Source organism: Novosphingobium sp. NPDC080210, assembly GCF_050281025.1.
In the GTDB taxonomy this organism is placed as follows: Bacteria; Pseudomonadota; Alphaproteobacteria; order Sphingomonadales; family Sphingomonadaceae; genus Novosphingobium.
On record NZ_JBNNWL010000002.1, the window covers coordinates 381,547 to 493,487 of the forward strand.

A 111,941-nucleotide genomic window follows, 5' to 3' on the forward strand; every position below is an offset into this window, starting at 1 on the left:
CTTCCAGCCCCTTGCGGGCATAGCGGGTCCAGCCGGTCCCTTGCCACAGGAAGACATTCTTTGCCGTCTGCTGGCTGATGGTCGATCCGCCGCGCAGGCGGCTGGAGCGGGCGTTGCGCTCGATCGCCTTCTCGATGGCTTCGGCGTCAAAGCCGCTGTGGGTGCAGAACTTCGCGTCCTCGCCCGCGATCACCGCCGCTACCATGTCGCGGTCGATCCGGCTGAGCGGGGTCCAGGTCTTGTCGAAGCCGTTGGGGTCCAGGATCATGGTCAGGGTCACTGGCACCGGGACCCATTTGAAGATAACCGTGGCGCCAATGCTGACCAGCAGGAAACCAGCCAGGATTCGTCCGATCCAGCCGGCCGCGCGGCGGGGGAAATTGCGAAGCTTGGCGGTGCGTGCGCCCTGGTTTGACCGTCCCATAGGCGACTGAATGTAATGCGGCGCGGGCGGGCTGCAACAAAAAGGGGGCCGGATCGCTCCAGCCCCCCATTCGCGTGCCAGTCTGGCTGACTTACATGCCCGAACCCGGACCGTAGGTGATTTCCACCCGGCGGTTCTGGAGTTCGCGCACACCGTCGGCAGTCGGGACACGCGGGTTGTTTTCACCAAAGCCCTGGCTGGTGATCGCGCCCGAGGGAACCCCGCGCGAGGTCAGGTAAGCCTGGACCGAGGCGTTGCGGCGTTCCGAAAGCCCCTGGTTGTACTGCGCCGAACCAGAGCGGTCGGCATAACCGGCCAGCATGATCGGCACGTTGGCGCAGCTGCCATAGGCGGTGACCGCGCTATCCAGGATGGACGCTGCTTCCGGCGTGATGTCCGAACGGTCCCAATCGAAGAACACGATGTAGGGGCCCTTGTTGCAGACTGAAGCAACCGGCGGAGGCGGGGGCGGCGGCGGAGGCGGAGGCGGCGGAGGCGGCGGAGGCGGCGGGGGCGGCGGAGCGGCCGGTTCGCCGAAGTTGTAGGCCAGCGACACCAGCAGCGAGTGTGAACGCCACTTGCTTGACACTTCGCGGCCCAGACCATCGACCATGTCGACATTGTTGACGTTGAAGAAGCGGTACTTCAGGCCGAGGTCCCAACGGTTGCTGATCGGGGTGCGGATCCCGGCCAGGGCCTGCCAAGCAAGGCCGCCGTCGCTGTCATCCAGCCAGCCGGGGCCAGCAGCGTCGGTGCTGATCTCATGCTTGACGTTGGCATAGCCCACGCCGCCGCCGATGAAGCCTTGCAGGCCATCGTCCGGACCGAAATCGATCAGGGCATTGGCCATGATGCTGAGGGCGCTGTGCTTGCCGCCCACGTTCTCGTCTTCAAGACGGCCCGTGAACAGGTTGGTGTTGGAAGCGCGCGGGACGCCGACCGTGGCGGTCAGGCCATCCGGGTTGGCACCCTTGTACGAACCTTCGGCTTCGAGGCGGAACGATCCGAAGTCATAGCCGACCATGAAGCCGGCGTCGGCGCCAATGTCGTGATCGACGGTCACGGCGTCGGCCGTGGTGCCGATATCGAACTTGGTATCCTCAAGCTTCATGCCGCCCGCGTCGAGTTCCATGTACCAGGAATCGTCGCGCGCCATGGCGGGTGTCGCGAGCACGGTGGTGGCCAAGGCCAGCCCAATGATCGTCTTACGCATGTTTACCTTCCCCTTACTACAGGATTTACCCGGACGCTTCGTCATCTCTGAACGGTCAGTTCCCGGGACCTGTTGCGATTAGAGTACAATTCAACGGCTATTCCGGCGCCACACAGCCGTGTTCATCGGCACCGTAGCGGACAACGAAAACGGGGCCGGAAAGTTCCGGCCCCGTTCAGGATTGCTTCAATTTAGGTAAGGATCAGGCGGCGGGCAGCAGCCGCTTTTCGCCCGCAATGCGCAGCATGGCCTTTTGCAGCTTTTCAAAGGCGCGCACCTCGATCTGGCGCACCCGTTCGCGGCTGACGTTATATTCCTGGCTCAATTCTTCCAGGGTGCGCGGATCGTCGATCAGGCGGCGCTGGGTGAGGATGTGACGCTCCCGCTCGTTCAGGCTGTCCATCGCTTCGACCAGCAAGGCGTGGCGGTTGCCCGCTTCCTGTGCGTCTTCGACGATCTGGTCCTGAAGCGGGCCGCTGTCTTCCAGCAGGTCCTGCCACTGGCCTTCGCCTTCGTCATTGAACGAGATGTTGAGCGAAGCATCGCCGCCCATCATCATCCGGCGGTTCATGTTGACCACTTCCTGCTCGGACACGCCAAGATCGGTCGCGATCTTGCGCACGTCGTCAGGGTGCAGGTCGGTATCCTCGTAAGCGTCGAGGTTCTTTTTCATGCGGCGCAGGTTGAAGAACAGCTTCTTCTGCGCGGCGGTGGTGCCCATCTTGACCAGCGACCAGCTACGCAGGATGAATTCCTGCATCGAAGCCTTGATCCACCACATGGCATAGGTCGCCAGGCGGAAGCCGCGATCGGGTTCGAACTTCTTGACGCCCTGCATCAGGCCGATGTTGCCTTCGGCAATCAGTTCGGAAACCGGCAGGCCATAGCCGCGATAGCCCATCGCGATCTTGGCCACGAGCCGCAGGTGGCTGGTCACCAGCTGCTTGGCTGCTTCCGGGTCCTGGTGTTCGGCAAAGCGCTTGGCGAGCATGTATTCCTGCTCAGCCGTCAGTACCGGGAATTTCTTGATCTCCGCCAGATAGCGATTCAGGCCCTGCTCACCGCCAAGGGTGGGCATGGTCGATCCGCCATTGCTGCTGGATTTGCGTTCGGGTTCGGACATCTGACTTAACCGTCCTTTCAAAGTCGGCTCACCCTTGAAGGAACCCTATAGAGGCATTCCATGGCGGCGGCCACATGGATTAAAGTGCTAACACACAAGCCGTGCTTTAGCTCCTCAATTCGACCAACAGCCCGGCCATGTCGGCAGGCAACTTGCTCTCAAAGCGCAGTTTTGCCCCCGTGACCGGGTGGATGAAGCCCAGCACTGCGGCATGCAGCGCCTGTCGGGCGAAGTGAAGCTGGGTGAGGATCGGGCGAAGCCGCTGGGGAGTGCGTCCATAGACAGGATCGCCCAATAGCGGATGGCCGATTGACGACATATGAACGCGGACCTGGTGGGTTCTCCCGGTCTCAAGGCGGCATTCGACCAGGGCCGAACCGCCGAGCTGTTCTATCGTCTTGAAATGGGTGACCGCGTGCTTGCCCCGACCGTCTTCGACCAGGGCCATCTTCTTGCGATTGGTGGAAGAACGCGCAATCGACCCGCGCACCGTTCCGGCAGGCGGCGCCGGGTGGCCTGCGACGAGGGCAAAATAGGCGCGCTCGATCGAGTGGTCGGCAAATTGCCGGGCCAGCCCCTCATGGGCGGCGTCGGTCTTGGCGACGACCAGCAGGCCAGAGGTATCCTTGTCGATGCGGTGGACGATGCCTGGACGAGCCACGCCGCCGATCCCGGAAAGCTGGCCCCGGCAATGGTGAAGCAGCGCATTGACCAGCGTCCCGTCGAGATTGCCCGCAGCCGGGTGGACGACCAGGCCGGCGGGCTTGTCCACTACGATCAGGTATTCGTCCTCGTACACGATGTTCAGCGGGATATCCTGCGCCTCGGCCTCAGCCGGAATGGCGGCGGGGACGCGGATTTCAAAGGAGGTATCGGCAGCCGGCTTGAAGCTGGCCTGGGTCACGGCCTTGCCGTCCAGCAGCACGCGGCCTTCGCCCAGCAGGGCCTTTACCCGCTCGCGCGACAGGCCGCTGGCTTCGGCCAGGGCCTTGTCGAGCCGCTGGCCCGCTTCGGCCACTACGCCGGAAATGATGGAATCTCCCCCGTTCATTGCTAGCTAGTTGGGTATGGACCTTGAAGTGACAAGTGGCGCAATTGCCACACTGCGGGAAGAAGCGACATTGGCAGCGCCCCATGAATGCTGCGGCCTGCTGCTGGGGCAGGGACACCGCATAGACCGCGCGGTGCCTGCGGCCAATGTCCATTCCGATCCGGCCCGCCATTTCGAGATCGATCCGGCCGTGCTGGTCGCGGCGCTGCGGGCAGAGCGGCAGGGCGGAGCGCGAGTGATGGGCTATTACCATTCGCATCCCAACGGGCTTGCCGCCCCCTCTGCGCAGGACCGCGCCTGCGCCAGCGGCGATGGCCGCATCTGGGCCATTGTCGCTGCGGGCGGCGTGACGTGGTGGCGCGACGATAAAGAGGGATTCGAAGCGCTTTCCCTGCGACTCGTGGAAGGCTAAGGGGAAGGGGTAACCATTCAGGGACGCCAATGACCGACACCTCGCACGACCTTTCCCCGCTCGACCTGGCCAGCCTGCTCTGTTCGCGCCTTTGCCACGATCTGCTCAGCCCGGTGGGTGCGCTGTCGAACGGTCTGGAGCTTCTGGCCGAGGAGCGGGACCCGGAAATGCGCAAGCGGTGCATGGAACTGCTGGAGCAGTCGGCCCGCACCAGCGCGGACAAGCTGAAGTTCTTCCGCTTGGCCTTTGGCGCGGCAGGCGGTTTCGGCGAAGCGGTTTCGGTGGAAGAGCCCAAGGCGCTGATCGAGGCGCTGGTGGCGGGCAATGCGCGGATTACGCTGAACTGGGCGCTGGGCACCGGCTCGCTGCCCAAGCCGGCGGTGAAAGTCCTGCTCAACCTGGCCCATATCGCGATTGACGCGCTGGTGCGCGGCGGCACGCTGGATATCGGGGCAGAGGTGCGCGACGGGGCGAGCGAGATCGTGGTCCGCGCGGCAGGGCCGAAGACCGCCTTCGATCCGGTCATCGGCCGCGCGCTGGATGGCAAGCTGGGGGCTGGGGAACTGAGCAGCCGCACGGCTCCGGCCCACATGATCCAGCAGCTTGCGGCCAGCCTGGGCGGCGGGCTGCAATATGCGCTGGGTGACGATGCCCTGGTGATGGGCGCGGTCTTGCCGGGATAAGCCGGACGGGTGCGGGAGGGGCCTTGACGTGTCAGAACTGATCCACTGCGAAAGCCCCTCGCCCAACTGGAACGAGCGCAAGCTGCCGATTTCGATGGTGGTGCTCCACTATACCGGCATGGAAACCGCCGAGGCCGCGCTGGAGCGGCTGTGCAGCGAGGAAGCGGAAGTTTCCGCCCACTACATGATCGAGGAGAACGGCACGGTGCACCGCCTGGTGCGCGAGGATCGCCGCGCCTGGCATGCGGGGCGATCCTACTGGCGCGGCGTGACCGACGTGAATTCCGCCGCAATCGGGATCGAACTGGTCAATCCGGGGCACGAGTTCGGCTATCGCCCGTTCCCCGATGCCCAGATGGAGGCGCTGTTGCCCTTGCTGGCCGACATGGTCCAGCGTCACGACATCCCGCGCGCCAACGTGGTCGGTCATTCCGACGTGGCCCCGGCGCGCAAGGAGGATCCGGGCGAACTGTTCGACTGGGATCTGCTAGCCGCGCACCGCCTGGCGCTGCGCACGCCGCGCGTGACCCGGCCCAGTCCGTTCGAGAACGACGGCGCCTTCTTCCTCGCGCTGGAGCGCTGGGGTTATGACATTTCCGACCAGCAGGCCGCCGTCCGCGCCTTTCAGCGCCGCTGGCGTCCGCACATCATCGACGGACAGGTCGACGGCGAATGTTCCGCCATTCTTTTCTCTTTATTGTTGGACCGCGACGAGGGACGCACTAGATAGCCCCTTGCCAGGGGGCCGGGCAGCCGCGCTATCCGTCAGGATATCGAGGAAAGTCCGGGCTCCACGAAACAAGGGTGGCGGGTAACGCCCGCCGGGCGACTTGCTTGCAGGGAAGCCCAGGGAAAGTGCCACAGAGAGCAGACCGCCTCGACCAGTTTGAGGTAAGGGTGAAAGGGTGCGGTAAGAGCGCACCGGGGGCCTGGTAACAGGACTCGCACGGCAAACCCCACCCGGAGCAAGACCGAATAGGGGCGGCGCGTCCTTCCGCAAGGAGGGACAGGTCAGTTTCGGACCCGACCGCCCGGGTTGGTTGCTAGAGCGGCGGAGCAATCCGTCGCCAAGAGGAATGGCTGCCAGCGCGGATACGGTCCCCCGTGGGATACCGTCCGCGCTACAGAACCCGGCTTACAGGCCCCCTGGCGTTTTACGGCCTGCCCACGCTGACGTAGCTGAAGCCCTTGGCCCGCACTTCCGCCGGATCATAGACATTGCGCAGGTCCACCAGCACCGGAGCGGCGATCTTCTTGATCCGGTCAAGGTCGAGCGCGCGGAAGGCGTCCCACTCGGTCACGATCACGGTCGCATCGGCGCCTTCGATGGCGGCATAGGCATTGGGCTGCATCGCGACTTCGGGCATCAGCGGCCTCGCCTGCTCCATACCTTCCGGATCGTAGCCGGCCACTTCCACGCCGGCATCGGCCAGCGCCTGAGCAATGGCGATGGAGGGGGCATCGCGCATGTCATCGGTGTTCGGCTTGAAGGTCAGGCCCAGCAGGGCAACCTTCTTGCCCCGCGCGGAATCCATCCCGCCCAGCGCTTCGATTACCTTGCGGCCCATGGCGCGCTTGCGGGCGTCGTTGACCTTGACCACGGCCTCGACGATCCGGGTCGGCGCTTCGTAGTCTTCCGCCGTCTTGAGCAGGGCCAGCGTGTCCTTGGGGAAGCACGATCCGCCATAGCCCGGTCCGGCGTGGAGGAACTTGGAGCCGATGCGCCCGTCCATCCCGATCCCGCGCGCCACGTCCTGCACGTCGGCTCCAACCTTTTCACACAGGTCGGCCATTTCGTTGATGAAGGTGATCTTCACCGCCAGGAAGGCATTGGCCGCGTACTTGATCAATTCCGAGCTGCGGCGGCTGGTGAACAGGATAGGTGATTTGTTGAGGAACAGCGGGCGGTAGACCTCGTTCATCACGCTGCGCGCCCATTCGTCATCCGTACCGACGACGATCCGGTCGGGATGCTTGAAATCGCCGATCGCCGCGCCTTCGCGCAGGAATTCGGGATTGGAGGCGACCGCGAACTTCACGCCGGGATTGGCCTCGGTCAGGATGCGCTCCACCTCGTCTCCCGTGCCGACCGGGACGGTCGACTTGGTGACGATCACCGCCGGTTGCTTCAGATTCCGCCCGACTTCTTCCGCCACGGCATAGACGAACGACAGGTCGGCATGGCCATCGCCGCGGCGGCTGGGGGTGCCGACCGCGATGAAGATCGCGCTGGCATCGGCAATCCCCTCGGCCAGATCGGTGGTAAAGGTCAGGCGTCCGGCCTTGACGTTGGAGGCGACGAGTTCCGCCAGTCCCGGCTCGTAAATCGGCATGATCCCGGCTTGCAGGCTTTCGATCTTGGCCGGGTCCTTGTCGATGCAGACGACATCGTGGCCGAAATCGGCAAAGCAGGCACCCGAAACCAGCCCGACATAGCCCGAGCCGACCATTGCGATCTTCATGACAAACTCCTTTGCGACACTGTGATTGTATCGCCATCAGTGCTGGTTTGTATCACCCAGCGCTCCGTTCCTTCCAGGCCCAGCGCGGTCAGCTGGCCGGAAGCGTAAGCGCCCGTATCGATGCCGATCCGGCTGGGGGCAAGTTCAACCTCATCGTAGATCGTGTGGCCATAGACGACCGTCATGCCCAGATCCTCGGTCGAGGTGGTGAATGTTTCGCGGATCCAGCGCAGGTCGCCCGCGCGTTGCTGCTCCAGGGGCAAGCCGGGGCGAATTCCGGCGTGGACGAACAGGTAGTCGCCCACCCGAATCATTTCTTCCATCGCCTGCATGAAGGCCAGGTCCTCTGCCGGGACGACCGCGCGCATGATCGCCTGCGTTTCGGGCAGAGTCGCTTCGCCGTAGACTTTGGGATCGACCGGATAGGACAGGACCGTCTCGCGCCCGCCATGGCGCAGGAAATGGCGCAGCACGTCTTCCTTGGTGAAGGCGTCGAGGAACATTTCCTCATGATTGCCCATCAAGGCCCGCAAGGGGCGCGCGGCCCGCCATTCGCGCGCCAGGCGCAGCACCCCGGCGCTGTCCGGGCCGCGGTCAACCAGGTCGCCCAGCAGCACGACCAGGCTTTCCCCGCCGCCGCGCTGGCGATGATCGGCCTCGATTGCCTCGATCAGCACGGCGAACAGGTCGGCCCGGCCATGAATGTCGCCCACTGCATAGACCCGCTGCCCATCCGGAACGGCGGACTGCGGCGCGCTGGGCGCGGGGCCAAGGAGGTTGCGGATCCGGGATAGCATGGGCGGTGTTCTGCCCTGCCTATAGCCGCCGCCGTGTTGCGGAACAATGGCAGCGGCCATCCGTTGCGAGAATGTCACAGTTCGGCCCCTCCGCGCAATGAAGTGTCACCTGACGCCTTGTGCGGTGCAGCAAAAGTGTGCACCTTGTTGTTGTCTTGGCGAAAGGCCTCCGAAAACGAGGGGCCGCGCTAGGACAGCAGGTGGGACGAAGCTGAAGCCCAATCAAAGGAAGATTGTCATGCTCACGTCCGTCCGCGGCCTTCTTGCCGCTACTCTGATCGCCGGTTGCGGAATGGCCGCCACGCCCGCATTTGCCGACGAAACCGATCCGCCTTCCGACGTCACCGTCACCGGCAACGTTGCTCTGGTGAGCGACTACCGCTTCCGCGGCATCTCGCTTTCGGGCGGCGATCCGGCCATCCAGGGTTCGATCAACGTCAATCACAGCAGCGGCCTTTACGCCGGGATCTGGGGATCGAGCCTTGAGGATTCCGATGTCTATGGTTCGCTCGAAACCGATTTCTACGCCGGCTGGACCGGAGAGGTTTCGCCGGGCCTGACCGCAGACGCAGGGCTGACCTACTACGTCTATTTCAACGGCACCGTCGGCGATGCCAATTACTTCGAGCCTTATGTCTCGCTGACCAAGACGCTTGGTCCGGTCAGCGCCAAGGCTGGCGCGGCCTATGCGTGGAAGCAGGATTCGCTGGGCGGTGACGACAACCTCTACCTCTACACCGACTGGACCCTGGGCGTTCCGAACACGCCGGTCTCGGTCGCGGCGCACCTGGGCTACACCGATGGCGCGCTGTCGCCGAAGGTGCTCACCGGTGCAGGTACCGGCGGCGGCTGGGACTACTCGCTGGGCGCAAGCTATGCGGTGACCAAGAACCTTTCGGCCAGCGTCAGCTATGTCGGCGTGGATGGTACTTCGGTGGACAGCCTGTCCAACGATGCCGTCGTCGCTTCGCTGAAGTACGCATTCTAAGCGGCCATCGGTGAAACGAAAGGCCCGCTCCGGATTGCCGGGGCGGGCCTTTTCGCGTTAGGGTGGCGGCATGAGCAAATTTCTCCACACCATGATCCGCGTCACCGATCCCGAGGCCACGATTGCCTTCTTCGAACTGTTCGGCGTGAAGGAAGTTCGCCGCTTTGATAGCGAGCAGGGCCGTTTCACCCTGATCTTCCTCGCCGCCGAAGGGCAGGAAGGCGTCGCTGAAGTGGAACTGACCTACAACTGGCCGCCCGAGGATGGCGAGGCCGAAGTCTACACCGGCGGGCGCAATTTCGGGCATCTCGCCTATCAGGTGGAGAACATCTACGAGACGTGCCAGCGGGTGCTGGACGCGGGCCACACCGTCCACCGCCCGCCGCGCGACGGGCACATGGCCTTTATCAAGAGCCCGGACGGGATCTCGGTCGAACTGTTGCAGAACGGCCGCCTGCCCCCGCAGGAGCCCTGGGCCAGCATGCCCAATACGGGAACCTGGTAAGACCCGCCTAGGCTGGTCTGGCCGAGAAGCGAAGCACCAGGTAGCCGCCCAACGCGGAAGCCAGCGAGCCGAGCAGCACGCCCAGCTTTGCCTCTTCCACCAGCTCCGGGCTGGTGGGGAAGCCTAGCTGGGCGATGAACAGGCTCATCGTAAAGCCGATCCCGCATAGCAGGGCCATGCCCCACAGCTGCGGCCAGGTCGCGCCGCTGGGTAGCTGCGCCAGCCGCAGGCGGTGCGCGGCCCAGATCGTGCCGAGGATGCCCGCCTGCTTGCCCAGGAACAGGCCCAGCGCAATGCCCAGCGGCAGCGGCGAAGCGATGGCTGCCAGCGAAATCCCGCCCAGCGCGACACCCGCATTGGCAAAGCCGAACAACGGCACGATGAAATAGGCGCTGAGCGGCGCCATCGCATGCTCCATCCGCAGCAGCAGGCTATCGCCGTTACGGTCAAGCTTCATCGGCACGGTCAAGGCCGCGAGGACCCCCGCCACCGTGGCGTGGACGCCGGAATTGAGCACGGCAAACCACAGTGCGCCGCCCACGACAGCATAGGGCCAGGCGCGGGTGATGCCCATGCGGTTCAGCGCCGCCAGGCCCGCCAGCAAGCCCGCCGCGAAAGCCAGCCAGCCCAGCTTGAGCGTTGAAGTGTAGAACAGGGCAATGATCGCCACCGCGCCCAGATCGTCGACGATGGCCACGGTCAGCAGGAACAGGCGCAGGCTTGCCGGAGCGCGCTTTCCGATCAGCGCCAGCACGCCCAGGGCAAAGGCGATGTCGGTCGCTGCCGGGATCGCCCAGCCGCGCGACAGGCCCGCCGTGCCTCCCGCAATCGCAATGTAGATCAGCGCGGGAACGGCCATGCCCGCCGCTGCGGCCATGACCGGCAGGCGCCGCCGGTCCGGCCGGGACAGTTCCCCGTCCAGCACCTCGCGTTTGATTTCCAGGCCCACGACAAAGAAGAACAGCGCCATCAGCGCATCGTTGATCCACAGGTGCAGCGTGTTCAGCTTGGCAATCGGGCTCCACGGCAGAGTGCCATGAAACAGCTGATGGTAAGCGTGGGCGAGCGGCGAATTGGCGGCAAGGATGGCCGCGAGCGCAACGGCGATCAGCAGGATGCCTGCGCCGGCCTCGCCCCCTAACGTGCGCGCTATTCTTGCTGCCAGTCGGCCCAGTGGATGATGTTGCCTTGTCATGGGTTCAGTTCGCGCAGTTTACCCGGTTTGGCAAGGGAGAGTCGCTGCGGACCGTATCATTGAACTGCTTGCTTGCATTCCAGTAAATAACTGGAAAGCGACACTTTAATTTCAGTTTTCGGCGTGGGGCGCGTTGCAAGGCGATTATGGTGGGTCTAGTCTATTCTACGTAAGTTGTTGATTCTTTGAAGGGGCTTCGCAGGTGTCTGCTGGCTGGCATTCCTTGATCGAAATGCTGATGCTGGTGAAGCATGAATTGCTCGCCTTTGCCGCCTTCTGGTTCTGCCTGGGCCTTGCCGATGAACTCGCGGTGGACCTTAGCTGGGCATGGCTGCGGCTGACCGGGCAGGCCCGGACAACGCGCTTGCCGGTCGGTTACGGGGCAGAGCAGTTGTCGGGACAAGCCGCAGTGCTCATTCCGGCCTTTCAGGAAGCACCGGTGATTGGCACGACGCTGGCGCACATGCTGGCATCCTGGCCGCAGGCTGACTTTACCATCTATGTCGGCTGCTATCGCAACGATCCGGCCACGATAGCAGCTGCAAGTGCCGCTGCCGCCGAAGACCGCCGGGTCAGGATCGTGATCCACGGCGCCGATGGGCCGACCACCAAGGCGGATTGTCTGAACCGGCTTTATCGTGCGCTGACGGCGGACGAGCAGCGATCGGGGGTCGTCTATGCGAACGTGATCCTCCACGATGCGGAGGACATGGTTCACCCGGCGGCGCTCCAGGCGCTCGATGCAGCGCTGGTACTGCGCGATTTCGTGCAATTGCCGGTGCGCCCCGAACTGCAGGGACAAGACCATTGGATATCGGGCCACTACGCCGACGAATTTGCCGAAAGCCATGCCAAGGCGATGGTCGTGCGCAGTGCTTTCGGGGCATCGCTGCCAGCTGCAGGGGTTGGCTGCGGTTTCAATCGCACCGCGCTGGCCAATCTGGCTGCGCAGCGCGCCCTGCTGGGTGAGACTGGCCCCTTTGCCCGGGATTCCCTGACGGAAGACTACGAACTGGGCATGATCCTGTCTCGTCAGGGCCGGGGTGCTGCGTTCCTGCGCATGCGGGACGATGGCGGGGCATTGGTCGCAACCCGCTCGTTCTTCCCGGACCAGCTGCACACCGCAGTCCGGCAAAAGACGCGCTGGATCCACGGAATCGCTTTCCAGGGCTGGGATCGCATCGGCTGGAGCCTGCGCGGCATGGAACTCTGGATGACGCTGCGCGACCGGCGCGGGCCTTTGACCGCCCTGGTTCTGGCCGCTGCCTATCTGCTCTTGCTGCTGGAAGGGCTTTTGCTCGGCCTGTCGTGGAGCGGCCTGGGGCAGCCGTATGCGATCTCGCTGTCTCTGCAGGTGATGCTGGCCGCTTGCCTGATTGGCTTTTTCTGGCGGGCCGCCTTGCGCTTTGCCTTTACGGCGCGCGAATATGGGGTAGTCCAGGGCCTGCAGTCGCTGCTGCGCATCCCTGTCGCGAATATCATCATGGTCATTGCGGGTCGCCGCGCCATCGTGGCCTATTTCCACTCGCTCAAGACGGGTCAGGTGATCTGGGACAAGACCGTTCATGAAGGTCATCCGGCCAGCGCTCTTCTGCGGCGGGTGCAGGCATGATCCAGTCGACGCCATCCCGGCGCGGGGAGCCGCTGGTTGCCTTGGCCGTCATTCTGCTCGGCTGGGTCGGCGTGCGCGTGGGAATGTGGGCGCTGACGGATGCGGATCAGCCCGTCGCTCAACCGAATGTCCCGGCTCAAGCGCAGACAGGGCAGGGGGACGATCCAGTCGAAAGTGCCCTATCCCCGCGCGCGGACCCGCCGGGCAAACCGGCTGATGAACCGCCCCAGCGGCCGGTTACCATCGTACCGATCGGTCCAGCAGTCCGGCCAGCAACAACCGTGCCGCAGCCGAGTATCGATGCGCGGATTGCGATTGGCCATCAGATGCTGCTCCAGGCCGGACTTGCAGCCTTGCCCGTGCCGGAAGAATCGCTTGCTGCAGGCGGCTTCAACCGCAGTCCGTCTCCCGCCGTGCCGCTGATGGCAGGAAGGGCTGCCTTGCAGTCGCGCTGGTCGGGGGATGCCTGGGTCCTGTGGCGTCAGGGCGGAAACGGCTACAACCTGCCGGGGCGCGGCCTGCCGGGGGCAATACTTTATTCAAGCGCCTATGGTGCCAGCCAGGCGGGCGCCGTCTTGCGCTATCGGATCGACCGTGAAAGCGACCGCCGCCCTGCGCTCTACCTGCGGGCTAGCAGCGGATATGACCGACCACGCGGGGAAGAGGTCGCCGCAGGACTTTCGCTGCGCCCTCTGCCCAGGCTGCCCCTCGCCGCCATGGCGGAAGTCAGGGCCACCCGCGTGGACCAGGGCACCAGCTTCCGGCCTGCTGCCGCGGTGGTCACCGAACTGCCGCCTGCGTCCCTTCCGCTGGGGCTTCAGGGGGAACTTTATGGCCAGGCGGGCTGGGTCGGCGGCAAAGGGCAAACGATGTTCCTGGACGGCCAGGCCAGAGTGGACCGCGGCCTCGCCAGGACCGGGGAGGCCGAACTGCGTTTCGGCGCAGGAGCATGGGGCGGGGCGCAACGCGGCACGCATCGGGTCGATCTGGGGCCGAGCCTGCGACTGGACCAACCACTGGGCGGGATCAACACGCGGCTTAGTGCGGATTACCGCCTGCGGGTCGCTGGAAGCGCGGCTCCCGGCAGCGGAGTAGCCGTAACCTTTTCTGCGGGTTTCTGATCGCACTGGCCTTTTTTTGGCCGCGCGGACGGTCTAGGACGCTGTGCAAGAAATGGACGTCTACCTTCCGATTGCCAACCTTGCGGTCAACGGCCTGGTCATCGTCGCGCTCGGTGCGCTGACGGGGATCTTGTCGGGCATGTTCGGCGTCGGCGGTGGGTTCCTGACCACGCCCCTGATGATCTTCTACGGCATTCCGCCCACGGTCGCGGCTGCCTCTGCGGCCAGCCAGGTGACGGGTGCTTCGGTGTCCGGCGTTCTGGCCCACACCCGGCGCGGCGGGGTCGATTACCAGATGGGCGGCGTCATGGTCGGCGGCGGGATCATCGGCACCGCGATCGGCGCGGGCCTGTTCCGCCTGCTGCAGGAACTTGGCCAGATCGACGTGGTGATCAACGTGCTTTACGTCCTGCTGCTGGGCGGCATTGGCTATGTCATGGCCAAGGAGAGCCTGCAGGCGCTGCGTGCGCAAAAGGCCGGCGTTCCTGTGCCCGCGCGCAAGCGGCGGCACCATCCGATGGTCGCCAGCCTGCCCCTGCGCTGGCGGTTCTATCGTTCCGGCCTCTACATCTCCCCGCTAGCGCCGCTGCTGCTGGGTGTGTTCACTGGCATCCTGACCATGCTGATGGGCATCGGCGGTGGCTTCGTGCTGGTCCCGGCCATGCTCTACATCCTGGGGATGAGCGCGAACGTGGTGGTGGGAACCTCGCTGTTCCAGATCCTGTTCGTGACCATGGCGACGACCATGATGCACGCCCTCACCACGCGGGCGGTGGACATCGTCCTCGCCGCGCTGCTGCTGATCGGTTCGGTTTCAGGAGCCCAGGTCGGCGCGCAGCTGGCGCAGCGCATTCCGGCGGAGAAGCTGCGGTTCGTCCTCGCCGCCATCGTCCTGCTGGTGGCCCTGCGCATGGCGCTGGGGCTGGGGTGGCGACCTGATGAGATCTACACGGTGACTCCGTCGTGAAGGCGCTGCTCGCCCTGATCTTCCTGGTGCTGCTGACCGGCGCGCGCGATCCGATCCTGGTGCCAGAGATTTCCCAGCACGAAGTCCAGGTGCGGCAAGGCTTTCGCGGAACCGAACTGCTCCTGTTCGGCGCGATCATGACGCCCGAGGGGACGCGCGCCGGTCAGGACTATGACATTGTCGTCGTGCTCAAGGGGCCGACCCAGTCCATCGTCCTGCGCGAAAAGCAGCGGATCGCCGGCATGTGGATCAATGCCGCCAGCACCGAGTTCCGCTCGGCCCCCACGTTCTTCGCCGTCGCTTCGTCCCGTCCGATCAAGCAGATCGTCGATGACAAGACGGCTGCGATTTATGAACTTGGCCTGCCCTGGTTGCAGCTTTCCCCGATTGGCGCCTTCGATCCCAAAGAGCAGGCGCGCTTCTCTGCCGGGCTGGTCGACCTGATGCAGCGCGAGGGACTCTACAAGGACGATCCGCGCGGAGTGAAGCTGTCCGAGCAGGTGCTGTACCAGGCCCGCATTGCCCTGCCTTCCAGCGTGCAGACGGGCACGTACACGGCAGAAACCTTCGCGATCACGCGGGGCCGGGTGATCACTTCGGCGATCAGCAAGGTTGAGGTGAAGAAGCAGGGCTTTGAGCGGGCCGTGGCGGACTATGCCGAATACAACGGGTTTTTCTATGGCCTGCTGGCCGTGCTCCTGTCCGTCGGCATGGGCGTTCTGGCCGGGCGCCTGTTCGCGCTGGTGTGATCCGCGCTTCACGCACTTAGCCCAATATTAACCGATTCAGCCTAGGCAATCCGGGTCTGCGAATGGCGCGGGCGAACGGGTTAGAAGGCGGACAATGAACGAGATCAGGTCGAGCGGTTTTGGCGCAGCACGCATGGCGGATTCCGCCGAGGTTCCCGCCGAAGCGGCAGCGGCCAGCGCGCAGCAGTTCGACAATTCGCGCGATCCCATCGGCGTCGTGCTGGAGATCGCCGGTTCCGGTTCGGCCATCGCGCTCGATCTCCAGAGGCTCCAGGAATGTGCCGGTGACGCCGACCCCTCGGTCGCCCTGGCTGGCCAGGTCGGCAGTCAGATCAAGATCCGCGTGGGCAAGGGCTGGCTGCTCGCTTCGGTCCGCACCCAGCGCCAGGACAGCAAGACGCCCGGCGGGATCATGGCGCAGATCGACTTCCTCGGCGAAGGCGATGAAGAGCGCCTGACGGGCCGCATCCACTCGTTCCGGCGCGGGGTCACGCACTATCCGATTCCCGGCGCGCTGATCTATCCGGCGACCAGCAACGACCTGCGCCAGATCTATGCCAGCGACGGACGCACCTCGATCCAGGTCGGCACCGTGTTCCCGACCCGGGACATCCGCGCCGGGCTCTACATCGATTCGATGCTGGGCAAGCACTTCGCCCTGCTCGGCTCGACCGGTACCGGCAAGTCGACCAGCGCCGCACTGATCCTGCACCGCATCTGCGAACATGCCCCGGAAGGGCATATCGTTATGATCGACCCGCACGGCGAGTACTCCGCAGCGTTCAAGCAGACCGGCATGATCTTCGACGTCTCGAACCTGCAGATGCCCTATTGGCTGATGAACTTTGAAGAGCATTGCGAAGTGTTCCTGACCTCCACCGGCAACGACCGGCAGGAAGACATGGACATCCTCGGCAAGTGCCTGCTCCAGGCGCGGCAGAAGAACCGTCTGGCCGAGACCATGGGCAAGATCACGGTCGACAGCCCGATCCCCTATCTCCTCTCCGACCTGACCAACCTGATCCAGACCGAGATGGGCAAGCTGGACAAGGCGACCAGCAGCGCGCCCTATATGCGGATCAAGAACAAGATCGACGAACTGAAGGCCGATCCGCGCTTTCAGTTCATGTTCTCCGGCATGCTGGTCGGCGATACCATGGCGGAGTTCATCGCCAAGATCTTCCGCATGCCCAGCCGGGGCAAGCCGATCTCGATCATCGACGTGTCGGGCGTGCCGTCCGACATCACCAGCACTGTCGTCGCGGTCCTCAGCCGCATGGTGTTCGACTTTGCGATCTGGGCGCGGGACGAGAAGACCCGGCCGGTCCTGCTGGTCTGCGAAGAAGCGCACCGCTATGTTCCCAACGAGAAGAACGCCGATGGTTCCTCGGTGGGCCGCATCCTCAGCCGGATTGCCAAGGAAGGGCGCAAGTACGGCGTCTCGCTGGGCCTGATTACCCAGCGTCCGTCGGACCTGGCCGAAGGCGTGCTGTCGCAGTGCGGCACGATCATCTCGATGCGCCTCAACAACGACCGCGACCAGGCCTTCGTCAAGGCGGCCATGCCCGAAGGGGCGCGCGGCTTCCTCGATTCGATCCCGGCCCTGCGCAACCGCGAATGCATCATCTGCGGCGAGGGCGTCTCGATCCCGATCCGCGTCTCGTTCGACGACCTGGAAGAGACCAAGCGACCCGCCTCGGCCGACCCCAGCATCACCGAGCTGTGGAACGCTTCGGGCGGCGAGGAGGAAATGGTCCACCGCACCGTCCAGCGCTGGCGCGCCCAGGGGCGCTAAGGCCCCGCCGTCAGGCTACCAGCGCGTTGCCCACCCTGGCGGCCGCCACCCGCGCCAGCATCAGCTTGCGCCAGGGGCCGAAGAAGTACACCGCCAGGGTCAGCGCCATCGAGGCAATCGAACTGAGCAGGAACGAGTACCACAGCGCGTCCGCACCGATCAGCGGGTAGAGCAGATAATAGGCCCCCAGCCGTACCCCATACATCGCGGTCAGCAGGACCAGCAACTGGGCATAGATCACGCCGTAGGAGCGCAGCGTGCCGAACAGCACGATGGTGATGCCAAACGGAAGATAGGTCCAGATCGCCAGGTCCTGGATATGCAGGGCCGCAGGGACCGAGGGGCTCCCCGCGCCCAGGAACAGTTCCAGCACGGGCCGATCAAACGGGACGAGCGCCGCGATCATCAAGCCGGTCATCGCCAGGTTCGCCAGCGATCCGGCGCGGCTGATCGCGTCCACGCGCTCCTCGCGCGCGGCGCCGATGTGCTGGGCCACCATTGCGCTCACCGCGCCGCCAATCGCCATGGCGGGCATGCCGATGTAGTTCCAGATCTGCAGCAGCGCGCCATAGGCGGCGGCAGTGACCAGCCCCTCGCGGTTGACGAGCCCGATCATGATGACGCCGGCGCCCGAAATGACCAGCATCTGCGCCCCCATCGGCAGGCCCATGCCCAACAGGGTGCGCGTCTCGGCCCCGCGCGGGCGTAGCCAGGCAAGTTCCGCCCCGCGCAGCCGCAGGGGCAGGTCCTTGGCATAGATCCAGACCAGCAGGCTGGCCAGGGCAATGGTCGTGGCAATCACCGTGGCCCAGGCCGAACCGGCAATGCCCAGCGCGGGAAAGGGGCCGATCCCCTGGATCAGCAGCGGGTTGAGCGCCACGTCCAGCACGGTGGACAGGATCATGAAGCGCAGCGGCGTGCCCGCGTCCCCGGCACCGCGCAGGCCCATGGCGATCATCGTGGTGACCGTCATCAGCGGATTGGCAATGAACACCACCCGCAGATAGGCCAGCGCCTGCCCGCGTGCCGCGCCCGGCGTTGCCAGCCAGTCCAGCAGGACATGGGCATAGAGAATGCCCAGCACGGTGAGGATGATCGAGATGATGCCGGTGAGCCCGATCGCCGTGCCCAGCACGCGGCGCGCAGTGGCCACGTCCTTTGCCCCCCAGGCCTGCCCGATCCGCACCGTGGCGGCCATGCCAAAGCCAAAGATCAGCGCGAACAGCAGGAACAGCAGGATATTGGCATTGGCCGTTGCGGCCAGGGCCTGATCGCCCAGCAGTTGCCCCACCCAGACCGCATTGATCGAGCCGTTGAGGCTTTGCAGCACGTTGCCGACCAGTTGCGGCAGGGCAAAGACCAGCAGGGTGCGCGCCAGCGGCCCCTGGGTCAGGTCGCCGCGCAGGGAGCCGGCCTTGGGCGGTTCGTCGCTCATGTCCCCCGGGTATCACCATAGAGGTGGATGTGCATCCGGTCGGAAAGACGTAGGCCATTCTGCAGGGCGAGCGGAGCCAGCCAGGCTTCGCGGGCGCGCAGGGTGGCGCTGTCCGTTCCTTCCGGCATCAGGTAGATCCGTCCGGGAGCAATGGCATATTGCGCGGCTAGGGCGAGGACTTCCTCGACCTGTTCCGGGGCGGCGATGACGAACTTAAACCAAGCTTTAGGTTCGCTGGCCCAGGCGGAAAGCCGCTCTGGAATCAGGGCCATGGATGGATCGTTGCCCGAATGGGGCAGCTTGGGGCTGACGTTGTACTGCGCCACCAGCGGATAGAGCGCGCGGTGCGGGGCGACGGTCCCGTTGGTTTCGATCTCCACGCTCATGCCCGATAAAAGGCCGACCATGCGGGCCAGCGCGGCCCCTTGCAGCAAGGGTTCACCCCCGGTGATGACCAGCCGGTCCTGTCCCAGTGCCATGATCCGCGCCGCGACTTCCTCTTCCGGCAGGACCAGCTGGTTGGCCTTGCGCTCAAACGCCAGTCCATCGCGGTGCGGGCGGTTGTCGCCTTCAAAGCGCCAGGTATAGGCCGTGTCACACCAGGTGCAGGACAGGTTGCAGCGCGACAGGCGCACGAAGGCAACCGGGCGGCCAATGCTCGGCCCTTCGCCTTGCAGCGAGGCAAAGATTTCCGGTTCGCCCGGTGTGGTGGTGGCCAGAGTCAGCATGGGCAGCCGGTCTCGGCGAAGTTGACACAGTTGACACCCTGTCCACTTCTTCCAACAGCCCAAAACCCGCGCGATTGCGCGGCGTGGCGCAGGTTTTGCCGACTTGCGCCGGACTGGGGACAGAAAAATTCGTGTGCGATCAGCATGGGCAAGGTCTTTGGCAGATTTGTGCCGGGTAGGACAGGGGGCGGGTAAACACGAGGTTCGCGCAGAGAGCGCGGAGAGCTTGTCTTTTCAACCGTCACCCCGGCGCAGGCCGGGGCCCAGCCCTGCAAGCAAAATCGAGCCGCTGTGCGGCGCGTCTTTGTCCGGACTAGGCCCCGGCCTGCGCCGGGGTGACGATAGGGGCTACGTCTTTTGCCTAAACCCCCGCACCACACACCCCGCTCAGGCTGAGCCTGTCGAAGCCGGGTTGGCTCACCCTCCCGGCACGGTCGCGCGCAGGGGCGCAGTCCCTTTGCGTTCTCTGCGTCCTCTGCGCGAACCCTTTCGGAACCGGCAGGTCCAGATCGGCAGGGGCCTTCGACAAGCTCAGGCAGAGCGGGAACCTGCGCAGCACGAAGGCTGTGGTTCGAGACGGGCCCTCAATCTGCGATTTCGGTCGCTCCTCACCACGAACGGCAGGTGGATGGTAACCCCCGCACCACACACCCCGCTCAGGCTGAGCTTGTCGAAGCCGGGGTTGGCTCAAAATCCTCCCCGGCACGGGGAGGGGGACCGCCGCAGGCGGTGGAGGGGGGCTGGTTGCCACTGCTGACTGGGGGGAAGGAGCCAAGCCCCCTCCACCAGCTTCGCTGGTCCCCCTCCCCGTTGCCGGGGAGGAAGCTTACCCCAGCCTCGCCAGTGCTGCGGCCAGACGCTCTGCTTCGGCCACGTGCAGGGCGTGGTCGGCGCGGGCCTTTTCGACGGCTTCGGGCTTGGCCTTTTCCACGAAGGAGGGATTGCCCAGGCGGCCTTCCAGCGACTTGGCTTCTTTTTGCGAAGCGGCGAGCGCCTTTTCCAGCCGCGCCTTTTCCGCCGCGATGTCGATCACGCCTTCCAGCGGGACGATCACGTTCGCATCGCCTGCGCCAACCTGCATCGCAGCACCGGCGGGGGCCGGTTCAAACCGGATGCCATTGAGCCGCGCCAGGCGCTCGATGGCGCCGGGGTTGCGTTCGATGATCCCGCGCGTCGCGGCGCTCGGGTCGGGCAGGTAAGCGTCCAGCTTTGCGCCGGGAGCGATGCCCAGTTCGTTCTTGGCCGTGCGCATGTTGCCGATCAGCGCGATCAGCCAGTCCACTTCCGCCTTGGCCGCCGGATCGACGGCCGAGCCCGGCTGCGGCCAGAGCGCGGTGATCAGCGGATAGTCCGCCCGCTCGCCCAGCTTGGACCACAGTTCCTCGGTCACGAAGGGCATGAAGGGGTGGAGCATGACCAGAATCTGGTCGAGCACCCAGCCGGCGACGGCCTTGGTCTCAGCGTCGAAGTTGCCCTTGATCAGTTCGATGTACCAATCGCAGAACTGGTCCCAGACGAAGTGGTAGATCGCATTGGCCGCCGCGTCGAAGCGCAGGTCGGCCATGGCCTTGTCCAGTTCGGCCAGGGTTTCCACCACTTCGCCGATGATCCACTTGTTGACCGCGCTGGTCGCCTGCGGAGCGGCCACGGACGTGCTGGCCGTGATGCCGTTGGATTGGCAGAAGCGCGCGGCGTTCCACAGCTTGGTGGCGAAGTTGCGGTACCCTTCGACGCGCTTTTCATCCATCTTCACGTCGCGGCCCTGGCTTTCCATGGCGGCCATGAAAAAGCGCAGCGCGTCGGCCCCGTACTGATCGATCAGGCCCAGCGGATCGACGACGTTGCCCTTGGACTTGGACATTTTCTGGCCATCGGCAGCGCGGACCAGGCCGTGCAGATAGAGCCGCTTCCACGGCACTTCCTTCATGAAGTGCAGGCCCTGCATCGCCATGCGCGCATCCCAGAAGAACAGGATGTCAAAGCCGGAAATCAGCAGGTCGTTGGGGTAGTGGCGCTTGACCAGTTCCGTCTCGTCCGGCCAACCCAGCGTGGCGAAGGGCCAGAGGGCAGAGGAGAACCAGGTGTCGAGCACGTCGGGATCGCGTTCCAGGGCGACGCCCGCGCCGGCCAGGGCCTGGGCTTCTTCCTCGGTCTCGGCAACATAGACCTTGCCGTCGGCGGCGTACCACGCCGGGATGCGGTGGCCCCACCACAGCTGGCGCGAGACGCACCACGGCTGGATGTTCTCCATCCAGTTGAAGAAGGTCTTTTCCCAGCTTTTCGGGACAATCTCGATTGCGCCGCTGCGCACCGCTTCCAGCGGAGCCTTGGCGAGGTGTTCGGCATTCACATACCACTGGTCGGTCAGCCAGGGTTCGATCACCACGCCGCCGCGGTCGCCGAACGGGGTCTGGATCGTGCGCGGTTCGAAATCGCTTTCGACCTCGTTGCCTTCGGCGTCCTTGGTGACGTGAGGGATCAGGAAGCCGGCCTGCTTCATGTCGGCCACTACATGCTCGCGCACGACAAAACGGTCGAGGCCGAGGTACTTGTCCGGCACCAGGCCATCGGCGGTCTGGACCACGCGGGCTTCGGCATCGAACATGTTGAGCATGTCGGCGGGCTTGATCCCGGCGCGCTTGCCCACTTCAAAATCGTTGAAGTCATGCCCCGGCGTGATCTTGACCACGCCGCTGCCCAGTTCCGGATCGGCGTGCTCGTCGGCCACGACCTTGAACTTGCGGCCCGTCAGCGGCTGCAGGATTTCCTTGCCCACGGCGGCCTTGTAGCGCTCGTCCTCCGGGTGGACGGCCACGGCCATGTCGGCCAGCATCGTTTCCGGGCGGGTGGTCGCCACTTCAACGTAGCCGGTGCCGTCGGCGAAGGGATAGCGGAAGCGCCAGAAGCCGCCCTTGACCTCGCGGGTTTCGACTTCAAGGTCGGAAATCGCGGTCTTCAGCTTGGGGTCCCAGTTGACCAGACGCTTGTCGCGGTAGATCAGGCCCTGGTTGTAGAGGTCGACGAAGACCTTCACCACCGCCTTGGTGAAGTGCGGGTCCATGGTGAACTGCTCGCGGCTCCAGTCCATCGAGCAGCCCAGGCGGCGCAGCTGGCGGGTGATGGTCCCGCCGCTTTCCGCCTTCCATTCCCACACCTTGTCGATGAAGGCTTCGCGGCTGTAGTTGGTGCGCTTGTCCTGGCGCGCTTCCAGCTGGCGTTCGACCACCATCTGGGTCGCGATCCCGGCGTGGTCGGTGCCGACCACCCACAGCGCATCCTTGCCGCGCAGGCGCTCGTACCGGACCACCACGTCCTGCAACGTATTGTCCAGCGCGTGGCCGATGTGGAGCGAGCCGGTCACGTTCGGCGGCGGATTGACGATGGTGAACGGCTGCGCATCGGGGCGTTCCGGGCGGAACAGGCCCTTGCTTTCCCAGTGTTCGTACCACTTCGCCTCGATCGCGGCGGGGTCGAAAGTCTTGGGCAGTTCGGAATTTGGGGTCGTGTCGGTCATATCACTGCGGCCTTTGCCAGCGGTGCAGCGCGCGCGCAAGGTTTGCGCCGTCTTGCCGTGGCCGCATTTTTCCCCCACACCAGCGCTGATGCGTGAATGGGCTGACTACTCGATAGCCGAAGGCGAAGGCGGCGCGCGCAGCCTGGTGCTGACCGGACCGCTGGTTGTCTCGTCGGTCGGGCGGATCGACACGGCCCTGCGCGGCACCGGCGAACGCTTCTCTGCCATCGACATCAGCCAGGCGCATGAGGTCGATACGGTCGGGGCCTGGCTGGTCTGGCGGCTGTCGCGCGAAAGCGGGGCGGACATCGTCGGCGCCAGCGACAAGGCGCAGCGCCTGATCGCGGCGGTCCACCGCAACGAGCTGGAAGAACAACCCGAACCGGAAGAACTGCCGATCCCCGCGCGCCTGCCGGAACGGGTGGGCAGCTTTGTCATCGCCTATGGCCGCGGCGTGCTGAGCCTGCTGGGCTTTCTGGGGGCGCTGATTCTGGCGCTAGGTTCAGTCATTCGCCACCCGGCCCGGTTCCGCTGGACCGCGCTGGTCCGCCAGATCGAGCTGGTCGGCGTGGGCGCTCTGCCGATCATCGGCCTGATGAGCTTCCTTGTCGGGATCGTGATTGCCCAGCAAGGCGCAGTGCAGCTGGAGCAGTTCGGCGCGGAAATCTATACCATCAATCTGACCGGGCGGCTCTCGTTCCGGGAACTTGGCGTGCTGATGACCGCTATCATGGTGGCGGGCCGCTCTGGCTCGGCCTTTGCCGCGCAATTGGGGACCATGAAGCTGACCGAGGAAATCGACGCGATGCGGACGATCGGCGTCTCCCCGATGGAGGCGCTGGTGGTGCCGCGCGTGCTGGCCTGCACGTTCATGATGATCCTGCTGGGGTTCTATGCCGCGATCCTGTCGATCATCGGCGGCGCGGTCATTTCGATGTTCTCGCTGGAAATCCCGTTCTTCACCTTCCTGTCGCGCATTCAGGAAGTGGTGCCGGCGCATGACCTGTGGGTCGGGCTGATCAAGGGGCCGGTATTCGGCCTGATCGTGGCCATCGCCGGGTGCTATCAGGGCATGCAGGTAGAGGGCAATTCCGAAGCCGTCGGCATCCGCACCACGATTGCCGTGGTCCAGGCGATCTTCATGGTGATAGTGCTCGACGCCTTCTTTGCCGTGTTCTTCACCGAAGTGGGGTGGGGATGACCGCGCCCGCACACGACGAAAACTTCCCCATCGTGGTCCAGGGGCTAAAGACCGCCTTTGGCGACCACGTGATCCACGAAGGGCTGGACCTCAAGGTCCGGCGCGGCGAGATCCTGGGCGTGGTCGGCGGATCGGGCACCGGCAAGTCGGTGCTGATGCGCGCGATCATCGGCCTCCAGACACCGGAAGAAGGGCACATCGACGTGCTGGGCGACGTCATTACCGCCGCGCGCGACGATGACGACATCGACATCCGCAGCCGCTGGGGCGTGCTGTTCCAGGGCGGGGCGCTGTTTTCCACCCTGACCGTGGCGGAAAACATCGAAGTCCCGCTCAAGCAGTTCTATCCCGAAATCAGCGAGGAACTGCGCCGCGAGATTGCCCGGTACAAGGTCATGCTGTCGGGCCTGCCGGACGAGGCGGCGGACAAGTATCCGTCCGAACTGTCGGGCGGGATGCGCAAGCGTGCGGGCCTGGCGCGGGCGCTGGCGCTCGATCCGGAACTGCTGTTCCTGGACGAGCCGACCGCCGGGCTGGACCCGATCGGCGCGGCGGCCTTCGACCAGCTGACCAAGGCGCTTCAGGAAACCCTGGGGCTGACCGTGTTCCTGATCACGCATGACCTCGATACCCTGTACGAGATTTGCGACCGCGTGGCCGTGCTGGCCGACAAGCGCGTGATTGCGGTCGATACGATCCCGAACCTGCTGAAGCTCGATCACCCGTGGGTTCAGGAATATTTCAATGGTCCGCGCGGACGGGCGGCAAGCTCGGCCAAGGATCGCGCCACGGCGAAACAGGCAGGCGGGCCGAGCATGGCGATGGACAAGCAAGCGGGCAGGGGGGCATAAGGCAGAGCGATGGAAACCAGGGCAAATCATGTCTGGGTGGGCGCCGTTACCCTGGCCCTGCTGGCGCTCGTCGCCGGGGCGATCCTGTGGATCGCGCGGCTGAGCGAGGGCGACAAGCGGCAATACGACGTGTTCTTCAAGCAGTCGGTCGATGGCCTGTCCAAGGGCTCGTCCGTCTCGTTCCAGGGCGTGGCCGTGGGCCAGGTCGCGGAAATCGAGCTGTGGCCCAAGGACCCCAGCTTCGTGCGCGTCCGCATCGCCGTGGACAAGGGCACCCCGATCCGCGTCGGCACCACGGCGACGATGCAGGGCAGCTTTACCGGCGTTTCGAACATCCAGCTGGAAGGCGCGAACCGCGATGCGCCGGAACTGACCTGCAAGGGCGAACAGGCCACTGCCTGCCCCGAAGGCGTGCCGGTGATCCCGACCAAGCGCGGCGGCCTGGGCGAACTGCTCAACTCCGCGCCGGTCCTGCTCGAACGCCTGGCGACTCTGACCGAGCGGCTGACCATGGTCTTTTCCGACAAGAACCAGGCCTCGCTGGAACGCATCCTGGCCAATACCGACCGGCTGAGCGGCGGTCTGGCCGATTCCGCCCCGCAATTCCGCGCCACCATGGCCGAACTGCAACTGACCCTGGCAGACGCGCGCAAGGCGCTGGTCACCTTCGAAGCGACCACCGGAACCGCCAACGACGTGCTGAACGGCGAAGGGCGGCAGATGATCGTGCAGTTCCGCAAGACGCTGCGCTCGGTCGAAAGCACGGCGGACAATCTGGACGCGATGGTCAGCGATGTCCGTCCGGCAGCCAGGCAATTGAACGAGACGACGCTGCCCCAGGCCGAGGCCGCGATCCGCGACCTGCGCGCCAGCACCAAGGCGCTGCGCGACCTGACCGAAAAAGTGAACAACGATGGCGCCGGATCGCTGCTCGGCGGGCAGAAATTGCCGGACTACAAACCATGAGGAACCGGGCCATGGCCGTGAAACTGTCTCGCATCGCCATGATGGCGGCCCTGCCGCTGGCCCTGGCCGCCTGCGTCAACATCGGCGGCAAGGGCAAGCTGCCGCCGACCCTGCTGACCCTGACGCCCAGCGCCGTTGCTCCGGCCGGCAGCGCGGCCAGCGCGGTCCCGGCCGAGGCGCTGATGGTGCTGGAACCGGAAACCGACCAGGTGCTTTCGGTCCTGCGCATTCCGGTCCAGGTCGACGCGGCAAACGTCGCCTATATCAAGGACGCGCAGTGGATCGAACGCCCCGCCCGGCTGTTCCGCGCGCTGCTGGCCGAAACGCTGCGGGCGCGGGGCGGGCGGCTGATCCTGGAAGATACCCAGGCCACCGTACCCGTCGCCGGATCGCGCCTGGCCGGGCGGCTGATCGCCATGGGCTATGACGCGCAGACCAGTTCGGTCGTCGTCCGCTTTGACGCCATCCGCACCAGCGCCGGCGGCGCAGTCCAGACCAAGCGCTTCGAAAGCGTGATCCCCGGCGTCCGGGCGAAGGGCGAAGACCTCGCCCCGGCCCTGAACCGCGCGGCCAACGACGTGGCGGCGCAGGTCGCGGACTGGGTGGGCTAAGGCCAAAAGGCGCGAGGTTTCGCGCAGAGAACGCAGAGAACGCGAAGGCATCCCCATAAAACCGTCACCCCGGCGCAGGCCGGGGCCCAGTGGGCTTACCCCGATGAACGCTGCGCAAACTGGACCCCGGCCTGCGCCGGGGTGACGACTAAGAGGGGCCGGGAGGCTATCCCCGCTCAGGCTGAGCCTGTCGAAGCCGGGGTGTGCCACCGCTCCGTTCGTCCTGAGGAGCCTCGAAGCCGCAGGCTGAGGGGCTGTCTCGAAGGACTACGTAAAGCGCTGTGGTTCGAGACGGGCCCTCAATCTCCGATTTCGGCCCCTCCTCACCACGAACGGGCTGGAGATGGGGGGAAGGCGGTTGTGGAGCCGACCCATCTCTAAACTTGTGACTGGGCAATCCAGATACCAAGGGCCTTCGACAAGCTCAGGCGGAGCGAGAACAAGGACTTACTCTAAAACCCCGCTCAGGCTGAGCTTGTCGAAGCCGGTTCTTATCCCCGCGCCATCCGGGCAAACCGTGCCGCCGCGTCGAAGGCCGCCAGCCTGCGTTCGCGCCGGGCCTGGGCTTCGAAGTCCTCGCCCCATTGCTCGACCTGCCAGTCGGCCTCCAGTTCGGCGGCGTTCCACAGGGCTGCGATGTCGGCATCCGGTTCGATGGCAGCTAGCGCTACGACCAGAGAGGCCGAGAGGCTGGCCAGGGTGTTGAGCGCCGCCAGAGTGAAGTCGCTGTGCGCGGACAGGATCGTTTCCAGCCGCTTCAGGGTTTCGGGCGGCTGCGGGCGGTGAATGATCCCGGAGATCCGCTCAAAATGAATGTCCCACCGCTGCTCGGCGGCGGTCAGTAGCGGCTCCCACACCGCTTGCTGGCGGGCATGGATCGGTTCGTCCGGCTCACCGCGATAGCACAGCGTATCGGTTTCGGCATAGCGCAGCAGGGTGGCGATCACGTCCGCGCGCTCGCCGCCGACCACGTCCAGCGCATAGTCGGCCAGGTCGCGCAGCAGGAAGCTGGCCGGGTCGATGTCCTCGCCCTGGGCCGCCCACTCCGCGCCCAGTGCCTCTGCCAGCGCGGCGCTGGGCACCACTTGCGGCTTGCCGCCCTGGGTCTTTACGCCGCGCCCGTCCAGCGCCACTTGCCAACCTGCCTCCGCCTGGGTGGCGGCGGCTTGTTTGTAGAACCGTTTCACTGCTGCCCTGACTTCCATTTGCGCGAAAGGCTGCGCGGAATAACCAGAAATCCGGCCAAGCCAAGCAGAACCAGACCGATCCCCAGCACCTGCGGCACCACGATCTTGCCGCCCACGGCCAGCAGGCCCACGGTCAGGCAGGCCGCGCCGCCCAGGCGGACCAGGGAGAGCGCGGCAAAGCGGCGGCGGGCGAGGGCTTCTTCTTCGCTCATGACAGCAGCTCCATCAGGTGGGCGGGATCGCGGGCGACTGCCTCGGCCCCGGCTTCGCGCAGTTCCTGCGCGGTGTGATAGCCCCAGTCGACGCCGATGGCGCGCACCCCGGCATTGACCGCCATGGCCATGTCGTACTGCGTGTCGCCGATCATCACGGTTGCGGCGTGGTCCGCGCCGCTTTCGGCAAGCGCGGCATCGACCATCGACGGGTGCGGCTTGGACGGGTGGTTGTCGGCGGTCTGAAGCGTGCAGAAATGCGCGGCGAGGCCATGCACCGCCAGGCAGTGATCCAGCCCGCGCCGGCTCTTTCCGGTGGCTACGCCCAGCAGCCAGCCGCCTTGCGAAAGGGTGGCGACCAGTTCGGCCATGCCGTCATAGAGCGGCTCTACCAGCTGGCCGCTCTCTCGCGCGGCGCGAAAGGCATCGCGGTAGGATCGGTCCAGCTCCTGGCGCACATCCTCGGGCAGTTCGGGGGCCAGCAGGCGGATCGCTTGCGGCAGGCTGAGGCCGACCGCGCGGCGGATCAGGTGGCGCTGCGGCAGGGGCAGTCCCGCCCCGGCAAAGGCCGCTTCCATCGCGCCCACCACTCCGGCCTGCCCGTCGACCAGCGTGCCATCGCAATCGAACAGGGCGAGGCGCAGGGTCATGGCAGAGCCTACTTCTTCACCGGCTTGGGAGAGCCCTTGCCCTTGGTCGGGCCGCGCTTTGTCGGCGGCTTGCGCGTGGACGCGGCGCCCGTGGCGCGGCTGCGGCGTTCGCCCCGGCGCTCCTTGCGGATCTGCTTGGCATGGGCCTTGGCAAAGGCTTTCTTGGTTTCCTTGTCCGGCGCGGGCTTGGCCAGGACCACTTCCAGCGCATCGCCGTCCGCTTCGTCGAAGCCCAGCTGTTCCAGGCTGGCCGCGAAATGTTCGGGCAGTTCGGCGCGGACGTCGATCAGGTCGCCGTCGGGATGGTCGATGATCAGGCGGCGGGCGTGCAAGTGCATCTTGCGGCTGATGCTGCCGGAAAGGAAGGCATCCGGGCCGCCGTACTTGCCGTCGCCGACGATGGGGTGGCCGATTGCCGCCATGTGGACGCGCAGCTGGTGGGTCCGCCCGGTCAGGGGTTGCAGCTCGACCCAGCTGGCGCGGTTGCCGGCGCGGTCGATCACGCGGTAGCGGCTGCGGGCCGGCTGGCCTTCGCCGCTCTTGTCGACCATCATCTTCTCGCCGCCGGTGCCGGGCTGCTTGGCCAGCGGCAGGTCGATCATGCCGTCGGCTATGTCGGGCACGCCGACGACCAGCGCCCAATAGATCTTGCGCGCGGAGCGGCCGGAAAAGCGCTTGGAAAAGAACGCCGCGCTGCCCGGGGTGCGGGCGATCAGCAGGACGCCGGAGGTATCCTTGTCCAGCCGGTGGACCAGGCGCGGGCGCGGGCCTTCATCGGCATAGGCATCGAGCAGGCCATCGACGTGCTGGAACGTGCCGCTGCCGCCTTGCGTGGCAAGACCCGGCGGCTTGTTGAGCACGATGGCGGCGCGGTCCTTGCTGATGACCATCGATTCCGCCAGGGCGATCTGTTCCTCGGTCAAGGGCTTGCGGGTGCGGGCCGCCTTGTCCGGGCTGTCGCCACCGGGAGGGACGCGGATGACCTGTCCGGCCGCGATCCGGTCAGCCGGATCGGCGCGCTTGCCATCGACGCGGATCTGCCCGGTGCGCGCCCAGCGGCTGACCGTGGCAAAGCCGACCTGCGGCAAGTGACGCTTGAACCAGCGGTCCAGCCGCACGCCATCGTCGTCGCTGCCCACCGTGAACTGGCGGACCGTATCCGCCGCAGTCTCTTCCCGCGCCGTCATGCGAAGCCCTTTGCAATCGAAAGTCCTGCGACCAGTCCGGCAATGCTGCCGACGACCGAGATCGCGCCGTAAAGAATCGCCGTGCCAATCGCGCCGCGCTGGGCCAGGCTGACCACGTCCAGGCTGAAGGCGGAAAAGGTGGTAAAGCCGCCCAGCACGCCCACGCCCAGCAGCAACCGCCAGCTTTCCGATCCTTGTCCGCTGCCCGCCAGCCAGCCGGTCAGCAGGCCCATGGCCAGGCTCCCGAACAGGTTCACCGTCAGGGTCGCCCAGGGGAATGCGGCAGCGGAGGCGGCGCCGATGCTGCGCGCCCAGGCAAGGCCGACCACGTAGCGCAGCCACGCGCCCAGCGCGCCGCCCAGGGCAACCAGCACCGAATGCTGAACGAAACCGGAGAAAGAGGACATTCCGCCTCTTAGGGGTTGAAGGGCCGGTCAGACAAGGGGCGAGGCGGCCGGACCGGGCAATTGGCCGTCGGGGCGGCGACAGCAGCGATCCCGGCCCGCGCCGCTGATCCGCAATAATAATGTGCGGAAATGCATAAGCACCATTACTTATTTGGAAAAGCCAATCTAGGTTAGCGGTCGAGAGGGTAGGCCGCAGAAGAAAAACGCAATTTCTTTCCGATTTCCGTGATCCCAAGGGGGCTTTTCATTGTCCGTTGAAACCGCTTTTTCCCGCCGTGTTTGCCGTGCCGCTGTGCGCGGTGCCAGTCTTGCAGCCCTGATTGCTGCCTGTGCCGCCGCGCCTGCCTTCGCGGAATCGTCTGCCGCCCCCGATGCCGGGGAATTGCTGGGAGAGGTCGGCCTGACCATGACGCTCCAGCGCCAGGCACAGGACAGCTATTGGAGCGCCAGCGCCGCCGCGATGGATCAGCGCATCCGGGTGACCGCGCCCCAGCCGAACATCCTGATCGCCGACCCCGGCACGCCGACCACGGCGCGGGATCCGGTCAACGTCAATGGCGTCGGGCAGATGATTGTCGATCTGGGTGGGGGCAGCGTCAGCACTTGCACCGGATCGCTGATCAATCCGCGCACCGTGCTGTTTGCCGCGCACTGCGTGAACCGGCGCGCGGTGGAAGACTATGGCGCGAACACCAGCGGACAGGCGATTGCCTGGGGTTTTGAAACCAACACCCGCGCCAATGCGCCGGGCGAGGTCAACGAACTGGCGGTCTGGCTGAATGGCGACGCCAACGGTGCGGGCAAGTACCAGACCAACGTGGCCCAGGCGTTCTACAACTCCAACTACGTCAGCTATAATCCGCTGTCGCAAGAGCCGAATTCCAACTTCTTCCTCTATGCTGACGTGGCGACATCGTCGCTCGACACGCCGGCGGCCAACGTGCCGACCTGGGCCCTGCTGTTCTCGCAGCTTCCCGCCGTGCCGATCACCGCCGATGGCACCGGCTATCACGTGACCATTACCGGCTATGGCCGCAACGGCACGGGCACGACTGGCAGCCAGCCGGTCGATTTCCGCCGCCGTGTGGCAGAGAACACGCTGGGCGCGCTGGCCAGCCTGGATGAGTTCGAGAACTTCATTTACGGCGGCAATTACTCGAACAACCCGCAGAACCTCTACTGGATCGACTTTGACGATCCCCTGCGCGGAACAGCCCAGGCGTCGGTCTATGATTTCAACGCCTGGCGCGACAATGCCTTGCCCAACGAGGGCATGGTTTCCGGCGGCGATTCGGGCGGACCGCTGATCCTGGACCGGACCTTTGCCAAGTCGGTGGTCATCGGCGTCCTCTCGGGCGGCTACCCGCAATTCTACTTTGGTCAGCCCGCATTCGGGTACGGCACGGCGGCGTTCTACCAGCCGCTCTACCTGTACTGGGACTGGGTCGCGGCCAACAACTTCTACCACTATGTCGGAGCCAAGGCCGGAAACGGCGACTGGAACGATCCCGATCACTGGGTGACGAACCTTGATCCGGCCTACCAGGTCATCGTCAATGGCCAGCTCGTCAATGGCATTCCCACGGTGCCGGGTGCGGGCAATACCGAGCAGCCCGGTTTTGGCCAGGTCTGCGATCAGAGCGCGGGCACGTCGACCTGCATCGACATTGCCAGCGGCGCGCTGATCCGCGAGGACAAGCCAATCGGTACGGCCGACCTGCGCCAGATGCAGCTGGTTGGCGAAAGCGCCACCAATTTCGCGGCGGGAGCAACGGGGGCAGGGCAAGGCGCGCAGGCCCTTGCCGCCTTGCCCGCTGCGACGCTGGAAAACGGCCTGCCGGGGGCGAGCGGCTTTGTCCCCACCAATTACGATGGTGACCGGATCGCCCGCGTAAAGCCGCGCTATTTCGATGTCACGCTGGGTGCGGCCGGAACCACGACGCTGGGCAGCAGCGTGGTGATCGACCGCTTCAGCGTAACCAATGGCGGCGCCATGCTGGACATTCAGAAAGGCGGCTCGCTGACCAGCCTGATCAGCGTGACCCAGGGCACCGGCACGGTGCAGGTCAACGGCGCGCTGACCACGCCGGGCGACTATTACATGCTGACCGGCGGGCTGAACGGGACGGGCGTCATCACCGCGCCGTTCTTTACCAGCACGGCGGGCACGATCTCGCCAGGCGCGACCGGGAACGCCGGGACCATCGGCACGCTCAGCTTTGTCGGCAACACGATCTTTGCCTCGGGCACGACCTACATGGTCGACCTGGGCAGCAACGGGCAGTCTGACTGGATTCGGGTGATGGCGGGAGCTGCCGGCGGCGGCGTTGCCAATCTGGGCGGCAAGCTGGCCATTTCCTTCACGCCGGGAACGCGCCCGCTGGACGGCAGCAGCTATCGCATCCTGTCAGCCGACTATGGCACGACGGGAGCCTTCGCCGCGCCGACGATCAGCGCCGTCATCATTCCGCGTCTGACCTATTTTGCCGGAGCGGTGGACCTGACGATCAGCATTGGCGACTATGCCGATGTGATCGATCCTTCCTCGGCCGTGCAGGTTTCCTATGCGGAACTGATGGATGCCAACCGGGCGGGTTCCTATGATGCGCTGGCCGGGCTTTACGGGCCGCTGGACATGGAAGGCGTGGCGGGCGTCCGCTCCTTCTTCGAATCCGCCGCCCCGCGCAGCGAGACGCTGCGCACCGCAACCAGCGTGGCAGCGGTGGAAACGATGGAGCGGTTCCTGCGCCAGCGGGTCCAGGCGATCCAGCCGGGCGAGGGGAGCGGCCAGCTGACCGTCAATGGCAATCCCCTGCCGATGGCCAGCACCGACAGCCACACGCGGGCCGCTGCTCCGCTTGAAGGGGCGCTGGGCTTTGTCGATGAAGGCGCGCAGCCGCTCAGCCAGCTGGCCGACGATGCCAGCGGCTATCTGGCCGCCGGTTATCTGGACGGCAGTTCGCTGCCCATGCCCGGTGCAGGCGCTGGCGCGCGGGACAATTTCGACGGCTGGTTTGCGGCCTTCGGGCTGGAAAAGGCCGTGTCGGACCGCGCCACTGTGGGCTTTGCGCTCAGCTATGCCGATGTCGATGGCAGGACTTCGCTGGCGGGTCAGCAGGCCGGGGCGCGGCTGGTCCAGGGTTCCCTTTACGGAGCCATGGCGACCGACAAGGACCTGCGCATGGACCTGCGGATCAGCGCCGGTCTGCTCTCCACCGACAGCAAGCGCAGCGTGACCCTGGCGACCATTCCCTACAACCTGACCATGGACGACGATTCGCTGGCCTTTTCGGCAGAAGGCGGGATCGGGTTCGAACTGGCCAAGGGCGGCCAGGTCTCTCTCGTTCCGCGCGCCTCGCTGCGCTACGAATCGATCGGGTTCGATCAGGCGGCGGAACTGGGCGGGCCGATGGCGCTGGTCGTCCACCGCGAAGCCTATGAGGCGCTGGAAGGCCGTCTGGGTCTGAACCTGTCCGGCCGGATGGGCAAGGTGCGGCCCTATCTGTCGGCCAGCTACGTCCACGATTTCCTCGACCAGCCGGTGACTTTCGGGGCAGGCTTCGTCGGCGGCAGGGCGGTGGCGCCCTTCGCCCTGGCCGGGAGCGATGACGACTGGGCCGAAATCAGCGGCGGACTGTCCTTTGAACTGGGCAGCCGGGCGGCTCTTGCCGTCGAAGCCGATACGACCGTTCTGCGCCGCGATCTGCGCAGCCAGAGCTATCGCGGCAAGCTGACGCTGGGGTTCTGACCGGAGCGGCTACTGTGATTGCAAGGGGCGGGGCGCAGCGATGCGTTTCGCCCTTTTCCTATGCCCGGCGCGGCGCTCCGCAAAGGCAGACGGCGGCGGAGACCAGGCTGCCCAGCACCAGCTGCCAGGGGAAGGCGACCTGCTTCAGCGCGGCGGGCAGGCCAGCCATGTCGACAACGTATGGCTGGAACGCCAGCACGGTCAGGAATCCGGCGACGAATGCGGCGATGACGCTGGCGGAATTGCCCCGGCGCGAGAACAGGGCAACGCCGTAGACGCCGATCAGCCCCGAATAGGCAAAGGCCATGACGCCCAGGACAAAGTCCAGCAGCGCGCTATCGGCATAGCGCTGCCAGAAGTAGGACAGGATCGCCATGCCGAACAGCGCCGCGCCCAGCACCACGCTTGCGATCCGGCCCATCCGCACGAAATGCGCTTCGCTCTTCTCGCCAGCGAAGGGGCGGTAAAGGTCGTTGACCAGCACGGCTGACATCGAAATCAGCCCGGAATTGATCGCCGCCGCCGCAATCACGCCCACAGTGACCAGCCCGCGCAGGCCCGGAGGAATCTCGGTGAGGATATAGTGCATGAACACGGTCACCTTCTCCCCCCGGAACGACCCGGCGGCGCTGCCCTGGTAATGGAGGTAGAGCAGCGAGCCGATCACCAGGAACAGCAGGATCACCGGCAGGCTCATCCAGACCGAGGCATAGAGCGAGCGGGCACCCTTGCGCGCATCCTCGCAGGCCAGCAGGCGCTGGGTGATGTCCTGGTCCAGCCCGGAACTGGCCAGATTGAGCAGCATCACGCCGGTCAGCACCGCGAGCAGGCCCCAGGGCGCGGACGGGTCTAGCGTCGGGTTGACCAGGTTCAGCTTTGGTCCCAGCGCTTCCACGGCCTGGGCCAGGGTCATGTCCAGCCCGCTCCACAGGTGCCAGGCCACCAGCAGGGCCGCGCCGACATAGAGCACCACCTGGACCAGGTCGCTCCAGATCACCGATTGCAGCCCGCCCATGAAAGTGAAGACCAGGCCAAAGACCAGCAGGCCAAAGGCGGCCATGGCGATATGCTGCGGGGTGACGTCCAGGAACAGGATCATCGAAACCGCGATGGCCGCCAGGTAAAGCCGCGCGCCGCTGGCGAAGATCCGGCCGACCAGATACATCGCCGCCGCCGCGCGCCGGGCGGCAGGGTCGAACCGCGCTTCCAGCAGTTCATAGACCGTGGTCACCCGCAGCGCGTAAAAGCGCGGGATCAGCACGTTTGCGACCACCCAGGCGGCAATCAGCGCGGCCAGGACTCCGCCCAAGTAGGTATAGTCGCCGCGAAACGAATTGTCCGGCACGCCCAGGAATGTCGCTGCCGATTGCACGGTGGACAGGACCGACACGGCGACCAGCCAGGTCGGCGCATGGTGTCCGGCCAGGAAGTAATCCTCGCTTTTCATGCCGCGCCGCGTGGTCAGCCAGCCCGCCACGGCCAGCAGCAGGACATAGCCGCCCAGGACCATCCAATCGATACTGGTGAAACTGGTGTGCAAGCGCGCTCCCCTCTGCTTGGCGGCACTCACCACACATCGCGGCGAAGCGCAAATGGCCGCTTTCATGCCATTGCAGGCTTGCCAAGTGCCGATTCAGGTGGTAGCCGCCCGCCGGTTCGAGCCGATCTCAAGGGATTCGGCGCGTTTAGTATTTTCGTTTTTCGTCTTTTCGATTCAAGGGTGCTCCCCCGCACCGGACACAGCGGGGTTCTGACCTTTTGTATGTGAGGTGGTTCGGTTTATGCAAATTCTCGTCCGCGACAACAATGTCGAGCAGGCCCTGCGCGCGCTCAAGAAGAAGCTGCAGCGTGAGGGTGTGTATCGCGAGATGAAGCTGCGCCGTCACTTTGAAAAGCCCTCGGAAAAGCGCGCCCGCGAAAAGGCCGCTGCCGTGCGCCGCGCCCGCAAGATGGAGCGCAAGCGGATGGAGCGTGACGGCGTCAAGTAAAACGCCGTTGCAAGCTTGAACCGCAGCTTGCGATAAGCCATGAGGGCGCGGAGTGCTTCCGCGCCCTTTTGCATATCTACCAGACTCGTACTGATCAGACAGGGAAACCCGATGACCGAAATCACCCGCGTACCGCTCCAGCCGATCGCCAAGGGCGCGCTGACCAAGCTCTGGCTGGGTGTCGCCGCCGCCGCTCTGGCCGCAGGCGCCCTGGTCTGGACCAGCCTGCCCGCCGCCGTTTCGGTCGAAACTGTCCAGGCCGGTGCGGGCGCCGCGCCGACCGAGCAGGACGTTGTCACCATCAATTACAAGGGCACCCTGCCTGACGGCAAGGTGTTCGACGAGGCGCAGGGCGCCAAGCTGCCGCTGCAGGGCATCATCCCCGGCTTTGTCGAAGCGCTGAAGAAGATGCAGCCCGGCGGCAAGTACAAGGTCGTGATCCCGTCGGAAAAGGCCTATGGCAAGGAAGGCGCTCCGGGCATTGCCCCGAATACCGACCTGCACTTTGAAATCGACCTGCTGAAGGTGCAAAGCCGCGCTTCGGCCGAGCAGGAAATGCAGGCCGAGCAGATGAAGGCGATGGAAGCCGCCGCTGCCGCCGAAAAGGGCGGCAAGAAGCCGGCCGCTCCCGCCGAAGGCAAGTAACGCGCAATGGTCTGGCGCTGCTGTGCCGCATCCTGCGGTCTCGGCGCACCATAACTGAGTGAGTCGAAACAATGTCGGTTGATACTGCCACGGTGGCCAAGATCGCCGCGCTGGCCCGCATCAAGGTCAGCGAAGGCGAACTGGAAGCGATGGTTCCCGAACTGAACGGGATTCTCGCCTGGGTTGAACAGCTGGGCGAAGTGGACGTGACGGGCATCGAACCGATGACCGCCGTGATCGAAAACACGCTGCGCCTGCGCGATGACGTGATCGACGCCGATCCGCTGACCGGCGGCGGCGTGCGCGATTCGGTGCTGGCCAATGCGCCCGCTGCCGAACACGGCTTTTTCGGCGTGCCGAAGGTGATCGAATAATGGGGCTTCGGTTGCGCAGCATCCTTCGACAGGCTCAGGATGAGCGGATGTTTTTTTTGACCCGGATCACAAGCCCCGCTCAGGCTGAGCTTGTCGAAGCCGCCATCAGCACAAGGATTGGCAGCAATGACTGACCTGACCGAACTGGGCGTTGCCGCGATCCGCGACGGCGTGGCCAAGGGCGATTTTACCGCAGTCGAAGTGGCAGAAGCGTTCAACGCCAATGTCGCCGCCGCGCAGGATGCGCTCAACGCCTTCATCGTCACCACGCCGGACATGGCGATCGAAGCGGCCAAGGCTACCGACGCGCGCCGCGCTGCCGGTCAGCCGCTGGGCAAGATGGGCGGCGTGCCGATCGGCATGAAGGACCTGTTCGCCACCCGCGGCGTGCAGACCACGGCGGCCAGCCATATGCTGGAAGGCTTCAAGCCCGAATACGAAAGCACCGTTTCGCAAAAGCTGTGGGACGCGGGCGCGGGCATGCTGGGCAAGCTCAACCTGGACCAGTTCGCCATGGGCTCGTCGAACGAGACGAGCTATTTCGGCAATGTCATCTCGCCCTGGCGGCGCAATGACGGCGGGAACGCGGCCATGGCACCGGGCGGCAGCTCGGGCGGCAGCTCCGCCGCAGTCTCGGCGCGCCTTGCCCCCGCAGCGACCGGCACCGATACCGGCGGCTCGATCCGCCAGCCTGCGGCCTTCACCGGCATTTCGGGGATCAAGCCGACCTATGGCCGGTGCAGCCGCTGGGGCATCGTTGCCTTCGCCAGCTCGCTCGACCAGGCCGGCCCGATGGCCCGCGACGTGCGCGACTGCGCGATCATGCTGGAAGCCATGGCCGGGTTCGATCCCAAGGACTCGACCAGCCTGAACCTGCCTGTGCCGGAATGGGAAGCGAACCTTTCGGGCGATCTCAAGGGCAAGAAGGTCGGAATCCCTCGCGAATACCGCATGGACGGGATGGACGCCGACGTCGCCGCAAGCTGGGACCAGGGCATTGCCTGGCTCAAGGACGCGGGCGCGGAAGTGGTCGACGTGTCGCTGCCGCATACCAAGTATGCGCTGCCCGCTTACTACATCATCGCTCCTGCCGAAGCCTCGTCCAACCTCGCGCGTTATGACGGGGTGCGCTATGGCCTGCGCGACCTGCCCGATGGGGCCGGCCTGCAAGACATGTACGCCGCCACCCGCGCCGCCGGGTTCGGGGCAGAGGTCAAGCGCCGCATCCTGATCGGCACCTATGTGCTTTCGGCGGGCTTCTATGACGCCTATTACACCCAGGCGCAGAAGGTCCGCACCCTGATCAGCCGCGACTTCAAGAACGCGTTCACCCAGTGCGACGTGATCCTGGCGCCGACCGCGCCGACCGCCGCATTCGGGTTGGGCGAAAAGACCGCCGATCCGCTGTCGATGTACCTGAACGACGTCTTCGCCGTTCCGGCCAGCCTCGCGGGCCTGCCGGCCATGTCGGTCCCGGCGGGCCTGAACCGCGAAGGACTGCCGCTGGGCTTGCAGATCGTGGGCAAGCCCTTTGACGAGCAGGGCGTTCTTAATGCCGGCCTCGCCATCGAGAGCCGTGCGCAGTTCTCGGCCAAGCCGAACAAATGGTGGTAAGATGAGCAGCTATCGCATCAACGGCGCAACGGGTGAGTGGGAGGTCGTCATCGGCCTGGAAGTTCACGCCCAGGTGACGTCCAATTCCAAGCTGTTTTCCGGCGCGGCAACCGCATTCGGGGCAGAGCCGAACAGCCAGGTTTCGCTGGTTGACGCGGCCATGCCGGGAATGCTCCCGGTGCCGAACCGCGAGTGCATTCGTCAGGCCGTGCGCACCGGCATGGCGATCAATGCCCAGATCAACAAGTGGTCGCGGTTTGACCGCAAGAACTACTTCTACGCCGACTTGCCGCAGGGCTATCAGATCAGCCAGCTGTTCCACCCCATCGTGGGCGAGGGCGAGATCGAGGTGATCCTTGATCCCAAGGACCCCGAAGGCAGCACCAAGACCATCGGGATCGAGCGTATCCACGTGGAGCAGGACGCGGGCAAGCTGATGCACGATCAGCACCCGACCATGTCCTATGTCGACCTCAACCGTTCGGGCGTGGCGCTGATGGAAATCGTCAGCCGCCCGGACATGCGCTCGCCTGCAGAGGCCGGGGCTTACCTGACCAAGCTGCGCCAGATCCTGCGCTATGTCGGCTCGTGCGACGGCAACATGGACCAGGGCTCGATGCGCGCCGACGTCAACGTGTCGGTGCGCCGTCCGGGCGAACCGTTCGGCACCCGGACCGAGACGAAGAACGTCAACTCGGTCCGCTTCGTCATGGCCGCGATCGAACACGAGGCCAGCCGTCAGGTCGACGTGCTGGAAAGCGGCGGCCAGATCGTCCAGGAAACCCGCCTGTTCGATCCGGACAGCGGCACGACCCGGTCGATGCGCAGCAAGGAAGACGCGCACGACTATCGCTATTTCCCGGACCCGGACCTGCTGCCGCTGGAACTGGACGACGCCTTCCTGGAAGAATGCCGCGCCAGCCTGCCGGAACTGCCCGATGCCAAGCGCCACCGCTATGAAACGGGGCTGGGCCTGTCGGCCTACAACGCCAATGCGCTGACGGCGGACGTCGAAACCGCGCGCGAATTCGAAGCCCTGCTTTCCTCGGTCGCCGCTGCCAGCGGCAAGGACGAGGCAGCCGTGGCCAAGCGCGTCGCCAACTGGCTCCTGTCCGAACAGCCGGGCGTGCTGAACGCCAACAACGTCGCCTCGAACGATCCCAAGAACTCGATCGAAGCGAACACGGCCATCGTCGTTGCCACCGAAAGCGGCCTGATCTCCGGCTCCAAGGCCAAGGAAATCTTCGAACTCCACCTGACCAAGGACATCGACCTGGCGGCAGAGATCGAAGCGAACAAGCAGACCAGCGACACGGGCGCCATCGAAGCCGCCGTCGACGCCGTCCTTGCCGCCAATGCCGACAAGGTTGCCGAATACAAGGGCGGCAAGGAAGCCCTGTTCGGCTTCTTCGTCGGCCAGACGATGAAGGCCATGCAGGGCAAGGGCAATCCGCAGCTGGTGAACCAGGTGCTGAAGGGCAAGCTAAGCGCCTGAAGCCTTAATATGCCGCCGCTACCCTGCTGCATTACGATGCTTTCGTGCATGGGAGGGGGGAATCAGGTCGTTTGCACTGTCACAGGCATTCGCGGTTGCGGCTGGGTGCGCCTTGCGCCCCGGCCCTAAAATAGGGGGGAGAAGACGAATGCGCATTATTGGATGGATCACTGCATTGGCGGTGATGTCTGGACCTACACTCGCGACAGCGCAGGAGGCTGGGGCACCTCAGTTGCTGCCATACGAATTGCCTGATCCGGCCACCCTGGAACGCCCGAAGCTCGATTTTACGCCGACCCCGCAGGATGAGGCGGACTTTGACAAGTTCTTCTATTTCCACCGCGAAGGGACCAGCTTCCCGGAAGCCTATGCCGATGTCCGCGAGTGTGACGCACTTGCCAGTGGATCGAGCATCTATCTGGGCGGCAACAGCGGAGCCTTGGCCGGAGCGACCGCGCAATACGGCGTTCTTGCCGCGGGGATCGGCTCGGCCGTCGGCAGCTTGCTGGCGGATGCGATTTTCGGCTCGGCCGCGCGCCGTCAGCAACGCCGGATCAACCTGCGTAACTGCATGGGGTTCAAAGGCTATCAGCGCTACGGACTTTCCGGCGATTTGTGGAAGAAGTTCAACTTCGAGGAAGGGCTCGGCCGCAAGAAAGAGGGCGAGCGCGACGATGCGCTAGAGATACAGGCACTGGTGGCTTCCGGGCCTAAGCCGACTGCAAAGGAGCTGGGGCTGTGAGGACTTCGACCAAATTCATTGCCGCAATCGTGGCTGCCCTTGCCATGCCTGCACTGGCCTCTCCCGAGGCGATCGAGGAAAAGAAGCTCGCCACGGGCAAGCAGAAGCTTGATCTGGCATCGGGCTATATCTTCATCCAGTCCAATTTCCGAACCTTTGGGACTTTCCTGCGGGTGCCCGATGAATCGACTCAGGCGGAATACCAGAAGGACTTGGACGAGGCCTTTGCCAAGGCTCAGAAAAAGTATCCGGGACAGTTCAAGAACTGGGAAACCGAAGTCTCGATCGCCAAGCAGACCGGCAAGGCGCCGCCTGCACGGCCGGTCGAGCCTTCGAAAGAGAACATCACGATCGATGCGATTGAGCTGCGCGACATGGCTTCGTTCGGGCCGATGTTCATCTACAACAAGGACGAGGCGGCACCGCGCTTCAACTATCTGACGGCGGTAAAGCCCGGCACCTACATCTATTATGGTCCGGTACTAATGCAGCCGGGCGTGGTCGCGGGTGGACAGTGCATGTGCATGGGGACCGTCCGCTTCGAAGTGAAGCCGGGCGTGATCACCGACCTTGGCAACTTCCTGGTTGCCGCGCCGGACTCCGTCAAGGGCTGGGACGTCGTCAGCGTCGAAGCCTGGAAGCGCGCCGAGGAGAAGGCCGCCAAGAAAGGCGAACCGGTTGAAGCACCTGTTCAGCAGCGCCCCAAACTGGCCTTCGGCGGTGTGCCAGAGACTCTCAAGGACCTGCCAGTTGTGCAGGCGGAATTTCATGCCCACGGCAAGCTCAACAACTATTATGCGTTGATGTTCACCCGTATGCCTCCGATCCCCGGAATCCTGGCCTATCGTCGCGATACGGTGATCGACTTGCGGACCGGGCAGGACGTGCCGAACCCGGTGATCAAGACGCAAGTCAAGATCAAGAAGTAAGCAGGGCAGCCAAACAAAAAGGGCGCCGGAGTATCCCTCCGGCGCCCTTTCTCTATTCGCATGTCCGCGCGGGGGTCAGGCCTTGCGGGTGCCGCTCAGCGGGAAGCTGCCGAAGGCTCCGGCCTTGACGCTGCCGGTGATGGTGTCGCCGTCGACGGTCGCTTCGCCTTCCAGGGTCATCGGCATGGGGACGGTCATCTTCATCGTCCAGGTCAGCTTGTTGCCGTCGACCTTGCCGTTTTCCATTTCCATCGAACCCATCTGGCCCGCATTGGTGCCGGTGAAGGTGTCACCGTTGACGACGATGGTCACGTCGCTCTTCTGGTCGCCCATCGGGGTCTTGGTAACGCATTCGTAAGTGCCTGCAACAGACATGTTAAACTCCTCTCACTTACAGGGGGGTAAGTAACGCAACTACTCTCCGGTTGTCTGGCCGGAGTCAACAGGGGACATAAGCTCCACCGGCAGGCCCAGTCCTTTCAGCTGCGGCTCTACCGACTTGCGGTCACCGACCACGACGATCACCAGGCCATCCGGCTGGAGATGGGCGCGGGCCGCGTCGTCGATCGCCTTGCGGTCAATCGCGCGATAGCGGGTCGGCAGGGTGGCCTGGTAGTCGTCCGGGCGTCCCAGCAACTGGTTGCTGACCAACGCGCCCAGCACCTGTCCGTTTGTTTCATAGCGGTTGGGCAGGCCGCGGATGTTGCCATCGGTGGCGCGGGCGAATTCGGTGGCATCGACGCCGCGCTTGTTGGGGAAGCCGGCCATCTGCGCGCGGATCGCGGCTATGGCGGCGCCGGTCTTGTCGCTTTGCACCGGGGCGCTGACGACCAGGCTGCGCGGCCCCTTGGGGCTGCGCACGGCAGAGCGCACGCCATAGGACCAGCCCTTGTCCTCGCGCAGATCAAGATTGAGGCGCGAGAGGAAGTTGTTGCCGAGTACTTCGTTGGCGAGGTCCAGCGCCTCCATCCCTTGCTGGCGGCCAGTGAAGGGCAGGACGCGGCCCGCGACGATCACCGACTGCGGCGAACCGGGTCGGTCGATCAGCACGATCCGGGGCTGCGGCGCGGGAACGGCGGCATCGAGCGACTTGATCGCGCGCAGGCTGAGCGGCGCTGTCCAGGTGCCGAGCGATGCTTCGAGCAGCGGCTTCAGCTGCTCCATGGTCACGTCGCCGACCACGGTGATCGTCACATTGTCGGGACGCAGCCACTTGGCCTGAGCCACGCGCAGCGCGGCGGGGCTGAGCGCGGAAACGGACTTCCCATCGCCCAGGCCATCGGCCGGTTGGCCATAGGGATGGGCCGGGCCGAACAGGATCGGGCTGAGCGTGCGGCTGGCCAGGGCCGAGGGGCTGGCATTGGCCTGGGCAATCGCAGCCAGCTGCTGATCGCGGGCGCGCTTCACGTCGGTTTCGCGGAAGGCCGGGCGGCGGACAATGTCGGCCAGCAGGTCCAGCGAGGGGGCAAGGTTGGGCGCCAGCGCGGCCAGCATGACGGTGGAGCTGTCGATCCCGGTGCCGGTGCTGATCTGCGCGCCCAGCCGCTCCTGATCCTCGGCAATCTGGGTCGCGTCGCGGGTTTCGGTGCCCTCTTCCAGCACGTCGAACAGCAGGCGCTGGGTGCCGGGGCTGTCGAGCGCATCGGCGGCATAACCGGCGTCAAAGGACAGGTTCACCAGCACGGTCGGGGTGCCGCTGCGCCGCGCCAGGACGACCGGAATTCCGTTCGACAGGACGGCGCGTTCCGCCTTGGGGAAGTCCAGGTTGCCGACCGCATCGACGGGGGGAAATTCCCGCTTGGGTCCGGCCTTCAGCTTGGGGGCGGGTTTCCTGGCGTCAGGCTTTGGCGGCGGCGACGTGGCTTCATCGCCCCATCCCCCCATGGTCTCGCCCTTTTCGGTCCGCTCGCCCGGCGTGACCGCCAAGGCAAAGACCGGGCGGCTCATCCAGCGCTGCATGGCGGACTGGACCTCGGCCGGAGTCAGCGCGGCGATGCGGTTCAGGTCTTTCTTGAACTGCGCGGGATCGCCCGCGTAAAGCTCGCCCTCGGCCAGTTGCGCGCCCTTGCCGGAAAAGCCGCCGACCTGTTCCAGCGCGAAGATCTGCCCCGATACGGCAGTGGTAGCGGCGCGGCGCAGTTCGTCCTCGCTGGGGCCTTGCTGCATCAGCCGCGCGATTTCCGCATCGAGCGCGGCTTCGGCGGTGGCGCGCTCAACCCCCGGCTTCACGTCCATCTGCACTTGCAGAAAGCTGGTCTGCTCAAATTGCAGGACATTGGCAGAGACGGACACGGCCAGCGCCTTGGCCCGGACCAGTTCGTTGTCGAGCCGCGACGAGGCCAGCCCGCCAAGGACCTTCATGCCTAGGTCGAGCGAGAGCGAGTCCGGATCGGCCATGCCGGGACCGCTCCACACGCGGTAGATCCGGGTCAGCGGAACCTGATCCGTCATCTCGCGCTTGACCGGGGCAGGCAGAGTGACCGGGCCTGCTTCCACCTTGGTCACGGCGGGACCGCGCGGAATATCGCCGAACCACTTTTCGACCAGCGGGCGCGCGGTCGCCGCGTCAATGTCCCCCGACAGGGCCAGCACCACGTTGTTCGGCGCATAGTTGCCCGTGAACCAGCTGCGCACGTCCGACAGGCTGGCCGCGTCGAGATCGGCCATCGAGCCGATGGTGGCATGGCGGTACGGGTGGCCGACCGGGAACAGGCCGTCGCCAATCGCATATTCGACCAGGCCATAGGGTTCGTTGTCGCCCTGGCGCTTTTCGTTCTTCACCACGCTGCGCTGCTTATCCAGCTTATCCTGCGTGACCGCACCGAGCAGGTGGCCCATGCGGTCGCTTTCCATGAACAGCGCTAGGCCCACCGCCCCGGTCGGCACGGTTTCGACATAGTTGGTGCGGTCGTACCAGGTCGATCCGTTGGTGGGGGTGGAGCCTGCCCCTTCCAGCGGAACGTCGAAATTGGGCACGTTCTCAGACCCGCCGAACATCAGGTGTTCGAACAGGTGGGCAAAGCCGGTGCGGCCCTTTGGCTCGTGCTTCGATCCAACGCGGTAATAGGTGGTGACGCCGACGATGGGGCTTTTCCGGTCGGTGTGGACCAGCACGGTCAGGCCATTGGCGAGGACGAATTTCTCGTATGGAATGTCCACCCGGCTGACCAGTTCGCTAAGCGGCGCGGGCTGCGGGGCCGAGCTGGCCTGCGGTGCCGGCGGCGCGGAAGCGAGCGGCGCGCCGGGATTTGCCGCGCAGGCGGACAGGGCAATGGCAAGCAGCGAAGCGGCAAGAGTGCGGCGCATGAACGTGATGGTCCCCAATCTGAATGTGAGACAAGGTCTAGCCGATGGGCGGCAGACGAAAAGCCCCCCGTTCGACCAACGGCATGGCGGGCAGATGAACGGCGCTGTCGCCATCCGCTTTCGTCGGCGCAGGTTGACGCTTGGTCCGGGGGACATTGTCACTTCTCTCCCGGGCAGCTAGCGCTTGCACGCAAAGCAATCCTTCGGGGAGAATACCATGCGTTTCGCTGCGCCAGCCCTGGCCTTGTCTATCCTGCTGGCGCCGGTCGCCGTCGTTGCGCAGGACCAGACCCTGTTCGATCCCGCCGCCGTGCGCGCGCATGTGACTTTCCTGGCGGACGATACGCTGGACGGGCGCGGATCGGGGACCAAGGGTTACACCATCGCCGCCAATTACGTGGCGAGCCAGTTCATGGGCATGGGCGCGACTCCGATGGGCGATCCGGCACAAGGCAGCTTTTTCCAGCAGGTTCCGCTGCGCGAGGCGAGCCTGGATGGCCAGCCGGTGTTGACCGTGACCGGCCACGGCAAGTCGATCCGCTTTGACAGCACCAGGCAATTGCTGAGCGGCTCCAATGCCGCAGAGGCCAAGCAGGTGGTCCAGGCGCCGCTGGTCTTCGCCGGGTTCGGCATGGACCGGCCAGACCTGGGCCTGCGCGACTATGACGGGCTGGACGTGAAGGGCAAGATCGTGGTCCTGCTCAGCGGCTATCCCAAGGGGCTGAATTCGGAACTGGGCGCGCATCTGAGTGCGGACAAGGCGCGCATGGCGATGCAGCGCGGGGCCGTCGGCATCCTGACGATCCCGACCAAGGCGGATACGGCGCGCCGTCCGTGGGAACGCCGGGTGCAGATGTCGGGCGATCCGCGCTCCAACTGGCTTCAGGCCGATGGCACGCCGTTCCTGCGCGCGCCGGGTATCCGCGCCGATGCCACGCTCAATCCCGATTTCGCGGCGCAGCTGTTCGGTGCGGGCAAGCAGAGCCTTGCCTCGGTCCTGGCCGAAGCGGACAGGGCTGGCGGCAAGCCCAAAGGCTTCGCGCTTGGCATGACCGCGCAGCTGGAGCGGAACAGCACTTTCCGCCCCTATACCAGCCCCAATGTCGTCGCGATGATCCCCGGATCGGACCCCTCGGTCGCCGACGAATATGTCCTGATGACCGCGCACCTCGATCACATCGGCGATCACGGCAAGGGCGAGGACAAGATCAACAACGGCGCGATGGACAATGCCGCCGGGATCGCGACCATGCTGGAAGTGGCCAAGGCTCTGGCCAAGGACGGCAAGCGCCCGCGCCGCCCGATCCTGTTCGCCGCCGTGACGAACGAGGAAGGCGGCCTGCTCGGCTCTGAATACCTCGCCCGCAATCCGGTGACGGGCAAGGGCAAGGTGGTTGCCGTGGTCAATTTCGACATGCCGATCCTGACCTATCGCTTCACCGACGTCGTGGCCTTCGGCGCGGAGAATTCCACGCTTGGCCCGGTCGTCGCTAAGGCGGCCAGCCAGGCCGGCATCCAGCTTTCGCCCGATCCCCTGCCCGAAGAGGGTCTGTTCACCCGCAGCGACCACTATCGCTTCGTCCAGCAGGGCATCCCTTCGGTCTTCCTGATGACCGGCCATGCCGGACCCGGCAAGCAGGCCTTCAACGACTTCCTGGAAAAGCACTATCACCAGCCCAGCGACGATCTGAAGCTGCCGTTTGACTGGGTGGCTGGGGCGAAGTTCGCCGAAGTAAACTATAGCATCGTCCGCGCCATCGCCAACGAAGCCGAACTGCCGCGGTGGTACGCGGACAGCTTCTTCGGCAAGGAATTTGCGCCCAATGCGGTGAAGGCGGTGCGCCCCAAGCCGTAAGAAGTTTCGCGCAAAGGCGCAAAGGGCGCCAAGGGTTTGCGGCGCAGCCACTTTATCCTGCCCGGCTGCGGCCATGCATAAGACCGGATAGTCACCCGCCTCCGGCGAACAGACGCAGCCCCTTTGCGTCCTTTGCGCCTTTGCGTGAAACCCTGCGAGGCCTCCCCCTTGCGCAAGGCCCGCTGGCCCCCGGCCTGCGCCGGGGTGACGGTGAGGGAATGGGCTGAGCGGTTGCCGCAGCACCTCTGCGTCCTCTGCGTTCTCTGCGCGAACCTTTTGGCACGCGGCGGCACCACACCCCGCTCAGGCTGAGCCTGTCGAAGCCGGATTGGTCCCACCCACTTGCAAACCTGCCAGCTAAGCATTTGCTGCTAGTCAAAGACGCCCCGTGCTGGCTGCGCGACATTTCTCGCGTGCACCCCTTGTGTGGCAAAGGCGCAACACTATCTGTGGTGTGACAGGAGGCTGATACACCCATGAACCTCGAAAAATTCACCGACCGCGCCAAGGGTTTTCTCCAGTCGGCGCAGACCGTTGCGATCCGGCTGAACCATCAGCGGATCACCCCCGAACATATCCTGAAGGCACTGCTGGAGGACGAGGAAGGCATGGCCTCCGGCCTGATCCAGCGCGCGGGTGGCAATGCCCTGCTGGCCGTGGCGCGGGTGGATGAGGCGCTGGCCAAGATCCCCGCCGTCTCCGGTTCCGGCGCGCAGGCCGCGCCCGGTCTGGAAAACGATGCGGTGCGCGTGCTGGACCAGGCCGAGCAATTGGCGGCCAAGGCGGGCGACAGCTTCGTTTCCGTTCAGCGGATGCTTCAGGCGCTGGCGCTGGGCACCACCAATGCGGCGGGTCAGGCGCTCAAGTCCGCCGGTGTCGATGCGGCAAAGCTGGAAGCGGCGATCCAGGAACTGACCGGTGGGCGCACGGCGGACAATGCCAGCGCCGAAAACGCCTATGACGCGATGAAGAAATATGCCCGCGACCTGACCCAGGCCGCGCGCGACGGCAAGCTGGACCCGGTGATCGGGCGGGACGAGGAAATCCGCCGCACCGTGCAGATTCTCGCGCGCCGCACCAAGAACAACCCGGCGCTGATCGGCGAACCCGGCGTGGGCAAGACCGCGATTGCCGAAGGCCTCGCGCTGCGCATCGCCAATGGCGACGTGCCGGACAGCCTCAAGGATCGCCGCCTGATGGCGCTCGACATGGGCGCGCTGATCGCGGGCGCCAAGTACCGCGGCGAGTTCGAGGAACGGCTCAAGGCCGTGCTCGACGAAGTGAAGGGCGCTGAGGGCGAGATCATCCTGTTCATCGACGAGATGCACACGCTGATCGGCGCGGGGAAGAGCGAGGGCGCGATGGACGCTTCCAACCTGCTCAAGCCCGCTCTGGCGCGCGGCGAACTGCATTGCATCGGCGCGACGACGCTGGATGAATACCAGAAGTACGTCGAGAAGGACCCGGCCCTGCAGCGCCGGTTCCAGCCCGTGTTCGTGGGCGAGCCGACCGTGGAGGACACGATCTCGATCCTGCGCGGGCTGAAGGACCGCTACGAACTGCACCACGGCGTGCGGATCACCGACCAGGCCATCGTCGCCTCGGCCACCCTGTCCAACCGCTACATCGCGGACCGCTTTCTGCCGGACAAGGCCATCGACCTGATGGACGAGGCGGCCAGCCGCATCCGCATGGAAGTGGAATCGAAGCCCGAGGAAATCGAAGTGCTCGACCGCCGGATCATCCAGCTCAAGATCGAGGAAATGGCCCTGGCCAAGGAAACCGATCAGGCGAGCAAGGACCGGCTGGAAACGCTGCGCGGCGAACTGGCCAATCTGGAGCAGCAGTCGGCGGAACTCACCACCCGCTGGCAGAACGAGCGTGACAAGATCGCGGCGGAAGGCAGGATCAAGGAGCAGCTCGACGCGGCCCGGATCGAACTGGAACAGGCCCAGCGCGCCGGCGACCTCGCCAAGGCGGGCGAGCTTTCCTATGGCCGCATCCCGGAACTGGAGCGGCAACTGGCCGAAGCCCAGGGCGCGGATACGTCCAACATGCTGCTGCGCGAGGAAGTGACCGCAGAGGACATCGCCGCCGTCGTCAGCCGCTGGACCGGCGTGCCGGTCGACCGGATGATGGAAGGTGAGCGCGAAAAGCTGCTCAAGATGGAACAGGTCATCGGCCAGCGCGTAATCGGCCAGCAGGACGCGGTGATTGCCGTGTCCAAGGCCGTGCGCCGCGCGCGGGCCGGTCTGCAGGATCCGAACCGCCCGCTCGGCAGCTTCCTGTTCCTCGGCCCCACGGGCGTGGGCAAGACCGAACTGACCAAGGCGCTGGCCGGGTTCCTGTTCGACGACGACACTGCGATGGTCCGCATCGACATGAGCGAGTTCATGGAGAAGCACTCCGTTGCCCGCCTGATCGGCGCGCCTCCGGGCTATGTCGGCTATGAGGAAGGCGGCGTCCTGACCGAAGCGGTGCGGCGTCGGCCCTATCAGGTCGTGCTGTTCGACGAGGTGGAGAAGGCGCACGGCGACGTGTTCAACGTGCTGCTGCAAGTGCTCGACGATGGCCGCCTGACCGACGGGCAGGGCCGGGTCGTGGACTTCACCAACACCCTGATCATCCTGACCAGCAACCTGGGCAGCCAGTACCTCGCCAATCTGGAAGAAGGGCAGGACGTCGAGAGCGTAGAGCCGCAGGTGATGGAAGTCGTACGCGGCCATTTCCGCCCCGAATTCCTCAACCGCCTGGACGAGATCATCCTGTTCCACCGCCTCGGCCAGGAACACATGGGCCCGATCGTCGAAATCCAGGTCGGCCGCGTGGCCAAGCTGCTCAAGGACCGCAAGATCACGCTCGACCTGACCGAAAGCGCCAAGCGCTGGCTGGGCCGGGTCGGCTATGATCCGGTCTATGGCGCAAGGCCGCTGAAGCGCGCCGTGCAGCGCTATCTGCAGGACCCGCTCGCCGAAAAGCTGCTCGCCGGGGAAATTCCCGACGGCAGCACGGTCAAGATCGACGAAGGCGACGGAGCGCTGACGATCGCGGTTTGAGCCTTCGATTGCCGGTAAAGAAAAAGGGCGGCGTGGCATCCCACGCCGCCCTTTCTTTTTTGGGTCTTCCAGCCGGAGCTTAGAAGCTGGCCTTCACGCCAGCGTAGAAGTAGCGGCCGAAGGTGTCGTAGGGATCACCGCCGGAAGTGCCGAGCAGACCGAGCGGCGGCATCTTGTCACCCAGATTGTCGACGCCGAGGTAGAAGTTGTACTTCTTGTCCGACGTTTCAAAGTTCAGACGCACGTTGTGGTAGAACGCTGACGGATACCACACGGGATCGAACGCATCGAGGTTGGTGGGATCCAGCGTTACCAAAGCCCCCGGGGTGCAGGTCCGTCCCGAACCACCGGTCGTGCCGCTGTTCGGACAGATGCCCGGCGAGGGGTGCTGTGCCTCATAGGTCGAAACGGTCATCTTGCCAATGTAGCGGACCGTGTAGGTCAGGTCGATCGGGCCGAAATCGTAACCGAAGGTAGCGTTCGCAGTGAACTCGGGATCGCCCAGCTCGCTCTTGATCCGGTCCGGAGCCTGCGGGAGGATGATGTTCGAGTAGTTCGTACGTTCGAGCACCCAGGTGGCAATGCCGCGGAACGACAGGCGGTGGCCATTGTCAAAGGTGTGACGGTAGGCCAGGTCGAAGTCGATGCCGTTTGCCTGCTGCCCAGCGAAGTTCACGCCGACCGAGTTGCCTACGTAGTCCCCGAAGGTGCCGTCCGAATTACGCTCGTACAGACCCGGAATGTCGGACGGAGTGACCGAGCAGTAGGGGTTGTCCGCATAGGCAAGCGTCGAGTCGAAGCACAGGTTGAGCAGCTGTTGCAGGCTTGGGGCCGAAATCAGGTTTTCAACCTTGATCCGGTAGTAGTCGACCGTCAGCGACAGGCCCGGTGCGAATTCAGGTGTGAACACTGCACCGATGGTCAGGCTCTTGCCCTTTTCCGCACCCAGATTGCCGTTGCCGCCAGAGAGGAACGGAACCGACTGCGAACGGGCTTGGGTATTGATGAAGCCCGTCGGAACGCCGGCAGCCGCGCAGTTTACCGCGCGGTTCGGATTCCCGCCAATGAAGTTCACGTCGCACGGATCGGTGATCTGGGCAAAGTTTTCCGACAGCGGCGAATAAAGGTCCGACTGGGTCGGCACGCGAACCGCGGTGGAATAGTTCGCGCGGAACTTGATGCTGTCGTTGACGGCCCAGACGCCATTGATGTTGTAGGAATTGGTCCGGCCGGCGCTGGTGTTGTAGTCCGAAACCCGGCCAGCCGCGCCCACGCTCAGATCCTTGATGAAGGGAACGTCCTTCACCAGCGGAAGCAGGATTTCACCGAAGGCTTCGCGCACCGTCAGCTTCGGCGGGTTGAACGGCTTGATCGCGTTCAGGAAGGTTGCGCCCGACTGGACCTGTTCATCCCACACCGACGAGGATGCTTCTTCGCGGTATTCGCCGCCCAGCGCGAAGCTGACCGGGCCACCCGGCAGGTTCAGGAAGGTCGACGTGTCGCCGGAAACGCTGAAGCCGAAGTTCAGTTCTTCCGCCCATTCCTTGCGGGTGGAATCGGTCTGCGAGAAGGCCAGTGCGCGCGGGTCGGCCTGGTACTGTCCGAACAGGTTCAAGGGAACGCAGTCCGCACGGTCATTGGTGGTGCTGGCATCGGCGTTGACCGCGCAGACGACTTTCTGACCGGCGTAGTTGGTTACGAAGTTCGTGCCGGTGTAGCCAGTCGGGGCCAGGACGGCGTTGTAGGCCAGCAGGTAGCCGTCAAACTCCGTACCTTCGTTGTTCGTCAGTACCAGGTTGTTCTTTGCCAGAACGCTGGTTTCAAGGCGACCGTAGTTCACGAAGACTTCGTACTTCCAGTCGTCGTTGAAATCGCCTTCGAACCCTCCGACGATGCGATAGGTATCGCGATCATGCAATTCGCCGCGACCACCGAAATCGGTGTTGAAGCGGCTGGTCGCGAAGGTGCCGGTAGCCGGATTGGCGCAGCGGCCAAGCGTCTGCAACTGCGCCAGTGCAGTCGGAGTGAGGAAGGGGTTGCTGCACGAGAACGTGCCAAGCGTGCCGCCCTGGAAGAAGCTGGGCTGCCCTTCCTGGACCGCATCGACGTGGACGTACTTCGCCTCCAGGAACGGACGGAACGCATCCGAGAAGTCGTAGTGCAGCAGGACGTTGAGCGCGTAGCGGTCAAGTCCAGCGGCAAGCTGTCCGGTGTTGCGCAGGCTGGAAAGCCGGCCGGGGTTCGATCGGTCGGTCGGGATCACGTTGCCCGAGGCAACCGGACGGAAGTCAATCTCCGGAATGGTTTCGATCAGGCGCGAACCGTCGGGCGCGAAGGTGAAGATGCGCGGCTGCAGATTGGGCAGGCAGCGCAGGGCCCGGTTCGTGGCCGAAAGATTGCCGCAATAGACGCTGGAGGCAGGATTGCTCGACGCGTTGACCGAAATCAGGCCGGTGTCGGCAATGTTGCCGTTGAACACGCCGCCGCCGAAGTAGACCTGGTCGGGGATGCCGTCACCCAGGCCGTTTTCGCCAGTGGTCACGTCCTGAAGGTTGAATTGGCGGCGCCCGGAATAGGCACCGGTCAGATCGTCACGATCCTTGAAATAGAGCGGGTTTGCCTTGGCATATTCGCCCGAGATGGCGATGTTGCCGCGGCCGTCAGCGAAGTTCTTGCCGAAGGTACCGGACACGAACATGTTGCCGCGGTCACCGCGCGACGAAATCCCGCCCTGGCCGCGCAGGGTGAGACCTTCGAAATCGCGCTTCAGCACGAAGTTCACTACGCCGGCGACAGCGTCCGAACCGTAGACGGCGGAATTGCCGCCGGTCACCACGTCGACGCGGTCGAGCAGGTCGACCGGGATCGTGTTCACGTCGACCAGGTAATCGCCCGGCGATGCCGTGACGTGGCGCTTGCCATTTACCAGGACCAGGGTGCGCGAAACGCCCAGTCCGCGCAGGTCGAGGATGTTGAGGCCGGCCGTGCCGATGAAGCGGGTCGAGTTACCCTGGCTGTAGGTCGAGCGGAGCGACGGCAGGTCATTCAGCGCGTCGCCCAGCGAAACGTCGCCGCTATCGGTCAGTTCATTGACCGTCACCGAAGTGAGCGGAACGGGCGAGGAAAGCGTTGGGCGGGCAAGGCGCGAACCGGTGCCGACAACGACGATCTCGCCCTTTTCATCGGTGTCGCACGTGCCATTGTTGTTCGCGTCGGCGCATTCTGCCGTTTCGGCGGCAGCTGCTGCTTCCTGGGCCTGCGCGGCGCTGGCCGAGGCCAGTGCGATGATGGCGGCAGTTGCCAGGCTGGTAGAAGTCGAAAAAGCCGACTTGCTGAAAATCTTCATTCTTAGTCCCCTTGGTCCTCTATCCCGTATTCGAAGGGAGGTTTTTTCTGTGATCCGGCTATGCATTTGCCGCCAGATAAAATGCCCTAGGTATCAACCCGGATTCGCCATGGGTGAGGGATGTGTCCCGGCGAGGCAATTACCCAAAAGGGTATGCGCAATTTTCATTCGTTCCTGTGACGAATCTGTCACACCGTCACGCGGTCCTTGACCTCGGTGCGGGCACTCTTTAATCGATCGGTTAAATAACCCAGCAGAAGGAATCGGATGCCATGGCGACCGCCTATATCGTTGATGCTCTACGTACCGCTGGCGGCCGCCGCGGTGGACGTCTGGCCGGGGTGCACCCGGTCGATCTGGCCGCGCAGACGCTGGATGCGCTGGTTTCGCGCACGGGCGTCGATCCCAATGCGGTGGACGATGTGATCATGGGCTGCGTCAGCCAGGGCGGGCAGCAGGCCGGACAGGTCGGGCGCAACGCGGTGCTCGCGTCCAAGTTGCTGCCGCAGTCGACTCCGGCGGTGACGATCGACCGCCAGTGCGGTTCGTCGCAGCAGGCGATCCAGTTCGCGGCCCAGGCCGTGATGAGCGGCACTCAGGACGTGGTCATCGCGGCGGGCATCGAAAGCATGACCCGCGTGCCGATGGGCTCGACCGCCATGTTCCACATGAAGGAAGGCCTGGGCAACTACAAGTCGCCGGGTCTGGAAGAGAAGTATCCGGGCGTTACCTGGTCGCAGTTCATGGGTGCGGAAATGATCGTGAAGAAGCACGGCTTCTCCAAGGACGATCTCGACCGCTTTGCCCTGACCAGCCACCAGCGCGCCCGCGCGGCGACCGAAGCCGGTGCCTTCAACAGCGAAATCGTGCCGATCGAGATCGAAACGGCCGATGGCAAGGAATGGCACACGGTTGACGAAGGCATTCGTTTCGACGCGACGCTGGAAAGCATCGCTGGCGTCAAGCTGCTGAGCGAAGGCGGTTCGCTGACCGCGGCGACCTCCAGCCAGATCTGCGACGGTTCCTCGGCGGCTCTGGTCGTGTCGGAAGAGGCGCTGAAGCGCTACAACCTGACCCCGCTGGCCCGCATCCACACCCTGACCGTCACGGCAGGCGATCCGGTGATCATGCTGGAAGAGCCGCTGTTCGCGACCGACAAGGCCCTGGCCAAGGCGGGCCTGTCGATCAACGACATCGACCTTTACGAAGTGAACGAAGCCTTTGCCTCGGTCCCGATGGCCTGGCTGAAGCACACCGGCGCCGATCCGGAAAAGCTGAACGTCAATGGCGGCGCGATTGCGCTGGGCCACCCGCTTGGCGCTTCGGGCACCAAGCTGATGGCGACCCTGCTCCATGCGCTGAAGGCGCGCGGCGGGAAGTACGGCCTGCAGACGATGTGCGAAGGCGGCGGCGTCGCCAACGTGACCATCGTGGAAATGGTTTGATCCGGCTGTCCTTCGAGACGGTTCGGGCCCAAGTCCTCACCTCCTCAGGACGAACGGGGATGTGAGCAAGGATAGAAAGTGCATCCTCCCGGGCTGCCGGGGGGATGGATGTTACACCAGCCGTTCGTCCTGAGGAGCCGAAGCCGCAGGCAGAGGCGTCTCGAAGGACCGGGCGGAACAGAGGGAGCAATAGACATGATTCTCGACAACACGGTTGCCGCAGTCGTTACCGGCGGCGCTTCGGGCCTGGGTGCGGCTACGGCCCGCGCGCTGGCTGCCAAGGGCGTCAAGGTCGCCATCTTCGACCTTCAGGCCGAAAAGGGCGAAGCCATGGCCAAGGAAATCGGCGGCGTATTCTGCGAATGCAACGTCACCGACGATGCCTCGGTCGATGCCGCTTTCGCCAAGGCCCGCGAAGCCCATGGGCAAGAGCGTATCCTGGTCAACTGCGCCGGCACCGGCAATGCGATCAAGACCGCCAGCCGCAGCAAGGAAGACGGCTCGATCAAGCACTTCCCGCTCGACGCGTTCAACTGGATCATCCAGATCAACCTGGTCGGCACCTTCCGCTGCATCGCCAAGTCGGCTGCCGGCATGATGACGCTGGAACCGCAGGCTGACGGAGACCGCGGCGCCATCGTCAACACCGCTTCGGTCGCGGCTGAAGACGGCCAGATGGGCCAGGCTGCCTATTCCGCGTCGAAGGGCGGCGTGGTGGGCATGACCCTGCCGATCGCTCGCGACCTGGCGAGCGAAAAGATCCGCGTCAACACCATCCTGCCGGGCATTTTCGACACCCCGTTGCTCGCCGGTGCGCCGCAGAACGTGCGCGATGCGCTGGGCGCTTCGGTGCTCAACCCCAAGCGTCTCGGCAACCCGGTCGAGTACGCCAACCTCGCCATGTGCATGATCGAGAACGGCTACTTCAACGGCGAGGACGTGCGTCTGGACGGCGGCATCCGCATGGCGCCCCGCTAAGTTTGTACCGCCTTCCGGCCCTGGGCGGGCTGCGAATGGCCACCTCCTGCGCTTCCGGTGCTCACGACCCGCAAGGTCGCTTCGCTCCGGTTCTCGGAAGTAACCATTCTCGCTCCACCCAAGGCCGGAATCCGGCACAAACTTGCTGAGTACACAAATAGATAAATACACACGGAGAGAGTTGGCATGGGCTATTCGCAGATCGATCTTCACATCAGCGAGGGGATCGCCACGCTGACTCTCAACCGCCCGGAGAAGATGAACGCCTTCACCGGGACGATGATGGGCGAGATCAACGACGCGATGGAGCGCACCGATGCGGATGACAGCGTCCGCGCGGTGATCTTTACCGGGGCTGGCGAGCGCGCCTTCTGCGCCGGGGCCGACCTGACGCCTGACGATGGCCGCGCGGTCTTTGCCAGCGGCGAAGCGGTGACCGACCTGTCGGACGAGCGCGTGCGCGATGGCGGCGGCCTGCTGACACTGCGCCTTTATCAGTCGAAGAAGCCGCTGATTTCCGCCTGCAATGGTGCGGCAGTGGGCGTGGGCGTGACCATGCAGCTGCCGATGGACATCCGCCTGGCCAGCGAAAACGCCCGCTACGGCTTTGTCTTTGCCCGTCGCGGGATCGTGCCGGAAGCTTGCTCCAGCTGGTTCCTGCCCAAGATCGTCGGGATCAACCAGGCGCTGGAATGGTGCATGACGGGCCGTATCTTCGGCGCGGAAGAAGCGCTGAAGGGCGGGCTGGTCCGCTCGGTCCATCCGCAGGGCGAACTGATCGACGCGGCGCGCGGCCTGGCCCGCGAAATTGCCGACAACACCTCGGCCGTCTCGGTCGCCATGACCCGCGCGATGCTGTGGCGGGTGCCATCGGGCGATCACCCGATGGCGGCGCACAAGGTGGACAGCCGCGCGATCTATCGCCTGTCCAAGGGTGCCGATGCGAAGGAAGGTGTGCAAAGCTTCCTTGAGAAGCGCCCGCCCTCCTTTCCGCTACGGGTTTCAAGCGATATGCCCGACTTTTACCCATGGTGGGGCGAGGAGCCGCCGTACGAATGACCGAGAGCGCCAAGCAGGAGGGGGACGTCCCCGCCGGAGCCCGCGAGCTGCTGTTGCAGACTGCGTCGGACATTATGCGGGAAGGGGATATCGTCGATATCTCCCTTTCCGAACTGTCGCTGCGGTCCGGCCTGAACTCGGCTTTGGTCAAATATTATTTCGGAAATAAGGCGGGCCTGATGAAGGCGCTGCTGGACCGCGACATGGCCGGGATCGTCCAGGCGGTCGATGCCCTGATGGCCAAGGACATGCCGCCAGAGGCACGGCTGCGCCGCCACATCGGCGCGGTGGTCGATACCTATTTCAAGACGCCCTATCTCAACCGCCTGCTGATGCGGCTGGTGCGCGAAAGCGACGACGATGAAGCGCACCGGATTGCCGATTCCTACCTCAGCCCGCTCAGCCGCGCCTATGACAAGCTGATCGAAGACGGGGTGCGCCAGGGGGTGTTCCGCAACGTCGATCCGCAGCTGTTCTACTTCACCACGACCGGGGCGGCGGACCGGTTCTTCTCGTCACGCCTGGTGCTCAAGCATTGCTATGACACCGACACCCTGACCGAGGAACTGCGCGACCGTTACCGCGAGCATTGCATCGACTTCATCATGAGCGGTATCCTCGCTACGCGATGAGCGAGGCAATGCGCGAGACCTGGCATATTGGCGTGATCGGCGGTTCCGGCCTGGCGGCGGGGATCGGAATCGACAATGCGCAAGAGATCGAAGTTTCCAGCCCGTTCGGCCCGCCCTCCGGCGCGGTGACGACGGGAACGCTGGAAGGCGTGCGGTTTACCTTCCTGCCGCGCCACGGAGCCGGTCACGCAATCCCGCCCAGCCATGTGAATTACCGCGCCAATATCGACGTGCTGAAGCGCTGCGGCGTGACCGACGTGATTGCCCTGTCCGCGATCGGTTCGCTCAACGGGGACATGGCGCCGGGTCATTTCGTGGCAGTGGACCAGTTCATCGACCGTACCACTTCGCGCGAGAGTTCGTTCTTCGGCCCCGGCCTGGTGGCCCATGTCAGCCTGGCCGATCCGGTCTGCCCGCGCCTCTCCGCCGCGCTGGCCCAGGCGGTGCAGGCAGAGGGCGCGACAGTGCATCCGCGCGGCTGCTACATCGCCATCGAAGGGCCGCAGTTCTCCACCCGCGCGGAAAGCAGGCTCTACCAGTCGTGGGGCGCGGACGTGATCGGCATGACGGCCCTGCCCGAAGCGCGGCTCGCCCGCGAGGCCGAATTGCCCTATGCCCTGCTCGGCATGGTGACCGATTACGACAGTTGGCGCGAAGCCGAAGAGGGCGTGGATGCGGCGGACGTGTTGCGGGTGATGGCGCGCAACACCCAGCTTGCCCGCCAGGTCCTGCGCCAATTCGCGCGGCAGCTGCCCGGCGAGCGCGCCGCCAGCCCGATCGACAGGGCGCTGGACAACGCGATCATGACCGCACCGGACAAGCGCGATCCCGCGCTGATGGCCCGGCTTCACGCGGTTGCGGGCAGGGTGCTGGGATGAGCGGGGAAGTCGTCCTTTACGATTACTGGCGCTCTTCGGCTGCCTACCGCGTGCGCATTGCGCTGAACCTCAAAGGCATTGCTTACCGCGCGGTCCCGGTTGACCTGTCGAAGGGCGAGCAGGGCGGGGCGGACTATACCGGGCGCAATCCGCAGGGCCTGATCCCCGCGCTGGAGATCGACGGGAACCTGCTGACCCAAAGCCTGGCGATCATCGACTATCTGGACCAGACCCGGCCCGAACCGCGCTTGCTGCCAGCCGATCCGGCTCTGCGCGCGGCCGCCCTGGGGCGGGCGCTGGTGATTGCGGCCGATACGCACCCGATCCAGAACCTGCGGGTGATGAACCGCCTGAAAAGCCAGTTCGGCGCATCGCAGGACCAGGCCGTGGAATGGAACCGCCACTGGATCTCCTTGGGCTTTGCGACACTGGAGGCCCAGGCCCCGGAATCCGGTCTGTTCGGCGGGGCGCAGCCCGACCTGTCGGACCTGTGCCTGGTGCCGCAGATGGCCAATGCCCGCCGCTTCGAAGTGCCGCTGGGCGCCTATCCCCGGCTGGTGCGTATCGACGAAGCCCTGCGCGCCTTGCCCGCCTTTGCCGCCGCCGCGCCGGAAGCCGTGAAAAACTGACCTCAACCATTGCGCTAGGGCGCGGTTGCCCTTAGCAAACTGGTTGCAACAGGAACCAGTTCAATGCCGAACCAAAGCCGCCTTGGCGATTTCGTGCCCTATCTGATGTCGGTCACCACCAATGCCGTGGCTGACCTGATCGCGGTGGAATACCGCAGCACCTATGGCCTGAAGATCCCGGAATGGCGGGTCATGGCCGTGCTGGGGGATTCCGGCGCGCGGACCCAGCGCGACCTGGTCCATGCCACGCGGATGGACAAGGTCGCCGTCAACCGCGCCTGCAAGGTGCTGGAGGAGCGCGGCCTGGTCCAGCGCAGCCCCAATGCGCGCGACGGACGCTCGCACCATCTGGAGCTGACCGCCGCAGGCAAGGACATGCACGGCAAGATCATGCCCCACGCGCTGGAGATGGAGGCGCGCCTGCTCGCCCCGCTCAGCGCGGCGGAGCGCCAGCAATTCGTATCGCTGCTCGCCCGGATCGGCGAGAGCGCCCAGGCTCTGGAAGAAGGAAAGAACCCGTGAAGCTAGCCTCTCTGCCCCATGGCCGCGATGGCCGCCTGGTCGTCGTCTCGCATGATCTGGCCTGGTACGCGCCGGCGGACCACCTCGTCCCGACGCTGCAAGCCGCGCTGGACGACTGGGACCGGCACGAGCCAGTGCTGCGCGCGCTGGCGACCGAGCTGGAACACGGCGCAATCCCGCGCGAACGCTTCCACGAACGCGAAGTCACCGCGCCCCTGCCGCGCGCGTTCCAGTGGGCGGACGGCTCGGCCTATGTCAATCACGTCGAACTGGTCCGTCAGGCGCGCGGCGCGGAACTGCCGGACAGCTTCTGGCACGATCCGCTGATGTATCAGGGCGGCAGCGACGACCTGCGCGGCGCGCGCGAGCCGATCACCCTGGCCGACGAGGCCTGGGGCTGCGACATGGAAGCGGAAATCTGCGTCGTGACCGGCGACGTTCCCCAGGGCGTTACGCCTGAGGAGGCGCTGAGCCATGTCCGGCTGATCGGCCTGGTCAACGACGTGTCGCTGCGCAACCTTATTCCCGGCGAACTGGCCAAGGGCTTTGGCTTTGTCCAGTCGAAGCCCGCCACCCATTTTTCGCCGGTCTTTGCCACGCCCGACGCCCTGGGTGCGGCATGGTCGGGCGGGCGGCTGAACGGGGTTCTGGCGGTGGACCTCAACGACCAGCCCTTCGGGCGCGCCGAGGCGGGCGAGGAATGCACCTTCGATTTCGGCACCCTGATCGCCCACCTGGCCAAGACGCGGCGGATCGGGGCTGGTTCGATCATCGGTTCGGGCACCGTGTCCAACCGCGATCCCGATGGCTCGCCGGGCCGTCCGTGCAGCCAGGGCGGGCGCGGTTATTCCTGCATTGCCGAGCAGCGCATGGTCGAGACCATCGCCACCGGGGCGGCCAGCACGCCCTTCCTGCGCTATGGCGACAAGGTGCGGATCGAAATGCGCGACGACCACGGCCACACGATCTTCGGCGCGATCGAGCAGACCGTTTCGCGGCCCTGATCTCGCCTGACCGGCAAAGCAATCGGGCCGGACCTTGGTGCAAGGTCCGGCCCGATTTCTTTGGTCCTGGCGGAAGGGTCAGCCGCCGCCCTTGGCCGGGCCGCCGTCGGCAAAGGCGTCGGCGATGGAGCAGGCTGCAGGCCCAAGGATCACGACGAACAGCACCGGCAGAATGAACAGGATCAGCGGCACGGTCATGATCGCGGGCAGGCGTGCGGCCTTTTCCTCGGCGCGCATCATGCGCTCGTTGCGGAATTCGGCGGAGAGCACGCGCAGGGCAGAGGCCAGCGGCGTACCATAGCGTTCGGTCTGGACCATGGTGGTGGTCACGCCTTTCACCGCTTCCAGGTTGACGCGGTAGGCCAGGTTTTCAAAGGCCTGGCGCCGTTCGCTTAGGAACGACAACTCGATGGCGGTCAGGGCGAATTCGTCACCCAGTTCGGGATAGGCGCGACCGAGTTCCCGGGCGACGCGATTGAACGCGGCGTCCACGGTCAGACCGGCTTCGGCGCAGATCACCAGCAGGTCGAGCGCATCGGGCAGGCCCTTGCGGATCGCATCGGTGCGCTTGGTGATGATATTGCCGATGTAGATTTCCGGACCCTTGTAGCCGATGCCCAGGGCTGCGGCGAAGGCCATCAGCTTCTTGAACGAACCCCATTCCGGGAAATAGTTGATGCCATAGACCAGGAAGGCCGTGGTCCCGCCCAGCACGATGGGCAGCACCATGCGGGCGAAGATCACCACGATGCCCAGTTCCTTGCGCCGGATACCGGCCTGGAACAGCTTTTGCTGGATGACTTCAAGCTGGCTCTGCTGAAGCACGTTCAGCTTGTTCAGCGCTTCCCTCATCCAGTCGGTGGTTTCAGTCTTGCGGACCAGGCTGGCGCGCTTGCGGGCGGACTGGGTCAGGATGCCGCTCTTCAGTTCGTCGCGGCGCTCGTTCAGCGCCTTGACCCGCTTCTGCATCGGGTCGCGGATCGTGACGGCGGTATAGATCGCGAATAGCACGGCCATGGCGGCAAGGCCGGCCAGGATCGAGCCGATCCACAGCACGTCAAAGCCAAGCAGGGTGGGTCCGGGCGGGCTGTTCATCATGGTCCTGTTTCCTTCCCGCTCAGATTTCGAAGCTGACCATCTTGGCCATGATAAACCCGCCGATGCTCATCCAGGTCAGGCCGCCCAGGCCGACCACGATCAGGCGGTCGTCGGTGAAGAACCCGCCCAGGTAGTCCGGATTGATCCAGAAGATCATCGAGAAGACGATGAAGGGCAGTGCACCGACGATATAGGCCGAGGCCTTGGATTCAGAGCTCATCGCCTTGATCTTCAGCTTCATCTGGGCGCGCTTGCGCAGCACGTCGGCCAGGTTGGAGAGCGTTTCGGCCAGGTTGCCGCCCGTCTCGCGCTGGATCGCCAGGGTGATGCAGAAGAAGCTGAACTCCGCCGTGTTGAGGCGGTCGGCCGTGTCCTGAAGGGCATCCTCCATGGTCTTGCCGATCTTGATGCGTTCGGTCACCAGCTTGAATTCCTCGCCCACCGGGCCGGGAACTTCGCTGGAGACGATGCCCAGGGTTTCCGTCACCGGCAGACCGGAGCGCAGGCCGCGCACCAGCAGTTCGATTGCATCGGGGAACTTGGCGGTGAATTGGTTGGTGCGGCGCTTGATGAAATGCCCGACCACCATGTGCGGCAGGCCTGCGCCGACCAGCAGGCCGAGGCCGAGCGAGAGCGGCAGGCTTCGGGTCTTGAGGAAGACCATCAGCGCAACAGTCAAGCCGACCCCTGCCGACGCATAGAAGTACTGCGACAAGGTCCACGGCTTGCCGGTGCGGTGGAGCCGCAGGGCCAGGGCCGCCAGCCGCGATTCCGACCCGGCGATGCGGTGCATCTTGGGCTTGCGCGCGGCGACGGCTTTCTTGAGCTGGGCCTCGACCCGGTCGGTCGTGCTTTCCGAGTGACGATAGCGCACCGATTGCAGCCGGCGCGCGCTTTCCTTGGCCGGAGATGGGCCGGAAAAGGCAATGTAGCCCAGCACCATGAAGCTCATCAGCCCCACGACGATCAGCCCGAGCTGGATCATGTTCATCGCTGCCTACACCTTCTTCCAGATTGGGCCGATGGCTCAGGCCTGCGCCGCCGCCGGGGCCTTCGCGTCCTTGGGCTTCTTCGACAGCATGGACTTGAGATCCAGCTTGCCGAGCAGCGACTTCTTGGCCTTGGGGCTGTCGTCCAGGTCTTCGCCCTCGCTGATCCCCATCACGGTCTTGGCGACATCGCGCATCGCGACACCTGCCTTCGACGTGCGGTTGGCATCGGCAAAGGTCTGCCCCAGCTTGGCCGCATTGGTGGCGGCCTTGACGTCATAGGGGATCGAGAAGGCGATCTTGCGCTCGATCGAGGTTTCGAAATCGGCTTTCGTGATTTCCCCCACGCCGGTCTGGACCTTGTTGGCCACGACGATCGGCTGGACATGAGGGGCATTGGCCTTGAGCCAGGCCAGGATGCGGATCGTGTCGCGCGCCGATGCCAGGGTCATTTCCGCCACGATCAGCGCGACGTTCACGTCGGCCAGCAGGTGCGGGAAATTGATCAGCATGTTGCGCGGCAGGTCGATCACGGTCATTTCGAACGCCTGGCGGAATTCCTCCTCCAGCTGAACGAAGGCGGCGCCGTCGGTCATCAGGGGCGCGCTCATCGGCGCTTCGGCCGAAAGGATCGCCAGGTTGTCGTTGGCGCGGATCATGGCGCGTTCGATGAACAGGCCGTCGATGCGGGCCGGGTTCTCGATCGCGTCGGTCAGGCCGCGGCCCGGTTCCAGGTCGAGCGCCAGCGCGCCGGTGCCGAAATGCACGTCAAGGTCGAGCAGGGCCGTCGGCAGCTTCTCGTCAGCGCTGAACAGCCAGGCGAGCGAAGTGGCCAGCGTCGAGGCGCCAACCCCGCCGCGCGTGCCGATCACCGCGGTCGAGATGTGGCGCTTGGCCACCGAGGGATCATGGCTCTTCGGCGCGGAGAACACCGCCTGGGCATTGACCAGGGCATCGCGCACCTGGCTGGGCGACAGCGGTTTCAGCAGGTAATCGTGGATCCCGCTGGCCAGCAGGTCGCGGTACAGCCGCACGTCGTTGACCTGGCCCACGGCAATCACCACCGTGCCGGGTTCGCAAACCTCGGCCAGGGCGTTGATGTCGCTTAGCGGGTCGCCGCTTTCCGACAGGTCGACCATCAGGATGTTCGGGCTGGCGGTGATCGACAGGGACTGGACCGCGTTGCGCAGCCCGCCCTTGTTGCACTTTTCCGGCTGCCAGCCCATTTCGATGACGACCGGGCGCAGCACGTCGAGTGCGGCCTCGTCGCAGAGAAAGGCGCTGAAAGCGTCGCGGTTGCCGGAAGCGGCCGGTTTCCAGGGAGCGTTCATTACTTATTCCCGCTGTTTGACTGGGTGGAGTTCTTCGACAGGCCCTGTTCGCCGGTCGGCGGGGCTTCGCGATAGGAATCGATGGCCTTGGTCGAGCTCATCACCGTGGTGACGCCCTGGCCCGATGCGCCCTTCAGCAAGTGCTCCGGATCGGCGACCATGGCCGCCATGTTGGCATTGGTGGCGCAGCCGTAATTGGTGCTGGTGGCGTTGTGCAGGGTGCCGTCGCTCTTGGCTGACCAGTCCGGGCAGCCCGGGACCGCAGCGGTCGAGCGGGTCACGACCACGCGGACCGTGCCCGGGGCGACCGCGCCCGGGGTGACCGGGGCCTCGTCTCCCACCAGCAGGCCATAGCGGCCGGCAACGGCTTCGATGGCCGCGCGCGATGCGCCGCTGCGCATCGGGTCGTCCAGCGTGATGCGGTCGCCATAGCGCAGGTCGAGCGCTTCGAACCAGCCCGCCAGACGGCGCTGTTCGGGGATCGAAATGCCGCTGGGTCCGGTGGTGATGTCCAGCGTGTAATTGGTGCGGCTGACCACCGGCTGGTGGACGCTGTCGAGGCTGGGGTTGTTCATCGGCATGCCGCCGCAGCCGCCCAGGATCAGGACCAGCGAGGCGGAGAGAGCCGAAGCGATGGCCTTTTTCGAAACGGGGTTACGCATGTTCGTCCTCTCTCGTCTTACAGGTCAAAGCCAGGGGCGGCTTCGTCGGTCTTGGTCCGGCGCTTGCCTTTGGTCTGGGACTTTTCGCCCGTGCCGGGGCGCGGGTTCTGTACCGGCGCCGGAATGTCCAGCTCGCCGATGCGCGGCGGCGGAGCGCCGTTCTGATCCGGCGCGGCACTGGGCATCGGGCGGCTCGCGCCCGACTTGCCGTTGCTTTCCATGTTGCCGAAGATCTGCTGGGCGATGTTCGGGTTCTGGTAGCCGTCGGTGGGCAGCTTGATCTCGTTGGCGTTGACCGGCTGGACCAGGTACGGCGTGACGACGATCACCAGTTCGGTTTCGCCCTTGCGGAAGCTGGTCGAGCGGAACAGCGCGCCGACAATCGGCAGGTCGCCCGCACCGGGCAGCTTCTTCAGCGTGTTCTGCGCGCCGTTGCTCATCAGCCCGGCAATCATCATCGATTGCCCCGAACCGAGTTCGATGGTCGTCTCGGTGCGGCGGACGGTCAGGGCCGGAACCTGGAAGCCATTGACGGTGATCGCGCCCTGGCTGGACAGTTCGGACACTTCCGGTCGGACGCGCATCGAAATGCGGCCATTCGACAGGACGGTCGGCGTATAGCTGAGGCTGACACCAAAGCGCTTGTATTCGATCGAAGTGGTGCCCAGGCCCTGGCTGATCGGGATCGGGTATTCACCGCCCGCAAGGAAGTCCGCCGTTTCGCCGGACAGCGCGGTCAGGTTCGGTTCGGACAGGGTGGTGACCAGACCGGCCTGCTCGCCCAGGTCCAGCGCACCCAGCACGTCCATGCCGAACAACTTGCCTGCACCGGCCAGGGTCGTGCCCGCGCCGATGGTGCTGACCGAAGTGCCATCCACTTCGATGAACTTCGTTGGATCATTCGGATCCGGGATCGAAAGCTTCGGCTTGTTGCCGACGCCGGTCACCGAACCGGGGCGGAAGGTGCTGGAGAAGGAACGGCCCTGGCCGATGCCGAACTGGAAGCCGCCGGTTCCGTCCCCGGTGGTCCAGTTCATGCCGATGTCGCGCACCAGGGTGCGGCTGACTTCGGCGAACTTGACGTGCAAGTTGACCTGAAGCGGAGTGGCCATCTTCAGGCGGGTGACGACATTGGCTTCCTTGCCGACGAAGGCGGAGACCAGGCGCTGGGCCTCGGCGGCGTCTTCAGGTGCGGCGACCGTGCCGGTCAGCAGGAAGGTGTTGGTCCCAACGGTGGAGACGGTGATCTTGGCGTCGGGCATGGCCACGCGCATCATCTGGTCCACGCTGTCGATGTTCGAACCGACGCGGATATTGGCCGACCAGATCACGTCGCCCTGGGCATTGCTGGCATAGACGGTGGTTTCCCCGCCCGCCTTGCCGAAGACATAGAGCTGGCGGTTCGACTTGACCTGGACGTCGGCCACCTTGTCGTCCGCCACGAAGACGTCGGCCATGGTGCCGCCGACCGTGACCAGCTGGCCGCGCCCGATCGACAGGACAATGTCGTTGGCGGGGCGGCTGACCGACTGGGCTTCGGCCTGCTGGGCCGGGACCAGGGTGAAGGGCACCACCGCACAGGCGGCACCAAGCAGGGTAATGGCGAGGCGATTCATCGGTTTGCCTTTCTTCGCGGCCGTGCAAGCGTCGGGTGTGATCGTGGTCATGGATTACTTCCCAACTTCTTCTTCGGTCGTGGTCTTGCCGCGGGTCACGCGGACCGTCGGGGCAGCGCGGACGGTGCGGACGGGGCCGCTGATTTGCTGCGCCGGGGCAGGTGCAAAGTTTGCAGCCATCTGCTTGGGGGTCATGTCCGGATTGGGGGCGTTGCGGCGCTGAAAGCGCGACACGTCGCCGCCGGTGACAAAGGTGGTGCCACCATCCATCGGGCGGTTCATCGCCTGGCTGAGCAGCTTTTCTTCCTGTTCCCTGGTCGCACCGGTGGGCACCTTGACCGTGCCGTCGGCAATCGCGCGGTCCAGGTCGGTCTGGTTGTCGGCCAGGCTGCGCAGCGCCAGGCTGAGCGTGCCGACGGTTTGCGACACGGCGATCTTTTCGGCCATCTTGGGCGTGACTTCCATGGTCACGGTGCGGACGGCGCGAACCACGGTCTTGCCTTCTTCCACGGTGGTTTCGGTCGACTGGTCGGTGGCCAGGACGCGGATGTTGCGCAGGATCGTCTCGGTCGCCTTCAGGGCATTGCCGCCGTCCTTTGCCGTCACGGTCTGGGTCAGCATCAGGTCGACATGGTCACCCGGGAAGACGAAGCCGCCGACGCCGGTCTTGGCGGAAACGGGGATCGTCACGGCGCGCATGCCGGGGCCAAGCGCCGCCGCCAGGAAGCCGCGGTCGCCCGGCGCAACCAGCGCGCCCTGGGTGACCGGCTGGCCAGCCGTGATGGGATAGCGGACCACGGTGCCCAGCAGCTTGTTCATGTCGGCTTCGCCGTCGATGAAGTAGGCGTCCTGGACCATTTCCTTGGGCCACAGCTGGAACGAGACCGAATCGGCGGTGATGATCGTGCCCACCGGAAGGCCGCGCTGGGCGACCAGCACCTTGGGGCCCTTGGGCACCTGGGCAGCCTGCGCCTGCGGCGATCCTGCGCCGGTCAGCAGGCTCCGTGCGGCCATTGCGGTTCCTACCGCAATCACCAGAGCGCCAATCAGCAGCAGCAGCTTCTTCTTATCCATGGCTTTGCTAGCCCCCTAGAAAATCCCGAAATCGTCAGCGTTTATTCGGGCAAAGTGGTTAAGATCCGGTCAACCGATCGCGGAGGCGCTGAAAGCGGCCTGCGCGGACGGGATAAACTGGGTCAAGAGAACGAAGAGCCCGCCAGCGGAGATCGCCACGCCATAGGGAATCGGCAGGCGGCTCTTCTGATTGCGCGAGATGATCACGGTCCCGGCACCGGTCAGGACCAGCGCCAGGATCATGGCTGCGCCCAGCACCGCGCCCGGAACGATGCCGCCCAGCGCGAGCGGTGCACCGCCAGTCATGGTCCAGGCGATATAGCCCGATCCGGTGACCCACAGGCCAGTGGCGAGCATGGCCAGTGCGCGCTTCACCCGCTCGCCCGCATCGAGGCTGAGGTTGCGTGCGCCTGCCACCATCGACATCGCACCTCCTACCAGCGAGGTCAGGAAGATTACGGAGAACATGAGGATCGGCGGAAGCCACAGGGCCAGTGCCGCCAGCAGCTTCACATCGCCGCCGCCCATGCCGCCGCGCGCGAAGACCAGGGCCAGGCCGAAGAAGACCACCAGCATCATGCCGATCTGGATCGCCACGTCCGGCCACAGCGACAGGCCCGAGGCCCACCAGAACAGCGGAGCGGCAAGGGCGATGCTGGCGTTCAGCCAGTTGTCGATCTGGCGGCGGCGAATGTCGGTAACCGCAGCCGTCACCAGCGCAATTGCCAATGCTGCAAGCAAAAGATAACGGAAATCCGCGTCCGGCATTGATGGCCCCCTGTTCAGGAGCCTATGTAAAAGTCAGGACTTACTAAAAAGTAACTACCATCAGGAGGGCGGTATTAGCCAAGTGGGACAAGCCTGCGATCGCCGCGCAATTCCGGAACTTGCGCGTGAATCCAGATGGTTAACTGGCGATGGCCATGCCGTGCGCCGGATCGACTGGCCCGCGCCGGAAGGCGTCCGGGGGTCGATCCTGTTTCTGCCCGGACGGGGCGATTTCTATGAGAAGTACCTCGAAACCCTGAGTCACTGGCACGCCCAGGGCTGGCAAGTGACGGCTTCGGACTGGCGCGGGCAGGCCGGATCGGGCCGGCTGGGACGCGACGCGGTGACCGGTCATATCGACGATTTCGCCACCTGGGTCGAAGACCTTGGCACCCTGTGGAAGCACTGGAAGGCGGAAACGCCGGGGCCGCACGTTCTGGCGGGGCATTCGATGGGCGGCCACCTGGTCCTGCGCGCCCTGGCCGAACAGCAGGTCGATCCCGATGGGCTGCTGCTTAGCGCGCCGATGCTGGGCTTTACCGCCGGACCACTGCCCGACGGGCTGATGCACCAGGCGGCCAAGGTGATGAAGGCGCTGGGCGATCCGCGCCGTCCGGCCTGGAAATGGAGCGAGAAGCCCGGCCAGCCCCCGGAAGACCGCGCCCACCTGCTGACCCATGATGCCGAGCGTTATGCGGACGAGCTGTTCTGGCGGCAGGCGCGGCCCGAACTGGTGATGGGGCCGGGATCGTGGGGCTGGGTCGAACGTGCCTATGCCTCGATGCGGCTGCTGGCGACGCCGGGGCTGCTCGAAGCGATCCAGAAGCCGGTGCTGATCCTGGCGACGGACAACGACGCGCTGGTGGGATTCAAGGCCATTGCCCGCGCGGCAGAGCGGCTGCGCGATTGCGAGCTGGTCCACTTTGGCCTGGAAGCGCATCACGAGATCCTGCGCGAGGCAGACCACGTCCGGGACCGCGCGCTGCAAGCCTGCGACACCTTCCTGAACCGCATCGCCGGAGCCATGGGGGCAGCGTGAGCGAACGGTTCGACTTTGCGATTGTCGGCGCGGGGATCGCCGGTGCCTCGCTGGCGGCAGGGCTAGCACCGCATGGCCGGGTGGCCCTGATCGAGGCGGAGGATCGCCCTGGCTATCATTCCACGGGCCGTTCCGCCGCCTTCTGGACCGAAAGCTATGGTGGGCCCAGGGTCCAGCCGCTTACGACAGCCTCGCGCGCGTTTCTGGACCAGCATGGCCTGCTGACCGAGCGCGGCGCGCTGACCCTGGCGCGGACGGACGAGGCGGAAGGGCTGGCGGCGTTCGTGCGCGAGTTTTCCGCGCTCGGCGTGCGGGTCGAAACGCTGGGCCGCGCCGCGCTGGAGCGCCGCTTGCCCGGCCTGCGCAGCGAATGGCAGCTTGGCGCTTACGAGCCGGATTGCTGCGACATCGACGTGGCGGGCCTGCACCAGCTGTGGCTGGCAGAGGGCAAGCGACTTGGCACCGAACTGCTGTGCCGTGCCCGCGTGATCGGCGCGCGGCATGGCGCGGACGGCTGGACCATCGCACTGGCCGATGGCCGCACCTTGCACGCGCGGGTGCTGGTCAATGCGGCCGGAGCCTGGGCCGATCTGGTGGCGCAGGCGGCAGGCGTGGCTCCGCTGGGCATGAAGCCGCTGCGCCGCACGGTCGCACAGCTGCGGATGGACCGCACGGTCCCTTCGACCCTGCCGCTGACGCTGGGCTTTGACGGATCGTTCTATTTCAAGCCGGAGGGCGGCAAGCTGTGGCTCAGCCCGCACGATGAAACGCCCAGCCAGCCTTGCGACGTCGCTGCGGAAGAGCTGGACGTGGCGCTCGCCATCGAGCGGTTCAAGGTCGTACTGAACTGGCCCATCGCCGCGCTGGAACACAAATGGGCGGGCCTGCGCACTTTCGCGCCGGACCGCCTGCCGGTCTATGGTTTCGACCCCACGGCGCGCGATTTCTTCTGGTTCGCCGGACAAGGCGGCTTCGGCATCCAAACCGCACCGGCAGCGGCGGAACTGGCGCTGGGCCTGCTGCTGGACGAACCGCGCGGGACGGTTGATCCAGAGCCTTATTCGCCAGCGCGGTTCCGCTAGGCCGCCGGTTAAAACCCCGCTCCGACTGAGCTTGTCGAAGCCGGATTGGCACCGACCGCCCTTCGACAGGCTCAGGGTGAGCGGAACTTGAGTTATGTCGCAGGCAGGACTGCAGCAGACTTTCTTTCCGTTCGTGGTGAGGAGGCGCCGAAACCGGAGGTTGAGGGGCCGTCTCGAACCATCGCGATTGAAGGCAGTCCTTCGAGACGTCTGTTCAGCCAGCGGCTTCACAGGCACCTCAAGACGAACGGATTTTTCGGTTAACCCGTCTGAGGACTAGGCCGCTGCCACAGCCGCGTCGCTGGCCAGTTTGTCGGCGCGCTCGTTCTCGGGGTGGCCGTCGTGGCCTTTCACCCAGATCCATTCGATCTTGTGGCGGCGGGTGGCGGCAAGCAGTTCCTGCCACAGGTCGGCATTCAGAACCGGCTTCTTGGCCGCCGTTTTCCAGCCGTTCCTTTGCCAGCCGAAAATCCAGCCGGTGATGCCGTCGATCACATAGCGGCTGTCGGTGTGGAGGTGGACCTCGCACGGTTCCTTCAATGCGGTGAGCGCGCGGATCACGGCGGTCAGTTCCATGCGGTTGTTGGTGGTTTCCGCCTCGTTGCCGGACAGTTCCTTTTCGTGGTGCCCCATGCGCAGGATCGCGCCCCAGCCGCCCGGGCCGGGGTTGCCCTTGCAGGCGCCATCGGTGAAGACTTCAACCTTCTTCACGGGCGAGCGAAGACCGCAGCATTGGCCGGATCGGCATAGAATTCCAGCCGCCGGGCAAAGGCCATCGGGCTTTTGCGCACGACCAGCGCGTCGGCGGGGGTGTTGAGCCAGTCATAGGCGCGGCTCATGGTAAAGCGCAGCGCGGCGACGCGGGCCAGAACGGGAAGGGCGGCGCGCTCCACATCGTTCAGCGGGCGCAGGCTCTCGTAACCTTCCAGCAGGGCAGCCGAAATCGCCGGACTGAAATTGCGCCCCTCGCCATCGAAGCACCAGGCCGCGTGGGTCACCGCGACGTCATAGGCGGTCAGGTCGGTGCAAGCGAAGTAGAAGTCGATCAGGCCGGTCACCTGGTCGCCCAGCATCAGGACATTGTCCGGGAACAGGTCGGCATGGATGACCGAGCGGGGGAGGTCACGCGGCCAGGCCTGTTCCAGCAGCGGCAATTCGCGTTTCACTAGGGCGGCCAGGGCAGGGTCGATCTGGGCCATGCCCTCGGCCCCGCAGCTATCCGCCAGGCGGCGCGATTCGGACAGGCCCATCGCGTTCTCGCGCGACTGGCCAAAGTCCGCGCTGGCGAGGTGCAACTGCGCGAGGGCGCGGCCGACCGAGCGGGCCTGTGCCGGGGTCGGGTGGCTGACCGAGACGCCGGGCAGGAATTCGATCAAGGCAACCGCCTTGTCCCCGACCATGCGGTAGAGCGCGCCGGAGCGGTCGTGGATCGTGCGCGGCACCGGGCAATGCTTGGCGGCCAGGTGATCGAGCAGCGAGAGGAAGAAGGGCAGGTCCTCCACCTCGATGCGGAATTCGTACATGGTCAGGATGAAGCGCGCGCCCGCGCCGTCCTTGCCGGTAGTTTCGATCAGCCAGTTGGAATTGGACACGCCCTCGGCAATGCCCTTGGCACTGGTCAGTTCGCCGACGTCGAATTCGGCGATCAGCTGCGCCAGGTCTTCCGCGCCAAGATTGGTATAGACGGCCATCAGTCCACCAGTTGCCGGGGCAGCTTGAACACCATCTTTTCCTCTGCCGTGACGACCTGTTCCACGGTCACGTCCCGCAGGGTGGAAATCTGCGCGATCACTTCCTGGATCAATTCTTCCGGGGCCGAGGCACCGGCGGTGAGGCCGAGCACCTCGACGCCGTCCAGCCATTCCGGCGCGATTTCGCTGGCGCGCTGGATCAGCATGCCGCGCGCGCCGCAGCGCTGCGCCACTTCGACCAGCCGCAGCGAGTTGGAGCTGTTGGGCGCGCCGATCACCAGCACCAGCTGGCACTGCGGGGCAATGGTCTTGACCGCGGCCTGCCGGTTGGAGGTGGCATAGCAGATGTCCTCGGCCTTGGGCCCGACGATCTGCGGAAAGCGGGCGCGCAGGGCGGCGACCACTTCGGCCGTGTCGTCCACCGAAAGCGTGGTCTGGGTCAGGAAAGCGAGCGGCGCGCCGTCCGGGAAAGTCAGCGCGGCCACGTCTTCCACCGTCTCGATCAGGGTGATGGTCCCTTCCGGCACCTGGCCCAGCGTGCCGATCACTTCGGGGTGGCCCTTGTGTCCTATGAACAGGATGTGCCGCCCGGCCTCGATCTGGCGTTCGGCCTGGCGGTGGACCTTGGAGACGAGCGGGCAAGTCGCGTCGAGCCAGTCCAGCCCCCGTGCGCTGGCCTTTTCGGGCACGGCCTTGGGCACGCCGTGGGCGCTGAACACCACCGGCACGCCATCGGGCACTTCGTCCAGTTCCTCGACAAAGACCGCGCCCTTGGCCTTCAGGCTGTCGACGACATAGCGGTTGTGCACGATTTCGTGCCGGACATAGACCGGCGCGCCATAGCGCTGCAGGGCCAGTTCGACGATGTCGATCGCGCGGTCGACCCCGGCGCAGAAGCCGCGCGGGGCGGCCAGCAGCAGACGCAGGGGCGGCTTTTCGCCGGATAGAAAGGGGGCGTTCATGTTCGTCCCCCTAGCGCTTTGCTCCGCGCGCCGCTAGGGCATGCACACGAAGACCACAGTCTGATCCAAGGACGTCCTGATGACCGCTCGTTTCCGCCTGATTTCCGCCCTTGCCGTGGCCGCCGCGCTGGCCGGTTGCCGCTCCTCGGGCGATATCGTCGTCGATCAGGGCGTTGGCATCCAGGCCTTCCGCAGCGCCTGCCCCGCCGTGGGCATCCCCGATTATACCGGGGATATCACGCTGTTCCGCACTCCGGGCGACCAATCGGCTGCCAATGTCGATGTCGTCGCGACGATGACCAACGTGCGCAGCCAGTGCAACGAAAGCGGCGACAAGGTTTACACCCAGGTCAGCTTTGACGTGCTGGCCCGCCGCACCGACACGGCAGGCGCGCGGCAGGTAACCGTGCCCTATTTCGTCACCGTCCTGCGCGGTGGCCGCGCCGTGGTGACCAAGCGCGTCGGCCAGGTGACGATCCAGTTCGCGCCGGGCCAGGAACGCGCCCAGGCGAGCGGCCAGGGTTCGGCCTATGTCGACAAGGCCGAAGCGACTCTGCCGCCCGAAATCCGGGAGCGGATCACCCGCAAGCGCCGCGCCGGGGAAGAGGACGCCGCCGTCGATCCGCTGTCGCAGCCGGACGTGAAGGCGGCTGTTGCCCGCGCCACTTTCGAAGTCATGGTGGGCTTCCAGCTCAGCCAGGAACAGCTGACTTTCAACGCCACGCGATGAACCGGCACGCCGCGCGCGTGCCCTCATTGCTTGCCGCGCCCCCGCCCAGGCGGTAGGGGCGCGTTTGTTGTGCGGCCCGTGCGGCCCAATCCAAGAGCATTTTCATGACCGACGCCAAGACTCTCTACGCTGCTTTTTCCGGCCACATCGCCGCCGCGCTGGATGCGCTGGAAGCGGCAGGAACCCTGCCCGCCGGGCTGAACCGCGCCGCGATCACGGTTGAGCCGCCGCGCGATCCCTCGCACGGTGACCTGGCGACCAACGCTGCCATGGTCCTGGCCAAGCCTGCCGGGACCAATCCGCGCGCCCTGGCCGATGCGCTGGTGGGTGAACTGAGCAAGGTTCCCAGCGTGCTCTCGGCAGAGATTGCCGGTCCCGGCTTTATCAACCTGCGCGTCGATCCGGCGGCATGGACGGCGGAACTGCGCGCCATCGGCCAGCTTGCCGGGGACTATGGCCGTTCCGCCATGGGCGGCGGTTCGGTGGTCAATGTCGAATATGTTTCGGCCAATCCGACCGGCCCGATGCACATGGGCCATTGCCGCGGCGCGGTGGTGGGCGATGCGCTGGCCAGCCTGCTGGAATGGGCCGGGCACAAGGTCATCCGCGAATATTACGTCAACGACGCGGGCGGTCAGGTCGACGTTCTCGCCCGTTCCGTTCACCTGCGTTACCGCGAGGCGCTGGGCGAAGCGGTGGGCGCGATCCCGGAAGGGCTCTATCCGGGCGAATACCTCGTGCCCGTCGGTCAGGCGCTGGCTGCTGAATTTGGCGGCACATACGCCGCCGCCCCGGAAAGCGAATGGCTGGTCCTGTTCCGCACCCGCGCGGTCGCCGCCATGCTGGCCGAAATCAAGGCCGATCTTGCCTTGCTCGGCATCCAGCACGACTTGTTCTCGTCCGAGGCGGAACTGCAAGCCGCAGGCAAGCCGGCCGAGGCGGAGAAGTGGCTGCGCGCCCACGACCTGGTCTATGATGGCCAGCTGGAAGCGCCCAAGGGCAAGCAGCTGGAAGACTGGGAGCCGGTCGAACTGCCGCTGTTCCGCTCCACCCGCTTTGGCGACGATCAGGACCGCCCGATCCGCAAGAGCGACGGCAGCTGGACCTATTTCGGCGCGGACATGGCCTATCACTTCCAGAAGGCGCAGACGGCAGACGCGCTGGTCGACATCTGGGGCGCGGACCATGCTGGCACGGTCAAGCGGATCAAGGCCGCCGTCGCCGCGCTGACCCAGGGCGAGGGCAAGGAAAAGCCGTTCGAGGTCAAGCTGGTCCAGATGGTCCAGCTGCTCAAGGGCGGCCAGCCGTTCAAGATGTCGAAGCGCGCGGGCAATTTCGTCACGCTGGCCGACGTGGTGGAAATGGTGGGCAAGGATGTGGTCCGCTTCACCATGCTGACCCGCAAGCCCGAAGCGCAGATGGACTTCGATTTCGACAAGGTGGTCGAAGCGTCGAAGGACAACCCGGTCTTCTACGTCCAGTACGCTCATGCCCGTATCCGCTCCACCCTGCGCAAGGCCGCGGCGGAGGGCTTTGCCCCTGCCGACTGCGACCTTGAATTGCTCGGCCCGGAGGAGCTGGACCTGATCAAGGTGGCGGCGCAGTTCCCGCGCCTGGTCGAAGCCGCCGCAGCGGCGCGCGAACCGCACCGTATCGCGTTCTACCTCTATGACCTGGCCGGTGCCTTCCATTCCTATTGGAATCTGGGCAACGACCGCCCGGAAAAGCGTTTTATCGTGGCACAAGATGCCAGGCTGACGGGCGCAAGGCTTTATCTTGCCGCGCAAATCGGGCAGCTTGTGAAGAACGGCCTCGCCATTCTGGGCGTGGAGGCGGTTGAGGAGATGTAACCATGTCGGGAACCGAGGGGACGCACGGTAACGACGCTTGGAACAACGGGTTTGACGAGCCGCTGGAAACGGAACAGCTCGCCCTGGCCGGTCAGGACGAGCGCCTGCCCTGGCTGGAAAGCCCGGATGACGAGGATTTCGCTTTCGACCGCCCCAATACCGGCGGGTTGATCAAGCTGGCTCTGCTTGGCCTGGTGCTGCTGGGCGGCGTGGTTGGCGGGGTCTGGTGGGCGACGCACCGCGTCACGACCGAGGAAGTGGTGGCCGACGGCAGCCTGGTTCCCGCTCCGCCCGGACCTTACAAGGAAGCGCCGAAAGATCCTGGCGGCAAGCAGTTCGCCGGGACCGGCGACCAGACCTTCGTCGTCCTCGACGGACAAAGCAGCGCGCCGCAACTGGCGGGCGGCGAAGTGGTGCCCGCTCCGGCAGCGCCCACGCCGGAACCGAAACCTGCAGCCAGCGCCAAGCCCTCTGCCGCGCCCAGCGCCACGCCCAGCGCCGCTGCCGCGCCCAGCGGGGTGGGCGTGCAGGTCGGCGCCTATTCGTCCAAGGCCCAGGCGGAAGCAGGCTGGACCCGGCTGGTCGCGCAATCCAACGGCGCGCTGTCGGGCGTGTCGCACCGCGTGCTGATGGGCACGGCGGACATTGGCACGATCTATCGCTTGCAGGCCGTGGCCGGCGACCGGGCAAGCGCCACGGCGCTGTGCACGCAGCTCAAGTCCGCCGGTATCGCTTGCCAGGTGAAATAGCGCGTATCCACACGGATTGCAGCGGCGGTGCTTGCCACGGGCGCGCGTTGCTGCGACTTTCCGGCCTGTCATGACCCCTGCGATCTTCGGCCTTTCCGGTTTGGTGCTCAGCGCGGAGGAGCGCGCCTTTTTCCGCGAGGCCGATCCGGCGGGCTACATCATCTTCGGCCGCAACGTCGAAAACCGCGAGCAATTGCGCGCGCTGACCGATTCGCTGCGTGCGATCCATGGGCGTGACCGGCTGCTCATCACCATCGACCAGGAAGGCGGCCGGGTCCAGCGGATGAAGCCGCCGGTCTGGAACGCCTATCCGCCCGGCGCAGCGTTTGACCGGCTCTATGACGTTGCCCCGGCCAGCGCGATCGAGGCGGCCCGCGCCAATGCCGAAGCCCTGGCGATGGACCTGGCCGAAGTGGGTATTACCTGCACCCACGCGCCCGTGCTCGACGTGCGGGTCGAAGGCGCGCACGACGTGATCGGCGACCGCGCGCTGGGCCACGAACCCATGCGCGTCGCCGCCCTGGGCCGCGCCGTGCTGGACGGCCTCGCGCGGGCCGGCGTGGCGGGGACGGTCAAGCACATGCCGGGCCATGGCCGCTCTGCCTGCGATACGCACAAGGAACTGCCCACCGTCACCGAAAGCGCGGACCTGCTGGAAATCGACATTGCCCCGTTCCGCGCGCTGAACGACGCACCCTCGGCCATGACCGGGCACTTGAAGTTCACTGCCTGGGACAGCGAAAATCCGGCCACCCAGTCGCCCACGATCATCCGCGAGATCATTCGCGGCAAGATCGGGTTCGATGGCCTGCTGATGAGCGACGATCTGGACATGGAGGCCTTGTCCGGTTCTGTCCCCGACCGTGCGGCCAGGGCGCTGGCGGCGGGCTGCGACATTGCGCTCAACTGCTGGGCCAGGATGGAAGACATGGTCGGCATTTGCGAAAGCCTACCGGCGATGAGCGAGAAAACCGCCGCCCGGCTGGACCGCGCCCTGTCCTTCACCCGGCTGGACGGCGCCACCGGCGACCAGGCCGCGCTGATTGCCAAGCGCGATGCTCTGCTGGCCTTGACGGGGCACGCGGCATGACGGGTGTTCGCTTTCGGGGGCTTCGACAAGCTCAGCCTGAGCGGGAATTGGGGGGCACCAATACCCTCACTCAGCCTGAGCGGGAATTGTTGGGGCAATTCTCAAACCCCGCTCAGCCTGAGCCTGTCGAAGGCGGCTTTCACCCCCAGCCGCGCCCATGAACGAAGCAGATTCGCCCGCCGTCTCGCTGCCCGATGACGACTGGCAGGGCGTGGCGAGCGCCGCCAACACGGACGAGGCGCTCTATCTGGAACTTGACGGCTGGGAAGGTCCGCTTGACCTGCTGCTCGATCTGGCGCGGCGGCAGAAGGTCGATCTGCGGCGTATTTCGATTCTCGAACTGGTCGATCAATACCTGACCTATATCGAGCAGGCCGAGGCGCTGCGGCTCGAACTGGCGGCGGATTACCTCGTCATGGCGGCCTGGCTGGCCTACCTCAAATCCGCGCTGCTCTTGCCGCGTGACGAGCAGGCCGATCCCTCGCCCGAAGAACTGGCGCTGCGCTTGCAGATCCGGCTGCAACGGCTGGCCGCGATGCGCGATGCGGCGGCGCGGCTGATGGGGCGCGACCGGCTGGGGCGCGACGTGTTCCTGCGCGGCGCGCCCGAAGGGCTGCGGGTCGACCGCAAGGCGAAATGGCAGTGCGACTGGTTCGCGCTGGTCCAGGCCTATGGCCAGGTCAAGGCCCGCACCGCGCCGGTGGTCCACATGGTCCGCGACCGCATGGTGATGACGCTCGACAGCGCCCTGTCGCGCGTCTCGTCGATGCTGGGGGTCAGTCTCGACTGGATGGAACTGCGCGATTTCCTGCCGCCCCACGCCGATCCGAAATTGCGCCGCTCGGCCCTGGCCTCCAGCTTTGTCGCGGCGCTGGAACTGGCCCGGCTGGGCAAGGCGGAGCTGACCCAGGAAGAGACGTTCGGGCCGCTGATGCTGAAGGGGATCAAGGCATGACCCGGCCCGACGATCTGGTCCGCGCGGTGGAAGCAACCTTGTTCGCGGCGGAACAGCCGATGACGGCAGAGGCGATTTCCGCGCATCTCGGCGGGGCGGAGGTCAAGCCGGCGCTGGCGGAATTGCAGGCCGCCTATGCCGAGCGCGGGGTGCACCTGGTCGAGCGCGGCAAGCACTGGCATTTCCAGACCGCGCCCGATCTGGCCCACCTGCTGCGGCGCGAACGGGAAGAAGTGCGCCGCCTGTCGCGCGCGGCGACCGAGGTGCTGGCCATCGTCGCCTATCACGAGCCGGTGAGCCGCGCCGAAATCGAATCCATTCGCGGGGTGCAGACCGCCAAGGGCACGCTCGACGTGCTGATGGAAGCGGGCTGGGTGCGGATCGCCGGGCGGCGCGAAGTCCCCGGGCGCCCGGTGATTTATGCCACCACGCCGGAATTCCTGACCCATTTCGGCCTGGAAAGCCGCCGCGACCTGCCGGGCATCGACGAACTGCGCGCGGCGGGCCTGCTCGACCCGGTCGAGGACGCGCTAGCCGCCGCCATGGAGGTACCGGGGCAGGGCGATGGCGAAGGCGAAGTCGATAGCGGCGAAGAACAGGATGAAGAAGGTACGGACTGACTCGCAAATTGCCTGCGCATGTCCTACATGGAGCGGCGAGGGGCAGTGACCCCGGCGGCGCGGGCCGCCTTGTTTCAGGAGTGAAAACGATGGGTTTCGGGTCTCTGTGGCACTGGCTGATCGTGCTGATTATCGTGCTGGTGCTGTTTGGCCGTGGCCGCGTGTCGGAAATCATGGGTGATTTCGGCAAGGGCATCAACAGCTTCAAGAAGGGCATGGCCGAAGGCGAGGACGTAAAGCCGCAGCCGCCTGCCGGCCAGATTCCGCCGCCCGCCGGAACCCGGCAGGCCACGCTGAACGGCGAGACGGTTGTCGAAAGCAACGACAAGCCGGCCTGAACGGCCGAATCTAGGACTTTCCCATGTTTGACGTCGGCGCTTCCGAGCTGCTGCTGATCGTGGTTCTCGCGATCGTGGTGATCGGGCCCAAGGACTTGCCGATGGCGCTGCGCACGGCGGGGCGCTGGATCGGAAAGGTCCGGCGCATCTCCGGCCATTTCCGGGCCGGCGTGGAAACCATGATCCGCGAGGCGGAGCTGGCCGAAATGGAAAAGAAGTGGCGCGAACAGAACGCCGCGATCATGGCCGCCCATCCGCCCGCCACGGCTGAGGACGCGCTGATCGGTCCCGATCCGGGAACCATGTCCGGCACTGTCGATAGCCCGGAACAGGCCGCCGCGCCCGAAGCGGAAAAGCAGCCGGACGGCGGAAAGCAGCCCTGATGGTATTCCAGGTCCAGGACATTGACGAGACGCAGGCGCCGCTGCTTGACCACCTGATCGAACTGCGCACGCGCCTGCTGCGCTGCGTCTATGCGCTGGCGGCGGCATTCGTCGTCTGCTTCTACTTCGCCGACGATATCTTCGCGATCCTGGTCCGCCCGCTGACCGAAGCTTTCCCGCCGGGTCAAGGCAAGCTGATCTATACCAAGCTGTACGAGGCGTTCTTCGTGGAGCTGAAAGTGGCGCTGTTCGCCGCGTTCCTCGTCTCCTTTCCGGTGATCGCCAACCAGCTTTGGGCCTTCGTCGCGCCGGGGCTCTACGCCAAGGAAAAGAAGGCGTTCCTGCCCTTCCTGCTGGCGACCCCCGTCCTGTTCAGCGCCGGTGCGGCGCTGGCCTATTTCGTGGTCATGCCCACGGCTTTCCGGTTCTTCCTGGGTTTTGAAGGCAACAAGGGCGGGATGCAGCTCGAGGCGCTGCCGGGGACGGGTGACTACCTCAGCCTGGTGATGCAGTTCATTCTGGCCTTCGGGATCAGCTTCCTGCTGCCGGTCCTGCTGCTCCTGCTCAACCGTGCGGGCATCGTGACGCGCGCGCAACTGGTGGCGGCGCGGCGTTATGTGATCGTCGGCATGGCGATCCTGGCCGCCGTGGTGACGCCGCCCGACGTGGTTTCGCAATTGCTCCTGCTGGTCCCGCTGATGCTGCTGTTCGAAGGCGCCCTGCTGGTGATGTGGTTCAGCGAACGCAAGGCCGCGCGTGAAGCAGCGGCGGGGGAAGCCCTGGCGGAGTAACCGTCCCTGAAAACCGTTCGTGGTGAGGAGGCACTGAAACCGGAGGTTGAGGGGCCGTCTCGAACCACTGCGTTACAGGCTGTCCTTCGAGACGCCAGTTCAGCCTGCGGCTTCACCGGCTCCTCAGGACGAACGGAAACGGGATGGCTGTTACCTGAACCGCAAGACAAATCACCCCGCTCAGGCTGAGCTTGTCGAAGCCGGATTGCGTAGCGCGAACCACCCTTCGACAGGCTCAGGGTGAGCGGAGCTTGGGGTAGGGCGCAGGTTCGGCAGAGCGCAAACTGCCCTGGATTGCTTCGCTCCGCTCGCAATGACGAGTAAGGTTCAAGGCGAGTGAGATTTACACCCCGCTCAGGCTGAGCTTGTCGAAGCCGGATTGCGCAGCGCGAAGCCACCCTTCGACAGGCTCAGGGTGAGCGGTGTTTGTGAGCGGCCCTACTTCGCCTGCCAGATCTTGCGGCCACCCACCCAGACCTCGTTCACTTTCGTCTCTCGCAGTTCGGCGGGGGAGGCCAGGAACGGATCGCGGTCGATCAGGACGAAGTCCGCGCGTTCGCCTGCAACCAGCCTGCCAAAGCGGCCCTCGGCAAATCCGGCATAGGCGCCGCTGGCCGTATAGGCAGCGAAGGCTTCCTCGCGGCTGACGCGTTCCTGCGGTTGCCAGCCGCCCAGCGGCTGTCCGTCCGGTCCGGTGCGGCTGATCGCGGCGGCCCAGCCGGCGAAGGGGTCTGCCGCTTCTACCGGAACGTCCGATCCGAACACGATCTTGGCTCCGGTCGCTTCGATGGATTTCCAGGCATAGGCCCCGGCCAGCCGCGCAGGGCCAAGCCGCTTTTCCGCCATCTCGCGGTCGCTGGTCTGGTGCACCGGCTGCATCGAGGCAATGATGCCATGCTTGCCGAACCGGGCGATGTCGGCCGGGTCGACGACTTGCGCGTGCTCGATCCGCCAGCGCCGATCCCCGCCATAGGTTTCGCTCATTTCCTCAATGGCGGAGAGCAGGGCCATGTTGGCCTCGTCGCCAATCGCGTGGGCGGCGACCTGGAACTTGTCGAGCGCGGCGCGGCTCATCAGGTTTTTCAGCTGCGTATCGCCGGTGATGCGCAGGCCCTTGGTACCCGGCGCATCGGCATAGGGCGCTTTGAGGCTGGCCCCGCGCGAACCGAGCGCGCCGTCGAGGTACAGCTTCACCCCGTTCAGGCGCAGGCGGTCCTCATAAAGCCAGGGCGTCGGGCCGGGGCCGCCGATCAGGCTCATGTTATCGGTCCCCGCGGCATAGGCCATGATCCGGATGCGCAGCGTGCCGGTGTCTCCCGCGCGGCGATAGGCCTGCCAATCCTCGATTGTCGTGCCCATGTCGGCAATCGCGGTGACGCCCTTGGCCAGCAACAGGTCCTGCGCCTTGGCCAGGGCCAGGTCGCGGTCCTCGGGCCGGGGGGCAGGGACCTTGCTGTCGACCAGTTCGGTCGCCGTGTCGACCAGCACGCCTGCGGGCTTGCCGCCCACGGCCAGCCGCTCGATCTTGCCGCCTGCCGGATCGCGCGTTGTCGCGGTGACGCCAGCGGCGGCGAGCGCCTTGGAATTGGCCCAGCCAGCATGGCCATCGACGCGGGTCAGCCAGACCGGGCGGTCACCCACGACTGCGTCGAGTTCGGCGGCAGTCGGAAAGCGCTTTTCCGGCCACAGTTCCTGGTTCCAGCCGCGTCCCAGGATCCACGGGCGGTCCGGGTGGGCCTGGGCATAGGCGGCAATTTTGGCCAGCGCCTCGGCCAGCGAGCGGGTGTCGGTCAGGTCCAGCGTCAGCGCGCCAAAGCCCAGGCCCATGACGTGGCCGTGGCTGTCGATCATGCCCGGGATCAGGAACTGCCCCTTGCCGTCCAGCTTGTAGGTCGGGCGTTCCGGGCGCTTGTCGCCGCGGTGGAGCACCTGCTTGATCCGGCCATCATCGGCCAGGACCAGGCCGGTAAAGCGGTCGATCCCCCCCTTGGCGTCCACGGTCACCCCGTCGACATTGTCGACCAGGGTATCGGCCAGGGCGGGGGCGGAAAGCGACAGCGCGCAGGCCGCGCCCAGCAGCAGAGCCTTCACGCCTTGCCCCGTCACGCCTTGCCTTTCCGCGGCAGGCGGCGGACCAGGGCGGAGGTATCCTGCCGCCCGCCGCCCAGCGCCTGCACTTCGGCATAGAACTGGTCGATCATGGCAGCGACGGGCAGGGAAACGCCGAGCGAGCGGCCTTCCTCCAGCGCGAGGCCCATGTCCTTGCGCATCCAGTCGATCGCAAAGCCAAAGTCGAATTCGTCGCGGCACATGGTGTGCCAGCGGTTGTCCATCTGCCAGCTTTGCGCCGCGCCGCCGGAAATGGCCTCGTACACCTTGTCCATGTCGAGGTGCGCCGCCTCGGCAAAGCGCAGGGCTTCGGACAGGGTGGCGATGATCCCGGAAAAGGTGATCTGGTTGACCATCTTGGTGGTCTGCCCGGCGCCGGCCTTGCCGACGTGGACGATCCGCTTCGTATAGGCTTCCATCACCGGGCGCGCCGCCTCGATGGCTTCGGCGCGGCCGCCGCACATCACGGTCAGCTGGCCGTTTTCCGCGCCCGCCTGTCCGCCCGTGACCGGTGCATCGACACAGTGCACTTCCAGATCGCGCGCTTCCACGGCGATCTGCCGCGCAATCCGCGCCGAAACGGTGGTATGGTCGATGAAGGTCGCGCCGCGCCGGATGGCCGAGAACACGCCGGTCGGCCCCAGCACCACGTCGGCCAGGTCGTCATCATTGCCGACGCAGGTCAGCACCACGTCCGCGCCCTCGGCTGCTTCGGCGGGGCTGTGGGCGACACGGACGGCAAGGCCGGGATTGGCCTCCTGCCAGCGCGCCGCGCGTTCCGGGCTGCGGTTGTAGATCGTCAGGCGGTGTCCGGCCTTGCCGATGTGGCGGGCAATCGCACCACCCATGACGCCCAGGCCCAGAAACGAAACGTTGATCGGATTGGTCATGGCAGCGGTGTGTAGCGGCTTTTCCGGCAAAGCAAAGCTGGCAAAGGGGAAGCAATTGTATGTTTCCCCGCTTCCCGCTTTGCGTTACGGCGCCAAGGATATGACTGAAACCGTCGAAACCGTCGCTGAACAGCTGACCATCGAGGATGTGCGCGCCGCTGCCGCGCGCATCAAGGGCGCCGTGGTGCGCACCGATTGCGATTACAGCCGGACCCTCAGCGAGATTACCGGCGCCGAAGTCTGGCTGAAATTCGAAAACCTGCAGTTCACCGCTGCCTACAAGGAACGCGGCGCGCTTAACGCGATGCTGCTGATGCCGGAAGAGCAGCGCAAGCGCGGCGTGATCGCGGCCTCGGCCGGCAACCACGCGCAGGGCCTGTCCTATCACGGCAGCCAGCTGGGCGTTCCGGTGACCATCGTCATGCCGCGCACCACACCGACGGTGAAAGTGATGCAGACCGAAGCGGTCGGCGGTACGGTCGTGCTGGAAGGGGAGACTTTCGACGAAGCCTATGCCCACGCCCGGTCGATGGAGCGGCAGCTGGGCCTGACTTTCGTCCACCCGTTCGACGATCCGCACGTTGCCGCAGGGCAGGGCACCGTCGCCCTGGAAATGCTGGAGGACGTGCCCGACCTCGACATGCTGGTGATCCCCATCGGCGGCGGCGGGCTGGCTTCGGGCATGGGCGTCGCCGCCCGCGCGATCAAGCCGGACATCGCCCTGATCGGGGTGGAGGCAGAGCTTTATCCGTCCATGTACAACCGGCTGAAGCACAACGAACTCGTTTGCGGCGGGGATACCCTGGCCGAGGGGATCGCGGTGAAAGAGCCGGGCGCCTTTACCAGCCGCACCCTGCGCCGCCTGATCGACGATATCGTGCTGGTCAACGAAGGTTCGCTGGAACGCGCAGTCTCGCTGCTGCTCCAGATCGAAAAGACCGTGGTCGAAGGGGCGGGGGCTGCGGGCCTTGCCGCGCTGCTGGCCCATCCGGGCCGCTTCAAGGGGCGCAAGATCGGCATTCCGCTGACCGGCGGCAATATCGACACGCGCCTGCTGGCCAACGTGCTGCTGCGCGATCTGGCCCGCTCGGGCCGTCTGGCGCGGCTGCGGCTGGTCTTGCAGGACCGTCCGGGCGCGCTGTTCAGCGTGATCCGCGAGTTCGACCGGCACAACGTGAACATCCTCGAAATTTACCATCAAAGGATATTCACGCACCTTCCGGCCAAGGGTCTGACCGCCGATATCGAGTGCGAAGCGCGCGACCGCGAGCAGCTGGATGCGCTGGTTAGCACCTTGAGGGAAAAAGGTTATTCGGTCACCTCGGTCGAACTTAACTAATTGCCCGGCAGGCGTCCCGTAACGGGCCGCTTTGCCCGCGGATTGCCGTCCAGTTGTGCATAATAACGAACCGTTAACCGTGTTTCGTGGTTAAAGTTCTTTCAACACTGGTCCCGTCGATGCATATTGGAGCGCGTTAACCCAGCCCCAAGGATGGTCCCCCGCGCGTGACGGCTCCCGTTCGATTTCCCCGGTTCTTCGTCACGAGCCCCGCGCCGTGTCCGTATTTGCCGGGCCGGATGGAACGCAAGGTCTTCACCGAGCTGAAGGGCGCCCATTCTGCCGAGCTGAACGACGCGCTGGGGCGGATCGGGTTTCGGCGCAGCCAGACCGTCGCCTACCGCCCGTCCTGCGCCGATTGCCAGGCCTGCGTTTCGGTGCGGGTGGTCACGGACGAGTTCCGCGCCTCGGCCAGCCAGCGCAAGAACCTGAAGCGCAATTCGGACCTGATCGCCACGGTCTGCCGTCCCTGGTCGACGGCGGAACAGTTCGAGCTGCTGCAACGCTATCTCGGCCAGCGTCATCCCGGCGGCGGCATGACGTCGATGGACGAAACCGATTTCGCCGACATGGTGGAACATACCCCGGTGGAATCCTGGGTGGTCGAATACCGCGAACCCCATCCGGATGGCACGCCGGGCCGCCTGATCGGCGCCTGCCTGACCGACCGCCAGGGCGATGGCCTGTCGATGATCTACAGCTTTTACGAGCCCGATCACGAAGGCCGCACGGGCCTTGGCAATTACATCATCCTCGATCACATCCGCCGCGCCCGCGAAGAGGGCCTGCCCTTCGTCTACCTGGGCTACTGGGTCGAAGGATCGGCCCGGATGCAGTACAAGATCCGCTATCGCCCGATGGAACTGCTGCGCCGCAACGGCTGGGAGCGGCTGGGCGCGGTCGAGCAGAACCGCCTGATCGCCGAAGCCGTCGCCATGCGCCGCAGCCAGTCCGCCACGCTGGAAGGCAGCACCAAGGACGGCGCGCATGGCGGGCAGGGGCAATACAAGCTGGAAGTCTAGCACCCTGGTGCGCACCGCTCAGGCTGAGCTTGTCGAAGCCGGGTTGCGGGAACAACACCCTTCGACAGGCTCAGGGTGAGCGGGTGTTGTGAAATTCTCACGCAAAGGCGCAAAGGCGCGAAGACCGTGGTTTCGGCGCAACCCCTTTGCGCTCTTCGCGCCTTTGCGTGAAATTCTTGAACCGGGTCCGCTCTGCGCAAGGCGCGCGGGGTAAACGATCCTGAGCGGCTGGCACCAACTGGCTTCGACAGGCTCAGCCTGAGCGGTGAACAAGGCGCAAATTCGTTTCCGCTCAGCCTGAGCTTGTCGAAGGCGTCCCGCCAAAACAAAACCCCTCCCCGCGCAGGCGGGAAGGGGTCTTGCATTCCTTCAGGCAGGAAAGATCAGGCCGGCAGGCCCGAGATTGCCTTCATTTCCATGAAGTCCTTCAGGCCGGCCAGGCCGCCTTCACGGCCGTTGCCGGACTGCTTGTAACCGCCGAACGGAGCGCCCGGGGTGGGGCCCCAGTTGTTGATCGCGACCATGCCGGCGCGCAGCTTGCCGGCGACCGATGCGGCCTTGGCAGGATCGCCAGTGATCGCGGCGGACAGGCCGTATTCGGTGGCATTGGCCAGTTCGATGCCCTGGTCCAGCGTGTCATAGGTCATGATCGTGGCAACGGGGCCAAAGATTTCCTCGTTGGCGATCCGCATGTCCGGGGTCACGCCCGAGAACACGGTGGGCTGGATGTAGTAACCGCGGTTGACGTTGCTTGGCAGGTCTGGGCCGCCGGTTTCCAGCTTCGCGCCTTCGTCGATGGCAGACTGGATCAGGCTGCGGACCTTTTCGAACTGTGCCTTGTTGACCACCGGGCCGAGGTGGTTGCCTTCGGCCATCGGATCGCCGACCGGGGTGGCCGAATACATGTTCTTGTAGAACGAAACGACTTCGGCCTCGCGGTCCTTGGCGACCAGCACCTTGGTGGGCGAAATGCACGACTGGCCGGTGTTGACCAGCGGACCCATCGCCACGGCGGGCAGCTGGGTGGCGAGGTCGGCATCGGGCAGGACCAGGTTCGGGCTCTTGCCGCCCAGTTCCTGGTGCACGCGCTTCACGGTCGGCGCGGCGGCAATGGCCACCTGGATACCGGCGCGGGTCGAGCCGGTGAAGCTGACCATTTCGATGTCCGGATGGCTGGAAATGGCGTTGCCGGTGGTCGGGCCATCACCCTGGACCAGGTTGAACACGCCCGGCGGAACGCCTGCCGCATCCAGGATCTCGGCAAAGATCTTGGCATTGGTCGGGCATTCTTCCGAAGGCTTGAGCACCATGGTGTCGCCAGCGGCAAGGGCCGGGGCGACCTTCAGCGCGATCTGGTTCAGCGGCCAGTTCCACGGCGTGATCATGCCGACCACGCCAATCGGTTCATAGGCGACCTTGTAGCCCGGACCGTCTTCCATGAAGTCGAATTCCTTGAGCGCGGCAATCGTGCTCATGAACCCGCCGATACCGGCACCGACCTGGGCAGTGATGGCGAAGGACAGCGGAGCGCCCATTTCCTCGGCCATCGACTGGGCGAGGTCGGCCGCGCGCTTCTTGTATTCCTCGACAATGCGTTCCAGCAGGGCCAGGCGCTCTTCGCGGGTGGTCTGGCTATAGGTCTTGAACGCGCGGCGAGCGGCGGCAACCGCCTTGTCCACGTCCTTGGCCGTAGCCACCGAAATTACCGCACAAGGCTCTTCCGTGGCCGGATTGATAACCTCGCGGCGCTGGCCGCCTTCGCTATCCACCCACTTGCCGTCGATATAATGTTGCAGCAGCTCGCGCATCCTCGAATCTCCCTTAACTGGACGATTAACCCGCCACTATGTCGGATTGCGCGGAACAGATTGCAAGCAGCAATCTATCGTCCGTTTCGATAGAGCGCTGCTTCGGCGGCGCGGCGGCGGATCAGGCCGGTGAGGCGCTTGCCGCCGGCGTGGACCCATTTGCCGAATTCGGCCTCTGCTGCGGCGAAATCGCCAGCCTTGTGGCGTTTGGTCAGGGTGGCGCGGGTTATGGCACCGGTGTTGTAGTGGAAGCTGACCAGGGCGTCGAACTGGTGCTGGCTGGTCGGGGCATTGTCCAGCACGCGGGCGACTTGGGCGGCATAGCGGGCGAGGTCCGCTTCCAGCCGCGCGTCGCATTCGGCTTGAGTCCAGACCGTCCCGCGCACGATGCCCTTGCCGGTCGCGCCCCAGCCGATGGTCCAGGGTTCCGCACCGGTGCCCGGATCGGGATAGGCTTCGAAGCGGCCATCGGGGCGGCGCCTGGCGCAGCCTTCGAACTGCTTGATCAGGGCGATTCCTGCCGGACCGATGCGGCTGGGCGGTGCTGGGGGAGTTGCAGCGACGGGTGCCGGCTCGGGATGGGCAGGCGGCGCGGCACGCCTGGCGCTCATCCGGCGCAGCGCGGCGAAGAAATCGGCAAAGAAATCCATGGCTTGATCCCCTATCTGGCGAAGAACCAGATAGGTTAATTCAAGCCATGTAGGAAACCAGAAAGTTCCGCGCTACATTCGGCGGCCCTGGAACAGGTGGACTAGGCCGACCAGCAGGGCGATCAGCAGCAGCACGTGGATCAGGCCGCTGGAAACGTGGAATACCAGCAGGCCCAGCGCCCACAGGACCAGCAGGATTACGGCGATCGTCAGCAGCATGAACGGCTCCCTTCGTTGCAAACTTTTGTCAGCAACGGACAGGCCGCGCAGTTGGTTCCATCGCGCCGGGCAAAAGAAAAGGCGCCCCGGTTTCCCGAGGCGCCCTTCCGTTTGCTGATCAGGATGGATCAGAGGCTGTAGTACATGTCGAATTCGACCGGCGAGGGGGTGGTTTCCCAACGCAGCACTTCCGGCCACTTCAGTTCGATGTAGCTGTCGATCTGGTCCTTGGTGAAGACGCCGCCCTGGAGCAGGAAGTCGTGATCGGCTTCCAGCGATTCCAGCGCTTCACGCAGGCTTCCGCACACGGTCGGCACTTGGGCCAGTTCGGCCGGGGGCAGGTCGTACAGGTTCTTGTCCATGGCTTCGCCCGGGTGGATCTTGTTCTTGATCCCGTCCAGACCGGCCATCAGCAGCGCCGAATAGCACAGGTAGGGGTTGGCCATCGCGTCGGGGAAGCGGAATTCCACGCGCTTGGCCTTGTCACCGGCGCCATAGGGGATGCGGCACGAGGCCGAGCGGTTGCGGGCCGAATAGGCCAGCAGCACCGGCGCTTCGTAACCCGGGACCAGGCGCTTGTAGCTGTTGGTGGTCGGGTTGGTGAAGGCGTTGAGCGCCTTGGCGTGCTTGATGACGCCGCCGATGAAGTACAGGCACATGTCCGACAGACCGGCATAGCCGTTGCCGGCGAACAGGGGCTTGCCGCTGTCCCAGATCGAGATGTGGGTGTGCATGCCGCTGCCGTTGTCGCCCTTGATCGGCTTGGGCATGAAGGTTGCGGTCTTGCCATAGGCATGGGCAACCTGCTGCACGACGTACTTGTAGACCTGCATGCGGTCGGCGGTCTGGACCAGGGTGCCGAAGGTCAGGCCGAGTTCGTGCTGCGCGGCGGCCACTTCGTGGTGGTGCTTGTCGCAGGGCAGGCCCATTTCCAGCATGGTCGAAACCATTTCGCCGCGGATGTCGACGCAGCTATCGATCGGAGCGACCGGGAAGTAGCCGCCCTTGACGCCCGGGCGGTGGCCCATGTTGCCGGCTTCGTACTTGGTGTTGGTGTTGGTCGGCAGTTCGACGTCGTCGATGGTGAAGCCGTTGCCGTTGTAGCCGTCGTAGTAGCGCACGTCGTCGAACAGGAAGAATTCGGCTTCCGGACCGACGTAGACGGTGTCACCGATGCCGGTGGTCTTGACGTAGGCTTCGGCGCGCTTGGCGGTCGAGCGCGGATCGCGGCCATAGAGGTCGCCGGTCGACGGCTCGACGATGTCGCAGGTGACGATCAGCATCGGGGTGGCGCTGAACGGATCGACGAAGACCGAATCCAGGTCCGGCTTCAGGATCATGTCGGATTCGTTGATCGCCTTCCAGCCTTCGATCGACGAGCCGTCGAACATCAGGCCGTCTTCGAATTCATCTTCGCCCATCACGTGCGCGCACATGGTGAGGTGCTGCCACTTGCCCTTGGGATCGGTGAAACGCAGATCGACCCACTCGATCTCTTCGTCCTTGATCCGCTGGATGATGTCCTTGGCCTTGCTCATGTCTCGTCCTTTTCAATCGTCCCGCGTTGCGGCGCGGGGCCTTTTGTTCCCCTCCCGCCCCGGGAGGGGTTAGGGGAGGGCTTGTTACGTTGGGTTTGGGCATCAGGCCCTCCCCCGTCCCCTCCCGCCAGCGGGAGGGGGGATCAAAGAACTTCGCGTGCTTTAAATCGCGTCGTTGTCGCGCTCGCCGGTGCGGATGCGGATGGCGCTTTCCACGGCGTAGACAAAGATCTTGCCATCGCCGATGCGGCCGGTCTGGGCAGCGGCGGCAATCGCCTCGACCGTGCGTTCGGCCAGGTCATCGGGGACGACGACTTCCAGCTTAACCTTGGGCAGGAAGTCCACGACATATTCGGCGCCGCGATAGAGTTCGGTATGGCCCTTCTGGCGGCCAAAGCCCTTGGCTTCGGTCACGGTAATGCCGGAAACGCCCACTTCGTGCAGGGCTTCCTTCACTTCGTCCAGTTTGAACGGCTTGATGATCGCTTCGATCTTTTTCACTTCGGTATTCCCCTGCGCAGCAAGCCGGTCCCGCCCTGGTCTGGATTTGGGCAGCCCGGATTTTTCGATGCCACTGGAAACAACCTATCAAGAATCGTGCCAGAGGCCTGCATTGCGCCCTAGGCCAAGTGAAACCGTTCGGAAAGGGCGGATTCGCAAGATTTGAATCGCACGGGGGATGTCGCTGTAATTTTCGCAATGCAGAAACGGGCAATTGCTTGCCTCATTTTTCAGCAGTGCTGCCTAAAATTCAGGCAGTCAAAGTGACAGACCCGCCGTTTCGTCCAGTCCGGCCATCAGGTTCAGGTTCTGCACCGCCGCTCCGCTGGCGCCCTTGCCCAAGTTGTCGAGCCGGGCGACGAGGCGTGCCTGCGAACCGTCCGCCGCGCCGAACACCCACAGGTCAAGCCGGTCCGACGGCTGCATCGAGCGGCGCAGCAACAGTTCGTCCTGCGGCTCGTCATGCACGGTCACGATCTTGCTGCCGGAGTAGTATTCGACCAGCGCCAGGCGCAGCACTTCGGGCGACCCGGCCATCGGCATGGCCGACAGCGGCAGCGGTACTTCCACCACCATGCCGCGGTGCGCCGGGATCACCGAGGGCGCAAACAGCGGCGGATGGGCCAGTGCGGCATAGGTCTGCATTTCGCCGACATGCTTGTGCCCCAGGGCAAGGCCATAGGTGCGGAAGGCAATGTCGGGATCGTCCTCGAACCGCTGGATCAGCGCCTTGCCGCCGCCCGAATAACCGGAAACGGCATTGACCGTGTAGGGCCAGTCAGCCGGGAGGACGCCCGCGCGGACCAGCGGCGCGATCAGGCCAAGGAACCCGGTAGGATAGCAGCCGGGATTGGACACTCGGTTTGCTGCGGCCACGGCTTCGCGCCCGACCACTTCGGGAAAGCCATAGGTCCACCCATCGGCAACCCGGTGCGCGGTCGACGCGTCGATGATCCGCACCTTGCTGCCCTCGGCCATGGCCACGGCTTCGCGCGCGGCATCGTCGGGCAGGCACAGCACGGCAAAGTCTGCCGCGTGAAAGGCATCGCGGCGGGCCGAGGCGCTTTTGCGCTGTTCGTCGTCCAGCACGATCAGCTTGAATTCGCTGCGCGGCGAAAGGCGCTCGACAATTTCGAGGCCGGTGGTTCCGGCGGCGCCATCGATGAATACGGTGTGGGGCATGGTCAAAACCTAGCGGTTGGTCCGGCCCGGTTCCCTCGGTCTTGTCCGCTCATCCTGAGCTTGTCGAAGGATGCCTCACCGGCAGGATAGTGCGTGCTTCGACAAGCTCAGCACGAGCGGGACTGCGCGCCGGGCGCAGGCTTAGCTTCGTCGTTCTTCCAGCGCTTCGACCGGCAGATAGCCGACGCAGCCGTCTTCGCCGACCTGGCCCCAGGCCCAGCCGCCGGTGATGTCCAGCACGTTGAACAGGGTGCCGCCCGCCAGTTCCTCGCGCAGGTCCGATTCCGCACTGTTCAGCGCGAACAGCTTGGCTCCGCCCGCGACCACGCTTTGCGGCATGGGCACGGCATAGTGCGGCACGAAGCAGCGACCGGCCAGGCGGATATGCGCCAGGTCCCCGCGCACCGGCCAATGCGCGGCGTCCAGCTTTTCAGCCGGGCCGGAGAGGGCCAATTGCCCGGTCGGGATCGCGGTTGCGGTCAAGTCTGGTGAGTCCCCAAATCGGAAGAGCGGGCGATTAGCGCCGCTTTGCCCGGCAGGCAAGTTATCCATAACGGCCCTTGAGCAAACCCCAGGCCGCGCGCAGGCCCAGCGCCTCGCCGCCCTTGGGCCGGCCCGGCTTGGCATTGGGCCGCCAGGCGAAGGTGTCGAAATGCGCCCAGTCGGTTCCTTCCGGCACGAAGCGGTCGAGGAACAGGCCAGCCACGGATGCGCCTGCAAAGCCGTTCGAGGCCGAATTGTTGAGATCGGCCACGTCGCTTTTCAGGTACTCGCGGTAGCCGTCGTGCAGCGGCAAGCGCCAGCAGCGGTCATCCGCCGCCTCGCCCGCCTTGAGCAATTCGTCCGCCGTTTCGTCGCGCCGCGTCATCAGCGCGGGCAGGTCGGGCCCCAGCGCGACGCGGGCCGCGCCGGTCAGGGTGGCAAAGTCGATCACCAGTTCGGGGTTTTCCTCGCCCGCGCGGGTCAGGGCATCGCCCAGGACAAGGCGGCCTTCGGCATCGGTATTGCCGATTTCCACGGTGATCCCGGCGCGGCTGCGCAGGACGTCCCCGGGGCGAAAGGCATTGCCGGAAATCGCGTTCTCCACCGCGGGGATCAGCAGGTGGAGCCGCACTTTCAGCCCCTGCTGCATGATCAGCTGGGCCAGGGCGAGGGCATGGGCCGCGCCGCCCATGTCCTTCTTCATCAGCAGCATCCCGCTGCTCGGCTTGATGTCCAGCCCGCCGGAATCGAAGCAGACGCCCTTGCCGACAAGGGCGATCTTCGGGTGCTTTTCATCGCCCCAGTGCAGTTCGATCATGCGCGGCGCATGGCTGCGCGCGGCGGCGCGGCCCACCCCGTGGACCATCGGAAATCCGCGCTCCAGCGCGTCGCCGCTGGTCACCTTGAATTCGGCGCGGTGGGCCTTGGCGATCAGCTGCGCCTCGTGCTCCAGCTGGGCCGGGCCCATGTCCTCCGCCGGGGTGTTGACCAGATCGCGGACCAGGGCGACGGCGGCGGCTTCGGCCAGAACCGTGTCGATCGCCTTGACGTCCTGCGTCAAAAGCACGCGCGGCCCTTCCTCGCTGGGCTTGGAAAGATAGCGGTCAAAGCGGTACTGGCCGGTCACCCAGCCGAACAGGGCGGGGCCGGGTTCACCCCCGGCGCGGCGGTAGGTTCCGGCGGGCAGGACTTCGGCCAGCTTGGCCATGCACCAGCTCGACAGGCTTTCCGTATTGGCCACCCCGGCAACGGCGAACCAGTCCTCGCCGTCCGGCAGGATCGCGTGCGAATAGCCTTCGCCTTCGAACTTCTGCGCGGCCATTGCGGCGCGCTGCACCGGCGACAAGCTCTTGACGAAGGCTTCGAAACCTTTCTTGTCGACAAGGTGGATTGCGGTGGCTTTCTGGCCGCGGTCGGGCTGGATCAGGGCGTTCTTGTCTGTCATCGTGATCCCACTCTAGCCGCAGCGGCGCGGCAAGTGCGAGAGGAATTGTTGCTATGCGTGCAGTCCTGGTCCTGGCTTCCCTGATCCTGGTTGCGGCCTGCGGGAAGGAAGAACCCGCGCCTGCGCCCACGGCCAGCGACGCGGCAGTCGCCACCGCGCCCGCCAGCGAAGCGCCACCGCCCGCCGAGGCGGTGAACATCAAGACGCAAAACCCGCGCTATTCCTTTTCCTATGCCTATCCTGCCGCTGCAGCGGGGATCCCCGCGCTGAAGGCCCAGCTGGACAACGAAATGGCCAAGGCCCGCGCGGAACTGGCCAGTATCGCCAAGGAAGGCGAAAGCGCGGCCAAGGCCGAGGATTTCGAATTCAACCCCTTTGACCAATCGACCAAGTGGACCGTGGTCACGGACCTTCCCGGCTGGCTCAGCCTGAAGCGCGACTATTACGAATTCACTGGCGGCGCCCATGGCAATTACGGCACGGGTGCGCTGCTGTGGGACAAGGCGGCGGGGCAGGCGCGCGATGTGTTGACCCTGTTCGTTTCCAAGGCGGCCTTTGACGCAGCGCTGCGCCCCGCATTCTGCAATGCGCTGGACAAGCAGCGCGCCGAACGGCGCGGCGCGCCGGTGGACCGGAACAGCGGCGACAGCTTCGACGATTGCCTGGCGCCATCGGACGTCACGGTCCTGCTCGGCTCTTCCAACAAGCAGCAGTTCAACCGGATCGGGCTGATTGCCGACCCCTATGCCGCCGGCCCCTATGCGGAAGGCAGCTATGAAGTGACCCTGCCGGTCACGCCCGCGCTGCTGAAGGCGGTGAAGCCCGAATATCGCGCGGCATTTGCGGCAGGGCGCTAAATCTGCCCCAGTCAAGCCGTTCGTCCTGAGGAGCTCTTGAAGCCACAGGCTGAAAGGGCGTCTCGAAGGACAGTGCCCGAGCGCCGTGGTTCGAGACGGGCCCTCAATCTGCGATTTCGGTCCCTCCTCACCACGAACGGGGGTGAGGACGCGGGCATCGTCCATTACCCTCGCAATTTGGCGCGGCATCCCCTATGTCACGGGCATGAATCAATACCAGACCGTTACCGGCAACGAGACTGTCCTGCGCGACGGCACGATCAAGCTTCATGGGCCCGAAGCCTTTGAAGGCATGCGTAAGGCGGGCCGTCTGGCCGCCGAAACGCTCGATGCGCTGGTGCCGATGGTGCAACCGGGGGTGACCACGGCGGCGCTGGACGATTTCGTGCGCCAGTTCACGCTGGATAACGGCGCGATCCCCGCCACGCTGGGCTATCGTGGCTATCAGCATTCGTGCTGTATCTCGATCAACCACGTGGTCTGCCACGGCATTCCTTCGGAAAAGACGCTGAAGGAAGGCGACATCGTCAATATCGACGTCACCCCGCTGCTGGATGGCTGGCACGGCGATTCCAGCCGGATGTACCTGGTCGGCGACGTGCCGATCAAGGCGCGGCGGCTGGTCGATGTGACTTACGAATGCCTGATGATCGGCATTGAACACGCCCGTCCCGGCGCGCGGCTGGGCGATATCGGCGCGGCGATCCAGAAGCATGCGGAAAGTTTTCGTTACGGCGTGGTGCGCGAATTCTGCGGCCACGGCCTGGGCCGCCTGTTCCACGACGCACCCGAAGTGGTCCACGCCGCCCGCGCCGGAACCGGCCCGGAGCTGCGCCCCGGCATGTTCTTCACCATCGAACCGATGATCAACCTCGGCAAGCCGGGGGTGAAGATGCTGGAAGACGGCTGGACGGCGGTAACGCGCGACCGTTCGCTGTCGGCCCAGTTCGAGCATTCCATCGGGATTACCGAAGACGGGTGCGAGATCTTTACCAAGAGCCCGAAGGGCCTGGACAAGCCGCCTTATTGAGGGGTTTTTGGTGGCTCTTGCATTGCCGAAGCAAGAGCTGTCCAGTCGATGGAAATTGGGTTCGCGCAGAGAGCGCAGAGGACGCAGAGGGGTGACGTTTTTTGCGCACGTCGCCCCAGTCGTCACCCCGGCGCAGGCCGGGGCCCAGCCCTACAAACGAATCTGAGCCGCTTTGCGGCGTGTCTGTTTCGGACTAGGCCCCGGCCTGCGCCGGGGTGACGGCGTGAGGCCTTCGCGCCTTCCCTTTCTGCTTCGCGCCTTTGCGTGAATCGTTCCGGCCAACCCGGCCTCGACAGGCTCAGTCTGAGCGGGGTGGGTTATTCCGGGTCATTAAAACGCAGCGCGAATCTCTGCGTCCTCTGCGCGAAACCCTAACTCCGCCCGGAGCGGATCGCTGCGCCCGCCGCGAATGGCGTGATCGCCAGCAGGACCAGGCTGAAGGCAGCGGTCAGGCCCAGTCCGGACTCGCCGCCTACGGCCAGGCTGCCCGCACCGAACACCAGCAGCGGCACGGCCAGCGGGATCGCGAGCAGACCGCCCAGCGCCGCACCGCCGCGCAGGCCGGCGGTGATGGCGGCGACCATCACGCCCAGCGCGGCAAGACCCGGCGTTCCGGCGAGCAGGCCGAGTTCCACCAGCCACAGCTTCTCCCCGTCGATCCCGACCAGGGCCGAGGCGGGCAGGGCGGCCAGCATCAGCGGCGGACCAAAGCTGAGCCAGTGGGCCAGGACGCGCACCGCGACCAGCAGTTCCTCGCTGATTCCGCGCAAGGACCATTGGTCGAACATGCCCAGTTCCAGGTCCGGCTCGATCAGGCGGTCGAGCGGCAGGATCGCCGCGAGCAGGGCCGCGACCCAGATCACCCCGCCGCCGGTCCGGGCCAGAACCGGCGCGTCCGGTCCGACGGCAAAGGGATAGAGCATGGCCACGGCCAGGAAGAACAGCACTGGCAGCAGTGCGCCGCCGCGCCTTCCGCCCAGCAGCAATTGCGCCAGATCGCGCCGCAGCAGGGCGAAGAACATGCTCATGCGGCAAAGTCCTTCAGTTCGATGCGCTGCATATCGGGCAAGGTGAACGGCTGGTGCGAGGCGATGACGGCAATGCCGCCGCCCCGGCAATGCTCTGCCGCCAGTTCCTCGACCAGGGCAACGCCGCGCGTATCCAGTCCGTTGAGCGGCTCGTCCAGCAGCCAGACCGGTGCTTTCTGCCCGATCATCCGGGCCAGCGCCGCGCGTTTTTTCTGGCCGGTGGAAAGATAGCGCACCGGTACGTCCATCAGTTCACCCAGGCCAAGGCGCACTGCGTCATTGTCGGCCGGACCATCGATCCCCTGCCAGAAGCCCAGTGCGCGGCCCAATGGCAGGTGCGGGTCCAGCGCGGGGCGTTCGTCCAGCAAGGCAATCGCCCCCTCGCGGCTGACCGATCCGGCAAAGGGGGGCAGCAATCCGGCCAGGATGCGGATCAGGCTGGACTTGCCGATCCCGTTTGAGCCGGCCAGTTGCAGCGCCGAGCCGCTTTCCAGCGCAAAGGACAGGCGCGCGAACAGCAGCCGGTCGCCGCGGCGGCAGGCCAGATCAGTCGCGGAAAGTCGGCAGGTGCCCATCGGCTGAGGGCGATAGGGCAAAGGCGCGGCCATGCCAAGGTTTGGCTGGCCCGGGCCGATCGCGCTTGCATCCTTGGCCTGCTTGGGGGAATGATCGGCCATGTCCATTTCCCGCCTGACCGACGCCGAAGTCTCCGCACTCCTGTCCGAATTTCCGGACTGGACCCTGCGCGAAGACGGCAAGGCGATTGTCCGCACTTTCCGCTTTGCCGATTTCAACGAAGCCTTTGGCTTCATGACCCGCGTGGCGATTTACGCCGACAAGGCGGATCACCACCCGGAATGGTTCAACGTCTATAACCGGGTGGAAATGACCCTGACGACGCACGACGCGGACGGCCTCTCCGCCCGAGATGCGGCCATGGCGCGGGTGATCGAGGGTTATCTCTAGAAAACATCGTTATTGCGCTCCTCGCAATGGCGAGGGGGTGGGGCCTTATCGGTAAACCGTTCGTCCTGAGGAAGCGCCGAAGCCGCAGGCTGAGGGGCTGTCTCGAAGGACCGGATGGGCAGCTGTGGTTCGAGACGGCGCTTCAGCCTGCGGCTTCAGCACCTACTCACCACGAGCGGGTGAGGGAGCAGGTACCGCAGATCAATTGCAACGGCGTTGGCCTCAGCCCCCCAGCGGTTTCAGACTGCTGCGGGTCTGCTTGCGCAATTGCCCGGGCATCCACCGCGCGGCGAAGGCCAGGCGGTGGGCGGTCTTGCCGACGCGGTTGTGGAGGTCCTTGCCGTGGACGGCCTTCCACGCGGCTTCGGCCACTTCGGATACGGGGGTGATTTCCAGCCCGGCCTCGACCACGCGGCTGCGGATGTCCTCGTTCGATCCGGCATTGGGATTCATGTCGATCAGCGGGGTATCGATGAAGCCCGGCATCAGGTCGCAGACCTTGATCTGGTCGGGCGCCCATTCGGCATCGAGGCATTCGGTTAGTGCGCGCACGCCGAACTTGGTGGCGGAATAGACCGAGGCGCCCGGCGTGCCATAGATTCCGGCGGCGCTGGCGGTGCTCAGCAGGCACGAACCCGGCGCGCTGGCCTTCAGCCAGGGGTGAGCCGCTTGCGCGCCGAACAGCACGCCTTTCAGGTTGATGTCCAGGCAGCGTTCGATCTCGGCCGTGTTGTTTTCGATCAGGCTGCCGCCCAGCGGAACGCCGGCATTGTTGAACACCACGTCGATCCGCCCACCGCTTGCCTTGGCGCAAGCGGCCAGAGCCTCGTCCCACGCTTCGCGGTCCCTAACATCCAGTTTGTGAACGGAATTTTTACCCGCGGGGAGCATGGCTGCGGTTTCGCGGGCTCCGGCTTCGTTGATGTCGGCAATCCCGACGAACCAGCCCTGCTGGCCGAACTTGACCGCAACCGCGCGCCCGATTCCCGAAGCGCCGCCGGTAATGAAGATCGTCTTGTGCATCCTCTGAACCCCCCGATAGTCCCTTACATCGCTGTTAGCAGAGCTTACAGGGCCGGGTTGTTATAGCAATGCCAGGTGAAGATGGCGGTCGCACCCCGATGCGGCCTCCAGCCTTCAGCGAGCCCCCGGGTCGCCTTTTCGTTGGGCCGCTCGTCCAGGCCGAGCAGCTTTGCTAGCCCGGCCTGGACGGCCAAGTCCCCGGCGGGCCAGATGTCGGGCCGTCCTTCCGCGAACAGCAGGTAGATTTCCGCCGACCAGCGCCCGATGCCCTTGATCCGGGTGAGCAGGGCAATTGCTTCCTCGTCATCGGCGGGCAGGGCGCTGAAATCCAGCCCGCCCGACACGACCAGTTCGCACAGGGAGCGCATATAGCCCTGCTTCTGCCGCGACAGGCCGCAGGCGCGCAGGGTGTCAAAGTCCGCATCCAGCACCCGGTGCGGGTCCGGCTCGGCTCCGGCAAAGTCCTCGAACTTGCGCCACATCGAGGCGGCGGCGGCCACGCTGACCTGTTGGCCGACGATGGTCCGCATCATGGTGACATGGCCGGTCGGACGAATGCGCGGCTCGGGATAGCCGGCCCGTTCCAGCGCGCGGGCAATGCCCGGTTCGCGCGCGGCAACCCAGTCCAGCCCGGCCTTGATCTGCTCTGCACTAAGGCCCATCCGCCAGAGTCCCGCTTGCCAAAGGAAGGCCGAGTGGTTAGCAGCCCCGCCAAAGCGCCGATAGGGGGCGCAAGCGAAAAGGATCGTCCGAAATGCCGAAGCTTGTCGTGGTCAACCGTGCCGGTGAGGAAAAGGAAATCGAAGCCAGCGCTGGCGTTTCCGTGATGGAAGCGATCCGCGACAACGGTTTCGACGAGCTGCTGGCCCTGTGCGGCGGTTGCTGCTCGTGCGCCACGTGCCATGTCTATGTCGACCCGGCCTTTGCCGACAAGGTCAGCGCGCTGAGCGAGGACGAGAACGACCTGCTCGATTCGACCGACCATCGCAACGAAACCTCGCGCCTGTCGTGCCAGATCGAAATGTCCGACGCGCTGGACGGGCTGAAGGTCACGATCGCTCCGGAAGACTAAGTTTCATGGGCTCAAGCGCAATTCGATTGCGCCATGGGCCCGGCAAACCTACCTCTGTCAGCATGAATGCACCTTCTGCGAAGAGCGATACGCTCGAACTGATTGGCAATACCCCGCTTGTCCTGCTGGAAGGACCGAGCGAGGCGGCTGGCTGCGAAATCTGGGGCAAGTGCGAATTTGCCAATCCCGGGGCCTCGGTAAAGGACCGGGCGGCGCTTTGGATCGTCCGCGATGCCGAGGAAAAGGGCCTGCTGAAACCCGGCGGCACGATTGTCGAAGGGACGGCGGGCAATACCGGGATCGGCCTGGCGCTGGTCGCCAATGCGCTGGGCTACAAGACGGTCATCGTCATGCCCGAAACCCAGTCGCGCGAGAAAATGGACACGCTGCGCGCGCTTGGGGCGGAACTGGTCCTGGTTCCGGCCGCGCCGTTTTCCAACCCTGGCCACTTCGTCCACACCTCGCGCCGCCTGGCCGAGGAAACCGAAGGCGCGGTCTGGGCCAACCAGTTCGACAATATCGCCAACCGCAAGGCCCATATCGAAAGCACCGCGCCTGAACTGTGGGAGCAGCTGGACGGCCGGATCGACGGCTTTACCTGCGCAGCCGGAACCGGCGGGACCATCGCCGGGGTGGGCCTGGGGCTGAAGGCCTTTGACGAGAATATCCGCATCGCCCTGACCGACCCGCACGGCGCGGCGCTGTACAACTATTACGCGCACGGCGAGCTGAAGGCCGAGGGCAATTCCGTGGCCGAAGGGATTGGGCAGGGCCGGATCACCGCCAACCTGGAAGGCGCGCCGATCGACACCCAGTTCCGCATCTCGGATGAGGAAGGGCTGGAATGGGTCGCCCGCCTGCTCAAGGAAGAAGGGCTGTGCCTGGGCCTGTCATCCGGCATCAACGTGGCCGGGGCGGTTGAACTGGGCCGCCAGCTGGTTGCCGAGGGGCGCGAGGATCCGCGCGTCGCGACGATCCTGTGCGATACGGGCTTCCGCTATCTCTCCAGCCTGTACAATGCGGAGTGGCTCCGCGCGAAGGGGCTTCCGGTCTTCCCTTGGCTGGCCTGATCGGGTAGCATCCAGCCAGAATGGCAACGCAACCGTCACACCGGGTAACGCCGCCGCTGGAAGGCCCGCAGCACTTTGTTCCGCCCTCGGCGCGCGAACTGCGCGGGCAGGCCGTGCAGCGCCTGCAAGCGGGCCTGTTCGGCATCGCGGCAGTCCTGCTGGTCGTGGGGCTGGCCAATGTCATCAACGATCGCGCGCGGCTGGCCGAACAGACGGGCCGGACCCCCTCGGCGCAGGAAGCGGCGGGCGAATCCACGGTGAAATCCGATCCGCTGGCCGATATTGGCGTGGTCCCCTCTGCCGCCCCGGTGGAGCCTGAACCAGCCAAGGGCAGCGCCCAGCCGGATGCGCCGCGCTAACTTGCGCAAGATTGCACTCGCGGCTGGACTGGTCGTGGCGGTACTCGCCGCGATAGCGCTGTGGGCGCGGGGGAAGGAACCAGCGCCCGGCGGCCCGGTCGGCCTGTTCACGACCTTGCCGATCCTGTGGTCCGAAAGCCCGGACCTGGCCGCATCCCTGAAATCGGATGAGCAACCGCACTGGGCGCGGGGCACCCTATCGCAAAAAGGCGCGATCGAGCCGCTCGATACGCTGACGCCGCAGACGCTGGGCAAGCTGCGCCGCCTGGTCATGGCCCAGCCCCGCGCGCTGACGCCGACGGAGAACGTGGCGCTGGACGACTGGGTCAACGCGGGCGGGCGGCTCTTGCTGCTGGCCGATCCGGCGCTGACCGAGGAATCCGCCTTCCCGCTGGGCGATCCGCGCCGCCCGCAAGCGGTGGCCTTGCTCTCGCCGATCCTGGGGCGGTGGGGGCTGGACCTCTTGTTTGACGAACACCAGCCATTCGGACGCAAGGCGCGTGAAGTCATGGGCCTTGCGGTTCCGGTGAACTTGCCGGGCCAGCTTGCCACGCGCGGGCAGTCCAACTGCCGCCTGTGGGGCGAGGGGCTGGCGGTGACCTGCGCGATTGGCCAGGGCCGCGTGATCGTACTGGCCGATGCCGCGCTGATCGAGCGCGATGATCCATCGGGCGAGGGTGAGAAAGCCTTCTCCTGGCTGCTCGACGCCGCTTTCGCGGCGCGTTGATTCGACCAAATCGGGGAAATTGCGGGAACGTCGGGGTAGGCCTGTGCCTGCTGCCGCAAACACGGCACTTTTCCGTAAAAACAAAACCAGAACAAAGAGATGTGATGCTAAAATTTCTGTCCTGAAAATCCTTGGAAATGCGTGGTTTACCGTTTTATCCCGTGATTTCCCGCGTTTTTCCCTTCCATCCCCGGCAAAGCAACGGTAAGTAACCGTTTCATCGACATCGAAATTCCATGCCGAGCACCTTTTCAGGTGATCCGGTCGCGGGGGCGCGCGGCGGGAGGCGGGGAAAATCGATCTTTTCGGCAAGCGGGAGCGATCCCGGATTTGAGCGGGGCAACACGTGGAGGCGGGCAAGCCTATTGCATATAGTGGCCAGGGCTTTTCGCTGTTGGGCGAAAAGGGCCGCTTTGTGCTGCCCCCTGACTTCCGCAAGGCCGTCCGCGATTCCGGCCTGGGCGAACGCGTCCTGTGCATTGCCAAGCACCCGCGCTGGAAGTGCTTGACTGGCTTTGGCCTGTCGCGCGTCGCCGAATTCGAAAACGAGCTGGACCGCGAAGAACGCGTTGCGCTGGAACGCGGCCAGGATTTCGACCGCGATCTGCGCGCCCAGCAGCTTTACGGCTTTGCCCGCGTGCCCTTTGATGACAGTGGCCGCTTCATCCTGCCCGAGCGCTTCTTCAAGCTGGGCGCGCTCACCGATGCGGCGTTCTTCCAGGGCGGCGGCAAGCAGTTCACCATCTGGAGCCCGGACGTCCTGGCTGAAATGGGTGCCGGTTGGGAAGATGCGCAGGAAGCCTGCCTCGACCTGGCCCAGCAGGCCCGCAACGGAAAGGGGCGCAAGTGACCGCCGCCCCGCACATTCCCGTCCTGCTCGACGAAGTGATTGCCGCTCTGGCGCCCGCCCCCGGCGCCGTTATCGTTGACGCGACCTTTGGCGCGGGCGGCTATACCCGCCGCTTGCTCGATGCCGGGGCCAGCGTTCATGCCTTTGATCGCGACCCCGATGCGATCATGGGCGGCCGCGGATGGAGCGAGGCCGGGGAAAGCCCGCCCCGGCTGGTGCTCCACCCGCGCCGCTTCTCCGAAATGCTGGACTCGCTGGCCGAAGCGGGCGTGGCCCAGGTCGATGGCGTGGTCATGGATATCGGCGTTTCGTCGATGCAGCTGGACCAGGCCGAGCGCGGCTTTGCCTTTTCGTCCGATGGCCCGCTGGACATGCGCATGGGCCAGGACGGCGAAAGCGCTGCGGATTTCCTGAACACTGCCGACGAAAGCACGATTGCCGACGTGCTGTACGAATATGGCGAGGAACGTCAGTCTCGCCGCGTCGCCCGCGCCATCGTTGCCGCCCGCCCGCTTTCGACCACGGGGCAGCTGGCGCAGGTCGTGCGCAAGGCGCTGGGCTATCGCCCCGGCGCGCCGAAAGACCCGGCCACCCGCAGCTTCCAGGCGATCCGCATCCATGTGAACGCCGAACTGGACGAACTGCGCGCCGGTCTGGCTGCTGCCGAAAAGCTGCTGGTTCCGGGCGGCAAGCTGGCCGTGGTCAGCTTTCACAGCCTGGAAGACCGCATCGTGAAGAACTTCCTGCGCGAAGCCAGCGGTGCCGTGGCCAATGCCTCGCGCCACTTGCCGATCAATGCGCCTGCCGCCGCGCCGACCTTTGCCCAGGTCGCCAAGGCAGTGCGCCCCTCTGCTGCCGAGCTGGAGCGCAACCCGCGCGCCCGCTCTGCCACTTTGCGTTCCGCCGTGCGCACCGACGCGCCACCGCATGAAAGGAAGGCCGCATGAACCTGACCCGTGACCGGATGCGTTCGATCGGCTGGGCGGCTGTGCTGCTCGTCTGCCTGACCTTTACCGTGGTCCTGACTTTCAAGGTCAATGCGGTGAAAAGCCAGGTTCGCCTGGCCGAGCGCCAGATCCTGGCGGTGAAGCAGGACAAGCTGCTGCTGGAAACCGAGTTCCAGACCCGCGCCAACCAGCAGCAGTTGCGCGCGCTGAACGAAGTGGAATTCGGCTATCAGGCTCCGGCTGCCGGGCAGTACCTGGAAGGCGAGCGCCAGCTCGCTGACCTCGGCAAGCCGCGCGGCCCCGATGCGCCCAGCCCGATCCGCGTGGCCAATGCCGACGTGCCCCAGGAAGCCAGCATGTTGACCGCCATGGTCAGCCCGCTGACCGGCAAGGCGATGGCGGCTGAACCCGCCGCGGCCAAGCGCAAGGCCACCACCGACGCCACGCTCAGCGCGCGGCTTGGCACGCTCGACCGTCAGGGGGTCCGGCACGAATGACCACCATCGCGGTTTCCACGACGATCACTTCAGGCCGGGGCGCGCTGGTAAACGTTCGCGCCCGCAGCCTGCTGATGGCGAAGTGGCGCGTGTTGTGGGTCATTCTGGGTTTTGCCTTCATCGCCTGCGCGGCGGTGCTGCGGATTTTCTATCTCGGCTTTTTCGGAGACGCTCCGGCGCAGCAGCAGTGGGGCACCCTGCTGGTCCCGGCGCGGGCCGACATCGTGGACCGCAATGGCGTGCCGCTGGCCCGCGCCTTCCCGGCCTATGCGCTGTGGTACAATCCAACGGCCCTGGGCACCGACGGCTCGCCGCTGGTCAGCTCGCCCCGCAAGGTGGCCGAAGAACTGGTCAAGATTTTCCCGGACCTCGAAGTCAACGCGCTGGCCGCGCGGCTGGCCGAAGGGCGCCCCGGTTACCTGCGCCGCCGCATCCTGCCCGAGGACGCCAACCGCGTGCACGCCCTGGGCGAGCCGGCGCTGGAATTCCCGCGCGAGACGGAGCGGTTCTATCCGCAAGGGTCCATGGCCGCGCACGTCCTAGGCTTTGTCGGGGCCGATGGCCATGGCCGCGTCGGCATGGAAGAAGTGTTCGACAAGCGCCTGACCGATCCCGCCCAGCGCGGCATTCCCGCCGCCCTGGCCATCGACGCCCGCGTGCAGGGCGCGCTGGAAGAAGAACTCTCGCGCGGGATGGCGGAATCGAACGCCAAGGGCGCCGCCGGGATCGTGATGGACGTCGATACCGGCGAAGTCGTGGCCCTGGCCTCGCTCCCCTCGTTCAACCCGAACCTGATCAACCGCGCCAACGAAGGCTTCATCTTCAACCGGGTGACCAACCAGGTCTATGAACTGGGTTCGACCTTCAAGCCGATCACCGTTGCCGCCGCCATCGACGCCGGCGTGGTCACGAACATGGCGCGCCGCTATCAATCCAGTCGCCCGATTGCGATCGGCGGGTTCCAGATCCGCGACAGCCACGCGCTGGGCGAATCGCTCAACGTCCCCGAAGCACTGATCCATTCGTCGAACATCGTCACGGCGCAGATTGCCGATGAAGTGGGCGGCGTGCGGCTCAACCAGACGATGAAGGCGCTGGGCATGAACCAGCGCGCCCAGATCGAACTGCCCGCGCGCGGCTTTCCGCTGTGGCCCAAGGGGGATTGGTCGCGGATCACCACCATGACCGTGTCCTATGGCCATGGCATTGCAGTCACCCCGCTCCACCTTGCCAGCGCCTATGCCGCGCTGGTCAACGGCGGCATCTGGCGTCCGGCCACGCTCAACAAGCTGGAGCCGGGCCAGTTCGTGCCGGGGCGCCGCGTGTTCAAGGCCAGCACCAGCGCCCGGATGCGCCAGCTGCTGCGCCTGATCGTGGATATCGGCACCGGCAAGAAGGCCAATGCGGTCGGCTACCGCGTCGGCGGCAAGACCGGGTCGGCGGAAAAGCCGGGGGCGGGCGGCTACAACCGCACCTCGCTGGTTGCCACCTTTGCCGCTGCCTTCCCGATGGATCATCCGCGTTATGTGGTGATTTCTATGCTCGACGAACCGCAGGGCACCGTGGCCACTTCCGGCCAGCGCACCGCGGCATGGAACGCCGCGCCGGTGGTGGGCCGTCTCGTGCCGCGCATTGGACCGCTGCTGGGCATCATGCCCGATGCCACGCGCGACGTGGACATTTCCGACCTGGCCCCGCTGGTGGGCAAGGGAGAGGGAGAATGAGGCTGGGCATGCTGGCCGAAGGGGCTGACATTGCCCTGGCCAGCGGCAGCGACCTTCAGGTGACCGGCTTTGCCATCGACCATCGCAAGGTGGCCCCCGGCACCGTATTCGGTGCGTTCCAGGGCGCGGCGGTGAATGGCGAGGATTTCATTCCAGCCGCCATCGCCGCCGGGGCAGTTGCCGTGGTGGCCCGGCCTGAAGTGCAGGTCAGCGGCGCGGTTCACATTGGCTCCAGCAATCCGCGCCGGACCTTTGCCCGGCTGGCTGCCGGCTTCTTTGCGCCCATGCCGGAAACCGTGGTGGCGGTGACGGGGACCAACGGCAAGACGTCCACGGTGGAACTGACACGGCAGATCTGGCGGATGGCCGGACACCGCTCTGCCTCGATCGGCACGCTGGGCGTGACCACGGCAGACGAAAGCGTCTCCACCGGCCTGACCACGCCGGACATCGTCACGTTCCTCGCCAACCTGAGCGGTCTGGCGCGCGAGGGGATCACCCACGTCGCCTTTGAAGCGAGCAGCCACGGCCTGTCGCAATTCCGCAGCGAAGGGCCGCGTGTCGCGGCAGCGGCCTTCACCAATCTCAGCCGCGATCACCTCGACTATCACAAGGACATGGACGATTACTTCTCGGCCAAGATGCGGCTGTTTGATGAAGTGGTCGATCCTGCTGGCACTGCTGTCGTCTGGATGGACGACGAATGGAGCCAGCGCGCGGTGCAGCACGGTCGCCAGCGCGGTCTTCGCCTGCTGGGCGTTGGCCAGGGTGCCGATGCTGATGGCATCCGCCTGATCTCGCGCACGCCGGGGCAGCTTGGCCAGGCGCTGGAGATCGAATTTGCGGGGCACACGCGCAAGCTGAACCTGCCGCTGATCGGCGCCTATCAGGCCGCCAATGCGCTGGTTTCGGCTGGGCTCGCCCTGGCAACGGGCGGAGCGGCGGACCAAGTGTTCGATGCGCTGACCCGGTTGCAACCCGTGCGCGGTCGGCTGGAGCGTGCGGCGATCACCCGCACCGGCGCGCCGATCTATGTCGACTACGCCCACACCCCCGATGCGCTGGAAGCCGCCATCGCCGCGCTGCGCCCGCATTGCATGGGCAGGCTGATCGTGGTGTTCGGCGCGGGCGGCGACCGGGACATGGGTAAGCGCGCGCCGATGGGCAAGGTCGTGGCGGAGCAGGCCGACCTGGGCATCGTGACCGATGACAATCCGCGCGGCGAAGACCCGGCAGTGATCCGCAGCCAGGTGCTTGGCGGCGGCGCGGGCCTGCGCGAAGTGGCAGACCGCCGCGCGGCGATTGCGACGGCGATTACCGAGGCGCAGGCGGACGATATCGTATTGGTGGCCGGCAAGGGCCACGAGCAAGGCCAGATCATCGGCGCGGGAACGGATTGCCGCATCCTGCCCTTCGACGATGTGGCCGTTGCCAGGGAGTGTGCAGCATGAACGCACTAGCCAAGATCCTTGAATGGCCGATCGAACCCACCGACCTGCTCGGCCTCGCCCTGTGGGATGCGGCTGACATCGCGCGGGCGACCGGCGGCGTGGCCTTTGGCGATTTCCAGGTATCGGGGGTCGAGATCGACAGCCGCGATGTCGTTCCCGGCGACCTGTTCTTCGCTTTGAAAGGCGAAAGCATGGACGGGCACCGCTTCGTCGACATGGCCTTCGCGCGGGGGGCAACGGCGGTGGTCGTGGACCGTCCGGTCGATGGCCCGCACGTGCTGGTCCAGGACACCTCAACCGCACTTGAGCTTTTGGCAAAAGCCGCGCGAAACCGCGTGGATGCGACCGTGATCGGCGTAACCGGCTCGGTGGGCAAGACCGGGGTTAAGGAAGCAATCTTTGCGGCGCTGGACCGCTCCAGCCGGGGCAAGGCGCACCGTTCGGTCAAGAGCTACAACAACCATGTCGGCGTGCCGCTCAGCCTGGCGCGCATGGCCGCGCGCAGCCGTTTTGGCGTGTTCGAAATGGGCATGAACCACGCGGGCGAAATCCGCGCCCTCACCGCGCAGGTCCGCCCGCACGTGGCCGTGATCACTGCGATTGCCCCGGCGCACATCGAAAACCTCGGCAGCCTTGAAGGGATTGCCGATGCCAAGGCGGAAATCTTTGAAGGGCTGGAACCGGGCGGGGTGGCAATCATCCCGGCGGACAGCCCGCAGTTCGATCGCCTGAAGGCAGCCGCCGAGCAGCGCAGGATCACCGTCGTTTCCTTCGGTCGCGCAGCCCATGCCAATGTCCGCTTGCTCGATGCGGTGCCTGCTCCCGGTGGTGGCTCGCTGGTCACGGCAGACCTGGGGGCGCGGCGCATCTGCTATACGGTGGCCGAACCCGGAGAGCACTGGATCACCAATTCGCTGGCCGTCATGGCCGCAGTCGGCGCGGCGGGCGGAGACCTGGGCGCCGCCGGGATTGCTCTGGCCGAAATGCAGGGGCTGAAGGGGCGCGGGCAGCGTCACTCCATCCCGGCACCGGCGGGCGATGGCTCGGGCCGTGCCCTGCTGATCGACGAAAGCTACAATGCCAACCCCGCCTCGATGCGCGTCACCCTGGCACAGCTGGGTGCGACCCCGGCCCGTCGGCGGATCGCCGTGCTCGGCGCGATGAAGGAACTGGGAGAGCATGGCCCGGCCTATCACGCCGCCCTGATCGAGCCGCTCGAAGCTTCTGGTGCGGACTTTGCGATCTTGGTTGGCGGCGAGATGCAGGCCCTGGCCGATGAACTGGGGAAAGCGGCCAACGGCGCGCTTGGCAAGGACATCGGCTTCGCGCATTGCGGTACGGCCGCTGAAGCACTTGACGCGCTCAGGGCGCATGGCGTGGAAGGCGGCGACGCGATCCTCGTCAAGGGATCGAATTCGGTCGGGTTGGGGACTTTGGTCGCCGCGCTCGCGCAGCAAAAGGACTAGGATCAGGAATGCTTTACCTGATCGCGCAGTATTTCCATTTCGAGGGGCTGGCGAACCTCATCCGCTATCAGACCTTCCGCGCGGGTGCCGCGCTGATGACGGCGCTCGTCTTGGGCCTGATCATCGGCCCGCGCTTTATCGCGATGCTGCGCGTGCGGCAGGGCAAGGGGCAGCCGATCCGCGAGGATGGGCCGAAATCGCACCTGGCCAAGCGCGGTACGCCGACCATGGGCGGCCTGATGATCCTGGTCGCGCTGGCCGTGTCGATGCTGCTGTGGATGGACCTGACCAGCCCGCTGGTCTGGGCCTGCATCGCGGTAACGCTGGGCTTTGGCGCGATCGGCTTTCTGGACGATTACGACAAGGTCAAGAAGCGCACGACCGCCGGGGTTCCGGGCCGGGTGCGGCTGGCGGCGGAATTCCTGGTCGCGGGCCTTGCCTCGTGGATCCTGGTCAACGAGGTCGATACCAACCTCTATATCCCGTTCCTGACCGGCTATTACATCCCGCTGGGGCCGTTCTATTACGTCTTTGCCGCCTTCGTGATCGTCGGCGCGGGCAATGCCGTGAACCTGACCGACGGGCTGGACGGGCTTGCCACCATGCCGGTGGTCATCGCCGCCGGAACCTTTGCCATCATTGCCTATCTGGCGGGCCGCGCGGACTTTGCCGGCTATCTGGGCATTCCGCACGTGCCGCGCGCGGGCGAGCTGGCAATCCTGTGCGCCGCGATCATGGGGGCCTGCCTGGCCTTCCTGTGGTTCAACGCGCCGCCCGCTGCCGTGTTCATGGGCGACACCGGCAGCCTCGCCCTGGGCGGGGCGCTGGGTGCCATCGCCGTGGCCGCGCAGCATGAAATCGTGCTGGGCATCGTCGGCGGCCTGTTCGTGGCTGAGGCGCTTTCGGTGATCATCCAGGTTGCGGTCTATAAGCGGACCGGCAAGCGGGTGTTCAAGATGGCCCCGATACACCATCATTTCGAACAACTCGGCTGGAAGGAATCGACCGTGGTGATCCGCTTCTGGATCGTCTCGATCGTCCTGGCCCTGATCGGACTGTCGACGCTCAAACTGCGATGATCACGACGACTGCCTTTTCCGGCAAGCGCTATGCCGTACTGGGGCTGGCCCGCTCGGGGATGGCGGCTGTCGAAAGCCTGCTGGCGGGCGGCGCGCAGGTAACGGCCTGGGACAGCCGCGAGGAGCCGCGCCGCGCGCTGGAGGGCCGCGTGGAGCTGGCCGATCCGCTGAACATCGACCTGACGGGTTATGCCGGGATCGTCGTTTCGCCGGGCGTGCCGCTCAACACCCATCCGATTGCCCGCGTGGCCGAGGCGGCTGGCGTTCCGGTGATTGGCGACATCGAACTGTTCGCGCTCGCCCGTCCGCAGCTGCCCCCGCACCGGGTGGTGGGGATCACCGGCACCAATGGCAAGTCAACCTGCACCGCGCTGGTCCACCACATCCTGCAATCGGCAGCGCTGCCGTGCCGGATGGGCGGCAATATCGGCCTGCCGATCCTGGGCGCCAATCCGCTCGACGCGGGCGGGGTCTATGTTCTGGAACTGTCGAGCTATCAGATCGACCTGACCCATTCGCTCCACTGCGAAGTCGCGGCCCTGCTGAACATCACGCCGGACCACCTGGATCGGTACGATGGTTTTGCCGGCTATGCCGCGTCCAAGGCGCGGCTGTTTGCCATGCAGCGGCCCGACCAGGTCGCCGTGTTCGGCATGGGCGATGACGAGACGCGGGCCATCGCCATGCGCGAAGCGGCGCGGCATGAAGCGGGCTGCGTGCAGAGCGTCGACGGACAGGACCTGCTGGCGCTCCAGGCCGAATGGCCCAGCCTGCAAGGGCCGCACAACCTGCAGAATGCCGCCGTGGCCGTGGCCATTGTCGAGGCTCTGGGCCTCACACCCGCGCAGTGGCGACCGGCCCTGGCCAGCTTCCGCGGCCTGCCGCACCGGATGGAGCGCGTGGCCGAAGCGAACGGCGTGCTGTTCATCAACGACAGCAAGGCAACCAATCCCGCCTCTACCGCGCCAGCCCTTGCGGCTTTTCCGCCTCATCCGTCGCGCCGGGTGCACTGGATCCTGGGCGGCCTGCCCAAGGGCGACGATCTGGACGAATGCGCGCCGTTCTTTGGCAATGTCGCGGCGGCCTATACCATTGGCGATGCCGGGCCGCTGTTCGCCGACCTGCTGGGCCCGTACATGCCTGTCACCCGCAGCGAAATGCTGTGCGAGGCGATCCAGCAAGCCATGGCGGCGGCCAAGCCGGGCGACGTGGTCCTGCTGTCTCCCGCCTGCGCCAGTTTCGACCAGTTCCGCGACTATGAAGCGCGGGGCGATACGTTCCGTCAGATCGTGCAGACCCTGCTCAGCCCAGAGGGCAGCACGGCCGCAATTCCGGGGTGCGCCTGATGGCAACCTATCCTCCCGTTGTGCCCCGTGGCGGCAAGGTTGGCGTGGAAGGCGGCATTTCCCGCCCGGTGCGCAACCGCCGCAGCGAACTGGCGATCTGGTGGCGCGAGATTGACCGCACGCTGCTGTTCCTGATCCTGACGCTGATGGCGATCGGCACGGCGGCGGTCGCGGCCAGCTCTCCGGCCAGTGCCCGGCGGCTGTCCACTGCGGCGGTGCGACTGGACGACCTGTACTTCTTCACCATGCATATCCGCTGGCAGTTCGTCGGGCTGATCGCGATGATCGGCGCTTCGATGCTGCCCAAGGAAATGGCGCGCCGCGCCGGCATCGTCCTGGGCTTTGCCATGCTGGTCGCGCTGATGCTGGTCCCGGTCGTGGGGACAAGCGTGAACGGAGCGAGGCGCTGGCTCAACCTCGGCATGTCGCTGCAACCGTCGGAATTCCTCAAGCCCGCCTTTGCCATCTGCATGGCCTGGATCCTGTCGTGGCGGGTGCGCGATCCGAACCTGCCGGTCGTCGCAGTCTCTACCGGCCTGATGGGGCTGATCGCGCTGTTGCTGATGGCCCAGCCGGACTTTGGCTCAGCAGTCCTGTTCATCGGCGTGTGGTTCGTTCTGGTGATGATGAGCGGCATGTCGATCAAGCTGATCGGATTGGCCGGGGGCGGGGGCATGGCCTTCGTGGCCCTGGCCTACATGTTCTATGACAATGCCCGCCATCGCATCGACGCCTTCCTGGGCGGCGGTTCCGCCTTCGACCAGGTCGACCTGGCGCAGCGGACCCTACTTTCGGGCGGCTGGACCGGTTCGGGCCTGTGGCTGGGCACGCGCAAGCTGGGCCTGCCCGAAGCGCATACGGACTACATCTTTTCCGTCATCGGGGAAGAGTTCGGGCTGCTCGCCTGCCTGGTGATCGTGATCCTCTATCTGGCCCTGGTCGCCCGCGTGCTGGTGCGCCTGCTGGACGAGGAAGACCTGTTCACCACTCTGGCAGCGGCGGGCCTGATCGCCCAGATCGGCGGGCAGGCGTTCATCAACATCCTGGTCAACCTGCAATTGTTCCCGTCCAAGGGCATGACCCTGCCGCTGATCTCTTATGGCGGTTCGTCTACCGTGGCGCTGTGCCTGGGGGCGGGCTTTCTTCTGGCCATTA

The 111,941-nt window shown here is 65.5% G+C and carries 104 protein-coding genes and 1 other RNA gene (2 of these 105 only partly in view); 62 read left to right on the forward strand and 43 right to left on the reverse strand.

What is annotated here, in order from left to right; translation table 11 throughout:
- From mtgA to ACQKOE_RS08005, 4 genes are all read right to left on the reverse strand, one after another.
- Positions 1-424, reverse strand: the 5' portion of a protein-coding gene (mtgA, locus tag ACQKOE_RS07990) for a monofunctional biosynthetic peptidoglycan transglycosylase (RefSeq protein ID WP_427512318.1). 302 nt of this gene lie to the left of the window's left edge; 424 of the gene's 726 nt are visible here — the first part of the coding sequence; its start codon is at positions 422-424; its stop codon lies off the left edge, out of view.
- A 91-nt stretch (positions 425-515) separates the two neighbouring features.
- On the reverse strand, positions 516-1,637 hold the full coding sequence (locus ACQKOE_RS07995) for an OmpA family protein (RefSeq protein ID WP_427512319.1): 1,122 nt from the start codon (positions 1,635-1,637) through the stop codon (positions 516-518).
- Positions 1,638-1,839: 202 nt separating this feature from the next.
- Positions 1,840-2,760 carry an RNA polymerase sigma factor RpoH gene (gene rpoH / locus ACQKOE_RS08000; protein ID WP_374588510.1) on the reverse strand — a complete coding sequence of 307 codons (921 nt, stop codon included), beginning with the start codon at positions 2,758-2,760 and terminating at the stop codon, positions 1,840-1,842.
- 106 nt (positions 2,761-2,866) lie between these two features.
- Positions 2,867-3,811: an RluA family pseudouridine synthase gene (locus tag ACQKOE_RS08005; RefSeq protein WP_427512320.1), complete on the reverse strand. Its 945-nt coding sequence runs from the start codon at positions 3,809-3,811 to the stop codon at positions 2,867-2,869.
- Between the two features lie 28 nt (positions 3,812-3,839).
- Between ACQKOE_RS08005 and ACQKOE_RS08010 the strand changes: the two genes are divergently transcribed.
- The 4 genes from ACQKOE_RS08010 (at position 3,840) to rnpB (ending at position 6,060) form a co-directional block, all read left to right on the forward strand.
- On the forward strand, positions 3,840-4,223 hold the full coding sequence (locus ACQKOE_RS08010) for a Mov34/MPN/PAD-1 family protein (RefSeq protein ID WP_427512321.1): 384 nt from the start codon (positions 3,840-3,842) through the stop codon (positions 4,221-4,223).
- Positions 4,224-4,252: 29 nt separating this feature from the next.
- Positions 4,253-4,906, forward strand: a complete 654-nt coding sequence (locus ACQKOE_RS08015; protein WP_427512322.1) for a histidine phosphotransferase family protein — start codon at positions 4,253-4,255, stop codon at positions 4,904-4,906.
- A gap of 94 nt (positions 4,907-5,000) precedes the next feature.
- Complete coding sequence (locus ACQKOE_RS08020) at positions 5,001-5,636, forward strand: N-acetylmuramoyl-L-alanine amidase (protein WP_427512485.1); 636 nt, start codon at positions 5,001-5,003, stop codon at positions 5,634-5,636.
- Positions 5,637-5,643: 7 nt separating this feature from the next.
- Positions 5,644-6,060: RNase P RNA component class A (gene rnpB / locus ACQKOE_RS08025), an RNA gene on the forward strand.
- On the opposite strand, the gene ACQKOE_RS08030 is transcribed toward rnpB, so the two are convergent.
- Complete coding sequence (locus ACQKOE_RS08030) at positions 6,061-7,368, reverse strand: UDP-glucose dehydrogenase family protein (RefSeq protein WP_427512323.1); 1,308 nt, start codon at positions 7,366-7,368, stop codon at positions 6,061-6,063.
- Entirely contained in the window at positions 7,365-8,165 is an 801-nt protein-coding gene (locus tag ACQKOE_RS08035) for a metallophosphoesterase family protein (RefSeq protein ID WP_427512324.1), read from the reverse strand. Before ACQKOE_RS08035 ends, ACQKOE_RS08030 begins: the two co-directional genes overlap by 4 nt.
- A 238-nt stretch (positions 8,166-8,403) precedes the next feature.
- On the opposite strand from ACQKOE_RS08035, the gene ACQKOE_RS08040 reads away from it, so the two are divergent.
- Positions 8,404-9,153 (forward strand): TorF family putative porin, encoded by a 750-nt coding sequence (locus ACQKOE_RS08040; protein WP_374588522.1) that lies wholly within the window; start codon positions 8,404-8,406, stop codon positions 9,151-9,153.
- Between the two features lie 70 nt (positions 9,154-9,223).
- Entirely contained in the window at positions 9,224-9,658 is a 435-nt protein-coding gene (locus tag ACQKOE_RS08045) for a VOC family protein (RefSeq protein WP_427512325.1), read from the forward strand.
- A 7-nt stretch (positions 9,659-9,665) separates the two neighbouring features.
- On the opposite strand, the gene nhaA is transcribed toward ACQKOE_RS08045, so the two are convergent.
- A complete protein-coding gene (nhaA, locus tag ACQKOE_RS08050) occupies positions 9,666-10,853 on the reverse strand; it encodes a Na+/H+ antiporter NhaA (RefSeq protein ID WP_427512326.1) in 1,188 nt (395 codons plus the stop codon).
- 202 nt (positions 10,854-11,055) lie between these two features.
- Here nhaA and ACQKOE_RS08055 point away from each other — a divergent pair, with 202 nt between their 5' ends.
- The 5 genes from ACQKOE_RS08055 (at position 11,056) to ACQKOE_RS08075 (ending at position 17,097) form a co-directional block, all read left to right on the forward strand.
- Positions 11,056-12,465, forward strand: coding sequence for a glycosyl transferase family protein (locus tag ACQKOE_RS08055; protein WP_427512327.1), 1,410 nt, complete (start codon positions 11,056-11,058; stop codon positions 12,463-12,465).
- The gene (locus ACQKOE_RS08060; protein WP_427512328.1) at positions 12,462-13,586 is read left to right on the forward strand and encodes a hypothetical protein; all 1,125 of its coding nucleotides are present in this window, start codon (positions 12,462-12,464) and stop codon (positions 13,584-13,586) included. Before ACQKOE_RS08055 ends, ACQKOE_RS08060 begins: the two co-directional genes overlap by 4 nt.
- A gap of 52 nt (positions 13,587-13,638) precedes the next feature.
- Positions 13,639-14,553 carry a sulfite exporter TauE/SafE family protein gene (locus tag ACQKOE_RS08065; RefSeq protein ID WP_374588530.1) on the forward strand — a complete coding sequence of 305 codons (915 nt, stop codon included), beginning with the start codon at positions 13,639-13,641 and terminating at the stop codon, positions 14,551-14,553.
- A complete protein-coding gene (locus ACQKOE_RS08070; RefSeq protein WP_374588531.1) occupies positions 14,550-15,302 on the forward strand; it encodes a TIGR02186 family protein in 753 nt (250 codons plus the stop codon). Before ACQKOE_RS08065 ends, ACQKOE_RS08070 begins: the two co-directional genes overlap by 4 nt.
- A 133-nt stretch (positions 15,303-15,435) precedes the next feature.
- On the forward strand, positions 15,436-17,097 hold the full coding sequence (locus ACQKOE_RS08075; protein ID WP_427512486.1) for an ATP-binding protein: 1,662 nt from the start codon (positions 15,436-15,438) through the stop codon (positions 17,095-17,097).
- Between the two features lie 10 nt (positions 17,098-17,107).
- On the opposite strand, the gene ACQKOE_RS08080 is transcribed toward ACQKOE_RS08075, so the two are convergent.
- From ACQKOE_RS08080 to ACQKOE_RS08090, 3 genes are all read right to left on the reverse strand, one after another.
- Positions 17,108-18,532 (reverse strand): MATE family efflux transporter, encoded by a 1,425-nt coding sequence (locus ACQKOE_RS08080; protein WP_427512329.1) that lies wholly within the window; start codon positions 18,530-18,532, stop codon positions 17,108-17,110.
- The gene (locus ACQKOE_RS08085) at positions 18,529-19,260 is read right to left on the reverse strand and encodes a 7-carboxy-7-deazaguanine synthase QueE (protein ID WP_427512330.1); all 732 of its coding nucleotides are present in this window, start codon (positions 19,258-19,260) and stop codon (positions 18,529-18,531) included. Before ACQKOE_RS08085 ends, ACQKOE_RS08080 begins: the two co-directional genes overlap by 4 nt.
- Positions 19,261-20,086: 826 nt before the next feature.
- Positions 20,087-22,774 carry a valine--tRNA ligase gene (locus ACQKOE_RS08090; protein WP_427512331.1) on the reverse strand — a complete coding sequence of 896 codons (2,688 nt, stop codon included), beginning with the start codon at positions 22,772-22,774 and terminating at the stop codon, positions 20,087-20,089.
- Positions 22,775-22,862: 88 nt separating this feature from the next.
- On the opposite strand from ACQKOE_RS08090, the gene ACQKOE_RS08095 reads away from it, so the two are divergent.
- The 4 genes from ACQKOE_RS08095 to ACQKOE_RS08110 are packed head-to-tail and all read left to right on the forward strand — an operon-like array spanning position 22,863 to position 26,403.
- On the forward strand, positions 22,863-23,975 hold the full coding sequence (locus tag ACQKOE_RS08095) for an MlaE family ABC transporter permease (RefSeq protein WP_427512332.1): 1,113 nt from the start codon (positions 22,863-22,865) through the stop codon (positions 23,973-23,975).
- Positions 23,972-24,826 (forward strand): ABC transporter ATP-binding protein, encoded by an 855-nt coding sequence (locus tag ACQKOE_RS08100; protein WP_427512333.1) that lies wholly within the window; start codon positions 23,972-23,974, stop codon positions 24,824-24,826. Before ACQKOE_RS08095 ends, ACQKOE_RS08100 begins: the two co-directional genes overlap by 4 nt.
- Before the next feature lie 9 nt (positions 24,827-24,835).
- The gene (locus ACQKOE_RS08105; protein WP_427512334.1) at positions 24,836-25,792 is read left to right on the forward strand and encodes an MlaD family protein; all 957 of its coding nucleotides are present in this window, start codon (positions 24,836-24,838) and stop codon (positions 25,790-25,792) included.
- Positions 25,793-25,803: 11 nt separating this feature from the next.
- The gene (locus ACQKOE_RS08110; RefSeq protein WP_427512335.1) at positions 25,804-26,403 is read left to right on the forward strand and encodes an ABC-type transport auxiliary lipoprotein family protein; all 600 of its coding nucleotides are present in this window, start codon (positions 25,804-25,806) and stop codon (positions 26,401-26,403) included.
- Positions 26,404-26,894: 491 nt separating this feature from the next.
- Here ACQKOE_RS08110 and ACQKOE_RS08115 read toward each other — a convergent pair whose 3' ends face one another.
- Genes ACQKOE_RS08115 through crcB form a run of 5 tightly spaced genes read right to left on the reverse strand, consistent with a single transcriptional unit; the run spans position 26,895 to position 30,046 of the window.
- The gene (locus tag ACQKOE_RS08115) at positions 26,895-27,590 is read right to left on the reverse strand and encodes an ATP12 family chaperone protein (RefSeq protein WP_427512487.1); all 696 of its coding nucleotides are present in this window, start codon (positions 27,588-27,590) and stop codon (positions 26,895-26,897) included.
- Positions 27,587-27,802, reverse strand: coding sequence for a hypothetical protein (locus ACQKOE_RS08120; protein WP_374588548.1), 216 nt, complete (start codon positions 27,800-27,802; stop codon positions 27,587-27,589). The genes ACQKOE_RS08115 and ACQKOE_RS08120 overlap by 4 nt, the downstream gene beginning before the upstream one ends.
- The gene (locus tag ACQKOE_RS08125) at positions 27,799-28,452 is read right to left on the reverse strand and encodes an HAD-IA family hydrolase (RefSeq protein ID WP_427512336.1); all 654 of its coding nucleotides are present in this window, start codon (positions 28,450-28,452) and stop codon (positions 27,799-27,801) included. The genes ACQKOE_RS08120 and ACQKOE_RS08125 overlap by 4 nt, the downstream gene beginning before the upstream one ends.
- An 8-nt stretch (positions 28,453-28,460) precedes the next feature.
- A complete protein-coding gene (locus ACQKOE_RS08130; protein WP_427512337.1) occupies positions 28,461-29,639 on the reverse strand; it encodes an RluA family pseudouridine synthase in 1,179 nt (392 codons plus the stop codon).
- Positions 29,636-30,046, reverse strand: a complete 411-nt coding sequence (crcB, locus tag ACQKOE_RS08135; protein ID WP_427512338.1) for a fluoride efflux transporter CrcB — start codon at positions 30,044-30,046, stop codon at positions 29,636-29,638. The genes ACQKOE_RS08130 and crcB overlap by 4 nt, the downstream gene beginning before the upstream one ends.
- Positions 30,047-30,338: 292 nt before the next feature.
- Between crcB and ACQKOE_RS08140 the strand changes: the two genes are divergently transcribed.
- The gene (locus tag ACQKOE_RS08140) at positions 30,339-33,794 is read left to right on the forward strand and encodes an autotransporter domain-containing protein (protein ID WP_427512339.1); all 3,456 of its coding nucleotides are present in this window, start codon (positions 30,339-30,341) and stop codon (positions 33,792-33,794) included.
- Between the two features lie 58 nt (positions 33,795-33,852).
- Here the strand turns inward: ACQKOE_RS08140 and ACQKOE_RS08145 are convergent, their stop codons facing one another.
- The gene (locus ACQKOE_RS08145) at positions 33,853-35,334 is read right to left on the reverse strand and encodes a sodium:solute symporter family transporter (RefSeq protein WP_427512340.1); all 1,482 of its coding nucleotides are present in this window, start codon (positions 35,332-35,334) and stop codon (positions 33,853-33,855) included.
- A 241-nt stretch (positions 35,335-35,575) separates the two neighbouring features.
- Between ACQKOE_RS08145 and rpsU the strand changes: the two genes are divergently transcribed.
- The 7 genes from rpsU to ACQKOE_RS08180 all read left to right on the forward strand — a co-directional run bounded on the left by rpsU (position 35,576) and on the right by ACQKOE_RS08180 (position 41,581).
- A complete protein-coding gene (gene rpsU, locus ACQKOE_RS08150; protein ID WP_147088947.1) occupies positions 35,576-35,782 on the forward strand; it encodes a 30S ribosomal protein S21 in 207 nt (68 codons plus the stop codon).
- Between the two features lie 111 nt (positions 35,783-35,893).
- Positions 35,894-36,427: an FKBP-type peptidyl-prolyl cis-trans isomerase gene (locus ACQKOE_RS08155; protein ID WP_427512341.1), complete on the forward strand. Its 534-nt coding sequence runs from the start codon at positions 35,894-35,896 to the stop codon at positions 36,425-36,427.
- A 71-nt stretch (positions 36,428-36,498) separates the two neighbouring features.
- Entirely contained in the window at positions 36,499-36,801 is a 303-nt protein-coding gene (gene gatC / locus ACQKOE_RS08160; protein ID WP_427512342.1) for an Asp-tRNA(Asn)/Glu-tRNA(Gln) amidotransferase subunit GatC, read from the forward strand.
- 126 nt (positions 36,802-36,927) lie between these two features.
- Positions 36,928-38,415, forward strand: a complete 1,488-nt coding sequence (gene gatA / locus ACQKOE_RS08165) for an Asp-tRNA(Asn)/Glu-tRNA(Gln) amidotransferase subunit GatA (protein ID WP_427512343.1) — start codon at positions 36,928-36,930, stop codon at positions 38,413-38,415.
- A gap of 1 nt (position 38,416) precedes the next feature.
- Positions 38,417-39,910: an Asp-tRNA(Asn)/Glu-tRNA(Gln) amidotransferase subunit GatB gene (gene gatB, locus ACQKOE_RS08170; protein WP_427512344.1), complete on the forward strand. Its 1,494-nt coding sequence runs from the start codon at positions 38,417-38,419 to the stop codon at positions 39,908-39,910.
- Positions 39,911-40,094: 184 nt separating this feature from the next.
- Positions 40,095-40,652 (forward strand): hypothetical protein, encoded by a 558-nt coding sequence (locus ACQKOE_RS08175; RefSeq protein WP_427512345.1) that lies wholly within the window; start codon positions 40,095-40,097, stop codon positions 40,650-40,652.
- Complete coding sequence (locus tag ACQKOE_RS08180; protein WP_427512346.1) at positions 40,649-41,581, forward strand: hypothetical protein; 933 nt, start codon at positions 40,649-40,651, stop codon at positions 41,579-41,581. The genes ACQKOE_RS08175 and ACQKOE_RS08180 overlap by 4 nt, the downstream gene beginning before the upstream one ends.
- A gap of 75 nt (positions 41,582-41,656) precedes the next feature.
- Here ACQKOE_RS08180 and ACQKOE_RS08185 read toward each other — a convergent pair whose 3' ends face one another.
- Positions 41,657-41,956, reverse strand: coding sequence for a hypothetical protein (locus ACQKOE_RS08185; RefSeq protein WP_374588576.1), 300 nt, complete (start codon positions 41,954-41,956; stop codon positions 41,657-41,659).
- A gap of 39 nt (positions 41,957-41,995) precedes the next feature.
- On the reverse strand, positions 41,996-44,887 hold the full coding sequence (locus ACQKOE_RS08190) for a M16 family metallopeptidase (RefSeq protein ID WP_427512347.1): 2,892 nt from the start codon (positions 44,885-44,887) through the stop codon (positions 41,996-41,998).
- Between the two features lie 217 nt (positions 44,888-45,104).
- On the opposite strand from ACQKOE_RS08190, the gene ACQKOE_RS08195 reads away from it, so the two are divergent.
- Positions 45,105-46,742 carry a M28 family metallopeptidase gene (locus ACQKOE_RS08195; RefSeq protein ID WP_427512348.1) on the forward strand — a complete coding sequence of 546 codons (1,638 nt, stop codon included), beginning with the start codon at positions 45,105-45,107 and terminating at the stop codon, positions 46,740-46,742.
- Between the two features lie 476 nt (positions 46,743-47,218).
- Entirely contained in the window at positions 47,219-49,798 is a 2,580-nt protein-coding gene (gene clpB, locus ACQKOE_RS08200; protein WP_427512349.1) for an ATP-dependent chaperone ClpB, read from the forward strand.
- A 79-nt stretch (positions 49,799-49,877) separates the two neighbouring features.
- Here clpB and ACQKOE_RS08205 read toward each other — a convergent pair whose 3' ends face one another.
- Positions 49,878-53,144, reverse strand: a complete 3,267-nt coding sequence (locus tag ACQKOE_RS08205; RefSeq protein WP_427512350.1) for a TonB-dependent receptor domain-containing protein — start codon at positions 53,142-53,144, stop codon at positions 49,878-49,880.
- A 272-nt stretch (positions 53,145-53,416) separates the two neighbouring features.
- On the opposite strand from ACQKOE_RS08205, the gene ACQKOE_RS08210 reads away from it, so the two are divergent.
- The 8 genes from ACQKOE_RS08210 to ACQKOE_RS08245 all read left to right on the forward strand — a co-directional run bounded on the left by ACQKOE_RS08210 (position 53,417) and on the right by ACQKOE_RS08245 (position 60,291).
- Positions 53,417-54,589, forward strand: a complete 1,173-nt coding sequence (locus tag ACQKOE_RS08210; protein ID WP_427512351.1) for an acetyl-CoA C-acetyltransferase — start codon at positions 53,417-53,419, stop codon at positions 54,587-54,589.
- 195 nt (positions 54,590-54,784) lie between these two features.
- Complete coding sequence (locus ACQKOE_RS08215) at positions 54,785-55,567, forward strand: SDR family NAD(P)-dependent oxidoreductase (protein ID WP_374589493.1); 783 nt, start codon at positions 54,785-54,787, stop codon at positions 55,565-55,567.
- A 186-nt stretch (positions 55,568-55,753) separates the two neighbouring features.
- The gene (locus tag ACQKOE_RS08220) at positions 55,754-56,626 is read left to right on the forward strand and encodes a crotonase/enoyl-CoA hydratase family protein (RefSeq protein WP_427512352.1); all 873 of its coding nucleotides are present in this window, start codon (positions 55,754-55,756) and stop codon (positions 56,624-56,626) included.
- Positions 56,623-57,258 carry a TetR family transcriptional regulator gene (locus ACQKOE_RS08225; protein WP_427512353.1) on the forward strand — a complete coding sequence of 212 codons (636 nt, stop codon included), beginning with the start codon at positions 56,623-56,625 and terminating at the stop codon, positions 57,256-57,258. Before ACQKOE_RS08220 ends, ACQKOE_RS08225 begins: the two co-directional genes overlap by 4 nt.
- Entirely contained in the window at positions 57,255-58,136 is an 882-nt protein-coding gene (mtnP, locus tag ACQKOE_RS08230) for an S-methyl-5'-thioadenosine phosphorylase (RefSeq protein ID WP_427512354.1), read from the forward strand. The genes ACQKOE_RS08225 and mtnP overlap by 4 nt, the downstream gene beginning before the upstream one ends.
- Entirely contained in the window at positions 58,133-58,765 is a 633-nt protein-coding gene (gene maiA, locus ACQKOE_RS08235) for a maleylacetoacetate isomerase (protein WP_427512355.1), read from the forward strand. The genes mtnP and maiA overlap by 4 nt, the downstream gene beginning before the upstream one ends.
- 63 nt (positions 58,766-58,828) lie before the next feature.
- A complete protein-coding gene (locus ACQKOE_RS08240) occupies positions 58,829-59,287 on the forward strand; it encodes a MarR family winged helix-turn-helix transcriptional regulator (protein WP_374589498.1) in 459 nt (152 codons plus the stop codon).
- Positions 59,284-60,291, forward strand: a complete 1,008-nt coding sequence (locus ACQKOE_RS08245) for a fumarylacetoacetate hydrolase family protein (RefSeq protein WP_427512356.1) — start codon at positions 59,284-59,286, stop codon at positions 60,289-60,291. The genes ACQKOE_RS08240 and ACQKOE_RS08245 overlap by 4 nt, the downstream gene beginning before the upstream one ends.
- A 78-nt stretch (positions 60,292-60,369) precedes the next feature.
- Here ACQKOE_RS08245 and ACQKOE_RS08250 read toward each other — a convergent pair whose 3' ends face one another.
- The 7 genes from ACQKOE_RS08250 to ACQKOE_RS08280 form a co-directional block, all read right to left on the reverse strand.
- On the reverse strand, positions 60,370-61,389 hold the full coding sequence (locus ACQKOE_RS08250; RefSeq protein WP_427512357.1) for a type II secretion system F family protein: 1,020 nt from the start codon (positions 61,387-61,389) through the stop codon (positions 60,370-60,372).
- A 19-nt stretch (positions 61,390-61,408) separates the two neighbouring features.
- The gene (locus tag ACQKOE_RS08255) at positions 61,409-62,380 is read right to left on the reverse strand and encodes a type II secretion system F family protein (protein ID WP_427512358.1); all 972 of its coding nucleotides are present in this window, start codon (positions 62,378-62,380) and stop codon (positions 61,409-61,411) included.
- Positions 62,381-62,416: 36 nt separating this feature from the next.
- Complete coding sequence (locus tag ACQKOE_RS08260) at positions 62,417-63,709, reverse strand: pilus assembly protein CpaE (RefSeq protein ID WP_427512359.1); 1,293 nt, start codon at positions 63,707-63,709, stop codon at positions 62,417-62,419.
- Positions 63,709-64,371: a CpaD family pilus assembly protein gene (locus tag ACQKOE_RS08265; protein WP_427512360.1), complete on the reverse strand. Its 663-nt coding sequence runs from the start codon at positions 64,369-64,371 to the stop codon at positions 63,709-63,711. Before ACQKOE_RS08265 ends, ACQKOE_RS08260 begins: the two co-directional genes overlap by 1 nt.
- A gap of 17 nt (positions 64,372-64,388) precedes the next feature.
- Positions 64,389-66,038 carry a type II and III secretion system protein family protein gene (locus ACQKOE_RS08270; protein ID WP_427512361.1) on the reverse strand — a complete coding sequence of 550 codons (1,650 nt, stop codon included), beginning with the start codon at positions 66,036-66,038 and terminating at the stop codon, positions 64,389-64,391.
- Between the two features lie 3 nt (positions 66,039-66,041).
- Positions 66,042-67,061, reverse strand: coding sequence for a Flp pilus assembly protein CpaB (cpaB, locus tag ACQKOE_RS08275; RefSeq protein WP_427512362.1), 1,020 nt, complete (start codon positions 67,059-67,061; stop codon positions 66,042-66,044).
- Between the two features lie 69 nt (positions 67,062-67,130).
- A complete protein-coding gene (locus tag ACQKOE_RS08280; protein WP_427512363.1) occupies positions 67,131-67,829 on the reverse strand; it encodes a prepilin peptidase in 699 nt (232 codons plus the stop codon).
- A gap of 82 nt (positions 67,830-67,911) precedes the next feature.
- Here ACQKOE_RS08280 and ACQKOE_RS08285 point away from each other — a divergent pair, with 82 nt between their 5' ends.
- Together ACQKOE_RS08285 and ACQKOE_RS08290 are read left to right on the forward strand one after the other, a co-directional pair.
- On the forward strand, positions 67,912-68,868 hold the full coding sequence (locus ACQKOE_RS08285) for an alpha/beta fold hydrolase (protein ID WP_427512364.1): 957 nt from the start codon (positions 67,912-67,914) through the stop codon (positions 68,866-68,868).
- A complete protein-coding gene (locus ACQKOE_RS08290; RefSeq protein WP_427512365.1) occupies positions 68,865-69,950 on the forward strand; it encodes an NAD(P)/FAD-dependent oxidoreductase in 1,086 nt (361 codons plus the stop codon). Before ACQKOE_RS08285 ends, ACQKOE_RS08290 begins: the two co-directional genes overlap by 4 nt.
- A 276-nt stretch (positions 69,951-70,226) precedes the next feature.
- On the opposite strand, the gene rnhA is transcribed toward ACQKOE_RS08290, so the two are convergent.
- Genes rnhA through ispH form a run of 3 tightly spaced genes read right to left on the reverse strand, consistent with a single transcriptional unit; the run spans position 70,227 to position 72,603 of the window.
- Positions 70,227-70,661, reverse strand: coding sequence for a ribonuclease HI (gene rnhA / locus ACQKOE_RS08295; protein ID WP_427512366.1), 435 nt, complete (start codon positions 70,659-70,661; stop codon positions 70,227-70,229).
- Positions 70,658-71,641, reverse strand: coding sequence for a homoserine kinase (thrB, locus tag ACQKOE_RS08300; RefSeq protein WP_427512367.1), 984 nt, complete (start codon positions 71,639-71,641; stop codon positions 70,658-70,660). The genes rnhA and thrB overlap by 4 nt, the downstream gene beginning before the upstream one ends.
- Entirely contained in the window at positions 71,641-72,603 is a 963-nt protein-coding gene (gene ispH / locus ACQKOE_RS08305; RefSeq protein WP_374589511.1) for a 4-hydroxy-3-methylbut-2-enyl diphosphate reductase, read from the reverse strand. The genes thrB and ispH overlap by 1 nt, the downstream gene beginning before the upstream one ends.
- 79 nt (positions 72,604-72,682) lie before the next feature.
- Between ispH and ACQKOE_RS08310 the strand changes: the two genes are divergently transcribed.
- From ACQKOE_RS08310 to tatC, 9 genes are all read left to right on the forward strand, one after another.
- The gene (locus ACQKOE_RS08310) at positions 72,683-73,333 is read left to right on the forward strand and encodes a hypothetical protein (RefSeq protein WP_427512368.1); all 651 of its coding nucleotides are present in this window, start codon (positions 72,683-72,685) and stop codon (positions 73,331-73,333) included.
- A 104-nt stretch (positions 73,334-73,437) separates the two neighbouring features.
- A complete protein-coding gene (gene argS / locus ACQKOE_RS08315; protein WP_427512369.1) occupies positions 73,438-75,183 on the forward strand; it encodes an arginine--tRNA ligase in 1,746 nt (581 codons plus the stop codon).
- A gap of 2 nt (positions 75,184-75,185) precedes the next feature.
- Positions 75,186-75,932 (forward strand): SPOR domain-containing protein, encoded by a 747-nt coding sequence (locus tag ACQKOE_RS08320; RefSeq protein WP_374589514.1) that lies wholly within the window; start codon positions 75,186-75,188, stop codon positions 75,930-75,932.
- A 70-nt stretch (positions 75,933-76,002) separates the two neighbouring features.
- On the forward strand, positions 76,003-77,022 hold the full coding sequence (gene nagZ, locus ACQKOE_RS08325) for a beta-N-acetylhexosaminidase (RefSeq protein ID WP_427512370.1): 1,020 nt from the start codon (positions 76,003-76,005) through the stop codon (positions 77,020-77,022).
- Between the two features lie 157 nt (positions 77,023-77,179).
- Positions 77,180-77,977 (forward strand): segregation and condensation protein A, encoded by a 798-nt coding sequence (locus ACQKOE_RS08330; RefSeq protein WP_427512371.1) that lies wholly within the window; start codon positions 77,180-77,182, stop codon positions 77,975-77,977.
- On the forward strand, positions 77,974-78,597 hold the full coding sequence (gene scpB, locus ACQKOE_RS08335; RefSeq protein ID WP_427512372.1) for an SMC-Scp complex subunit ScpB: 624 nt from the start codon (positions 77,974-77,976) through the stop codon (positions 78,595-78,597). Before ACQKOE_RS08330 ends, scpB begins: the two co-directional genes overlap by 4 nt.
- A gap of 89 nt (positions 78,598-78,686) precedes the next feature.
- Positions 78,687-78,935 (forward strand): twin-arginine translocase TatA/TatE family subunit, encoded by a 249-nt coding sequence (locus ACQKOE_RS08340; protein WP_427512373.1) that lies wholly within the window; start codon positions 78,687-78,689, stop codon positions 78,933-78,935.
- A gap of 23 nt (positions 78,936-78,958) precedes the next feature.
- Positions 78,959-79,318: a Sec-independent protein translocase protein TatB gene (gene tatB / locus ACQKOE_RS08345; RefSeq protein WP_427512374.1), complete on the forward strand. Its 360-nt coding sequence runs from the start codon at positions 78,959-78,961 to the stop codon at positions 79,316-79,318.
- Positions 79,318-80,109 (forward strand): twin-arginine translocase subunit TatC, encoded by a 792-nt coding sequence (tatC, locus tag ACQKOE_RS08350; RefSeq protein ID WP_427512375.1) that lies wholly within the window; start codon positions 79,318-79,320, stop codon positions 80,107-80,109. Before tatB ends, tatC begins: the two co-directional genes overlap by 1 nt.
- Positions 80,110-80,547: 438 nt before the next feature.
- Here tatC and ACQKOE_RS08355 read toward each other — a convergent pair whose 3' ends face one another.
- Both ACQKOE_RS08355 and ACQKOE_RS08360 read right to left on the reverse strand, forming a co-directional pair.
- A complete protein-coding gene (locus tag ACQKOE_RS08355) occupies positions 80,548-82,200 on the reverse strand; it encodes an amidohydrolase (protein WP_427512376.1) in 1,653 nt (550 codons plus the stop codon).
- An 11-nt stretch (positions 82,201-82,211) separates the two neighbouring features.
- Complete coding sequence (locus ACQKOE_RS08360; RefSeq protein WP_374589522.1) at positions 82,212-83,108, reverse strand: NAD(P)-dependent oxidoreductase; 897 nt, start codon at positions 83,106-83,108, stop codon at positions 82,212-82,214.
- 100 nt (positions 83,109-83,208) lie between these two features.
- On the opposite strand from ACQKOE_RS08360, the gene ACQKOE_RS08365 reads away from it, so the two are divergent.
- Together ACQKOE_RS08365 and ACQKOE_RS08370 are read left to right on the forward strand one after the other, a co-directional pair.
- The gene (locus ACQKOE_RS08365) at positions 83,209-84,447 is read left to right on the forward strand and encodes a threonine ammonia-lyase (protein WP_427512377.1); all 1,239 of its coding nucleotides are present in this window, start codon (positions 83,209-83,211) and stop codon (positions 84,445-84,447) included.
- A 167-nt stretch (positions 84,448-84,614) separates the two neighbouring features.
- Positions 84,615-85,469 (forward strand): arginyltransferase, encoded by an 855-nt coding sequence (locus tag ACQKOE_RS08370; protein ID WP_427512378.1) that lies wholly within the window; start codon positions 84,615-84,617, stop codon positions 85,467-85,469.
- 383 nt (positions 85,470-85,852) lie between these two features.
- On the opposite strand, the gene ACQKOE_RS08375 is transcribed toward ACQKOE_RS08370, so the two are convergent.
- The 8 genes from ACQKOE_RS08375 to ACQKOE_RS08410 all read right to left on the reverse strand — a co-directional run bounded on the left by ACQKOE_RS08375 (position 85,853) and on the right by ACQKOE_RS08410 (position 93,294).
- Positions 85,853-87,277 (reverse strand): aldehyde dehydrogenase family protein, encoded by a 1,425-nt coding sequence (locus tag ACQKOE_RS08375; protein ID WP_427512379.1) that lies wholly within the window; start codon positions 87,275-87,277, stop codon positions 85,853-85,855.
- 74 nt (positions 87,278-87,351) lie between these two features.
- A complete protein-coding gene (locus ACQKOE_RS08380) occupies positions 87,352-87,927 on the reverse strand; it encodes a lysozyme (RefSeq protein ID WP_427512380.1) in 576 nt (191 codons plus the stop codon).
- 72 nt (positions 87,928-87,999) lie between these two features.
- Entirely contained in the window at positions 88,000-88,146 is a 147-nt protein-coding gene (locus tag ACQKOE_RS08385) for a lmo0937 family membrane protein (protein WP_374589529.1), read from the reverse strand.
- Between the two features lie 128 nt (positions 88,147-88,274).
- Positions 88,275-89,684 carry a type I glutamate--ammonia ligase gene (gene glnA / locus ACQKOE_RS08390; protein ID WP_427512381.1) on the reverse strand — a complete coding sequence of 470 codons (1,410 nt, stop codon included), beginning with the start codon at positions 89,682-89,684 and terminating at the stop codon, positions 88,275-88,277.
- A 162-nt stretch (positions 89,685-89,846) separates the two neighbouring features.
- Entirely contained in the window at positions 89,847-90,185 is a 339-nt protein-coding gene (locus ACQKOE_RS08395; protein ID WP_374589531.1) for a P-II family nitrogen regulator, read from the reverse strand.
- 258 nt (positions 90,186-90,443) lie between these two features.
- Positions 90,444-91,367 (reverse strand): N-acetyl-gamma-glutamyl-phosphate reductase, encoded by a 924-nt coding sequence (gene argC, locus ACQKOE_RS08400; protein WP_427512382.1) that lies wholly within the window; start codon positions 91,365-91,367, stop codon positions 90,444-90,446.
- 141 nt (positions 91,368-91,508) lie between these two features.
- Entirely contained in the window at positions 91,509-91,850 is a 342-nt protein-coding gene (locus ACQKOE_RS08405) for an SH3 domain-containing protein (protein ID WP_374589533.1), read from the reverse strand.
- 61 nt (positions 91,851-91,911) lie between these two features.
- Entirely contained in the window at positions 91,912-93,294 is a 1,383-nt protein-coding gene (locus tag ACQKOE_RS08410) for a leucyl aminopeptidase family protein (protein WP_427512383.1), read from the reverse strand.
- 53 nt (positions 93,295-93,347) lie between these two features.
- On the opposite strand from ACQKOE_RS08410, the gene ACQKOE_RS08415 reads away from it, so the two are divergent.
- Positions 93,348-94,151, forward strand: coding sequence for a DUF3298 and DUF4163 domain-containing protein (locus tag ACQKOE_RS08415; RefSeq protein WP_427512384.1), 804 nt, complete (start codon positions 93,348-93,350; stop codon positions 94,149-94,151).
- Between the two features lie 205 nt (positions 94,152-94,356).
- A complete protein-coding gene (map, locus tag ACQKOE_RS08420) occupies positions 94,357-95,181 on the forward strand; it encodes a type I methionyl aminopeptidase (protein ID WP_427512385.1) in 825 nt (274 codons plus the stop codon).
- Between the two features lie 371 nt (positions 95,182-95,552).
- Here the strand turns inward: map and ACQKOE_RS08425 are convergent, their stop codons facing one another.
- Complete coding sequence (locus ACQKOE_RS08425; protein ID WP_427512386.1) at positions 95,553-96,209, reverse strand: heme exporter protein CcmB; 657 nt, start codon at positions 96,207-96,209, stop codon at positions 95,553-95,555.
- Positions 96,206-96,784: a heme ABC exporter ATP-binding protein CcmA gene (gene ccmA, locus ACQKOE_RS08430; RefSeq protein ID WP_427512488.1), complete on the reverse strand. Its 579-nt coding sequence runs from the start codon at positions 96,782-96,784 to the stop codon at positions 96,206-96,208. The genes ACQKOE_RS08425 and ccmA overlap by 4 nt, the downstream gene beginning before the upstream one ends.
- Positions 96,785-96,884: 100 nt before the next feature.
- On the opposite strand from ccmA, the gene ACQKOE_RS08435 reads away from it, so the two are divergent.
- Complete coding sequence (locus ACQKOE_RS08435; protein WP_427512387.1) at positions 96,885-97,175, forward strand: 4a-hydroxytetrahydrobiopterin dehydratase; 291 nt, start codon at positions 96,885-96,887, stop codon at positions 97,173-97,175.
- A 222-nt stretch (positions 97,176-97,397) separates the two neighbouring features.
- On the opposite strand, the gene ACQKOE_RS08440 is transcribed toward ACQKOE_RS08435, so the two are convergent.
- Entirely contained in the window at positions 97,398-98,198 is an 801-nt protein-coding gene (locus ACQKOE_RS08440; RefSeq protein ID WP_427512388.1) for an SDR family oxidoreductase, read from the reverse strand.
- A 44-nt stretch (positions 98,199-98,242) separates the two neighbouring features.
- The gene (locus tag ACQKOE_RS08445) at positions 98,243-98,860 is read right to left on the reverse strand and encodes a DNA-3-methyladenine glycosylase family protein (RefSeq protein ID WP_427512389.1); all 618 of its coding nucleotides are present in this window, start codon (positions 98,858-98,860) and stop codon (positions 98,243-98,245) included.
- Between the two features lie 92 nt (positions 98,861-98,952).
- Between ACQKOE_RS08445 and ACQKOE_RS08450 the strand changes: the two genes are divergently transcribed.
- The 13 genes from ACQKOE_RS08450 to ACQKOE_RS08510 form a co-directional block, all read left to right on the forward strand.
- Positions 98,953-99,270, forward strand: coding sequence for a 2Fe-2S iron-sulfur cluster-binding protein (locus tag ACQKOE_RS08450; protein WP_374589541.1), 318 nt, complete (start codon positions 98,953-98,955; stop codon positions 99,268-99,270).
- Between the two features lie 62 nt (positions 99,271-99,332).
- On the forward strand, positions 99,333-100,340 hold the full coding sequence (locus ACQKOE_RS08455) for a cysteine synthase A (RefSeq protein ID WP_427512390.1): 1,008 nt from the start codon (positions 99,333-99,335) through the stop codon (positions 100,338-100,340).
- Positions 100,341-100,360: 20 nt separating this feature from the next.
- Positions 100,361-100,699 (forward strand): hypothetical protein, encoded by a 339-nt coding sequence (locus tag ACQKOE_RS08460; protein WP_374589543.1) that lies wholly within the window; start codon positions 100,361-100,363, stop codon positions 100,697-100,699.
- Positions 100,686-101,426 carry an ABC transporter gene (locus ACQKOE_RS08465; RefSeq protein WP_427512391.1) on the forward strand — a complete coding sequence of 247 codons (741 nt, stop codon included), beginning with the start codon at positions 100,686-100,688 and terminating at the stop codon, positions 101,424-101,426. The genes ACQKOE_RS08460 and ACQKOE_RS08465 overlap by 14 nt, the downstream gene beginning before the upstream one ends.
- 415 nt (positions 101,427-101,841) lie before the next feature.
- Positions 101,842-102,276, forward strand: coding sequence for a division/cell wall cluster transcriptional repressor MraZ (locus ACQKOE_RS08470; RefSeq protein ID WP_427512392.1), 435 nt, complete (start codon positions 101,842-101,844; stop codon positions 102,274-102,276).
- Positions 102,273-103,223 (forward strand): 16S rRNA (cytosine(1402)-N(4))-methyltransferase RsmH, encoded by a 951-nt coding sequence (gene rsmH, locus ACQKOE_RS08475; RefSeq protein WP_427512393.1) that lies wholly within the window; start codon positions 102,273-102,275, stop codon positions 103,221-103,223. Before ACQKOE_RS08470 ends, rsmH begins: the two co-directional genes overlap by 4 nt.
- Positions 103,220-103,720, forward strand: a complete 501-nt coding sequence (locus tag ACQKOE_RS08480) for a hypothetical protein (protein WP_374589405.1) — start codon at positions 103,220-103,222, stop codon at positions 103,718-103,720. The genes rsmH and ACQKOE_RS08480 overlap by 4 nt, the downstream gene beginning before the upstream one ends.
- Positions 103,717-105,444, forward strand: a complete 1,728-nt coding sequence (locus ACQKOE_RS08485; protein WP_427512394.1) for a peptidoglycan D,D-transpeptidase FtsI family protein — start codon at positions 103,717-103,719, stop codon at positions 105,442-105,444. Before ACQKOE_RS08480 ends, ACQKOE_RS08485 begins: the two co-directional genes overlap by 4 nt.
- Entirely contained in the window at positions 105,441-106,895 is a 1,455-nt protein-coding gene (locus ACQKOE_RS08490; protein WP_427512395.1) for a UDP-N-acetylmuramoyl-L-alanyl-D-glutamate--2,6-diaminopimelate ligase, read from the forward strand. The genes ACQKOE_RS08485 and ACQKOE_RS08490 overlap by 4 nt, the downstream gene beginning before the upstream one ends.
- Positions 106,892-108,361: a UDP-N-acetylmuramoyl-tripeptide--D-alanyl-D-alanine ligase gene (locus ACQKOE_RS08495; protein WP_427512396.1), complete on the forward strand. Its 1,470-nt coding sequence runs from the start codon at positions 106,892-106,894 to the stop codon at positions 108,359-108,361. The genes ACQKOE_RS08490 and ACQKOE_RS08495 overlap by 4 nt, the downstream gene beginning before the upstream one ends.
- Before the next feature lie 8 nt (positions 108,362-108,369).
- Positions 108,370-109,440 (forward strand): phospho-N-acetylmuramoyl-pentapeptide-transferase, encoded by a 1,071-nt coding sequence (gene mraY / locus ACQKOE_RS08500; RefSeq protein WP_427512397.1) that lies wholly within the window; start codon positions 108,370-108,372, stop codon positions 109,438-109,440.
- Positions 109,437-110,786, forward strand: coding sequence for a UDP-N-acetylmuramoyl-L-alanine--D-glutamate ligase (gene murD, locus ACQKOE_RS08505; protein WP_427512398.1), 1,350 nt, complete (start codon positions 109,437-109,439; stop codon positions 110,784-110,786). Before mraY ends, murD begins: the two co-directional genes overlap by 4 nt.
- On the forward strand, positions 110,786-111,941 hold the 5' portion of the coding sequence (locus tag ACQKOE_RS08510) for an FtsW/RodA/SpoVE family cell cycle protein (RefSeq protein WP_427512399.1). The gene runs 65 nt beyond the window's last position; 1,156 of the gene's 1,221 nt are visible here — the first part of the coding sequence; its start codon is at positions 110,786-110,788; the stop codon falls past the right edge of the window. The genes murD and ACQKOE_RS08510 overlap by 1 nt, the downstream gene beginning before the upstream one ends.

What these genes read in the sequence shown, in the direction of transcription:
- ACQKOE_RS08220 (WP_427512352.1), top strand. Translation starts at nt 55,754, where the DNA reads ATGGGCTATTCGCAGATCGATCTTCACATCAGCGAGGGGATCGCCACG.
- ACQKOE_RS08190 (WP_427512347.1), bottom strand. Translation starts at nt 44,887, where the DNA reads ATGCGCCGCACTCTTGCCGCTTCGCTGCTTGCCATTGCCCTGTCCGCC.
- clpB (WP_427512349.1), top strand. Translation starts at nt 47,219, where the DNA reads ATGAACCTCGAAAAATTCACCGACCGCGCCAAGGGTTTTCTCCAGTCG.
- ACQKOE_RS08100 (WP_427512333.1), top strand. Translation starts at nt 23,972, where the DNA reads ATGACCGCGCCCGCACACGACGAAAACTTCCCCATCGTGGTCCAGGGG.
- ACQKOE_RS08265 (WP_427512360.1), bottom strand. Translation starts at nt 64,371, where the DNA reads ATGCGTAACCCCGTTTCGAAAAAGGCCATCGCTTCGGCTCTCTCCGCC.
- nhaA (WP_427512326.1), bottom strand. Translation starts at nt 10,853, where the DNA reads ATGACAAGGCAACATCATCCACTGGGCCGACTGGCAGCAAGAATAGCG.
- ACQKOE_RS08425 (WP_427512386.1), bottom strand. Translation starts at nt 96,209, where the DNA reads ATGAGCATGTTCTTCGCCCTGCTGCGGCGCGATCTGGCGCAATTGCTG.
- ccmA (WP_427512488.1), bottom strand. Translation starts at nt 96,784, where the DNA reads ATGGGCACCTGCCGACTTTCCGCGACTGATCTGGCCTGCCGCCGCGGC.
- ACQKOE_RS08175 (WP_427512345.1), top strand. Translation starts at nt 40,095, where the DNA reads ATGTCTGGACCTACACTCGCGACAGCGCAGGAGGCTGGGGCACCTCAG.
- ACQKOE_RS08460 (WP_374589543.1), top strand. Translation starts at nt 100,361, where the DNA reads ATGGCAACGCAACCGTCACACCGGGTAACGCCGCCGCTGGAAGGCCCG.
- gatB (WP_427512344.1), top strand. Translation starts at nt 38,417, where the DNA reads ATGAGCAGCTATCGCATCAACGGCGCAACGGGTGAGTGGGAGGTCGTC.
- ACQKOE_RS08490 (WP_427512395.1), top strand. Translation starts at nt 105,441, where the DNA reads ATGAGGCTGGGCATGCTGGCCGAAGGGGCTGACATTGCCCTGGCCAGC.
- ACQKOE_RS08250 (WP_427512357.1), bottom strand. Translation starts at nt 61,389, where the DNA reads ATGATGAACAGCCCGCCCGGACCCACCCTGCTTGGCTTTGACGTGCTG.
- ispH (WP_374589511.1), bottom strand. Translation starts at nt 72,603, where the DNA reads ATGAACGCCCCCTTTCTATCCGGCGAAAAGCCGCCCCTGCGTCTGCTG.
- ACQKOE_RS08380 (WP_427512380.1), bottom strand. Translation starts at nt 87,927, where the DNA reads ATGGATTTCTTTGCCGATTTCTTCGCCGCGCTGCGCCGGATGAGCGCC.
- ACQKOE_RS07995 (WP_427512319.1), bottom strand. Translation starts at nt 1,637, where the DNA reads ATGCGTAAGACGATCATTGGGCTGGCCTTGGCCACCACCGTGCTCGCG.
- ACQKOE_RS08090 (WP_427512331.1), bottom strand. Translation starts at nt 22,774, where the DNA reads ATGACCGACACGACCCCAAATTCCGAACTGCCCAAGACTTTCGACCCC.
- ACQKOE_RS08280 (WP_427512363.1), bottom strand. Translation starts at nt 67,829, where the DNA reads ATGCCGGACGCGGATTTCCGTTATCTTTTGCTTGCAGCATTGGCAATT.
- ACQKOE_RS08310 (WP_427512368.1), top strand. Translation starts at nt 72,683, where the DNA reads ATGACCGCTCGTTTCCGCCTGATTTCCGCCCTTGCCGTGGCCGCCGCG.
- ACQKOE_RS08435 (WP_427512387.1), top strand. Translation starts at nt 96,885, where the DNA reads ATGTCCATTTCCCGCCTGACCGACGCCGAAGTCTCCGCACTCCTGTCC.
- ACQKOE_RS08075 (WP_427512486.1), top strand. Translation starts at nt 15,436, where the DNA reads ATGGCGGATTCCGCCGAGGTTCCCGCCGAAGCGGCAGCGGCCAGCGCG.
- ACQKOE_RS08085 (WP_427512330.1), bottom strand. Translation starts at nt 19,260, where the DNA reads ATGCTGACTCTGGCCACCACCACACCGGGCGAACCGGAAATCTTTGCC.
- nagZ (WP_427512370.1), top strand. Translation starts at nt 76,003, where the DNA reads ATGACCCCTGCGATCTTCGGCCTTTCCGGTTTGGTGCTCAGCGCGGAG.
- ACQKOE_RS08060 (WP_427512328.1), top strand. Translation starts at nt 12,462, where the DNA reads ATGATCCAGTCGACGCCATCCCGGCGCGGGGAGCCGCTGGTTGCCTTG.
- argC (WP_427512382.1), bottom strand. Translation starts at nt 91,367, where the DNA reads ATGCCCCACACCGTATTCATCGATGGCGCCGCCGGAACCACCGGCCTC.
- ACQKOE_RS08155 (WP_427512341.1), top strand. Translation starts at nt 35,894, where the DNA reads ATGACCGAAATCACCCGCGTACCGCTCCAGCCGATCGCCAAGGGCGCG.
- ACQKOE_RS08415 (WP_427512384.1), top strand. Translation starts at nt 93,348, where the DNA reads ATGCGTGCAGTCCTGGTCCTGGCTTCCCTGATCCTGGTTGCGGCCTGC.
- ACQKOE_RS08185 (WP_374588576.1), bottom strand. Translation starts at nt 41,956, where the DNA reads ATGTCTGTTGCAGGCACTTACGAATGCGTTACCAAGACCCCGATGGGC.
- ACQKOE_RS08365 (WP_427512377.1), top strand. Translation starts at nt 83,209, where the DNA reads ATGACTGAAACCGTCGAAACCGTCGCTGAACAGCTGACCATCGAGGAT.
- ACQKOE_RS08105 (WP_427512334.1), top strand. Translation starts at nt 24,836, where the DNA reads ATGGAAACCAGGGCAAATCATGTCTGGGTGGGCGCCGTTACCCTGGCC.
- ACQKOE_RS08205 (WP_427512350.1), bottom strand. Translation starts at nt 53,144, where the DNA reads ATGAAGATTTTCAGCAAGTCGGCTTTTTCGACTTCTACCAGCCTGGCA.
- mraY (WP_427512397.1), top strand. Translation starts at nt 108,370, where the DNA reads ATGCTTTACCTGATCGCGCAGTATTTCCATTTCGAGGGGCTGGCGAAC.
- ACQKOE_RS08440 (WP_427512388.1), bottom strand. Translation starts at nt 98,198, where the DNA reads ATGCACAAGACGATCTTCATTACCGGCGGCGCTTCGGGAATCGGGCGC.
- ACQKOE_RS08260 (WP_427512359.1), bottom strand. Translation starts at nt 63,709, where the DNA reads ATGAACGCTCCCTGGAAACCGGCCGCTTCCGGCAACCGCGACGCTTTC.
- ACQKOE_RS08320 (WP_374589514.1), top strand. Translation starts at nt 75,186, where the DNA reads ATGTCGGGAACCGAGGGGACGCACGGTAACGACGCTTGGAACAACGGG.
- glnA (WP_427512381.1), bottom strand. Translation starts at nt 89,684, where the DNA reads ATGAGCAAGGCCAAGGACATCATCCAGCGGATCAAGGACGAAGAGATC.
- ACQKOE_RS08360 (WP_374589522.1), bottom strand. Translation starts at nt 83,108, where the DNA reads ATGACCAATCCGATCAACGTTTCGTTTCTGGGCCTGGGCGTCATGGGT.
- argS (WP_427512369.1), top strand. Translation starts at nt 73,438, where the DNA reads ATGACCGACGCCAAGACTCTCTACGCTGCTTTTTCCGGCCACATCGCC.
- ACQKOE_RS08210 (WP_427512351.1), top strand. Translation starts at nt 53,417, where the DNA reads ATGGCGACCGCCTATATCGTTGATGCTCTACGTACCGCTGGCGGCCGC.
- tatB (WP_427512374.1), top strand. Translation starts at nt 78,959, where the DNA reads ATGTTTGACGTCGGCGCTTCCGAGCTGCTGCTGATCGTGGTTCTCGCG.
- ACQKOE_RS08240 (WP_374589498.1), top strand. Translation starts at nt 58,829, where the DNA reads ATGCCGAACCAAAGCCGCCTTGGCGATTTCGTGCCCTATCTGATGTCG.
- rpoH (WP_374588510.1), bottom strand. Translation starts at nt 2,760, where the DNA reads ATGTCCGAACCCGAACGCAAATCCAGCAGCAATGGCGGATCGACCATG.
- ACQKOE_RS08020 (WP_427512485.1), top strand. Translation starts at nt 5,001, where the DNA reads ATGGTGGTGCTCCACTATACCGGCATGGAAACCGCCGAGGCCGCGCTG.
- ACQKOE_RS08495 (WP_427512396.1), top strand. Translation starts at nt 106,892, where the DNA reads ATGAACGCACTAGCCAAGATCCTTGAATGGCCGATCGAACCCACCGAC.
- ACQKOE_RS08480 (WP_374589405.1), top strand. Translation starts at nt 103,220, where the DNA reads ATGAACCTGACCCGTGACCGGATGCGTTCGATCGGCTGGGCGGCTGTG.
- tatC (WP_427512375.1), top strand. Translation starts at nt 79,318, where the DNA reads ATGGTATTCCAGGTCCAGGACATTGACGAGACGCAGGCGCCGCTGCTT.
- ACQKOE_RS08385 (WP_374589529.1), bottom strand. Translation starts at nt 88,146, where the DNA reads ATGCTGCTGACGATCGCCGTAATCCTGCTGGTCCTGTGGGCGCTGGGC.
- maiA (WP_427512355.1), top strand. Translation starts at nt 58,133, where the DNA reads ATGAGCGGGGAAGTCGTCCTTTACGATTACTGGCGCTCTTCGGCTGCC.
- ACQKOE_RS08005 (WP_427512320.1), bottom strand. Translation starts at nt 3,811, where the DNA reads ATGAACGGGGGAGATTCCATCATTTCCGGCGTAGTGGCCGAAGCGGGC.
- ACQKOE_RS08270 (WP_427512361.1), bottom strand. Translation starts at nt 66,038, where the DNA reads ATGACCACGATCACACCCGACGCTTGCACGGCCGCGAAGAAAGGCAAA.
- ACQKOE_RS08040 (WP_374588522.1), top strand. Translation starts at nt 8,404, where the DNA reads ATGCTCACGTCCGTCCGCGGCCTTCTTGCCGCTACTCTGATCGCCGGT.
- ACQKOE_RS08035 (WP_427512324.1), bottom strand. Translation starts at nt 8,165, where the DNA reads ATGCTATCCCGGATCCGCAACCTCCTTGGCCCCGCGCCCAGCGCGCCG.
- ACQKOE_RS08330 (WP_427512371.1), top strand. Translation starts at nt 77,180, where the DNA reads ATGAACGAAGCAGATTCGCCCGCCGTCTCGCTGCCCGATGACGACTGG.
- ACQKOE_RS08095 (WP_427512332.1), top strand. Translation starts at nt 22,863, where the DNA reads ATGCGTGAATGGGCTGACTACTCGATAGCCGAAGGCGAAGGCGGCGCG.
- ACQKOE_RS08410 (WP_427512383.1), bottom strand. Translation starts at nt 93,294, where the DNA reads ATGACAGACAAGAACGCCCTGATCCAGCCCGACCGCGGCCAGAAAGCC.
- ACQKOE_RS08215 (WP_374589493.1), top strand. Translation starts at nt 54,785, where the DNA reads ATGATTCTCGACAACACGGTTGCCGCAGTCGTTACCGGCGGCGCTTCG.
- ACQKOE_RS08195 (WP_427512348.1), top strand. Translation starts at nt 45,105, where the DNA reads ATGCGTTTCGCTGCGCCAGCCCTGGCCTTGTCTATCCTGCTGGCGCCG.
- ACQKOE_RS08015 (WP_427512322.1), top strand. Translation starts at nt 4,253, where the DNA reads ATGACCGACACCTCGCACGACCTTTCCCCGCTCGACCTGGCCAGCCTG.
- ACQKOE_RS08485 (WP_427512394.1), top strand. Translation starts at nt 103,717, where the DNA reads ATGACCACCATCGCGGTTTCCACGACGATCACTTCAGGCCGGGGCGCG.
- ACQKOE_RS08120 (WP_374588548.1), bottom strand. Translation starts at nt 27,802, where the DNA reads ATGAGCGAAGAAGAAGCCCTCGCCCGCCGCCGCTTTGCCGCGCTCTCC.
- ACQKOE_RS08225 (WP_427512353.1), top strand. Translation starts at nt 56,623, where the DNA reads ATGACCGAGAGCGCCAAGCAGGAGGGGGACGTCCCCGCCGGAGCCCGC.
- ACQKOE_RS08375 (WP_427512379.1), bottom strand. Translation starts at nt 87,277, where the DNA reads ATGCGCGAGCTGCTGCAACATTATATCGACGGCAAGTGGGTGGATAGC.
- ACQKOE_RS08450 (WP_374589541.1), top strand. Translation starts at nt 98,953, where the DNA reads ATGCCGAAGCTTGTCGTGGTCAACCGTGCCGGTGAGGAAAAGGAAATC.
- gatC (WP_427512342.1), top strand. Translation starts at nt 36,499, where the DNA reads ATGTCGGTTGATACTGCCACGGTGGCCAAGATCGCCGCGCTGGCCCGC.
- rpsU (WP_147088947.1), top strand. Translation starts at nt 35,576, where the DNA reads ATGCAAATTCTCGTCCGCGACAACAATGTCGAGCAGGCCCTGCGCGCG.
- ACQKOE_RS08080 (WP_427512329.1), bottom strand. Translation starts at nt 18,532, where the DNA reads ATGAGCGACGAACCGCCCAAGGCCGGCTCCCTGCGCGGCGACCTGACC.
- ACQKOE_RS08030 (WP_427512323.1), bottom strand. Translation starts at nt 7,368, where the DNA reads ATGAAGATCGCAATGGTCGGCTCGGGCTATGTCGGGCTGGTTTCGGGT.
- gatA (WP_427512343.1), top strand. Translation starts at nt 36,928, where the DNA reads ATGACTGACCTGACCGAACTGGGCGTTGCCGCGATCCGCGACGGCGTG.
- crcB (WP_427512338.1), bottom strand. Translation starts at nt 30,046, where the DNA reads ATGTCCTCTTTCTCCGGTTTCGTTCAGCATTCGGTGCTGGTTGCCCTG.
- ACQKOE_RS08045 (WP_427512325.1), top strand. Translation starts at nt 9,224, where the DNA reads ATGAGCAAATTTCTCCACACCATGATCCGCGTCACCGATCCCGAGGCC.
- thrB (WP_427512367.1), bottom strand. Translation starts at nt 71,641, where the DNA reads ATGGCCGTCTATACCAATCTTGGCGCGGAAGACCTGGCGCAGCTGATC.
- cpaB (WP_427512362.1), bottom strand. Translation starts at nt 67,061, where the DNA reads ATGGATAAGAAGAAGCTGCTGCTGCTGATTGGCGCTCTGGTGATTGCG.
- ACQKOE_RS08125 (WP_427512336.1), bottom strand. Translation starts at nt 28,452, where the DNA reads ATGACCCTGCGCCTCGCCCTGTTCGATTGCGATGGCACGCTGGTCGAC.
- map (WP_427512385.1), top strand. Translation starts at nt 94,357, where the DNA reads ATGAATCAATACCAGACCGTTACCGGCAACGAGACTGTCCTGCGCGAC.
- scpB (WP_427512372.1), top strand. Translation starts at nt 77,974, where the DNA reads ATGACCCGGCCCGACGATCTGGTCCGCGCGGTGGAAGCAACCTTGTTC.
- murD (WP_427512398.1), top strand. Translation starts at nt 109,437, where the DNA reads ATGATCACGACGACTGCCTTTTCCGGCAAGCGCTATGCCGTACTGGGG.
- ACQKOE_RS08455 (WP_427512390.1), top strand. Translation starts at nt 99,333, where the DNA reads ATGAATGCACCTTCTGCGAAGAGCGATACGCTCGAACTGATTGGCAAT.
- ACQKOE_RS08110 (WP_427512335.1), top strand. Translation starts at nt 25,804, where the DNA reads ATGGCCGTGAAACTGTCTCGCATCGCCATGATGGCGGCCCTGCCGCTG.
- mtnP (WP_427512354.1), top strand. Translation starts at nt 57,255, where the DNA reads ATGAGCGAGGCAATGCGCGAGACCTGGCATATTGGCGTGATCGGCGGT.
- ACQKOE_RS08130 (WP_427512337.1), bottom strand. Translation starts at nt 29,639, where the DNA reads ATGACGGCGCGGGAAGAGACTGCGGCGGATACGGTCCGCCAGTTCACG.
- ACQKOE_RS08340 (WP_427512373.1), top strand. Translation starts at nt 78,687, where the DNA reads ATGGGTTTCGGGTCTCTGTGGCACTGGCTGATCGTGCTGATTATCGTG.
- ACQKOE_RS08465 (WP_427512391.1), top strand. Translation starts at nt 100,686, where the DNA reads ATGCGCCGCGCTAACTTGCGCAAGATTGCACTCGCGGCTGGACTGGTC.
- ACQKOE_RS08445 (WP_427512389.1), bottom strand. Translation starts at nt 98,860, where the DNA reads ATGGGCCTTAGTGCAGAGCAGATCAAGGCCGGGCTGGACTGGGTTGCC.
- ACQKOE_RS08065 (WP_374588530.1), top strand. Translation starts at nt 13,639, where the DNA reads ATGGACGTCTACCTTCCGATTGCCAACCTTGCGGTCAACGGCCTGGTC.
- ACQKOE_RS08255 (WP_427512358.1), bottom strand. Translation starts at nt 62,380, where the DNA reads ATGAACATGATCCAGCTCGGGCTGATCGTCGTGGGGCTGATGAGCTTC.